This window comes from Thalassotalea sp. Y01 (assembly GCF_012932945.1).
In the GTDB taxonomy this organism is placed as follows: domain Bacteria; phylum Pseudomonadota; class Gammaproteobacteria; order Enterobacterales; family Alteromonadaceae; genus Thalassotalea_A.
Genome location: NZ_JABBXG010000011.1, coordinates 1 through 115,343, shown reverse-complemented (window position 1 = coordinate 115,343; position 115,343 = coordinate 1). Strand labels below are relative to the sequence as shown.

At 42.6% G+C, this 115,343-nt stretch carries 113 protein-coding genes and 1 other RNA gene (1 of these 114 running past the window's edge); 53 read left to right on the top strand and 61 right to left on the bottom strand.

The features are described 5' to 3' along the window. From HII16_RS14910 to tpx, 10 genes are all read left to right on the top strand, one after another. On the top strand, positions 1-605 hold the 3' portion of the coding sequence (locus tag HII16_RS14910) for a PhoH family protein (RefSeq protein WP_169131374.1). 358 nt of this gene lie to the left of the window's left edge; only the last 605 of its 963 coding nucleotides appear in the window; the start codon falls outside the window, past its left edge; it ends in the stop codon at positions 603-605. A gap of 8 nt (positions 606-613) precedes the next feature. Next, entirely contained in the window at positions 614-1,084 is a 471-nt protein-coding gene (gene ybeY, locus HII16_RS14905) for an rRNA maturation RNase YbeY (protein ID WP_169131346.1), read from the top strand. Between the two features lie 25 nt (positions 1,085-1,109). Continuing rightward, positions 1,110-1,985, top strand: a complete 876-nt coding sequence (locus HII16_RS14900; RefSeq protein ID WP_169131344.1) for a transporter associated domain-containing protein — start codon at positions 1,110-1,112, stop codon at positions 1,983-1,985. Positions 1,986-2,019: 34 nt separating this feature from the next. After that, positions 2,020-3,603 carry an apolipoprotein N-acyltransferase gene (gene lnt, locus HII16_RS14895; RefSeq protein ID WP_169131342.1) on the top strand — a complete coding sequence of 528 codons (1,584 nt, stop codon included), beginning with the start codon at positions 2,020-2,022 and terminating at the stop codon, positions 3,601-3,603. 168 nt (positions 3,604-3,771) lie between these two features. Next, a complete protein-coding gene (locus HII16_RS14890) occupies positions 3,772-5,049 on the top strand; it encodes an efflux RND transporter periplasmic adaptor subunit (protein ID WP_169131340.1) in 1,278 nt (425 codons plus the stop codon). A gap of 60 nt (positions 5,050-5,109) precedes the next feature. After that, positions 5,110-5,808, top strand: a complete 699-nt coding sequence (locus tag HII16_RS14885; protein ID WP_169131338.1) for an ABC transporter ATP-binding protein — start codon at positions 5,110-5,112, stop codon at positions 5,806-5,808. A 9-nt stretch (positions 5,809-5,817) separates the two neighbouring features. Further along, a complete protein-coding gene (locus HII16_RS14880; RefSeq protein ID WP_169131336.1) occupies positions 5,818-7,128 on the top strand; it encodes an ABC transporter permease in 1,311 nt (436 codons plus the stop codon). Positions 7,129-7,136: 8 nt separating this feature from the next. Continuing rightward, the gene (locus tag HII16_RS14875; RefSeq protein WP_248289641.1) at positions 7,137-8,351 is read left to right on the top strand and encodes an FtsX-like permease family protein; all 1,215 of its coding nucleotides are present in this window, start codon (positions 7,137-7,139) and stop codon (positions 8,349-8,351) included. Positions 8,352-8,512: 161 nt separating this feature from the next. Continuing rightward, positions 8,513-10,159 (top strand): amidohydrolase, encoded by a 1,647-nt coding sequence (locus tag HII16_RS14870; RefSeq protein WP_169131334.1) that lies wholly within the window; start codon positions 8,513-8,515, stop codon positions 10,157-10,159. Between the two features lie 76 nt (positions 10,160-10,235). Further along, complete coding sequence (gene tpx, locus HII16_RS14865; RefSeq protein WP_169131332.1) at positions 10,236-10,835, top strand: thiol peroxidase; 600 nt, start codon at positions 10,236-10,238, stop codon at positions 10,833-10,835. A 106-nt stretch (positions 10,836-10,941) separates the two neighbouring features. Here tpx and HII16_RS14860 read toward each other — a convergent pair whose 3' ends face one another. Then, positions 10,942-11,547 (bottom strand): DUF924 family protein, encoded by a 606-nt coding sequence (locus HII16_RS14860; RefSeq protein ID WP_169131330.1) that lies wholly within the window; start codon positions 11,545-11,547, stop codon positions 10,942-10,944. Positions 11,548-11,798: 251 nt separating this feature from the next. Here HII16_RS14860 and HII16_RS14855 point away from each other — a divergent pair, with 251 nt between their 5' ends. After that, a complete protein-coding gene (locus HII16_RS14855; RefSeq protein WP_169131328.1) occupies positions 11,799-12,254 on the top strand; it encodes an Hsp20 family protein in 456 nt (151 codons plus the stop codon). Between the two features lie 262 nt (positions 12,255-12,516). After that, entirely contained in the window at positions 12,517-12,831 is a 315-nt protein-coding gene (yqfB, locus tag HII16_RS14850; protein ID WP_169131326.1) for a N(4)-acetylcytidine aminohydrolase, read from the top strand. Between the two features lie 74 nt (positions 12,832-12,905). Here the strand turns inward: yqfB and HII16_RS14845 are convergent, their stop codons facing one another. Next, complete coding sequence (locus HII16_RS14845) at positions 12,906-13,145, bottom strand: RNA-binding protein (protein ID WP_169131324.1); 240 nt, start codon at positions 13,143-13,145, stop codon at positions 12,906-12,908. Positions 13,146-13,478: 333 nt separating this feature from the next. On the opposite strand from HII16_RS14845, the gene HII16_RS14840 reads away from it, so the two are divergent. The 9 genes from HII16_RS14840 to HII16_RS14800 all read left to right on the top strand — a co-directional run bounded on the left by HII16_RS14840 (position 13,479) and on the right by HII16_RS14800 (position 17,899). Further along, entirely contained in the window at positions 13,479-14,030 is a 552-nt protein-coding gene (locus HII16_RS14840; RefSeq protein WP_169131322.1) for a GNAT family N-acetyltransferase, read from the top strand. A gap of 363 nt (positions 14,031-14,393) precedes the next feature. Next, positions 14,394-14,822, top strand: coding sequence for a GNAT family N-acetyltransferase (locus HII16_RS14835; protein ID WP_169131321.1), 429 nt, complete (start codon positions 14,394-14,396; stop codon positions 14,820-14,822). Between the two features lie 64 nt (positions 14,823-14,886). Then, positions 14,887-15,174: a hypothetical protein gene (locus HII16_RS14830; protein WP_169131319.1), complete on the top strand. Its 288-nt coding sequence runs from the start codon at positions 14,887-14,889 to the stop codon at positions 15,172-15,174. A gap of 25 nt (positions 15,175-15,199) precedes the next feature. Then, entirely contained in the window at positions 15,200-15,475 is a 276-nt protein-coding gene (locus HII16_RS14825; protein ID WP_169131317.1) for a GNAT family N-acetyltransferase, read from the top strand. Then, positions 15,468-15,677, top strand: a complete 210-nt coding sequence (locus HII16_RS14820) for a GNAT family protein (protein WP_169131315.1) — start codon at positions 15,468-15,470, stop codon at positions 15,675-15,677. The genes HII16_RS14825 and HII16_RS14820 overlap by 8 nt, the downstream gene beginning before the upstream one ends. Before the next feature lie 37 nt (positions 15,678-15,714). Next, positions 15,715-16,068, top strand: coding sequence for a hypothetical protein (locus HII16_RS14815; protein ID WP_169131313.1), 354 nt, complete (start codon positions 15,715-15,717; stop codon positions 16,066-16,068). 431 nt (positions 16,069-16,499) lie between these two features. Next, positions 16,500-17,123 (top strand): MarC family protein, encoded by a 624-nt coding sequence (locus HII16_RS14810; protein ID WP_169131311.1) that lies wholly within the window; start codon positions 16,500-16,502, stop codon positions 17,121-17,123. A 42-nt stretch (positions 17,124-17,165) separates the two neighbouring features. Beyond that, positions 17,166-17,570 carry a VOC family protein gene (locus HII16_RS14805; RefSeq protein WP_169131309.1) on the top strand — a complete coding sequence of 135 codons (405 nt, stop codon included), beginning with the start codon at positions 17,166-17,168 and terminating at the stop codon, positions 17,568-17,570. A gap of 56 nt (positions 17,571-17,626) precedes the next feature. Continuing rightward, positions 17,627-17,899, top strand: coding sequence for a hypothetical protein (locus tag HII16_RS14800; RefSeq protein ID WP_169131307.1), 273 nt, complete (start codon positions 17,627-17,629; stop codon positions 17,897-17,899). Positions 17,900-17,968: 69 nt separating this feature from the next. Here HII16_RS14800 and HII16_RS14795 read toward each other — a convergent pair whose 3' ends face one another. Beyond that, positions 17,969-18,778, bottom strand: a complete 810-nt coding sequence (locus tag HII16_RS14795) for an alpha/beta fold hydrolase (protein WP_169131305.1) — start codon at positions 18,776-18,778, stop codon at positions 17,969-17,971. Positions 18,779-18,847: 69 nt separating this feature from the next. Between HII16_RS14795 and HII16_RS14790 the strand changes: the two genes are divergently transcribed. Further along, positions 18,848-19,099 (top strand): hypothetical protein, encoded by a 252-nt coding sequence (locus tag HII16_RS14790; RefSeq protein ID WP_135439639.1) that lies wholly within the window; start codon positions 18,848-18,850, stop codon positions 19,097-19,099. Positions 19,100-19,175: 76 nt separating this feature from the next. Here HII16_RS14790 and HII16_RS14785 read toward each other — a convergent pair whose 3' ends face one another. Further along, positions 19,176-19,607: a hypothetical protein gene (locus HII16_RS14785; RefSeq protein ID WP_169131303.1), complete on the bottom strand. Its 432-nt coding sequence runs from the start codon at positions 19,605-19,607 to the stop codon at positions 19,176-19,178. 184 nt (positions 19,608-19,791) lie between these two features. Here HII16_RS14785 and HII16_RS14780 point away from each other — a divergent pair, with 184 nt between their 5' ends. Then, entirely contained in the window at positions 19,792-20,388 is a 597-nt protein-coding gene (locus HII16_RS14780) for a glutathione S-transferase family protein (protein ID WP_169131301.1), read from the top strand. Positions 20,389-20,441: 53 nt separating this feature from the next. Here the strand turns inward: HII16_RS14780 and HII16_RS14775 are convergent, their stop codons facing one another. The 3 genes from HII16_RS14775 to HII16_RS14765 are packed head-to-tail and all read right to left on the bottom strand — an operon-like array spanning position 20,442 to position 23,027. Then, positions 20,442-20,783, bottom strand: a complete 342-nt coding sequence (locus HII16_RS14775; RefSeq protein WP_169131299.1) for an MGMT family protein — start codon at positions 20,781-20,783, stop codon at positions 20,442-20,444. Positions 20,784-20,808: 25 nt separating this feature from the next. Beyond that, positions 20,809-22,323 carry a VCBS repeat-containing protein gene (locus HII16_RS14770; RefSeq protein WP_169131297.1) on the bottom strand — a complete coding sequence of 505 codons (1,515 nt, stop codon included), beginning with the start codon at positions 22,321-22,323 and terminating at the stop codon, positions 20,809-20,811. Positions 22,324-22,358: 35 nt separating this feature from the next. Further along, positions 22,359-23,027, bottom strand: a complete 669-nt coding sequence (locus HII16_RS14765) for an SDR family oxidoreductase (protein ID WP_169131295.1) — start codon at positions 23,025-23,027, stop codon at positions 22,359-22,361. Between the two features lie 97 nt (positions 23,028-23,124). Between HII16_RS14765 and HII16_RS14760 the strand changes: the two genes are divergently transcribed. After that, positions 23,125-23,682, top strand: a complete 558-nt coding sequence (locus HII16_RS14760; RefSeq protein ID WP_169131293.1) for a GNAT family N-acetyltransferase — start codon at positions 23,125-23,127, stop codon at positions 23,680-23,682. Positions 23,683-23,852: 170 nt separating this feature from the next. Here HII16_RS14760 and HII16_RS14755 read toward each other — a convergent pair whose 3' ends face one another. From HII16_RS14755 to HII16_RS14735, 5 genes are all read right to left on the bottom strand, one after another. After that, positions 23,853-25,358, bottom strand: a complete 1,506-nt coding sequence (locus tag HII16_RS14755) for a parallel beta-helix domain-containing protein (RefSeq protein ID WP_169131291.1) — start codon at positions 25,356-25,358, stop codon at positions 23,853-23,855. Further along, positions 25,351-26,592, bottom strand: a complete 1,242-nt coding sequence (locus HII16_RS14750; RefSeq protein ID WP_169131289.1) for a cytochrome c peroxidase — start codon at positions 26,590-26,592, stop codon at positions 25,351-25,353. The genes HII16_RS14755 and HII16_RS14750 overlap by 8 nt, the downstream gene beginning before the upstream one ends. A gap of 3 nt (positions 26,593-26,595) precedes the next feature. Then, on the bottom strand, positions 26,596-27,231 hold the full coding sequence (locus tag HII16_RS14745; RefSeq protein ID WP_169131287.1) for a c-type cytochrome: 636 nt from the start codon (positions 27,229-27,231) through the stop codon (positions 26,596-26,598). Positions 27,232-27,383: 152 nt separating this feature from the next. Further along, entirely contained in the window at positions 27,384-28,421 is a 1,038-nt protein-coding gene (locus HII16_RS14740) for a helix-turn-helix domain-containing protein (protein ID WP_169131285.1), read from the bottom strand. Between the two features lie 106 nt (positions 28,422-28,527). Next, entirely contained in the window at positions 28,528-31,191 is a 2,664-nt protein-coding gene (locus HII16_RS14735; protein ID WP_348981430.1) for a TonB-dependent receptor, read from the bottom strand. Positions 31,192-31,342: 151 nt separating this feature from the next. On the opposite strand from HII16_RS14735, the gene HII16_RS14730 reads away from it, so the two are divergent. Beyond that, positions 31,343-31,960 carry a GDSL-type esterase/lipase family protein gene (locus HII16_RS14730; protein WP_169131283.1) on the top strand — a complete coding sequence of 206 codons (618 nt, stop codon included), beginning with the start codon at positions 31,343-31,345 and terminating at the stop codon, positions 31,958-31,960. A 21-nt stretch (positions 31,961-31,981) separates the two neighbouring features. On the opposite strand, the gene hmpA is transcribed toward HII16_RS14730, so the two are convergent. Both hmpA and HII16_RS14720 read right to left on the bottom strand, forming a co-directional pair. Then, the gene (gene hmpA / locus HII16_RS14725; RefSeq protein ID WP_169131281.1) at positions 31,982-33,175 is read right to left on the bottom strand and encodes an NO-inducible flavohemoprotein; all 1,194 of its coding nucleotides are present in this window, start codon (positions 33,173-33,175) and stop codon (positions 31,982-31,984) included. Between the two features lie 190 nt (positions 33,176-33,365). Continuing rightward, on the bottom strand, positions 33,366-33,638 hold the full coding sequence (locus tag HII16_RS14720; RefSeq protein ID WP_169131279.1) for a hypothetical protein: 273 nt from the start codon (positions 33,636-33,638) through the stop codon (positions 33,366-33,368). A 235-nt stretch (positions 33,639-33,873) separates the two neighbouring features. Here HII16_RS14720 and norR point away from each other — a divergent pair, with 235 nt between their 5' ends. From norR to HII16_RS14690, 6 genes are all read left to right on the top strand, one after another. After that, on the top strand, positions 33,874-35,445 hold the full coding sequence (norR, locus tag HII16_RS14715) for a nitric oxide reductase transcriptional regulator NorR (RefSeq protein ID WP_169131277.1): 1,572 nt from the start codon (positions 33,874-33,876) through the stop codon (positions 35,443-35,445). A 462-nt stretch (positions 35,446-35,907) separates the two neighbouring features. Then, positions 35,908-37,671 carry a mechanosensitive ion channel family protein gene (locus HII16_RS14710; protein WP_169131275.1) on the top strand — a complete coding sequence of 588 codons (1,764 nt, stop codon included), beginning with the start codon at positions 35,908-35,910 and terminating at the stop codon, positions 37,669-37,671. A 311-nt stretch (positions 37,672-37,982) separates the two neighbouring features. Next, a complete protein-coding gene (locus tag HII16_RS14705) occupies positions 37,983-38,546 on the top strand; it encodes a DUF882 domain-containing protein (RefSeq protein WP_169131273.1) in 564 nt (187 codons plus the stop codon). A gap of 245 nt (positions 38,547-38,791) precedes the next feature. Then, positions 38,792-40,228: a DNA-3-methyladenine glycosylase 2 gene (locus HII16_RS14700; RefSeq protein WP_169131271.1), complete on the top strand. Its 1,437-nt coding sequence runs from the start codon at positions 38,792-38,794 to the stop codon at positions 40,226-40,228. Between the two features lie 96 nt (positions 40,229-40,324). Continuing rightward, complete coding sequence (locus HII16_RS14695) at positions 40,325-40,819, top strand: methylated-DNA--[protein]-cysteine S-methyltransferase (RefSeq protein ID WP_169131269.1); 495 nt, start codon at positions 40,325-40,327, stop codon at positions 40,817-40,819. 41 nt (positions 40,820-40,860) lie between these two features. Further along, the gene (locus HII16_RS14690; RefSeq protein ID WP_169131267.1) at positions 40,861-41,259 is read left to right on the top strand and encodes a hypothetical protein; all 399 of its coding nucleotides are present in this window, start codon (positions 40,861-40,863) and stop codon (positions 41,257-41,259) included. A gap of 36 nt (positions 41,260-41,295) precedes the next feature. Here HII16_RS14690 and HII16_RS14685 read toward each other — a convergent pair whose 3' ends face one another. The 6 genes from HII16_RS14685 to HII16_RS14660 form a co-directional block, all read right to left on the bottom strand. Next, positions 41,296-42,135, bottom strand: coding sequence for an alpha/beta hydrolase family protein (locus HII16_RS14685; RefSeq protein ID WP_169131265.1), 840 nt, complete (start codon positions 42,133-42,135; stop codon positions 41,296-41,298). A gap of 194 nt (positions 42,136-42,329) precedes the next feature. Beyond that, a complete protein-coding gene (gene rluB / locus HII16_RS14680) occupies positions 42,330-43,202 on the bottom strand; it encodes a 23S rRNA pseudouridine(2605) synthase RluB (protein WP_169131263.1) in 873 nt (290 codons plus the stop codon). 38 nt (positions 43,203-43,240) lie between these two features. Then, the gene (gene scpB / locus HII16_RS14675) at positions 43,241-43,819 is read right to left on the bottom strand and encodes an SMC-Scp complex subunit ScpB (protein WP_169131261.1); all 579 of its coding nucleotides are present in this window, start codon (positions 43,817-43,819) and stop codon (positions 43,241-43,243) included. A gap of 8 nt (positions 43,820-43,827) precedes the next feature. Further along, a complete protein-coding gene (locus HII16_RS14670) occupies positions 43,828-44,649 on the bottom strand; it encodes a ScpA family protein (protein ID WP_169131259.1) in 822 nt (273 codons plus the stop codon). A 12-nt stretch (positions 44,650-44,661) separates the two neighbouring features. Continuing rightward, on the bottom strand, positions 44,662-45,282 hold the full coding sequence (locus HII16_RS14665) for an L-threonylcarbamoyladenylate synthase (RefSeq protein WP_169131257.1): 621 nt from the start codon (positions 45,280-45,282) through the stop codon (positions 44,662-44,664). Positions 45,283-45,291: 9 nt separating this feature from the next. Further along, on the bottom strand, positions 45,292-46,170 hold the full coding sequence (locus HII16_RS14660; protein WP_169131255.1) for a PHP domain-containing protein: 879 nt from the start codon (positions 46,168-46,170) through the stop codon (positions 45,292-45,294). A 462-nt stretch (positions 46,171-46,632) separates the two neighbouring features. On the opposite strand from HII16_RS14660, the gene HII16_RS14655 reads away from it, so the two are divergent. From HII16_RS14655 to HII16_RS14625, 7 genes are all read left to right on the top strand, one after another. After that, positions 46,633-48,264: an anthranilate synthase component 1 gene (locus tag HII16_RS14655; protein ID WP_169131253.1), complete on the top strand. Its 1,632-nt coding sequence runs from the start codon at positions 46,633-46,635 to the stop codon at positions 48,262-48,264. Position 48,265: 1 nt separating this feature from the next. Continuing rightward, positions 48,266-48,892 (top strand): aminodeoxychorismate/anthranilate synthase component II, encoded by a 627-nt coding sequence (locus HII16_RS14650; RefSeq protein WP_169131251.1) that lies wholly within the window; start codon positions 48,266-48,268, stop codon positions 48,890-48,892. Positions 48,893-48,894: 2 nt separating this feature from the next. Continuing rightward, positions 48,895-49,899: an anthranilate phosphoribosyltransferase gene (gene trpD / locus HII16_RS14645; RefSeq protein ID WP_211183528.1), complete on the top strand. Its 1,005-nt coding sequence runs from the start codon at positions 48,895-48,897 to the stop codon at positions 49,897-49,899. Beyond that, a complete protein-coding gene (trpCF, locus tag HII16_RS14640) occupies positions 49,892-51,283 on the top strand; it encodes a bifunctional indole-3-glycerol-phosphate synthase TrpC/phosphoribosylanthranilate isomerase TrpF (protein ID WP_169131247.1) in 1,392 nt (463 codons plus the stop codon). Before trpD ends, trpCF begins: the two co-directional genes overlap by 8 nt. Before the next feature lie 20 nt (positions 51,284-51,303). Continuing rightward, positions 51,304-52,524 carry a tryptophan synthase subunit beta gene (gene trpB, locus HII16_RS14635; RefSeq protein WP_211183527.1) on the top strand — a complete coding sequence of 407 codons (1,221 nt, stop codon included), beginning with the start codon at positions 51,304-51,306 and terminating at the stop codon, positions 52,522-52,524. Beyond that, complete coding sequence (trpA, locus tag HII16_RS14630; protein ID WP_169131245.1) at positions 52,524-53,345, top strand: tryptophan synthase subunit alpha; 822 nt, start codon at positions 52,524-52,526, stop codon at positions 53,343-53,345. Before trpB ends, trpA begins: the two co-directional genes overlap by 1 nt. Positions 53,346-53,433: 88 nt before the next feature. Then, positions 53,434-53,595, top strand: coding sequence for a DUF2897 family protein (locus HII16_RS14625; RefSeq protein WP_169131243.1), 162 nt, complete (start codon positions 53,434-53,436; stop codon positions 53,593-53,595). A gap of 6 nt (positions 53,596-53,601) precedes the next feature. On the opposite strand, the gene ppiC is transcribed toward HII16_RS14625, so the two are convergent. Then, positions 53,602-53,880 (bottom strand): peptidylprolyl isomerase PpiC, encoded by a 279-nt coding sequence (ppiC, locus tag HII16_RS14620; RefSeq protein ID WP_135439608.1) that lies wholly within the window; start codon positions 53,878-53,880, stop codon positions 53,602-53,604. A gap of 132 nt (positions 53,881-54,012) precedes the next feature. On the opposite strand from ppiC, the gene can reads away from it, so the two are divergent. Then, on the top strand, positions 54,013-54,612 hold the full coding sequence (gene can / locus HII16_RS14615; protein ID WP_135439607.1) for a carbonate dehydratase: 600 nt from the start codon (positions 54,013-54,015) through the stop codon (positions 54,610-54,612). Positions 54,613-54,742: 130 nt separating this feature from the next. Here the strand turns inward: can and HII16_RS14610 are convergent, their stop codons facing one another. The 8 genes from HII16_RS14610 to HII16_RS14575 all read right to left on the bottom strand — a co-directional run bounded on the left by HII16_RS14610 (position 54,743) and on the right by HII16_RS14575 (position 64,286). After that, a complete protein-coding gene (locus tag HII16_RS14610) occupies positions 54,743-56,005 on the bottom strand; it encodes a hypothetical protein (RefSeq protein WP_169131241.1) in 1,263 nt (420 codons plus the stop codon). Next, positions 56,005-56,631, bottom strand: a complete 627-nt coding sequence (locus HII16_RS14605) for an energy transducer TonB (RefSeq protein WP_169131239.1) — start codon at positions 56,629-56,631, stop codon at positions 56,005-56,007. Before HII16_RS14605 ends, HII16_RS14610 begins: the two co-directional genes overlap by 1 nt. Positions 56,632-56,633: 2 nt before the next feature. Continuing rightward, complete coding sequence (locus HII16_RS14600; protein ID WP_135439604.1) at positions 56,634-57,038, bottom strand: biopolymer transporter ExbD; 405 nt, start codon at positions 57,036-57,038, stop codon at positions 56,634-56,636. A gap of 12 nt (positions 57,039-57,050) precedes the next feature. Continuing rightward, entirely contained in the window at positions 57,051-57,575 is a 525-nt protein-coding gene (locus HII16_RS14595) for a MotA/TolQ/ExbB proton channel family protein (RefSeq protein ID WP_169131237.1), read from the bottom strand. Further along, positions 57,575-58,933, bottom strand: a complete 1,359-nt coding sequence (locus HII16_RS14590) for a MotA/TolQ/ExbB proton channel family protein (RefSeq protein WP_169131235.1) — start codon at positions 58,931-58,933, stop codon at positions 57,575-57,577. Before HII16_RS14590 ends, HII16_RS14595 begins: the two co-directional genes overlap by 1 nt. After that, positions 58,933-59,700, bottom strand: coding sequence for a DUF3450 domain-containing protein (locus tag HII16_RS14585; RefSeq protein ID WP_189637778.1), 768 nt, complete (start codon positions 59,698-59,700; stop codon positions 58,933-58,935). The genes HII16_RS14590 and HII16_RS14585 overlap by 1 nt, the downstream gene beginning before the upstream one ends. 520 nt (positions 59,701-60,220) lie before the next feature. Further along, positions 60,221-61,147, bottom strand: coding sequence for a class I SAM-dependent methyltransferase (locus HII16_RS14580; protein WP_169131233.1), 927 nt, complete (start codon positions 61,145-61,147; stop codon positions 60,221-60,223). Positions 61,148-61,652: 505 nt separating this feature from the next. Next, positions 61,653-64,286: a TonB-dependent receptor gene (locus HII16_RS14575; RefSeq protein WP_169131231.1), complete on the bottom strand. Its 2,634-nt coding sequence runs from the start codon at positions 64,284-64,286 to the stop codon at positions 61,653-61,655. Positions 64,287-64,799: 513 nt separating this feature from the next. Here HII16_RS14575 and HII16_RS14570 point away from each other — a divergent pair. After that, positions 64,800-65,579, top strand: coding sequence for a TSUP family transporter (locus HII16_RS14570; protein ID WP_169131229.1), 780 nt, complete (start codon positions 64,800-64,802; stop codon positions 65,577-65,579). Beyond that, positions 65,579-66,220, top strand: a complete 642-nt coding sequence (priC, locus tag HII16_RS14565) for a primosomal replication protein PriC (RefSeq protein ID WP_169131227.1) — start codon at positions 65,579-65,581, stop codon at positions 66,218-66,220. Before HII16_RS14570 ends, priC begins: the two co-directional genes overlap by 1 nt. A 97-nt stretch (positions 66,221-66,317) precedes the next feature. On the opposite strand, the gene HII16_RS14560 is transcribed toward priC, so the two are convergent. From HII16_RS14560 to pspA, 13 genes are all read right to left on the bottom strand, one after another. After that, complete coding sequence (locus HII16_RS14560) at positions 66,318-68,312, bottom strand: sulfotransferase (protein ID WP_169131225.1); 1,995 nt, start codon at positions 68,310-68,312, stop codon at positions 66,318-66,320. A gap of 253 nt (positions 68,313-68,565) precedes the next feature. Continuing rightward, positions 68,566-68,662: signal recognition particle sRNA small type (gene ffs / locus HII16_RS14555), an RNA gene on the bottom strand. A gap of 116 nt (positions 68,663-68,778) precedes the next feature. After that, the gene (locus HII16_RS14550; RefSeq protein ID WP_348981429.1) at positions 68,779-69,366 is read right to left on the bottom strand and encodes a 1-acyl-sn-glycerol-3-phosphate acyltransferase; all 588 of its coding nucleotides are present in this window, start codon (positions 69,364-69,366) and stop codon (positions 68,779-68,781) included. Positions 69,367-69,368: 2 nt separating this feature from the next. Further along, positions 69,369-70,229 (bottom strand): DUF3014 domain-containing protein, encoded by an 861-nt coding sequence (locus HII16_RS14545; RefSeq protein WP_169131223.1) that lies wholly within the window; start codon positions 70,227-70,229, stop codon positions 69,369-69,371. Between the two features lie 119 nt (positions 70,230-70,348). Then, a complete protein-coding gene (gene maiA / locus HII16_RS14540; protein WP_348981432.1) occupies positions 70,349-70,987 on the bottom strand; it encodes a maleylacetoacetate isomerase in 639 nt (212 codons plus the stop codon). A 13-nt stretch (positions 70,988-71,000) separates the two neighbouring features. Then, on the bottom strand, positions 71,001-72,551 hold the full coding sequence (tyrR, locus tag HII16_RS14535) for a transcriptional regulator TyrR (protein WP_169131219.1): 1,551 nt from the start codon (positions 72,549-72,551) through the stop codon (positions 71,001-71,003). Between the two features lie 130 nt (positions 72,552-72,681). Next, a complete protein-coding gene (locus HII16_RS14530) occupies positions 72,682-73,023 on the bottom strand; it encodes a 4a-hydroxytetrahydrobiopterin dehydratase (protein WP_135439592.1) in 342 nt (113 codons plus the stop codon). A 24-nt stretch (positions 73,024-73,047) separates the two neighbouring features. Next, positions 73,048-73,851, bottom strand: coding sequence for a phenylalanine 4-monooxygenase (phhA, locus tag HII16_RS14525; protein ID WP_169131217.1), 804 nt, complete (start codon positions 73,849-73,851; stop codon positions 73,048-73,050). A 203-nt stretch (positions 73,852-74,054) separates the two neighbouring features. Further along, entirely contained in the window at positions 74,055-75,083 is a 1,029-nt protein-coding gene (locus HII16_RS14520) for a TIGR01620 family protein (protein ID WP_169131215.1), read from the bottom strand. Beyond that, positions 75,080-76,522 carry a YcjX family protein gene (locus HII16_RS14515; RefSeq protein WP_169131213.1) on the bottom strand — a complete coding sequence of 481 codons (1,443 nt, stop codon included), beginning with the start codon at positions 76,520-76,522 and terminating at the stop codon, positions 75,080-75,082. Before HII16_RS14515 ends, HII16_RS14520 begins: the two co-directional genes overlap by 4 nt. A gap of 87 nt (positions 76,523-76,609) precedes the next feature. Further along, the gene (pspC, locus tag HII16_RS14510) at positions 76,610-77,041 is read right to left on the bottom strand and encodes an envelope stress response membrane protein PspC (protein WP_135439588.1); all 432 of its coding nucleotides are present in this window, start codon (positions 77,039-77,041) and stop codon (positions 76,610-76,612) included. Beyond that, entirely contained in the window at positions 77,038-77,262 is a 225-nt protein-coding gene (gene pspB / locus HII16_RS14505) for an envelope stress response membrane protein PspB (protein WP_135439587.1), read from the bottom strand. Before pspB ends, pspC begins: the two co-directional genes overlap by 4 nt. Positions 77,263-77,295: 33 nt before the next feature. Next, on the bottom strand, positions 77,296-77,991 hold the full coding sequence (gene pspA, locus HII16_RS14500; protein ID WP_169131211.1) for a phage shock protein PspA: 696 nt from the start codon (positions 77,989-77,991) through the stop codon (positions 77,296-77,298). Positions 77,992-78,194: 203 nt separating this feature from the next. Between pspA and pspF the strand changes: the two genes are divergently transcribed. The 6 genes from pspF to HII16_RS14470 are packed head-to-tail and all read left to right on the top strand — an operon-like array spanning position 78,195 to position 84,632. Next, positions 78,195-79,289: a phage shock protein operon transcriptional activator gene (gene pspF / locus HII16_RS14495; protein WP_169131209.1), complete on the top strand. Its 1,095-nt coding sequence runs from the start codon at positions 78,195-78,197 to the stop codon at positions 79,287-79,289. Further along, positions 79,289-80,947 carry an ABC transporter substrate-binding protein gene (locus HII16_RS14490; protein ID WP_169131207.1) on the top strand — a complete coding sequence of 553 codons (1,659 nt, stop codon included), beginning with the start codon at positions 79,289-79,291 and terminating at the stop codon, positions 80,945-80,947. Before pspF ends, HII16_RS14490 begins: the two co-directional genes overlap by 1 nt. A gap of 2 nt (positions 80,948-80,949) precedes the next feature. Continuing rightward, positions 80,950-81,978 (top strand): ABC transporter permease subunit, encoded by a 1,029-nt coding sequence (locus HII16_RS14485; protein WP_169131205.1) that lies wholly within the window; start codon positions 80,950-80,952, stop codon positions 81,976-81,978. After that, positions 81,968-82,861, top strand: a complete 894-nt coding sequence (locus HII16_RS14480; protein ID WP_169131203.1) for an ABC transporter permease subunit — start codon at positions 81,968-81,970, stop codon at positions 82,859-82,861. Before HII16_RS14485 ends, HII16_RS14480 begins: the two co-directional genes overlap by 11 nt. Then, complete coding sequence (locus HII16_RS14475; RefSeq protein WP_169131201.1) at positions 82,861-83,850, top strand: oligopeptide/dipeptide ABC transporter ATP-binding protein; 990 nt, start codon at positions 82,861-82,863, stop codon at positions 83,848-83,850. The genes HII16_RS14480 and HII16_RS14475 overlap by 1 nt, the downstream gene beginning before the upstream one ends. Continuing rightward, positions 83,850-84,632: an ATP-binding cassette domain-containing protein gene (locus tag HII16_RS14470; RefSeq protein ID WP_169131199.1), complete on the top strand. Its 783-nt coding sequence runs from the start codon at positions 83,850-83,852 to the stop codon at positions 84,630-84,632. The genes HII16_RS14475 and HII16_RS14470 overlap by 1 nt, the downstream gene beginning before the upstream one ends. A gap of 84 nt (positions 84,633-84,716) precedes the next feature. Here the strand turns inward: HII16_RS14470 and purF are convergent, their stop codons facing one another. The 10 genes from purF to HII16_RS14420 all read right to left on the bottom strand — a co-directional run bounded on the left by purF (position 84,717) and on the right by HII16_RS14420 (position 96,851). After that, on the bottom strand, positions 84,717-86,234 hold the full coding sequence (purF, locus tag HII16_RS14465) for an amidophosphoribosyltransferase (protein ID WP_169131197.1): 1,518 nt from the start codon (positions 86,232-86,234) through the stop codon (positions 84,717-84,719). A gap of 27 nt (positions 86,235-86,261) precedes the next feature. Then, complete coding sequence (locus HII16_RS14460; protein WP_135439578.1) at positions 86,262-86,744, bottom strand: CvpA family protein; 483 nt, start codon at positions 86,742-86,744, stop codon at positions 86,262-86,264. Between the two features lie 112 nt (positions 86,745-86,856). Beyond that, positions 86,857-87,528, bottom strand: coding sequence for an SPOR domain-containing protein (locus HII16_RS14455; protein WP_169131195.1), 672 nt, complete (start codon positions 87,526-87,528; stop codon positions 86,857-86,859). An 8-nt stretch (positions 87,529-87,536) separates the two neighbouring features. Further along, positions 87,537-88,811, bottom strand: coding sequence for a bifunctional tetrahydrofolate synthase/dihydrofolate synthase (gene folC, locus HII16_RS14450; RefSeq protein ID WP_169131193.1), 1,275 nt, complete (start codon positions 88,809-88,811; stop codon positions 87,537-87,539). A gap of 10 nt (positions 88,812-88,821) precedes the next feature. Then, positions 88,822-89,685 (bottom strand): acetyl-CoA carboxylase, carboxyltransferase subunit beta, encoded by an 864-nt coding sequence (accD, locus tag HII16_RS14445; protein WP_169131191.1) that lies wholly within the window; start codon positions 89,683-89,685, stop codon positions 88,822-88,824. A 243-nt stretch (positions 89,686-89,928) separates the two neighbouring features. After that, positions 89,929-90,714 (bottom strand): tRNA pseudouridine(38-40) synthase TruA, encoded by a 786-nt coding sequence (gene truA, locus HII16_RS14440; protein ID WP_169131189.1) that lies wholly within the window; start codon positions 90,712-90,714, stop codon positions 89,929-89,931. Positions 90,715-90,962: 248 nt separating this feature from the next. Continuing rightward, complete coding sequence (locus HII16_RS14435; protein ID WP_169131187.1) at positions 90,963-92,999, bottom strand: FimV/HubP family polar landmark protein; 2,037 nt, start codon at positions 92,997-92,999, stop codon at positions 90,963-90,965. Between the two features lie 170 nt (positions 93,000-93,169). Next, positions 93,170-94,186: an aspartate-semialdehyde dehydrogenase gene (locus HII16_RS14430; RefSeq protein WP_169131185.1), complete on the bottom strand. Its 1,017-nt coding sequence runs from the start codon at positions 94,184-94,186 to the stop codon at positions 93,170-93,172. 43 nt (positions 94,187-94,229) lie between these two features. Further along, positions 94,230-95,336: a 4-phosphoerythronate dehydrogenase gene (locus tag HII16_RS14425; RefSeq protein WP_169131183.1), complete on the bottom strand. Its 1,107-nt coding sequence runs from the start codon at positions 95,334-95,336 to the stop codon at positions 94,230-94,232. 168 nt (positions 95,337-95,504) lie between these two features. Further along, complete coding sequence (locus HII16_RS14420) at positions 95,505-96,851, bottom strand: sodium-dependent transporter (protein WP_169131181.1); 1,347 nt, start codon at positions 96,849-96,851, stop codon at positions 95,505-95,507. A 152-nt stretch (positions 96,852-97,003) separates the two neighbouring features. Between HII16_RS14420 and HII16_RS14415 the strand changes: the two genes are divergently transcribed. Together HII16_RS14415 and HII16_RS14410 are read left to right on the top strand one after the other, a co-directional pair. Then, positions 97,004-98,041, top strand: a complete 1,038-nt coding sequence (locus HII16_RS14415) for a sulfotransferase (protein WP_248289640.1) — start codon at positions 97,004-97,006, stop codon at positions 98,039-98,041. A 10-nt stretch (positions 98,042-98,051) separates the two neighbouring features. Beyond that, entirely contained in the window at positions 98,052-99,194 is a 1,143-nt protein-coding gene (locus tag HII16_RS14410; protein WP_169131179.1) for an aspartyl/asparaginyl beta-hydroxylase domain-containing protein, read from the top strand. An 84-nt stretch (positions 99,195-99,278) separates the two neighbouring features. Here HII16_RS14410 and HII16_RS14405 read toward each other — a convergent pair whose 3' ends face one another. Together HII16_RS14405 and HII16_RS14400 are read right to left on the bottom strand one after the other, a co-directional pair. Beyond that, the gene (locus HII16_RS14405; protein ID WP_169131177.1) at positions 99,279-100,850 is read right to left on the bottom strand and encodes a tetratricopeptide repeat-containing sulfotransferase family protein; all 1,572 of its coding nucleotides are present in this window, start codon (positions 100,848-100,850) and stop codon (positions 99,279-99,281) included. A 66-nt stretch (positions 100,851-100,916) separates the two neighbouring features. Beyond that, entirely contained in the window at positions 100,917-101,399 is a 483-nt protein-coding gene (locus HII16_RS14400; RefSeq protein WP_135439563.1) for a YajQ family cyclic di-GMP-binding protein, read from the bottom strand. Between the two features lie 140 nt (positions 101,400-101,539). On the opposite strand from HII16_RS14400, the gene HII16_RS14395 reads away from it, so the two are divergent. Next, complete coding sequence (locus tag HII16_RS14395) at positions 101,540-101,893, top strand: VanZ family protein (RefSeq protein WP_169131175.1); 354 nt, start codon at positions 101,540-101,542, stop codon at positions 101,891-101,893. Continuing rightward, a complete protein-coding gene (locus HII16_RS14390) occupies positions 101,890-102,825 on the top strand; it encodes a 2-dehydropantoate 2-reductase (protein WP_169131173.1) in 936 nt (311 codons plus the stop codon). Before HII16_RS14395 ends, HII16_RS14390 begins: the two co-directional genes overlap by 4 nt. Here HII16_RS14390 and HII16_RS14385 read toward each other — a convergent pair. From HII16_RS14385 to HII16_RS14360, 6 genes are all read right to left on the bottom strand, one after another. Beyond that, the gene (locus HII16_RS14385) at positions 102,806-103,237 is read right to left on the bottom strand and encodes an HIT family protein (protein WP_169131171.1); all 432 of its coding nucleotides are present in this window, start codon (positions 103,235-103,237) and stop codon (positions 102,806-102,808) included. The genes HII16_RS14390 and HII16_RS14385 overlap by 20 nt on opposite strands. 14 nt (positions 103,238-103,251) lie before the next feature. Then, positions 103,252-104,199, bottom strand: a complete 948-nt coding sequence (gene ylqF, locus HII16_RS14380) for a ribosome biogenesis GTPase YlqF (RefSeq protein WP_169131169.1) — start codon at positions 104,197-104,199, stop codon at positions 103,252-103,254. Positions 104,200-104,343: 144 nt separating this feature from the next. Then, positions 104,344-105,570 carry an ATP-binding protein gene (locus HII16_RS14375; RefSeq protein ID WP_169131167.1) on the bottom strand — a complete coding sequence of 409 codons (1,227 nt, stop codon included), beginning with the start codon at positions 105,568-105,570 and terminating at the stop codon, positions 104,344-104,346. A gap of 2 nt (positions 105,571-105,572) precedes the next feature. Next, positions 105,573-106,268 carry a response regulator transcription factor gene (locus HII16_RS14370; RefSeq protein WP_169131165.1) on the bottom strand — a complete coding sequence of 232 codons (696 nt, stop codon included), beginning with the start codon at positions 106,266-106,268 and terminating at the stop codon, positions 105,573-105,575. Further along, positions 106,268-106,648, bottom strand: coding sequence for a DUF3019 domain-containing protein (locus HII16_RS14365; protein ID WP_169131163.1), 381 nt, complete (start codon positions 106,646-106,648; stop codon positions 106,268-106,270). Before HII16_RS14365 ends, HII16_RS14370 begins: the two co-directional genes overlap by 1 nt. Positions 106,649-106,657: 9 nt before the next feature. Then, the gene (locus HII16_RS14360; protein ID WP_169131161.1) at positions 106,658-107,512 is read right to left on the bottom strand and encodes a MipA/OmpV family protein; all 855 of its coding nucleotides are present in this window, start codon (positions 107,510-107,512) and stop codon (positions 106,658-106,660) included. A gap of 278 nt (positions 107,513-107,790) precedes the next feature. On the opposite strand from HII16_RS14360, the gene HII16_RS17090 reads away from it, so the two are divergent. Together HII16_RS17090 and HII16_RS14350 are read left to right on the top strand one after the other, a co-directional pair. Further along, positions 107,791-112,995, top strand: coding sequence for a S8 family serine peptidase (locus tag HII16_RS17090; protein WP_282434751.1), 5,205 nt, complete (start codon positions 107,791-107,793; stop codon positions 112,993-112,995). A 292-nt stretch (positions 112,996-113,287) separates the two neighbouring features. Further along, complete coding sequence (locus HII16_RS14350) at positions 113,288-113,773, top strand: VOC family protein (protein WP_169131159.1); 486 nt, start codon at positions 113,288-113,290, stop codon at positions 113,771-113,773. Positions 113,774-113,984: 211 nt separating this feature from the next. On the opposite strand, the gene HII16_RS14345 is transcribed toward HII16_RS14350, so the two are convergent. Beyond that, complete coding sequence (locus tag HII16_RS14345; RefSeq protein ID WP_169131157.1) at positions 113,985-114,812, bottom strand: hypothetical protein; 828 nt, start codon at positions 114,810-114,812, stop codon at positions 113,985-113,987. Positions 114,813-115,343 lie beyond the last annotated feature (531 nt).

The following is a 115,343-nucleotide window of genomic DNA, read 5'->3' as shown; positions in this document are numbered from 1 at the left end:
ATGTGCAAAACGTACTAACCAATGACATCAGCTTTGGTGTTGGTGTTGCGGGTACCGGTAAAACATACTTAGCGGTTGCGTGTGCGGTTGATGCCTTAGAACGTCAAGAAATTCGTCGTATTTTACTGACACGACCAGCGGTTGAAGCCGGTGAAAAACTCGGCTTCTTGCCAGGCGATTTAAGTCAAAAAGTTGACCCATACTTACGTCCTCTGTATGACGCATTATTTGAAATGCTTGGTTTTGAAAAAGTTGAAAAACTGATCGAACGTAACGTTATCGAAGTCGCGCCATTGGCGTATATGCGAGGCCGAACCTTAAACGATGCCTTTATTATTCTTGATGAAAGCCAAAATACTACGGTTGAGCAAATGAAAATGTTCCTTACCCGTATCGGCTTTAACTCGAAAGCCGTGATCACCGGTGATATTACGCAAGTAGATTTACCGCGCGGTCAACGCAGCGGTTTGCGTCACGCGATTGAAGTGCTTGATAACATCAAAGGTATTAGCTTTAACTATTTCCAAGCCAAAGACGTGGTTCGCCACGCCGTTGTTGCGCGCATCGTTGAAGCATACGAACGCCACGACAGCCAACACAGTTAATACCTGCCATGCCTTCTGAAAATATATGTATTGATATTCAGGTCGCTTGCGATAATAGCGAGCTGCCTAATGCCGAACAATTGCAACACTGGGCTGACGCAGCACTGGCAAGTTATAACAAACCATTTGAGCTAACCATCCGTATGGTTAGCAGTGAAGAATCACAACAACTCAATCACCAATACCGAGGCAAAGACAAGCCAACCAATGTATTGTCGTTCCCATTTGAAGTGCCAGAAGGCATTGAACTGGACTTACTCGGTGACCTAGTGGTGTGTGCTGATGTGGTGGAACACGAAGCCAAACAACAAAACAAACCCCTATTTGCTCACTGGGCACATATGATCATTCACGGATGCTTGCATTTATTAGGCTTTGATCATATAAACGAAGATGACGCAAATGAGATGGAAGCGATTGAAATAAAATTATTGGCCGAACTCGGTATCTCTAATCCATATATCGCTTCTGATGATTAACTTAAACAGGATATACAACTGCTCTATGAGCGACGACAACTCCCAGTCTACCAACGGCTCTTCGAAAACCTTAATGGAAAAACTTGTTCAGGTTTTTACCGGGGAGCCGCAAAGCAAAGAAGAATTGGTCGACGTACTCGTTGATGCTACCGACCGAGATCTAATCAAACCTTCTACCAAGCAAATGCTTGAAGGCGTTCTAGAAGTCAGTGATATGCGCGTGCGCGACATCATGATCCCACGTTCGCACATGGTTACTGTCGATATTTCGCAGACCATTGAAGAGTTTTTGCCAACCATGATTGATTCGGCGCATTCGCGTTTTCCGGTAACCAATGAAGACATCGATCATATTGAAGGCATGTTGCTTGCCAAAGATTTACTGCCTTATGCGTTCAGTAAAGAAGCCAGTGAACTTTGTATCGCCGATTTATTGCGACCAGCAATGATCATTCCTGAAAGCAAAAAGGTTGAACCGCTGCTAAAAGAGTTTCGTCAAGAACGTTACCATATGGCCATCGTTGTCGATGAATACGGCGGCGTGTCAGGTTTGGTAACCATTGAAGATATCCTTGAGCTTATCGTTGGTGAAATTGAAGACGAGCATGACGATATGCTCGAGCGTGAAATTCGCCACTTAAGCGGCAACGTCTATCAAGTTAAAGCCCTGACTGAACTCGAAGACTTTAACGAGTACTTCAATTCTGGCTTTAATGAAGAAGAAGCGGATACCATTGGTGGTATTGTGATTCACGGCTTTGGTCATATGCCAAAACGAGGTGAGAGTACCTCACTTGATAAATTCAAATTTAAAGTGGTCAGTTGTGACCGTCGTCGCATACAGCAAATGCAAGTAACCGTGCCGGACGGACACACCATAAACGGTAAACTAGCGGATTAACGCTTATTCATTAACCCCATAAAAATAACCATAAATGATAATAGCAGAGCAAATAACTCGTTTTCAGATAAACCATAAACTATTGGCTCTGCTGTTTTGTTATCTAAGTGGCGCGCTCGCCACCTTGGCATTTGCGCCATATGGTTATTGGCCACTGGCTCTGCTGTCAGTGGTGTTATGGTTTTCACAAGTACATCAACAAAGTGCCCGTCGAGCCAGCCAATTGAGCTACGCTTGGGGCTTTGGATATTTCTCTTTTGGCATCAGTTGGGTGCATGTATCGATTGAGCAGTTTGGCGGTATGCCCTTGCTCGCCTCATTATTCTTAATGCTACTATTGTGTGGCTATTTAGCTATTTACCCAGCTCTGAGTGGTTGGTTGGCAGCCAAATTGACCGGACAAAACAAAGTTAATCTGATGGTCTTAGCCATCAGCTGGTTAGTGACTGAATACCTACGCAGTTTTGTATTGACTGGGTTTCCGTGGTTATCCATAGGTTACAGTCAAATAGACAGCCCCTTTGCAGCCCTCGCGCCGATAATGGGTGAGGTTGGCATCAGTGTCATGGTAATGCTTAGCTGCGCCAGTCTATGTTTATTGATAGTCAAACCAAAACACAAACTCGCCATAATCAGCCTAGTACTCATTGCAGTAAGCCTGATAGTCAGCCCGCAATTTAGCTTCACTCAAAGCACCGGCGACAGCTTTACCACAGCCTTAGTGCAAGGCAACATCAAACAAGAATTGCGTTGGGATGACGAAGCAGAGCAAAATATCATTGACCTGTATATCAACAACAGCAGCGATTTATATAAAGATCATGATGTCGTCATTTGGCCTGAAGCGGCGATACCACGGGTTGAGCCACTGGCACAAGAAACATTGCGATATGTGAATGAACAAGCCCACCTTAATGACAGCAGTTTGATCACGGGTATCATCAATTACAATTTAGAAAATCGCCAATTTTATAACAGCATTATTGTCATGGGCAATAAATCGCAAGGCGATGACAAAGGCGGTTATTATTTCGGTAACAGCAACCAATACAGCAAGCACCATTTATTACCGATTGGTGAGTTTGTGCCCTTTGGCGATTTATTAAGGCCGATTGCACCATTTTTTAATTTGCCGATGTCTTCCTTTAGCCGAGGCGATTTTGTGCAAACCAACTTGCAAGCCAATGATATTCGCTTACTGCCATTGATTTGTTTTGAAATTGTGTTTCCAAATCAGCTGTCGGCCAACCTTAGAGATCACACCGATGCCATACTTACCATCAGCAATGATGCTTGGTTTGGTGACTCACATGGCCCACATCAGCACCTAGAAATTGCCCGCATGCGCGCCCTTGAATTTGCTAAGCCGGTCATTCGAGCGACCAATAATGGCCTCACCGCGGTTATTGATCATCACGGTCAAATCATTGCCGACGTTCCGCAATTCACCGAAAGTATTTTGTCGACCAGCGTCAACAAAGTCAGCGGTCAAACCTTATATGGCGAGTATGGCAAAACCCTTCATAAGATTTTGGTATGGTTGCTTATACTTTGTTTTGTTGCCCGTTTGTGGCAATTAAAGCGCCGCAGCAACAAACAGAACACAGAAAATTCCTAATTAAAAACAATGTTTTATTGTTATTTTCAACCTAACTGTTAAATTTTTGTAAAAAAAACTCAACCTTTTTCGATTTCCCTGCGACTAAATAAATAATGTTCACTATCCAGTGATATTTGTCGTTGTCGGACAGACATGTGCTCTGCTGACAAGGATTCAGGGGGAAATATGAAACTAGCTGATACCAGCTCGCAAGACGAGGTCCTGGCGACCTCAAACTCAATGCACCGACGATGGCTTATTGCCGCCGGTGTAATCATGACATTTGTCGCCATGTTTTATCTGCTTAGCCCTGCTGTGGCCAAGTGGAGCCAAACCGATCGCTCGATTCCATTAAAACGGGTACGACTTGCCAGTGTTGAAATAACCGACTTTGTGCGCGATGTGTCGGTACAAGGTCGCGTTGTCGCCGCTGTTAGTCCGACGCTTTATGCTCCGGCTGAAGGCACGATAACTTTTACAATTGATGCCGGTAGCGAAGTCAAACAAGGCGATATTTTGGCCGAGATTGACAGCCCAGAACTGACCAGCCGCTTTGATCAAGAACAAGCCAGTTTGCAAAATTTACAAACCGGTTTAAAACGTCAAACCATCCAAAGTAAAAAACAACAATTGTTTGACAAAAAGGCCGTTGATTTAGCTCAGGTCGCATTAACCACCGCCACCCGGGAAAAGCGTCGCGCCGATCAAGCCTATTCTAAACACGCCATTAGCCAAATCGACTTTGAGAAAGCCCAAGATGATCTCGCCAATGCCAAGTTGCAATTTGATCATGCGGTCAGCGATGCGCAATTAGCAAAAGAATCGATGGATTTTGATTTACAAAGTTTGCGCCTCGATATTCAGCGCCAAACCTTGTTGGTTAATGATTTGCAGCGCCAAGTCAATGCGTTGAAAGTCGCCTCTCCAGTCAATGGTATTGTCGGTAACCTTAATGTCGAAAACAAAACCTATTTAGCCAAAAATCAAGCGATATTAATGGTCGTTGATTTAAGCCAGTTTGAAGTTGAAGTCGCTGTTCCAGAATCTTACGCTGATGATTTGCTGCTGGGAATGGACGTTGAAGTGCAGTTTTCACAGCAACCTTATCGTGCTCGCTTGGTAACAATTTCCCCCGAAATACTGGATAACCAGGTTACCGGGCGAGTGCGTTTTGAGGAGCAAGTACCTCGCGGCTTGCGCCAAAACCAACGCCTTAACACCCGCATACTGCTTGAACGTCGCGATGATGTATTGCAGGTACGTCGCGGCCAGTTCTTAGACAGCTCCAACGGACGTTTTGCCTATGTCGTTAAAGATGGTATCGCCATTAAACGCTCAATTAAAACCGGCGCTCGCAGTTTGAGCAAAGTAGAGATTGTTGAGGGCCTGACCATTGGTGACCAAATAGTCATCTCGGGTACCGATATATTTGAAAATGCTGAGCAAGTAATGCTCACCCAATAAGCTTTACGCACGAGCACGATAACAACAATACGGCTCAGTAATAATAAACGAGGAAAGACTATGTTAACCATGAAAGACATCAACAAGGTGTTTCGCACCAACGAGGTTCAAACCCACGCCCTGCGCGATTTTCACCTGCAGGTTAATGAAGGCGACTTTATCAGTGTGACCGGCCCGTCGGGTTCAGGTAAAACCACGTTTTTAAACATCGCTGGTATGCTCGAACAATTTAGCTCCGGTCAATACTCTCTTGATGACATTGATATTGGCAGCTTGAACGACAACCAACGTTCACGCATTCGTAATGAAAAAATAGGCTTCATTTTTCAGAGCTTTAACTTGATTCCTGATCTTAACCTGTTTGATAACGTTGATGTGCCATTGCGCTATCAGTCATTGAGCAGCAAAGAACGCAAACAGCGTATTGAGCATTATTTAGAAATGGTTGGCTTAAGTAACCGTATGAAGCATTTGCCAAGCCAACTATCTGGTGGTCAACAGCAACGTGTTGCCATTGCCCGCGCCCTTGCCACGCACCCACGCTTTTTATTGGCGGATGAGCCAACCGGTAACTTAGATACGCAAATGGCACAAGGTGTTATGGAATTACTCGAAGACATTAACGCTCAAGGCACCACCATTATTATGGTGACTCATGACAATGAATTGGCCAATCGTGCCAAGCGTAAAATCCAAATTAAAGATGGCCGCGTCAGCGAATTAGACGTGGTTGTTAACCAATCTGCTGCCAGCGCTTAGGAGAAGATAATGTTTCTCTATTATTTAAAGCTGGCTCGTATCAGCATTATCAAACATTGGGGCATGAGTGCCTTAATGATTGTTGCCATTGCTCTTGGGATTGGCGCCTCAATGACCACAGTCACCGTCACCTATTTAATGTCGGCGAATCCGATTCCGCATAAGTCTGACAATTTGTATTACGTGCAATTGGACAGCTGGGATGTCAATAATCCCGCCAATGACGACGGTAGTCCACCGGATCAGGTAACGTATCGAGATGGTTTATACCTGTTTATGCAGCAAAAAGCCTATCGTCAAAGCATTCAGGCGCAAGCTAATGCGGTGATTGAACCTGAAGGTAAAGACGCCCTACCGTTTCAAGTCAGTGCTCGTGCTAATTCGGCAGACTTTTTTAGCATGTTTGACGTGCCATTTATTTACGGCAGTGGCTGGGATCATCAAGCCGACTTAAGCAAAGAGCAAGTGGTGGTATTGAGCCGCGAAACCAACGACCGCGTATTTGGTGGTGAAAATTCCGTTGGCCGCAGCATCAAAATCGCGGGCAACTTTTTTAAAGTCGTTGGGGTAATTGATACTTGGCAACCGGTACCACGCTTTTATGACATCACTACTGGTGCCTTTAACGAAAGTGAAGAAATTTTCGTGCCGTTTTCGATGATTGCAGAAGAAAAAATTGGTCGTAGTGGTAACACCAATTGCTGGAAAAATGTCGGCGATGGCTTCCAAGCATTCCTTGATTCAGAGTGTGTTTGGCTGCAATTTTGGGTGGAGTTAAACAACGAGCAGGAAAAACAGGAATACCTGAGCTTCTTAAACGCCTATGTTGAGCAACAAAAATCCTTCGGTCGTTTTGAACGTCCACTAAATAACCGTTTAAGTAATGTTATGGAATGGTTAGAGCAACAACAAGTTGTTGCCGATGATGCTTTGATGATGACAGCAATGTCATTGATGTTCTTAATTGTGTGTTTGCTCAATACCGTCGGCTTGTTGTTAGCAAAATTCTTGTCCAAATCGTCAGAAATTGGCCTGCGCCAAGCGCTCGGTGCCAGTAGACGTACTTTGTTTGCGCAGTACTTAGTGGAGTCAGGTTGTATCGGCTTAGCCGGTGGTTTACTCGGTTTATTCTTTGCATGGCTTGGCTTAAAAGGTATTGATGTCTTGTACGGCGATATGCTGCGTAACCTAACCAGCTTAGATGCCACCATGGTAGTCGCCGCCATTAGCTTGGCCATTGTCACCAGTTTACTGGCTGGTCTATACCCAACGTGGCGCGCATGTAATGTGCAACCGTCGACACAACTGAAAGCGCAATAGGAGGTCACATGAAGGAATTTTCATTAATACTAAAATCACTTATGCGCAATAAAATTGGTGCTCTGTTAATCGGCCTGCAAATTGCCCTAACCTTAACAATTATGGTTAATGCGGTGTTTATGATGCAGGTTCGTAGTGAACAAATGAGCCGTCCAAGCGGTCTCGACGAAGACAATATCTTTTACTTATCGAATACCATATTCAGTAACGACTATAACCAACCGGTCAATCTGAAACGCGATTTAGACATCATTCGCAACATCGATGGCGTGGTTGATGCCACGCAAATCAATGCCATTCCACTCAGTGGTGGTGGTTGGTCGATGGGCTTGCAAACCGAAACAGGTGAAGAGCAAGACTCGGTTGGCGTTGCGGTTTATATGGTTGATGATCATGGTGTTAACACCCTAGGTGTAGAGATCATTCATGGTGAAAACTTTTCATTAAGTGATGTTGAATGGCGTCCGAGTTCAAAAACCTCGTGGCCTGCGAAAATCATCCTCACCCAAGCGATGGCGGAGTCGCTATTTGCCGAAACATGGCAAGACAGTGTTGGCAAAACCGTGTTTATCAACCGTGATGAGCCGATGCAAATCATCGGCATCATGAAAACATTGCAAGCACCGTGGAATGGTTGGAATGGGGTTGAGCGTTCAATTTTGGTGCCGTATCAAATGGAAACCAAAGGTGGTCGCTATATCGTTCGTACCGAGCCTGGTCGCCGCGATGAGATCATGCCATTGGTTGAAAAAGCGCTTAGTGATGCCGACAAAGGCCGAATTATTCGCCGCGTAACGTCCATGGAAGAAACTCGCGAGCGCAGTTACCGCAATCATGATGCCATTAATAAAATATTAACCGTGGTGATTGCTGTACTAACCATTATTACCGGCTTTGGTATCGTTGGTTTAGCGATGTTTTCGATTAACCGTCGTACCAAACAAATCGGTACTCGACGTGCACTTGGTGCCAGTCGTTGGCAGGTAATGAGTTATTTTATGCTGGAGAACTTGATCATCTCAACCTTTGGTATCGCCTTGGGCTTAGCCGGTGCGATTGCGTTAAACATGTGGTTGGTAAGTAGCTTTGCAATGAAACCAATCAACAGTGAGCTGTTGTTCGCTGGTGTATTGGTATTGTATGCCGTCGGCCAGCTAGCGGTATTGTACCCGGCGCGTAAAGCCGCCAGTATTTCGCCGGCAATTGCCACCCGTACTGCCTAGCCAAAGTTACTAAGGCTTTATAAAAACGCTATTAACGTTTCAGTAGAGCCCCCGTTATACCTTGTAGATCAAGTCATAAGCTGTTGAACAGCTTATGACTTTTTTGTTTCCCTAACTAGGGTTTGTTGCTAACATAATTAAAAACCATAAGGGAAATGACCATGAAATTATCACCTCTATTATTGGCTAGCGCGTGTTTGTTTAGCGCCAATCTGTTCGCGCAAACCACGCTCATTAAAAACGTCAATGGCTACACCATGGAAGCGGGTGCGTTGGTACAATTTCACGCCGTAAAGTACAAAGATGACATCATCAAAACGGTATACAAGCAAGGCGATGTGTTACCCGCTAAAGGTGATATGACGATCATTGATGGTCAACAAAAAACCATGTTACCAGGGTTAATTGATGCGCATGGACATGTCCTAAATTACGGTTTAAGTTTGCTGCGAGCTGATTTGATGAGCACCAAATCAGAACAAGATGCTGTGGCGATTATCAGCGAATATGCAAATAAAAACAAAGCTTTATCATGGCTACAAGGGCGTGGTTGGAACCAAGTACAATGGCCCAACAAACAATTCCCGACTGCAGCTAGCTTAGACAAAGTTATAGACGAGAAACCTGTGGTGTTAGGCCGCGTTGATGGCCATGCTATTTGGGTTAACTCTAAAGCAATGGAGTTGGCAGGTATCGATAAAGACACCAAAGAAATAGAAGGTGGTGAAATCGTTCGCGATAGCGACGGTAATCCAAGCGGCGTATTTATTGATAATGCGATGTCGCTTATCTACAGCAAAATCCCAACACTGAACGATGAAGAAGTGCAACATGCCTTAAAAATTGCCATGCGTTCTCTTGCCTCGGTTGGATTAACCAGTGTTCATGATGCTGGTATTTACAGTGATAATTTAGACGCCTTTAAAGCTCTTACCGATGACAACGAAATGGTTATTCGCATCAATGCCATGTTGGATGTTACCGACCCACAGTGGCGCCAACAAATGGCCAAAGGTCATTACCGCAGCGGCGATGATATGCTGGCAGTGCACAGCGTTAAAATCAGTGCCGATGGCGCCTTGGGTAGCCGCGGTGCCGCCTTAATTGAAGATTATAGCGATAAGCCGCACCACAAAGGTTTATTACTTCACGATCCGTTCGATCTAACAAAACTTATCAAAGCGTCTATGGAAGCTGGCTTTCAAGTTAATACCCATGCCATTGGTGATAACGCCAATAAGCTGGTGCTAGACAACTACGAAACCTTGATCAAACAAACCAAGACTTCGGCATTACGTCACCGTGTTGAACATGCACAAGTGTTGCAGCTCGACGATATAAAACGCTTTGCTGACAACAATATCATCGCTTCAATGCAAGCCACCCACGCCACATCCGATAAGAACATGGCAGAAGATAGAGTTGGCAGTATACGCATCAAGGGCGCCTATGCATGGCGCACGTTAATCGATAATGGTGTTGTTATTGCTGCTGGTTCGGATTTCCCGGTTGAATACCCAAACCCATTCTTTGGCTTACACGCGTCAGTGACTCGCCAAGACCAACAAAACCAACCCGAAAATGGCTGGTACATCAACGAAGGTATGACCTTAACCGAAGCCTTTAACAGTTTTACCATGGGCGCTGCCTATGCTGGTCATCAAGAAACTCTACTTGGCAGTATTGAAGCGGGTAAAAAAGCAGACTTCATTTTAATTGACCAAGATATCTTTAAGGTCGCGCCAGAAAAAATATGGCAAACCAAGGTGCTTGATACCTACGTAAATGGTCAAAAAGTATCGTTTTAAACGCCATTACCGTGTTTGTACTGGCATTAACTGATTGATGCCATTACCATTGATAAAAAAGCTAACAGGCAGAATTATGAAAAAACTATTATCTCTTATTCTTGGTGGCGCTATCGTCGCTTCATCGGCTATTGCCTTTGAACAAAAAGAAACCGTCGGCTTAGTTGTCGCCGGTGGTAAGCCAATCACATTGCTCGGCAAACAACTATATACCGGTTACGATGCACCAAATTTTGACGTGGTAGATGAACGATTCAATAAAATTTCACTTACCGATTTTAAAGGTCTTACGGTATTAATTTCCGCAGTACCAAGCCTAGATACCGGCGTTTGCTCATTGCAAACCAAACGCTTTAATGAAGAAGTTGGCAATTTACCAGAAAACGTTGTGGTTCTAACCATCAGCGCTGATTTACCTTTCGCACAAAAACGTTTTTGTAATACCGAAGGCGTTGAAGCATTGAAGGTATTTTCAGACTCTGTATGGCATGATTTTGGTGAGAAATACGGCTTGATCATCAAAGATATGGGTTTATTAAGCCGCTCTATATTCGTTATTAACGGTCGCGGTAAAATCGTTTATAAAGAGCTTGTGCCGGATATCTCTAATCACCCGGATTACGACAAAGCACTGCGCGCGGCAAAAGAATCGGCGCAAAGTGACTTACCTATCTAATCACTTGATGCCTTGCGGCAAAGCAAACAAAAAAACGCCATTATCTCTGCAGATAATGGCGTTTATTATTGCTATGAATAAACCTTAAAAAACCGCAGCAAGCCCATTACTGACCAAAACTTGGCCCATGTTTTAGATATTCTAGCTCCGCCGCAGACGAATCTCGCTCTAACACCTTGTTACGGTGTGGGAAACGGCCAAACTCAGCGATGATATCTCGATGTTTGATGGCAAAATCGAGGCCATTGCGAATAAACATTTGTTGCGCATCCCCCTGATAGACCTGATGTAATCGCTCAAACTCAACCACACATAACTCTTGGTATTTAAGCTCTTCACTGTGCTCTAGCGGATGATAAAAAAAGCAGCGCTCGACCAAATGCAGTTGACGGTCAAAACCCTGTTCTAGGCCATGTAGGCAAACTTTTAATGCCACATGATCACTCATAAACGCTTGTTTAGTGCCGCGATACATATTGCGTGGCATTTGATCCAATAAAATGATCAACGCCATACATCCTTTGGCGGTTCGTTGCCAAGCATCCAGTGCTCCCTGACAGGCTTGCTCATACAAATGCTCAAATTGCTGACGTATTTGTTTATCTTGTTCTGGCGTCGATTGATACCACAATTGTTGCTTTTCATCGGCGGATAATTGGTCTTTTATTTCGCCAAACCAGAACTCTATGACTTTTTCCATGTTTGATGACATAATTTTTCACACTTATTTTTACTTTATTAACAATGACTTAATTAAAAACATTAAATTATTTCATTATTTTCACTTGAAAACAAAATAGCTGACCTTATTAATTAATTGTAGTCGCCATAAAGGGACTGCAAACCAGACCGCTAAATAGATTAGGGTCTACATTAAGCGCCTGTTCAATTGTGAAAGGCAAACTCAACATTCGTAAAACGCTCGAATGTTTTAACTACATATTGCTATAAGAGGATATGATTATGCGAACTATTTCTAATGATTTCAGCCCACTTTATCGTTCATTCATCGGTGCCGAGCGCCTAGCCAGTTTAATGGATAAAGCCAGCCGAGCTGAAAAACAACCTTCTTATCCACCGTACAACATCGAATCAATTGCCGACGATAAATATCGTATTACCATGGCCGTTGCTGGATTCGTTGAAGCCGAGTTGGACTTAGAATCACACGAAAATTCATTAACGGTAACCGGTAACAAAGAAAGTAAAGATGACGAAAAACGAACTTTCTTATACCAGGGTATCGCAGAGCGCAACTTTGAACGCAAATTCCAATTAGCGGATCACGTAAAAGTGGTTAACGCCTTTATGGAAAACGGCTTGTTGCACATCGACCTTGTGCGTGAAGTACCAGAAGCACTTAAGCCTCGAAAAATTGCCATCAACGGCAAAAGCTTACTGGAAGCCAACGCTGAATAAGGTCTGATCTGCTCGCAAAAGTCCTCACGTTTTCATAGTGCGTGAGGCCATTAAATCTCCCATTTATTGTTTTTCCCCCGCTTCACGCGGGGCTTTTTTTAGCCCTTCGTTAACGAAGAATCAATAATGTATGAAACATGATTAATCGTATTAGTGAATCAATATTGAAGACTATGACAACGAATTTTTAATTGCGTGTATTGCAGAGCCCAATAAACCCTAACTAAACTATAGTGAGGCACTTAAGATGTTGGAGAAATATATGAGCCTATCAGAAATAACCTTTTTTGAGCGATTTGAAGCTGATATTTTGTCCGGCAGAAAGACCATTACCATACGTGATGAAGCGGAAAAAGACTACCAACCAAACTCAATCGTTCAAGTATCTACCCATGAAGACGGTCGTTGGTTTTGTGCCTTAAAAATCAATTCCGTTCACCCTATTCACTTTGATCAGTTAAGCGATTTTCACGCTAACCAAGAAAACATGACATTAGCCGAATTGAAGTCCGTTATTCGCAGCATATACGGTAATAACAATAACTTATTTGTCATCTCATATAGCTTAATCAAATAACGTCAACAGATAAACAACACTCAACGTGAATATTGTTTATCTGTTTTTATCTTTGATTTATCGGTGCTTCTAACTTAATTTTGAGCGACTTTCACTCTAATTTTATTCTTTGCCACTCTGCTTTCATGCAAGGCTGAAAGTGCGGCTTTGGCCTCACTGTCATCTGGCATTTCAACAAAGGCAAAGCCCTTTGATTTTCCGGTTTCTTGATCGAGCACTAAGTCACATTGGGTGACCTTGCCATGAGTAGCAAACAAAATACGGATTTCTTGTTCTGTTGTTGTGCGTGCGAGGTTACGAACTAAAAGTTTCATAATGAGCCATGTAGGATTAGATTACAGACCGTATTGTCTCATACTTTTTGATTGGCAAAGCATGTATTTGTGAAAAGAAGTCGTCGTTTGAGATAAACAACCATACTAACGAGCTGTAAAATAACGCTATTTCTCGTATTTAGCTTTCGTTTCACGGCACCTTTTGGCACACTTAATAGGTAAGCAGGGGCACAGAGTTTTAATCTGCCTGCATTGCTGTGGCACTGCTTATAAGATGACGATGATGTGTTTATTAATGCGACGTTATTAGTATATTCAATTGGCTTTATAAATATAAACGGCTAAATCTGTTCAGCGAGAAGAGTCAACAAAATGAGTATTACCCTAAGCCCCCTGTCAAAATTAGATGCCAATTATTCAGAGGTTATAGACCTTTATAAAAGCGCGTTTCCCGAAGCGCGGCATATACCTGCCTGGTTTTTGCGTTATAAGCTGAGAAACGGCAAACAAGGCTTTAGCACTCTCTATTCAAATGAGGCTTGGGTTGGCTTGATCTATTTTACCGAATATAAAGACATTATATTTGTGCAGTTTATTGCCATATCAGCAGCCTGTCGCTCTAACGGTTATGGCAGCCAAGTTATGAACAAGTTAAAACAAACAAACCCACAAAAGCGCATCGTATTAAATATTCAGCCGCTTGATGAGCACGCAAACAACTATCAACAACGCCTCAAGCGTCGAGCTTTTTATCAAAAAAACGGCTTTAACTCCTCAGGTTTTATCGTTAAGGAACCAGGAGAGAAGCTGGAAATGTTAATATACGGCGGTAGCATTAGTAAATGTGAAGTAGACGACATGTATAGCCATCTATTTGGCAGTGTATTAAGTCGTTTCGTTAAGCCTCAAGTTTTACAAATTTAAACTCATTATTAAATAAAGATATAAGCGATGCCGCCCAAAGAGAGCTTTATGAAGAAACTTGCCTCAGTAATACCATTGGCAAGCTATTAAAATAAAACCAAGATATTTTTGCCGTTGCGCAATCGGTGCCTGCTAAATGGTTGGAGCAATACTTTTTAGTCTGTTGCTCATCTTCCAGTGCGGTTTTCGCCGCACAATGGACAGCAGAAGAAAAAAGTACCATACAAAAATGGCAATGGTGGTCATTAACAGACCTGCAATGCCAGCAAAGGCAATGCTTTAAACCTGAATGGTGACCTGATTTACTCAGCAGTATTCTCGAAACCGAGACACTGGCTAACGCACAATAAGGAATGTACCGCAATGCACATACGACAATACACGGATGCTGATTTACAGGCTGTGTTAGATTCTTGGGAGGTGGCAACACGTCTTGCCCATGAGTTCATGAGTGACGAATTTATCGCCCAAGAGCGCAGTAATGTAGCAAACATCTATTTGCCAAATACTGACACTTGGGTGCTCGAAATTGACGCTAACGTTGTTGGCTTTATCGCACTTATGGGCAACGAAGTTGGCGCGATATTTTTGCAGCCCAGCTTTCATGGTAAAGGGTTAGGTAAAGCGCTAATGGATAAAGCGCGCGAGCTTCATGGTAAGCTCGAAGTCGAAGTGTTTACAAAAAATGTCATCGGCCGAAAATTTTACGCTGACTATGGCTTTAGGCAAATCGAAGAGAAACATCACCAGCCAACAGACCAGCAAGTACTGCGGCTCAAGTTTCCCGGCTAGCCACACTGATAGCTACATAAAAATTACTGTATAAATAAAAGACATCGTTTTAAAGGCAACGTCTATGAATGATAATCAACGACAACAACTTATCGCCAACAGTTGGCAAATGCATGATCTAGTCGAAACCAACTACCTGGCCAATCCGGCAACCAAAGGCGATGCACAATGGCTCGAAAAGCAACGTATTTTGCTTGCAGATATGGCCATTCATTTACTGCAAACCGCGCTCAAACCGGGAGCCATTGAGTTAGATAAATTAACCAATAACCTGCACTCAATTTTAACCATCAGCGATCAATTTTTACCGAACGCTGAGCTTAGCAAAGCCACCGAAAATCTTTATAAATAAAGAGTTAGCAAAACCAAAGAATAAAATGAATAGTTTCCCGATAATAAAAACCGACAGACTTTTGTTAAACGAACAGCAATTGCAAGACGCTGATTCAATATTTTCCTTATTTTGTGATGCTGCGGTCACTGAATATTATGATCTGCATTTTAGCGACATTAGTGAAGCGGTCGACCTTATTAAAGCCGACACCAAGCGGTTTGCGCAACGGCAAGGCGTGCGCTGGGCTATTCGCGATAAAGTTAGCAATGAATTTATCGATGGCTGCGGTATTAACCGCTTTGAAAAGAGCAGTGATTGATTATACGTTTTCAACCGACTGCGCCAAGTACGTCAATAAAATTGAAGCTTACGTAATGCTGAGTAACCGCGCATCTGAGGTGGTATTAGAAAAACTCGGCTTTCGTTGTGATGGCATACTCAGAGAACATGGTAAATGGCGAGGTAAATACCATGATCTTAAAGTATTTTCCCTTTTGTGCAGCGATACCGCTAAGATATAAGCAAGTCTAATTATTTTTCAACCCAAACGACTTTGATATGAATCGATATTTCAAACCTATTCTCTGCGTGATCATTGTTTTAATCACCTTGTATTACGCCAGCTTCTCAATCATGCCTAAGATCACCATCATTAATCAGTCAGGCGAGACATTAGAGCGTGCTGAAGTGAAACTGCCAAATAGCCGCTTGGATTTTGCCCCTATCGCCATAGATGGCAACAATGCCTTGTACTACGATATTAAGCAAGAGGACGGCACCTATAAATACCGTTTCAAAGCTGCTGGTTTTAAACATAAAGGCTCCTGCGGTTACGTTACCAGCAATGAAATTACCAAGCGAGTGGTGATTACCGTTAGCAAAGAAAAGGTGCACTGTGATGAGACACAATAATGGTAATTGATAAAGTGATTATGCCCTGCGCGGTATAAACACATGCGTAAGTCAGATAAAAAAATCGATAACAGCTTGCGTCTTGTCCTCACAGAGGTATGTGAACAAGCATTAAAAAGTTGAATGGTTTTCAATGCTTAACTCATATTGTTAACTATAATGACTTCCCTGAGAGTCTAAAAGTGTTTTGCGTGTTTGACACTAATGATAATCTTCAGCGCTATCTTCAATTCGATGAAAATCAAGCCTTGCTAACACTTATCGAACGACAGCTGAAGGGCTTAAACATTCAAATAAAAAGCATCAAACAGCATGTATTTTACGACACAGAACAACACTGTGACGCCCAACATAGTGGTAATTAGGCGTCTCGCTTAAACTAGCTTGTTATCTGAAAAGCGTAGCAATAACAACGAATAGGTTGAGTTGATATGAGCACTCTAATTGAACATGCCTTGACCGTATTTATGGCATTTTTTGCCATTATGAACCCGATAGCGAATACCGCAGTATTCGCGGGCTTGACCGGCGGCATGAACAAGCAGCAGCAAACCAACTCCGCGTTAAAATCATTGTTTATTACTTTTAGCATCATCCTAATGTTTTGCTTGTTGGGCAAATCTATTTTTCACCTGTTTGGCATCACCATTCCGGCGTTACGCATTGCCGGTGGTATTTTGGTGTTTCTGGTGGGCTATCACATGTTGCAAGGCAAAAGCTCTAGTATGCACACCTCCGACGAAAGTGCAGATTCGGATATCTCGGTATCGCCACTGGCAGTGCCTTTGCTTGCCGGACCTGGCACCATTGCCACGGCAATGAACTATTCCGCGTCAGGCGGCTGGTTGGAAATATCCATTACCATTGTGGTGTTTTTGGCGTTATGCGTGATTACCTTTTTTTGTTTTATCTTCAGTTCAAAAATCATTTTGCTCGTCGGAGAAAACGGGCTTGGCATCGTCACTCGATTGATGGGGTTAATTTTAACGGTCATTGGCGTACAAATGCTCATCACTGGCGTCACCGCGGTGGTGAATACCCCGATGGCAGCATAAGTAGCCGATTGAATTATTAAACGATAATCGAAGGGATTATTAGTGAATTTAAATCAAGTAACATTGCCCGTAAACGATATGCTGCGGGCGACAGACTTTTACCGCACTTTAGGGTTCACGCAAATTGTTGATACGCCCCACTATGCGCGCTTTCAATGCCCTGACGGTGACGCGACATTTTCTTTATCATTAGAAGATTCACCAGAGCAGTCAATACAACAAGCCTCTGCAGGCAGTGGTGCGGTAATCTATTTTGAGCACGAACAATTAGACCAATGGGTAGCAAAACTGCAACAACGCGATATTGTTTTTGCACAACTGCCAACAGATCAACGCTACCTTTGGCGTGAAGCGATATTATATGATCCGTCGGGTAATAAAATTAAGCTGTATTGGGCGGGTGAAAACCGTCTTAATCCACCTTGGCGGGTAGATATCCGCGAATAAATCTTGCATTAACAATGGAATACAAACTCTGGCAAAGTACAATTTAGTAAATATGCATGGCTATGATCATGATGTGCGCCATATCTGCGATTTTGCCCAAGGTTTTATTATTGGTGATGCCAACATTGCTAAATACCGCACTCACCCGTTACGCAGATATCGCGATACGGGTACTATTTGGCCTATCGCTGTTGATGTCGGCAGATTTGGCAAGCTATCCAACAGTGTTTACCTTACTCGGCTCGCTGTCGCTTATTGCCGCGCTGTTACTTTTGCTGTTATCACAACAGCAGTTATCACAACAAAGGTTGCAAGGTATCATCGAATAAATCGCTGATAATTTATCACTTTCGGCCGTTAGAGTGGTGTGTGAATTTGGCGTTGCGCTATTTGCTGTTTTACTGATTAATATTACTGAGCATTAATTCAGCGACAAGTTCAGGCTTGGTCACCGGTCCCATATGCCCAGCGTCAATAACAACCTTGTTTACGTTAGCTAATGATGCGTCAAGAATTTCAATTATTCTATGGGCTTTTATTGGTGAGTGCCGCCCACAAATTAGCAGAGTCCGGGCGTTAATGGCACCGTAATCAGCGGCTTGATAACGCTCGCCAATCAAACCAATAAAATCTAAGTTGACCTTATCAATATTGGCAGCCATGAGCGCCTGCATTTTTTGCGGTAAGCTTTTGAAAAAGCCGGGACGATTCCAAACATCGGTAAAATGCTCTGCGCCTTTATAGTGATCCAGTTGCGACACTTGTTGGGCAAATTCATCAACCATGGCTCTGGCCTCAGTACCTGGTTTCAACAAATGAAATGCCACCGGCTCATACAAAGACAAACTTAAAATTCTGCTGTGATTTTCTACGGCAATTTTTAACGCGGTTGCGCCCCCAAAAGAATGACCGACCAAATGAAATGGCTGGTCACCAATTAGCTGTTCGACAACATCTAAGATCCGGGAGGTTTCCGTTGCCAGTGAATAAGCAGCCTTATTCTCAACCTCTGGTGCGGTTCCATATCCGAGTAGATCAAAATTGATGCACGTAAAATTAATCGCTAGTGCTTGTTCTAACACGCGCCATTGCCTAGCTGAACTTAACGAGCTGTGCAGCATCACCACCGCAGGACCATTTCCCGAGATATACACACCAGGAAATTTGTGGTGATTGTGCTTGTCTGGTTGTGGTTTTTCTGGTTGCATTGAATACTCGGTAATGTGGTCAACATTAAGATAGAATACATAGTATAAATCTTTGTTTGTGGTTTGGATATGGCAAAACCGAATAAGAAACTGCCTAGCAAAAGTGTCGATATTCTCTGTAATAAATGCAAAACCTTGCTGTATAAATACAAGAAAGGCGGTAAAGGTGGTTTAGTGAAATGCTTTAAAGAACGTATCGTCGACGACCATACTCAAGAACCTGGCATATGCCCAAACTGTCACACTCAATTTGCCCGAGACACATTGGTCAGAGGCACTCCCGCGTTTAAAATCATTGGTAACAAAGCCATTTGTAAATAATAAAAAAGCCCGCATTAGCGGGCTTTTAGTGGCGTATTCATTTTTGTTTTAGCTTGTTCACATCACCAGATAGATACTAGCGAGTGATTGCAACTTGGCTTTCCGCATGATGAACATAGCTAATGTATTCATCTAAAATTTCTTTGGCTTTTTCTTCACTGCCAGCTATTTCATTTAACGCGGCGCGCCATTGTTTTTGCTCAGGGTTGGTCTCCCAAGTCATATCATTGATGCCACCTTTCATGTGCCAAACCACAAGCAAGTCATAGTCACCAGTTTGCAACTCAAGAATCATTTCTGGCGCATTGGTACCAGCTTTCTCAGTCGCTGGACGATAATACTCTTTGATAATTTTCAGCGCTGCGCCGCGTTTGCCAGGCTTAAAATCAATTTTCACAACGTTTTTCCAGCTAACAGCTTTATCGTAGCGCTTGCCTTCAGCATTTACCGCGCCGGTCATTAATACCGCAACTGCAGCCAGCATAGTTATTATGGACTTAATTTTCATTACACTTTCCTTTAATGATTTTGCAAGAGCTTCCTTACAACATGCTACTACCTTGCGTTAAACAAATTAAACCATAGTACAAAAAACTAAATATGCGAGTCTTTTGCTTTAGAATATTAGCGATAAAAGGTATAAAGATTAGGTAATTAACTGTTTTAAAGAATTAACGCAAATAGGGAAACGCATGAAACTATATGGCGATAAACAATCCGGTAACTGTTATAAGATTCAGCTTTTGTGTGCCAACCTTAACATCGACTACCAATGGTGTGATGTGGATATTTTAGGTGGTGATACCCAATCCGAGGCGTTTCTTGGCAAAAATGCCAACGGAAAAATTCCGCTACTTGAGATAGCGCCCGGTGAGTACTTGAGCGAATCTAACGCCATATTGAACTACTTAGCCGCCAATAGCCGATTATTACCTAACGCCCGTTTGAGCAAAGCACAAGTGCTGCAGTGGCAATTTTTTGAGCAATATTCGCACGAACCTTACATCGCTGTGGCACGTTTTATTAAGAAATATTTAGGTTTGCCGAACGCTCGAAAGCGCGAATATCTGCAAAAACAAAACGGAGGATATAAGGCTTTGGATGTGATGGAGAAGCACTTAGCGCAACAGGTGTTCTTCGTTGATAATCAGTACTCTATTGCTGACATTTCCTTATTCGCGTATACCCACGTTGCCCATGAAGGTGGCTTTGACTTGAGGCCGTACCCGAAAATTCGCGCTTGGATATCTCGAGTGCAACAACTACCGGGTTTTGTCGCAATGGGCTAAATGTGGGTTAAAGGTGGGTTAAAAGCGGATTAAACTTAAACTTAAAACTAAGCCTAAAATTTAAGATGGAATAGCAGTTCACTAAGATCCGGTTGCCAGGCAAAGTCTTTAAGCTTAATACGGCCATTAAGCACCACCACACCTTCATCTATCAGTAAGTTTTTTTGTCGCTCAAAGCCTTCGCTGCCTTTGGGAAGAGATATTTTGCCTTGTGAGTTGATGATCCGATACCACGGCACATTCATCGCTTTGGGTGCATGACCTAGGGCTTTACCAACTAGACGGGCACGCCCCGGTAAGCCAGCTAAATCAGCTATTTGTCCATAGCTGGCGACCTTTCCTTTGGGTACAGCCAGCACGGTTTGCCAAATACGTTGGTAGTTATCAGCGGACATCAACCAATCTACTTATCTACAGCGGTTATTTTAGGTGCAACACCAATAAACGGTTTTGACGATTTTCACCATCGTCATTGTCCTCGCTGCTATAGCGTACCATAAGTTCCGAGCGACCATCCATATTGATGTCATCAGAGCTTAGTAGAACGCCATTTTTGGGTAAATGGATTTTCACGGTTTGATAAGAATCAGTGAGTAACTTACCCTGCTTGCTACCAGCAAAGATTTTCAGCTGATGATCTTCCTCTGAAAGGATAAGTTCTTTGGCACCATCGCCATCTAAATCAGCCAGTTCAATAACAGGTGAGCCACTTTTTCCCGATGACAGACTGAACTTTAATTCCACTTCGTCTTCAAATTGTTGTTGATATTTCAGGTTCTTATCAAGGGCAAAAATCAATACTTGTTGGTCAACACTGCCTGTCAATAAAGCACTAACGACTTGCGATACGGAAATATCAAAACTGGATGCCATAACCTCTTGTCGTTCATCATTATCAACATCGATAAAGTCCAACTGCGCCAGCGTACCATCTGATTTAATCGCGGTATCGGCTTTTTGTTGATAAATAACTTGTTGGTCTTTTTGGCGGCCAAGATAGACTTCATAGTCGTTGCTTTTATCGAGCACGCCAGCGCTTTGCGTATAACGTACAATCAAATCGGCAACACCGTCATTATCGATATCGCGTAAATCATCTATGGTGTGATGGGCAAAGTCACTTTGGTCAAGGTTTTTACCGTCGGCACCACGGGCATCCCACCAATTTATGGCAGTAATGCTTGGGTGAAGGGTAATGGAGGTAGCACTGTCAGCAAAACTGCCCTGCTCGTTTTGACTGTAAACATCGAGAACGCCTTCGCCTGGCAAGACCACATCCTTACGACCGTCAAAGTTCATGTCGACTAAATAATACGGTTTCTCAGTATAGCTTACTGAGCTTTCGAAAATTTCGACAGTAGGTGTAATCGCTAATTGTTGCGAGACAAATTGCTTATCCGCTTTTTGTAAATAGATATTAAGCTTGGTAAAGTCCATTAAAACCACGTCGTCTAAACCATCGTCATTGATATCTTTAACAAAGTCAGATTGTTTTAAATATTTGGCGTCGTGATTTATGTAAATCGAACTTACCTCAGCAACATCCACAAACTGTGGCTCTTTAGCTAACACAAAACGCGAGACTTTATTGCTGGCAAGAAAATACAAAGACTGCATTTTTTCCGCAGATGTTTGTTCATCACTGACATCGTAAGCGAAATAGGCCTTATCCAGAGCAATATCAAATTGCATCACGTAGTTTTCAATTACGTCATTGAAGACAAACATAGCAAGGCGAGATTCACCGTCTTTTTCACCAATCAATAACAACTCTTTACCTGGGTTGTCCGTTAAATTGGCACGAATTGGCTCTTGCGAAATATTAAACGGCGCATTGATTTGGTATTGGCCGAAACTAAAAGAATCCCTTGCCGCCAACTCGCCCGAAAACAATGTTGCCGTCGCCATTACCCATAAAATTCGACGAAAATGCATAGTTAAGCTCTCTCTATAATTTGCTTATTCTGTAATTACCAAGGCAAAATATCACCATTGGAATGATAAAACACACCGCTATTGTTCATATCTAAGCGTGCAATCAGCCCAGCGATTCGTTCAGCTGCTTGCTCAGGCACAATATCACCTCGCCCTGCGGTCATATCTGTTTGCACATAACCGGGATGATAAATCCCCACCGCGACACCGTCAGCGGCTAAATCTTTCGCCAGTGACACCGCACCAGCGTTTAACGCCGCTTTACTCATGCGATAACCATAACGACCACCCGAGCCATTATCAGCAATAGAGCCCATACGCGAGGTGACAAGCGCAATCTTGCTGCCTGATGACAAGTTAGCCAACAAGTGTTGGCATACATTTAACGATGCTAACGCATTAACCAAAAACTGCTCAACAATGGTTTGATTATTAAAATCCGTTAAGGTTTCATTACGTAAAATACCGGCATTATTGATCAATACATCAATAGCTATGCCTTGTAATGCAGAGGCTAAATCGCTCAGGCAGGCGCTATCGGTGACATCGATACCACTAATGACTTCGACATTGGTCAGCTGATTTAGTTCGTCGCTAGCTTGTCGGCAAACGGCGTATACATGACAGCCTTGGTTGACGTATTGCTTGGTCAATTGCAAACCAATACCACGATTGGCGCCCGTAATGACTATATTTTTCGGCACTTTAATATCCTTGTTTGTTCCATTATGCAGTAAAGTTTACGTGAGATCATAAAACAAATGTAATATCTTATTAACAAATCACCAAGCAAATCTAATTATGGAAAATTATAAATTAACCACATTGGAAACTGATCGATTGCTGATCCGTACAACGTGTCAAAGTGACTGGCCATTTGTCTATAGTATGCAATCTGATCCAGAGCAAATGTTGCACATTAAAGAGCCGCAATCCGATGAACAGATCAAATCCTGGTTTGTAGAGTTCCTTGAACCCTTTCGTGGTGAAGAAATGAAATGGTCATCGATGATTGGCATTGATAAAACCAGCGGCGAGCCGATAGGTTGTTTTTCGGTGCGAATGATTTGTAAAAACAGTCAAAATGCCGAACTTGGTTACATGATTTCAAAACACCATAAACGCCAAGGCTATGCCAGCGAAGGTGCGAAAGCCATTAAGCAGTACTTGTTTGATCGTTTGAACTTGCGACGGGTCACCGCCTATTGCAATGAAACCAATACTGGCAGTTGGAAAGTGATGGAAAATATTGGCTTACAACGCGAAGGCATGATGCGACAGGAATACCGCATTAACGATGTCTGGCACAACACCTTAATATACGGTGAAGTAAATCCAAATTATCGACACGAGGTGTAACTGTATTGGCGTTAGCTTGTTTACGACGGCTGCTTTGGTAAGTCTGGCCTAACCTAAATAAGAACAACCAATAAACGCGGCTAATTAAAGCAGCCAATTACAGCACAATGCCATCGTCTTAAAACAAAAAAGCCAGAGCAACGCTCTGGCTTTTTATATTTCTATATCAACTAGTTAGATGTTTTCAGCATGTATTCAGCAACCGCTAAACGGGTACCTTCATCAAGGTAGTTTTGCGGTGGCATTTCAGGGTAATCTTCGCGCTTTTTGGTTGGATTGGCAATGTAGTCCGCCAAACCTTGCGGGTTATCCATATATAATGCTTGAATGATATTTACCGGTGGACCAATCATACGATCTGTGTAGGTATGACAGCCAGTACAAATACCAAGGTAAGCGATTTTACCGCGTTCGCTTGGATCAATCTTACGTGGTGCAACTGGCTTGTCTAACAGATAGGTTTCAATATTCTTGGTGTTGGTAAAGTCACACTCTTTCCAATCGCTAACACCGGCTGTGGTATAACGATGACGGTTAATGATACAGCTGTCTACACCACCACCGACTTTGATGATATCTGCCTGATCAGAGCCTTTTAACTCAATCGCCAATAACGCTTTGACTTCATCGATAGTGTCATAACCGTTATTCATCATAAAGTTATCCAAAATCATGATACGATCTGGGTTTGGTTCAGATTCTGGATCATTTGAGCCCGCACCAAACGAGTTATGATCGGATACCAAAATACCACCGGTTTTGTTATTACTGATGATATTGCCTTCAATAATAACGTCATCACCGGCCCAAACGATAATGCCTGAGCCTGCTGGAATCATCGCTACCGTTGAACCCGGTATAGCGAAGTTCTCGGTATTATTGTTAACCACAAAGTTATTGCGAATGATCACGTCATAGGTGGTTTTAATCGGTAGTCCAGGGGTAATAAATGCCAAAATACCGCCGGTGTTGTCATGCACGTAGTTGTTTTCAACGATGGCATGACGCGAGTTTTCAATTTCAATACCGGCAACCGAGTCAAACACTTCGTTATGAGCTACATGAATGTTATCACTCATACCAACATAGATGGCCGCGTCTTCGATACCCGAAATGACATTGTGCTCAACGATACCGTTTTTACCCAATTGTGGGAAGATACCATAGACACCGGTATCTACAATCAAGTTATTTCGGATGATAAAGTTATTACCAGCTTGGCCCATAATACCGTTGCCTTTGTAACCAGTGATGGTCATGTTTTCAACGACAAAGTTATTTCCTGAATACAAGATGGCGTCATTAAGCTTGCCTTGGCCATCCATCGTCGCACGCGCGCCTTCTTTGATCACACCGACAATTTTGATGTCTTCTTTATCGACATACACGGTTTCGTGATATTTGCCCGGCATCACTTGAATGGTATCACCAGGGTTCGCCGCTTTAACCGCTGCCATAATGGATTCACCATCATTAACGACACGGACTTCACCTTGCACTTGTTGCACGGCTTCAGCGCTTGCATCAAGATCTTGTGATTTATCGTAGCCACCGCTAAAGCTTGCGCCACCACTTGAGGAAGTGATCACTGGGCTTGAATTTAAACCGCCATAATAATTACCGACACCGAATGCCGCGGCAATTAATACAACAGATAATATTTTGCCTTTACTCATCGTCTTCTTCACCCTCTATTGTTTGCTGTTCTTGTTGTTGTAATTGTTGCTGTAACTGCTTATTCGCAGCGTATTTTTGATCCACAACTGGCAGTCCCGAAGGTAGGCTTTCGGGCAATTGTGGGGTTAAACTTTCGTCGTTGAGGCTATGTAAAAACTCAACGATTAAATCAATTTCTTCTGGACGCAGGTTTGGTTCCCAAATGTGCCAGTGAATTAATAGCTCTTCATCTTCTGGCACCGCATGGCCACGACCTTTATTGTAGAACTCGGTCGCTTCATTCAACGAGTCAAATTTTCCGGAATGCATATATGGCGCGGTTTTACCGATATTTCGTAATGTTGGCACTTTAAATCCACCGCGATTACGTTTGTCATTAAAGGTTGCTTCTGCGCCAACATCAAAGGCCATGCCTTCAGGATCTGGTGTGCCAATAACAGCAATTTGATTATTGGTGAACAATGGCGGTTGATGGCATTCGGCGCAACGAGCGACAAAGGAGCGGAAAATATTGAGACCTTTTATTTCGTTTTCACTAAGTGCCTGATGATAACCATGGGCATATTGATCATAGCGAGAATTGAGCGAAATTAAGCTGGTTTGAAATGCCGCCAAGGCTTCGGAGATATTGGCAACGGATACTTTATTGTCGTCAAACACCTTAGTGAACATTGCTTTGTATACCGGGTTAGCACTAATGTCAGCCACTAGCTTTTCTGGTGTATTGCCCATCTCCTTGGGATCAAACAATGGTCCCATGGCTTGCTGTTCTAAGGTGGTTGCGCGACCATCCCAAAAAAAGCGATCGATAAAGGCTACATTCCAAAGGCTTGGCGCACTGCGCGATACTTTCTCGCCGGTAATGCCAATACTACGATCCATGCCATCGGCGAAACCTTTGTCTGGTTGATGACAACTGGCACACGACACGCTGCCATCTTTGGATAACAGCGGATCAAAAAATAAGTAGCGACCTAAGTCAATTTTCTCTGGGCTGAAACCATCTCGAGCAACAGGTAGGCTGGTTTGTGTGCCGCCTAAGCCTCGCCCTTGTACTGAATCATAAAATTGATACATGGTACGTAACTTACATACACCGGCGCTGGTTTTCTCAAAGCTTGGTGGACATTGACTGCGTAACTTAAAGTCACTGGCAGCGCTGCTTATTGAGTACAAGCTAAACCATGTAAGCGATAACGGTAGCCATATGGCTGCTAACAAACGCGACAGCATGACTTATTTGCCTTGCTGCTTAATGAACGCAACGATGTCTTTTAAATCGGCTTCGGTTTTGACCATGCCAGCCATCATCTTCATTTGTTTGCCGTATTTATCGTTGGCATCATAGCCACGCTGGTTTTGCTGAAATTTTTGCGTTTGCGCCAATAAATACCGACTCGACAATATGGCTAAATTTGGCGCATTCAAGCCCTCATTGCCTTGTGCCGTTGCGCCATGACAGGCACCGCAAATTGCATTGTATTTGTTTTCACCATTCTTCAGGTTGCTATCTGCAATCTCTTCGCTCGTGGTTTGCGATGGTAATGCCGCTAAGTAAGCACTGACATCGGCGATTGCAGCATCATCGCTTAAGGTATTCGCCATGGCTTGCATTTGCATACCAGTAACGTCATTTTCAGCGGTACCTCGAGTCTTTGTTTTGAATTGTTTGATTTGTCGCTGCAAATACCAATCGTATTGACCAGCCAGTGCTGGGGCATATAATTGATCATTGCCTTGACCTTTATCACCATGACACATTACGCAAGTCTGATATAACGCTTTGCCGTTTTCGCTATCGCCGGCAACGGATGAAAATGCGATAGATAATAACGCGGTAAACAATAAAGATGAACGGATACGTGAATGCATATTAATTTCTAATCAACAATGACAATAAGTGAGTTACTACCTTATCAAGCGTAGGCAAAAAAGCTTATGTATTTTTGAAAAAAGCTGACGGATTCTAAAATTTACCCTGATTTATTTGTTAAAACGCCTACTAATCAACCGATTAACGGGTATTAATCAGTATTTTGTGTTTTTCGATATTCTGACGGTGTCATCTGATAAGTCGCTTTAAATACTTTATTAAACGAACTCAATGAGCGAAACCCAGCGTCTAATGCCATGCTTAAAATAGGCGTTTTTGCCTCTTCGGCCAACAGTAAACGCAGGCTCACTTCTTTGACACGGTAACCGTTTAAAAAGTCATTAAAATTACGATAGCCGAGTTGACCGTTGATTAATTGTCGAAGTTTGTATTCTACGATTTGGCAATGACTGGCTAAACTGGCAATGGTCAGCCCTTCCTGTCGATACAATTTATCGTCACTCATGGCTCGCTCAATCACTGCGATATCTTCGTTGTCAATGGCGCTTGGTATCGGCTGACTTTGTTGCTGCGGCGGTTCGAATAAGCTCGATACATTGGCTTTAAACAAAAAGTAATGAATTGATAATAACAAAGCGCACAGTAATAACATTTGCAAGCTGGTTAGCCAGGCACCATGCACCGCAAACACCTGCCCTGGCACGATCACTAAAAACATATATAAACCGGTGGCGCTGATCACCGCGACGCGAATCATACGCCGTGCTTGTACCAAATCATTACGCCAATTGCTCATCGCCACATACAAGGCGTAGGTTACTAAGCCAATGTCAGCGATAAGTGCAGCAATACGGGCGCTAAAATACAGCGATGATGTATCTTCAATGCTGCTAACACTGGCAATTTGCGCTGGTAATAAAATAATCGCAGGCAATGCGGCAACGCCAAGATGCCAGTATTTAATTTCTTGTCTGTCTGAGAACAGGCTCAGTGAAGTCAATAAAAATATGCCGGGGATTAAATTGCTAACGGTGGCGATAAAAAACGCCAAGGTTGGATATTCGCTAATCGGCGAAAAGGCAGGCAATAGGTACAATGCTGCCGATAACATTAGCAAGGCATACCAGCGAACCTGCTGGCTGTCGCGCATTGAAGGCGTCAGTATCACCAATACCATGATCATTAATGCAAACGCGCTGATAGCGAGAAAAGTTGGAAAATCAGTCATCTAAGAATACATCGTTGTGGCTATACAACCATCTTACTTGCCCAGTAATAAACAGACAATAAAAAACGGCTAAGCAAACTTAGCCGTTATCTTAAATTCTAATTAATTAGAATGTGTATTTGATATCTACGCCAGATTCAAGGCCGCGATTTACGCGACCAAACGGTGTACCCAAGACCGATGCGGTACGGCCGCCTGCGCCTTCAATGTAACGATTATCTAACAGGTTTTTACCCCAGATACCAATTTCTAACGAACCACTGCTGTTCATCCAAGACGCGCGCGCATTTAAGTCTTCGCGATCATCAAAGTAGTTAGGCAAGTTACGTTCCCAATCAGGTGTACCTGGGAAGAAACCACGTTCATTCTCTACAAATACATAATCAATATGTAATTTGGTATCACCAAAACCAAGATCAGGCATCCAATCAAACGTTAAGGTGTAAGAGGTATTTGACTCATTATCAATCTTCATCGCCGGGATTAGATCACCCGATGAATTATAGAACTCTTCAGTATCGACTTCGTTTTCACGATAATCGGTTACCACACCAAAGGTCATTGTGTCGGTAATATCCCAAATAACACCTAGCTCAATACCATCGATAACCAAGTCTTCGTTGACAACCGTTGGCAATGCTTGCGCTTGACCAGGAGGTTTTGATTCGATGTTACGTTGACGGTCGTCAAGTTCGGTATGATAAAACGCCGCGGTAATACGCACGCTGTCAGCAAACACACCTTTATAACCAATCTCAAGGTTAGCAGACTCTTCAGGCTCAAATGGTTCGTTACCGTTGTCATCGGTAATTGGGTTCAGTGAGTCATAACCACCGGCTTTATAACCGGTAGCAAATGATGCAAACACCATATGATCATCATTTAACTGATAACCGGTACCAATACGACCGGTAACCTTATCCCAAGAATCTGAGGCGTAGGTTTTCTCTAACGGTGCAAATAACACATTACTTACACCTGGAATGATTTGAGCAAACGGTGTCTCTAAAATTTCCCAAGTAAAGTCTTTTTCATCTTTCGAATAACGTAAGCCAGCAAACACGTTCCAAGCGTCCGTTAACTGAAAATCAAAGTCAGAATAAATACCGTAGCTAGTAAACTCTCCTGAGTTTAAAAAGTTTTCCGACCAGAACATACCTGTTGGACCGGTAGAAAAACTTGGCCCAAAGATCAGCGGCTCATTAAACATCGCCGACGCCATCATGTAAGTTAAGTCACCGGTCGCTGCGACAAACTCAGGTGTTAGAGAACTATCACCGGTCAATGCAACTAATACATCAGACCATTCATCAGAGTTCCACATATGGTCCATTTCTAGACCAGATGCTGCATAAGTTTCGTCAACCACATCATCAAAGCTGATTTGACCGATACACACGGTTGGATCCGGCGCACCTTGCTGTAAACATGCGGCATATGCCGCGGCAGCGTCTAAATCACCTTCAAAGGCATCGACTAAACCTGCTTCAACTAAGCCTTGCTCAACTTGATTCCCCACTTCGCCACGTACCTGACCATTCAATTCGCCAGTGACTAAGCGTGCAACGGTATCGGCTGTTAGGAAGATTTCAGTCTCTTGAAATACGTCCTCTTTCGAGTAGGTGATACCGCCAACGTAATTTAAACGGTCGGTGTTGTAGTTGATTTGCAACTCGTTATAGAAGATGTCTGAGTCTTCGTTATTTGAGGTATCAAGGTAACGGGTGATGTTCGCGGTGCCATCTTCATCTTCACGGTTAACTGTATCCCAATCACGATAACTTGATACAAACATCATTGACCACTGGTCGTTAAACTCGTGGTTTAATTTGAACGTTACGGCGTACATATCACGGCTCTCAACACCTTTACGTACATCGTTTTCTTGTTTTGAACCAAATGGGTCAGAGCCGCCTTTATAAGCATACTCACTAAAACCAACCGCCATTGGTGGCGCTTGCTCTAACTCATCCCAATCATATGAGACTTGTACATTGGTTCGGTCTGAGACATCCCACTTTATCGCCACACGAGCAGCATTATGGTCGCGAGCGCCTAAATCCCAAGTTTTAGTGCCTTCGTTCCAGTCGGCGCGGGTAATATTATCAATAAAGCCGTCTTGCTCGTTGGTTAGAACATTGGCGCGAAGATAGATATTATCGGTTAGTGAAAAGTTCACCATACCTTCCAATCGCATCAGATTATCGGTTCCGAACGTGCCTTTTACGAACGCATCGAATTCTTCCTGTGGTGCATTTGGCACCATGTTAACCACACCCATCGCCGCATTCTTACCAAATAACGTACCTTGAGGGCCTTTCAGTACTTCAATGCGTTGCATATCTGAAAACAGCACGTTTTGTGCTGCACGCGGCATGTAGACGTTATCGAAGAATGTTGCTGATGATGGATCACCACCAACACTTATGTTCGGGCTGGAGACACCACGCATGGTTACACCAGCCTGAGTCATATTACTGTCTGAAAAATCAAAACCTGGAATAAACTTATCAACATCACTTAATAAGATAGAGCCTGACTCTTTAATGGTTTCCGCTGAAACTGTGTCTACGGTAACAGGTACCTTCATCACATTTTGCGAACGCTTTTGTGCAGTAACGACGATAACATCATCTATAGCTTCTGCTTCTGTTTGCTCTTGAGCGATAGCTTGAGACGAAGACAACACCATGGCGGCAGCGACTGTATTGGCAAGCACTGATTTTCTAAATAGTGCATTGCCTGCTGCGGATTTAGTTTTCACAGACACGATAATTCCCCAGAAATTATTTTTATTGTTGTTAAAAATTTTATTATTTTTATAGACTTGAGTAGGCTTTTTTGAATTATTGTTTTTGCCACTCTTATAGGCTTATAATCCAGAAATGTTAATTGATTGTAAAGTATTTTCTGTTGAAAAAATGACACATATTGCACAAAAGTACAGCAAAGCATTTGTTCTATTAATTCTGTTTGTTGTAAGCGCTTGCAGTGATGCTCGTCTAAAGCCGCTTGGTTATGGCGCAACCATCTTAGCCTTTGGCGATAGCTTAACCTCTGGTGTAGGGGTTAAGACGCAATACAGTTACCCATCTATATTGAGTGAATTAACCGGCCGGGAAGTGATTAATGCCGGTGTATCAGGCGAATTAACCGAGCAAGGCGTTGCACGACTGCCATATCTTCTGCAGTCACACGCCGTTGATGTGTTAGTGCTGATTGAAGGTGGTAATGATATATTGCGCAATAAAAACCTAAAGCAAACCAAGCAAAACCTTGCGGCAATGATTGAAATGGCTCAGGCCAAAAATATCGATGTGATTTTGGTGGGTATGCCACTTAAAAAACTATTTTCTAAATCGGCACCGTTATATGGTGAGTTAGCCGAACAATATCAGTTAACCTACGACGGCGAAATAATTCGCGAATTAATGACCGATACCGATATGAAATCTGATTCGGTACACTTTAATAAACAAGGTTATCGAGCATTAGCGAACGCCATTGACCAGCTTATGCAAGATAATGGCGCGCTATAAAACCAATCGCTGTTAACCGTATTATAAGTTAGCGTGAGGGCCAAAAACCTCATAATGAATCCGCTCTTCGCTTACGTCGAGGTTTAATAATTGCTGTTTAGCAAAGTCCATAAACGCAAGTGGACCACAAAGGTAAAAATCGCCCTGGCTCAACGGCAAACTGACTTGGCTAAAGTCCATAAACCCAATAGCGATGTTCTCGCCTAACGTGTCGCCTGCCGGCACACCTTGGTTATACCAAGTGAAATGTTGCCAGCCATGCTGCTGACAAATCGATTGTGTATGGCTGTTAAACGAATGTTGTTTGGCATTTTCACACGCATGTAAATAGCTCACTTGTTGCTGATAACCTTGTGCAACCAAGGTATCTAATATCGCCTGCATTGGCGTCACACCAACGCCAGCAGAAATCAACACCACCGGTTGTTGTTTGTCGATGAAATAGAAGTCGCCTGCTGGCGGATGTAAATCAAGCAAATCGCCAACCTGAATATGATCATGCAAATAGTTAGACATTAATCCTTGAATCTGACCTTGTTCACGCTTCACTGAAATGCGGTATTGTTTGCCATTTGCCGCTGTCGATAAAGAATATTGACGTATTTCAATATGGTTAGACGTGTTAGGTTTGAGTTCGATACCAATATATTGCCCTGGCTGATAGTCCATGACCGCTTGTTGATCTACCGGCTCAAATACAAAGCTGGTTACCAGCTCTGACTCTTGTATTTTGTCCACCACCGCGAATGCGCGTTTGCCACGCCAGCCGCCTTTGCTGTTTTCCCTGTCTTGGTATAGCTGCTCTTCGCGATCAATAAACACATTAGCTAGCACACCGTATGCCTTGGTCCAAGCGGATTCCACTTCCTCGGTAAATTGCTCTGGCAACAGTTCACGCAGGGTTTCAATTAAATGATGACCAACAATGTCATAATCTTTCGGTTGAATGTGAAAACTGGTGTGCTTGTTCGCAATGCGCTCAACCGCATGTTTTAGCACTGCTATATTATCAATGTTTTTGGCATAGGCAGCGATCGCTTCAAACAAGGCGAGCTTTTGCCGACCGGTATGCTGGTTGCTCATGTTAAAGATATCTTGCAGTTCAGGGTTATGGTTGAACATACGTTGGTAAAAATGGTCGGTAATCGCGGTTCCACCCGCTTCTAATAATGGCACCGTGCTCTTTACAATACGGATATCTTGGGTTGTTAACATCGAAACACTCTCCTGATTTTTATTCGATAAGATGTGTTAAGTCTTCGTCGATACATTACACAGTATATTGCTAACTGGCGATATGTTGGCGCTGACTTAACATTTAATACAATAAAATGGTGTTCCAAGCTCAATATTTGAGCTTGGAACCGGTTTGAAAACTTACTTGCAAAAAGGCCTAGAGCCTGACTTAAAATACTTTGTAGCCTAAACCGTGAACGCCAACACAACGGATGACATAACCAATCTTAAATAACCCAGCGAACAATACCGTGCTGATATGCGCTGCAACTTGCGAGGCAATGGAAAAATATTGATCAACACCATAAGAAATAAATAAACAGGCCAAGGTGATCAGCAGCGACACCAGCATTAACCAGTTACCACCAATAATACAATTTTGATAATTCGCTTGGTTTGCGGTAAATGAAAAATCTGAGCTGTTGAAAAATTGTGCGTACATATTATGGCCTTTAAGTTTTATATTTGCGTTGCTTGGATTATTACTAATGCAATGACTGCTTTAATTACTGTAGTACAACTACTGTGCCAACATGCAAAAATCAATACATTACAACAACTTACAAGGAAACCTGTAATTTAAATCGTCGCTAAAGCTCGAAAAGTGTCAAAATGACACACTGTATTTTTGTGTCATTTTGACTACAATGTATAAAAACGACTCATATTAGTGTTCTATGCATATATCGCAAACCGCATTACTTGAACTGTCATTGGACTTGGCACGCAGCCTAGATGCCAAAGATCGCTTTGATCAACTGCTTAGTACCATACGTAAAGTCATCGCCTGTGAAGCCGTCGCATTACTGACGGTTAAGGGAGAGGTGTTAGTGCCGTTAGCACAGCAAGGTTTAAGTAAAGATGTGTTGGGCAGGCGCTTTCAAACCTCGGAGCACCCTCGCCTGCTACAAATCAGTCAGTCAAATAAAGTGGTTCGATTTAGCCGCGACTGCCCACTACCAGACCCTTATGATGGCTTGTTACTCGATCGCGATGGCGACTTACCCGTGCATGCATGTATGGGTATTCCACTGAGCTTTAATAAACGTCTGATTGGCGTATTAACCCTAGACTCGTTAACGCCGAATGTATTTGATGATATTCCAGAACGCACGTTGGAAATCATCGCGATTATGGCAGCAGTCAGTCTCAATAATGCCTTGAATATTGAATTACTTGAAAGCAGATACCTGCACTCACAACAAGTCATGGCTGAACTCAACGTACACAATGACGCCAAACATCAATATGAGTTGATTGGTAACAGCGAAACAATGGTTAAATTGAAACACGAAATACAACTTGTCGCGCCGTCTGATTTTTCAGTGTTAATTGAAGGGGCAAGTGGTACGGGTAAGGAGCTGGTTGCACACAATATTCATTTGCAGTCAAAACGTGCCGAACACACCATGGTGTACGTTAATTGTGCCGCACTACCAGAAAATCTTATTGAAAGTGAATTATTCGGTCACGTCAAAGGCGCATTTACTGGTGCTGATAAAGATCGTGCCGGTAAATTTGTGGTCGCCGATGGCGGTACCTTATTTCTCGATGAAGTAGGCGAATTACCTCTGGCGGCACAGAGCAAATTACTGCGTGCATTGCAAAGCAATGAAATTCAAAAAGTCGGACAAGACAGCATCATCAATGTTGATGTAAGAGTTATCGCCGCCACTAACCGTGATTTGAAAACCGAAGTCGAACATGGCCGCTTTAGAAGCGACTTGTTTCACCGATTGAACGTTTATCCGATCCACGTTCCGGCATTGCAGCACAGGTTATCGGATATTGATTTACTGGCGGGTTACTTTATTGAGTCACTCAAGCGCAAACTTGGCATCAACCAATTGCGCATTGATAGCGAGGTTATTGCCATGATGGGCAATTACGACTGGCCTGGTAATATTCGCGAATTAGAGCATTTCATTAATCGTGCGGCTTTATCTGCCAGTGCTCGCGCAACAGGCAAGATAACCACCATCATACGTGCTGATTGCCAACAATTGCTCAATGTAGCGAGCAATGCCGTTGCGCAAAATACTGTCATCGACTCGGTATCAGCCCCTGCCGCTGAGTCAATAAACCTAAAACAACACCTTGATGGTTACCAGCGACAACTCATTAAGCAGGTGTTAGAACAGGAGCAAGGTAACTGGAGCAAAGCAGCAAAACGTTTACAGATTGATAGAGCGAATTTGCAGCGACTTGCCAAACGACTCAATATCGTGATCAGCAAACAAGTCAGCTAAAGCTTATTTAACGAGCTTGAACACAGGCGTTTATTGCCAAGACGGTTGGCTTTCATAATGATCACTCAAATAGTCGACAAAGACTCTGACTTTGGGGGCCAATAAACGATTGCTTGGATACAAAAAACCAAATTGCCGTGATTGACTAACGGGTAGTCTGTTAACACCTGTACCAAGCTGCCAGAACGTAATAGCTGATAAGCACACCATTTTGAACAAGCTGATGCGGCACAAGATAGGTTAACCAGTGGCAAAGGCATGGGCAAAGTGGTTATCGAGATATAACTACCATGCGCAAATCAAACTAAAAGCAGTCAGACAACACCCTTTTAATGCATAAAAAAATCAACACCTTAACGATGTAAACAGCAAAACATCTATATTGTTCTAGACTCTGTACTAGGGATAACATATTCCTGCTGACAGTTAACGTCATAGCGCAACAATAATAGACGAGATCACATGAATAGAACGCTGCCAATTATTTTCCTCACCTTGTTAGCATTGATCTGTTCGTTTTCATCGACGACTATTGCCGCAAACTCTGACGCAAATGAGCAAGCGCAACAATCTGTAAAGTCGTCATCACAGTTACCCCCAAAGAAAGAATCAAGCGAGGCAAATAAAAAGTCTGACAAAGAACTTACTGAAAGCCAAAAACTCTCGCAAAAAATAGACACCATAAATGCCGAAATTATAGCATTGGTTAAAACACTAGAAGATGCTAAAGGTGAAGATTCCGGTGCGATACAACTGCAGTTATTTTACAAAAATATTGAGCTGCGCCGAGACATCGATAATGCCATCGACAATAAAAACGTCGAGACTCAGCTCGCTAAAGGCCTCGTCGATGGTCAAATTGGTTATGCCAAAAACGCCTCAGATTTTCTTAACAACCGACTCGAAGCGTTAACAGAGGAACTGTCGACACAAACGCCAGAGCAAAAGCTGGTTATCCTTAATTATTTTCGTGAATTGAACTCCTACCTTGATCTGATATACAAATGGCGAATAGAAAATCTTAACTGGCTTAGCAAACTTGGCCAACCTATTGAAAGCGAGCAAAAAGTATTACAGGCCGATGTAACACAGCGATTAAGATTATTATCGGCGTCGATAAATTACTACAACCGCCAACAAGCTATTATCGACGAACAAATATCGGTTAGCCCAGATTCAGAAAAAGCTAAATTACAAGTAGCCGAACTTATCATTGCCCAACGGCTCGGTATCGCCATTAGCAGCACGCAGGCGATTATCGACATTGCCGATGACTTACAGATTGAAACCAGTGAATATCAACAATTAGTCTTTGAAACGACTGGCGAATTTACATACGAGTTATTAAATCTGGAAGTATTGTTTTCATTATTGAAAAGCCTACTCAATTCTACCGTGGACTGGTTGGTCAATAACGGCATGGCTTACCTATTTAAATTGCTGATGTTTGTGCTGATTCTTTTTGTCGCCAGAAAACTATCAAAATTAGCCGCCATTGTGGTTCGTCGCGCAACCGACAGCACCCAGCTAAAAGTGTCGACATTGATGAAAGACTTCATCGTATCCATGTCCGGTAAGATCGTCATGTTGATCGGTATATTGTTCGGTTTATCGCAATTAGGTTTGGACATGACACCGGTGCTCGCCGGTTTTGGTATTGCCAGTATTATTATTGGTTTTGCCTTACAAGATACCTTATCGAACTTAGCATCCGGCATGATGTTGCTTATCTACAAGCCTTTTGATGTTGGTGACTTTGTCTTTGCCGGTGGTGTTGATGGTAAGGTCAGTCATATGAGCTTAGTAAACACCACCATTCGTACGTTTGATAATCAAGTGATCATGATCCCTAACAGTAAAATTTGGGGCGATGTGATTAAGAATGTAACCCATGAACGCATTCGCAGAGTCGATATGGTGTTTGGCATTGGCTATGACGATGATATATTGCATGCTGAGAAAATTTTAAACGACATTGTAACCAATCACCCTGACACATTAAGAATGCCGGAAGCATTAATTAAGTTACACGTTCTAAATACCTCTTCGGTTGATTTTATCGTCAGACCTTGGGTTAAAACCGATAACTATTGGGATGTCTATTGGGATATCACCAAAGCGGTAAAGCTAAGATTTGATGAGGAAGGTATAACCATTCCATACCCACAACAAGACGTCTACATCCACAAACTGGGTGCTGACAAACCAAACTCAGAGCCCACTTAAACAGCTAACTACCTCCATTCAACTGTCATGTTTAAAGGCTGAGTATCTGACTATAATCGCCATTTAATAAGGCGTTTAATCGCGCAGATTGTCGCCTTTAATCGCGCTTTTTGGCTGTTGATACAATATTGGTACAATTTATTCGATATCTATCAATTGCTAAAATTGTTAACTAGGGTAATAAGTTAGCCTTGATTACCTTTGATAACACTTTATTGTACAAAGATTACACTATTGCTTTTACCTCAGCCTTTGCTAATCTAGCCGAAAATTTAAACACATAATAATGCGCTATAGAACTGAGAGGTAGTATGAGCTTAGTTTGTTCACATCGTCGTCAATTTTTTAAGAAAGCCAGTGGCATGATTGCCCTTGGTGCTACAGTACCTTTGTTTTCAGGTAAAGCCTATGCATCGTTACCAGTAAGCAATGAAGTTAAACGTTTGTCTTTATACAACCGTCATACCGGCGAACGTGTACAAGGCATTTTTTATGTGAATGGCAGTTATCAGAGCGATGTGATGACCGCCTTCAATCATAATTTGCGTGATCACCGTCAAGATGAAAGTGCCAGAATGGATCCTAAGTTGTTTGAGTTCTTGCACAAGATTCAAGAATATTTAGCCACGGATAGAGAAATCCATATTATTTCCGGTTACCGTTCGCCAAAAACCAATGCCATGCTTGCCAAGCGCAGCGGTGGTGTTGCGAAGAAAAGTTTTCATATGAAAGGTAAAGCCATTGATTTTGCCATTCCAGGTATCGAACTAAGCCGAGTACGAGATGCCGCTAAGGCATTAAAGCTAGGTGGCGTTGGTTACTATCCAGGCTCAGGGTTCGTGCATATCGATACCGCATGGGTACGTAGTTGGTAATCGCAACAGCAAGCGCTCTGTTCATAAATTGACTGAGCGCTTGACTCTCGTGTTGACTAAACACTAATCACGCGCTAGTCAAAAGCCAATCAAGTGCGGCTCAAAAGCTTATCAAACCCCATTTCAGCGCCACGTAAAGTTTTCTCAGCGAATACGAATTTTTTACAGCTAATGTCGCATTTTCGCGAGCATGGCCAACAGAATTGCTTTATGATCGAGTCAATATCATTGACAAAGGCTCGAGCATGCAACTTGATCGCAACATATGCCAACAAGCACGATTATCAAAAGATCGTCGCTTTGATGGCAAGTTTTACACCGCCGTGATCACCACAGGTATATACTGCCGACCGACATGTCCAGCCGGCCCTGCGCTTGAACAAAATGTGCGCTATTTCCATACTGCCGTGCAAGCTGAGGTGAATGGCTTTAATGCCTGCAAACGATGCCGACCAGAACTTGCACCGAATCAACCATTGCCAAGCCATATTGAACAAGCCATTGAGTTATTGCGAGTACAGCCGAATTTAACCGTAGCCCAGCTCGCCAAAAGAATGAGTGTGAGTGAACGCCAACTACAACGTTTATTTGAACAAAACCTTTCGGTATCACCAAAGCAATTTATTAATCACCAACGACTGATCACCGCGCGCACCTTGTTATTACACACGGGATTGGCGATAAGTGATATAGCCACTATCGCTGGTTTTGGTTCATTGCGTAGTTTTAATGATAACGTTAAACAGCATTATCAACTCAGTCCTACGCAAGTTCGCAAACAAGGCAAAGCGAGTGATAATGATGTGTATTCGATAAAGCTTGCCTATCAAGGCCAGTACAATTGGCCATTGATGCTTAATTTTTTCAAAGCCCGCCTCATTCCCGGCGTCGAGTTGATTGATGAGGCCTATCACCGTACCCTGCAATTATTTGATGACAATGAGCAACGTATTTGCCACGGTTGGTTTAAAGTCAGTTTTCATGATCAGGATTATTTGCAGGTAGATTTGCAACTCAGTGATTATCAGTATTTAGGCCAAGTACTCAAACGCATCAGAGTGATGTTTGATCTTGATTGCGATATTGATACCGTTAATGAGCATTTAGGTCAGGACAGGCAACTTGCTCAAGTGATTAGTGATTGCCCTGGCTTGCGCCTACCTGGTTGTTTCGATGTATTTGAATTTTCAATTCGCGCCATACTAGGGCAGCAAATTACAGTAAAAGCGGCGACCACACTTGCTAGTCGTATCAACGAGCGATACGGTCAAGCATTTACCGCTTCTGAGTCTTCACCTATAGGGCTTAGTCATTACTTCCCAAGCCCGACAGCCTTAGCCGGTGCTGAATTTAATGATATGGGCATCACCATGACGCGAATGGCGACTTTGCAGCGTTGGGTGAGCTTTTATCGGGATAATAAACGCTTATTTGTGGCACCTCAGTCTGCGGAGCAGTTAGAACGACAGTTATGTGAATTAAAAGGTATTGGTCCTTGGACTGCAAATTATCTGGCGATGCGCGGTTTGAGTATGAATGATGCATTCCCTGCGGCCGATTTAGGCATCATAAAAGCCTTAGGCGGCGAGTTAAAGCCAAAACAGATACTGCAAAAAGCCGAGGCATGGCGTCCTTGGCGTGCCTATGCTGCTATTTATTTATGGCACTCGCTAGCACATTAACAGACACAGACACAGACACAGACACAGACACACAAATGAATACACTAATACCGATAGAAATAAACCCGCTTAGGTTGTCAGCAAAACAGGAATAACATGCTCTACTATCAAATCATACAAAGCCCATGCGGTGAGGTTATCGTTGTCACTAATGAGCACGGCATTGTCGAAGTTGCGTTTCAACAAGGCGCCGCTGCGGTTAAATTGACAGCCGATTATCAGTTGGCAAACGATGATGCACCAAAACACTTAGCCAATGCAGTGCAGCAATTAGATGAATATTTCCAAGGCAAACGTCGCTTATTTGACCTACCACTCGCACAAGCGGGAACGGCATTTCAACAAAAGGTATGGCATGCGCTTACCAAGATACAATTTGGCGCCACCTACAGTTATGGCCAGCTTGCCGATGCGATCGCTAACCCCAAAGCGGTGCGCGCGGTAGGCAGCGCCAACGGTAATAATAAAATAGCCATTATTGTGCCCTGCCATCGAGTTATCGGCAGCAATAAAAAGCTAACCGGTTATGCTGGCGGAATAGGTATAAAAGCGCAATTGCTGATGCATGAAGGGGCTGATTTTAAACCGTAAGCAACGTATACTGCTTAGCTCAATATTAATGAGTGATATGAATGGACTTGATTTTACCGTTACTGGCGTTGGCATTATTGGTTTGGATGAGTTGGCGACTGGTTCAAGCAAAGCGCTATAACCAATTTATCGACTGGCTGATGACCGATATCAAGCCACAATTGCTTAGCCATTTACAACAAGAATTGGTTGAGCAACGTTGCCAGCAATATCCTAATAACGACTGCCACATCGAGGCGAGCTGTCATTACTATGGCCAATATCCAGTAAGGGTATTAGAAGCGGCGTTACAGCGCGATATTATTACCAGTGACTGGATACAACAACGCCAAAATAAGCGTCACGTACAACATCTGTTATTTATCCAAGCCGCCTACCGAATCACTCCTGCCCCAGTGGCAAAAGATCAGTCACCGCAACATCAACATCAACAAGATTAGTCTACGTTATCGATCGTTATTTGTGTTTATTTATGGTTATTTGTTCGCTCTGGTATTGCGATCGCTAAGGCTGTCAATCAATAGCTGCGCCATTTGCTCAGGCTTGATGCGATAAACCACATGATCGCCAGCAAAAACACGAATTGTCCAACCACGCTTTTCTGCGAGCTGCCATGATTTATCATTACGTTTGCGCTCGGTTACCGAATTGCCTTCCGGCACAAAGCCAATATAGGTACTGTTGATATCAGCCAGCTTAGGATTATTGAATGTTATCGGCTGCGATAATGTTTTTGCGGGGTGCGGTACGTCTTTTGGATACGGCGCATCAGCAGATAACCAAGGGAAATATGTTACACCATCTTTAATCGGCAGGTCTTCATACTTCATCGACAAAATTTGCAACGCATTCATACCATGCGCCGGTACCAATGCATCAAGAAATATCGCGTGGCTGACTTTGTTAGGCATTTCATTCATCACCCCACTGATCACCATGCCACCGTAACTATGGCCGACGAGAACAGCTTTGTCGAGCTGTTCAAAGGTAATCGTATTCACCACATCATTTATATGTGTGGTCAAATTGATCGAGTCATTGGCTAAATGATAACGCTCGCCTAAGCCGGTTAAGGTGACCCGATACACGTCATGGCCTTTTGCCCGTAATTGCTTGGCCACCTGTTTCCAATCCCAACCACCACCGGTCGCACCGTGCACGACAACAAAAGTTTGTTGCTGATGTTGAGGTTGCTGTTGATTTTGATGTTGATGTCGATTTAATGCTGGCTGCGACGAGGCTGCCATCAACGCATTAGATAACATTACCATGCTCAGAATGACCGCCTGAACGAGTTGATGGGCAAACACTTTCATGGTGACGCTCTCGATTAGATTAAAGGGATAATATGATACCAACTGTGGCAAATTATCAGCCAAGAAGCAAAGTCAGCGTAATCAAACATTACCGCGACAAGATCAAATTAAAGCGAACACCATAAGCGGGATATAAAAAAGCGTACTGCTTAGGTACGCTTTTAAATATGATATAAATCAGTTTGTTACAGATATTATCTGCGTTTGCGTCGTGATTGTGTCTGACTTTGTGCACGACGTTGTTGATGCTTTTTGACGTTCTTACGAATTTTGCGGCTCTTATTGTGGTCAATGCGTTTTTCATCTACCGCCACTTTCGATTGAGTTTCCACTGTTAATGAAACCAATTTGCGATAGTAGTTGACGTCTTTGAGGCCTAATTCAACCCAACCGCCCATAGGTAAGCGACGATCCATTTGCAAATCACCGTAGCGAACTCGAATCAGGCGGCTAACTTGTACATCTTGGCTTTCCCAAAGACGACGTACTTCACGGTTACGTCCTTCGGTAAGCACAACATGGAACCAATGATTACGACCTTCACCACCTGTGTAGGTGATTTTGTTAAACTTAGCCATGCCATCTTCAAGCTTTACGCCATGACGCAGACGTTGCAACATGGCTTCGTCTATTTCACCAAAGACACGAACCGCGTATTCGCGCTCGACTTCATGGGATGGGTGCATCAATCGATTCGCCAATTCACCATCATTAGTGAAAATCAACATACCTGAGGTGTTGATATCCAAGCGACCAACGGCAACCCAACGACTGCCATCAATTTTCGGTAAACGATCAAATACAGTTGGACGACCTTCAGGATCCTTACGAGTACACATTTCCCCTTCGGGTTTGTTGTACACTAACACTCTACAAGGTTGGCTTTCGGCATCGGCAATTTTAACGGCGTGACCATCAATACGTATTTGCTCAGTACCATCAACTCGATCGCCTAAATACGCGACCTTACCATCGACACTGACTCGGCCTTGGCTGATAACACCTTCCATTTCACGGCGTGAACCTTTACCAGCGCGTGCCAGCACCTTTTGTAATTTTTCAGACATTTAATCTTCTCATTCATGTGCGTTGCCTTCGCGGCAAGTTATGCGTCCTCTGTCACTGCTTGCGATTGCTTATCATCGACGTCGATGTCGCTAATATCCAACAATGGCGGTAATTGTTGCAGTGATTTTAAGGAAAAATAATCCAGAAACTCTTTGGTCGTAGCAAATAATGCTGGGCGCCCTGGGACCTCTTTATGGCCAACCACGCGTATCCATTCTCGTTCTTGTAACGTTCTAATTATATAACTACTTACCGATACTCCGCGAATATCTTCTATTTCGCCTCGTGTAATCGGTTGTCGATACGCAATTAACGCCAGAGTTTCTAGTAAGGCGCGTGAATATTTCGGTGCTTTTTCTTTATAAAGCAAAGCGATATAGTCACTAAATTGCTGCCTAGCTTGGAATCTGTAGCCAGAGGCAACTTCGACCAATTCAATTGCGCGTGCATCATAATCGTTTTGCAGCTGTTGTAAAATAGTTTGCAGCCGTTTTTTTGAAAGACTGGCTTGTTCTTGCAAGGTTTCTTGCATGGTTTTAATCGATAACGGTACTGCCGAGACGAATAACATCGACTCAACCACAGATTTTAAAAATTCATCTTCAATTTTTGCCATTATTGTTATTACCTTAAACGCACCTGTATCTGACCAAAGGCATTGGCTTGAATGCATTCAATCATAGATTCTTTTATCAATTCCAAAATCGCCAAAAATGTTACTACAACGCCGGCCTTGCCTTCTTCAGGCTGAAACAATTGACTGAATTCGCTGTAGCGCTGTCTATCAAGAGTGGCTAGGATCAGACTCATTCGTTCGCGAGTCGAAAAACTTTCCCGTTCGATATGGTGATGTTCAAATGCCGCGGCGCGTTTTATCACCCCTTGCATCGCCAATACCAATTCTTGTAATTCGACGTCAGCTTCCACCAATCTTGGTTTAAAGCCCTCAGGTAGCTTGGCACTGGCTTCAAAGTGATCACGTTCCATTCGCGGCAGTAAATCCATTTGTTCAGCGGCCTGCTTAATCACCTCGTATTCCTGCAAGCGTCGAATTAATTCAGAACGGGGATCATCTTCTTCGTCTTCAATATCTGTTTTTGGTAACAATAATCGCGATTTTATTTCTGCCAAAATCGCCGCCATCACCAGATACTCAGCCGCCAATTCAAGCTTTAAGTCTTTCATTAGCTCAACGTAGTCCATGTATTGGCGAGTAATTTCGGCTATTGGCAGCTCAACAATATCGAACTTTTGTTTGCGGATCAGATACAACAGCAGATCCAATGGCCCTTCAAATGCTTCTAAAATGATTTCCAAGGCATCCGGCGGAATGAATAGGTCTTGCGGTTTCTCGACAACGGCTTCGCCATGTACCACAGCCAATGGCAACAACTGTTGCAGCATTTCACCTTTGTTATTATCTAGTGCTACCGAGGTCTTATCCATAGTTAATGACGATCAGCCAAATGGCTCAGGATCCCCTTCACCAACACGTAAAATTTTCGGGTAGTCATCAGTAAAGTCGATCACCGTTGTCGGTTTCTCACCGAGATAACCACCGTTTAGGATCAAATCGACATGTCGTTCTAAGTTATCGCGGATAAGCTCAGGGTCAAATTCAGCCATCTCATTACCCGGCAAGATCAATGTCGTCGACATTAATGGCTCACCAAGTTCTTCCAGTAAGTCTTGTGCGATTTTATTTTCCGGTATACGAATACCGATGGTTTTCTTTTTGGCATTAAGTAAACGCCTTGGTACTTCTTTGGTGCCCTTAAAAATAAAGGTATATGGACCAGGAGTATTGTTTTTCAATATGCGAAAGTTAGCGTTATCGACTCGTGCGTATTCCGCCAGCTGAGATAAGTCGCGACACACCAGGGTAAAATTATGTTCACGGCTGATGTCGCGAATGCGGCAAATGCGATCCAAGGCCTTTTTATCACCAATGTGGCAACCCAACGCATAGCCAGAATCTGTAGGGTAAACGATTACGCCACCTTGCTGAATAATTGCCACCGCTTGACGTATTAGTCGTACCTGCGGGTTATCAGGGTGCATGTAAAAAAACTGACTCATTAAATTTCCTTAATTCCAGTGACGCCAGATACCGCTCACATCACTTTTTAACTGCAGATTACGCCCTAACTCACTCCATCGGTTAGGGTAATGAAAATCGGAACCTACAGACGCTTCTAGTCCATACTCATTACAGAGTGTGACCAACAACTGACGTTGCTGCTCATTCATTTGTGGCGAAGCCACTTCCATAGCATCGCCATTTGCGGCTTTAAAATCAACAATTAGTCGACGTAACCACTTGGTTGATAAGCTATATTTCATTGGATGCGCAATAACGCTATGACCACCAGCGAGATTAATCACCTCGAGTGCTTGTTCTATTGAACACCACAGTGGCTTAACAAACGCACGTTGACCTTTACCGATATATTTATCAAATGCCTTTTGCATGGTGCTGACATCGCCGCGATCAAACAGCACCCGCGCAAAGTGAGCCCGCGTTATGGTGCCACCTCTTGCGTATTGCTTCGCTTGTTGGTAGCAATCAGCAAAGCCAGCCTTAGCCAGTTTTTCAGCCATTAACGTCGCCCTTTGTTCTCGAGCTTGTTGTTGCTGTTCAATCAGAGCGGTTAATGCCGGATGTTGGGTATCAACATTAAGGCCAACAATGTGAATTTCAAAATTTTGCCACATCGTCGATATTTCAATACCACTGATCAGGCGCAACTTTAATCCTTTTTGCTCGATATAATCTTGCGCTAGCGCAAATGCCTGTACGGTATCATGATCGGTGATAGCCAATTGCTCGATTTGGAAGGTCGTCGCGCGCTCGACAAGTTCAGCAGGTGTTAAACGTCCATCAGAGCAGGTTGTATGCGAATGCAAATCAACGCGTATTAATTTGTAATCTTCTGACATATTTTCTGCGCTTTGTATTGACTTCATGGTCGATTTACGTTTTCCTATAAATAATCAAGCACTTTAGGTGTTTATCAATTAAGATAAGTATCTAAGCATTTTACGTGTTTACAGTTGAAATTAACAGGCAGCGTACGCTATTTAACCGAGAATACGCTGCTCTGAACAACAAACGAATTGAAATAATGATGACAAACGCAGCAACAATGACAAATATCTGGTGGTGGCATAACCTTGACTAGTGGGTTATGAGTCTTGCTGCATGCAGTGTTTCTAAAGCCCGCTCTTATAGCGGGCTTTTTTGTATTTGCTTACTGATCACCCGAGCGGGCATATTCGTAAATCTGATTTGATATAAAAAACGACACTTTCTGAAATTAAGCGGAATTCTATAAGATGTTAACAACTAAAGTAAAAACGTGGTTTATCTGGTGGCTTCAGCCACTTTATGCCGGATAAATAATCTCGAATTACACATTAAGGTAAACCATGAATACCAACACTAAACACAACAATCTAACAGCGGTTTGCGACTCATTACGAGTTTGCACGCAAACGCTGGCTGCACCGTATCAGTCAGACCCATTAGCGCTATATCAAAAACTCAGCCAACAAAGTGAGCATTCGCTATTGCTCGAGTCGGCAGAAATAAGTGATAAGCGCGCATTAAAGTCTCTTATTCTTGTCGACGCGCATTTAAAAATCGTATGCAATGGCAATCAAGTAACCATCACTGCGCTGCAACAACAAGGCCACTTATTGTTAAGCTACTTGCAATCAACATTGGCACAACAATCGCAAATAAGCCTTGAATTAAGCAACGATACCTTAGGGGTCGAATTTGCAGACAATGTCCAGCAACTCGATGAAATGTCGCGATTATTGGCCACCAACCCAATGCAAGTTATTCGCCAAATTCAACAAGTTAAAAGTGACGACCACCCATTTTCGGTGTTTTTAGGCGGTTGCTTTTCGTTTGATTTAATTACCATGAGCGAAACCCTGCCAACGGTTCAAGACGGAGAAAACAGCTGCCCTGATTACGTATTTTATTTTGCCGAATCATTGATTGTTATCGATCATCAACAACAAAGCAGTGAAATCATCGTCAATAGCTTGATAACCGATGACAGCCGTCATGATGACTACATCTTAAAAAGTAAATTACGATTGGCAGAATTGCAGTTTCGTTGTGAAAAAGCTTACATCGGCGCTGATCTGGATTTGCAACGTAAAACCACGCAACACGCCGATGTCGATATTGATGATGAGCAATTTTGCCAACAAGTAGAAACGTTAAAAGAAAACATCAGAGCTGGTGATATTTTTCAGGTCGTGCCATCCCGTGGTTTTAGCTTACCGTGTCCAGACTCACTACTTGCATATAAGGCGTTGAAGAAAACCAACCCAAGCCCTTATATGTTCTACTTAAAAGATCAGGACTATTGTTTATTTGGTGCCAGCCCAGAGTCGGCATTGAAGTTTTCCAGTGATTCACGCCAAGTTGAGCTATATCCAATTGCCGGTACTCGTCCACGAGGCTTTCGCAGCGATGGCCGTTATTGTGACGATCTTGATGGTCGTATTGAATTGGAATTACGTAACGATGAAAAAGAAAAAGCTGAGCATTTGATGTTGGTGGATTTAGCCCGCAATGATATTGCCCGCGTTAGCGAAGGCGGTACGCGCTTTGTCGCCGAATTATTGAAAGTGGACCGCTATTCACACGTTATGCATTTAGTGTCTCGTGTCGTCGGCACCTTACAGCCGCAACTTGACGCCCTGCATGCCTATCAAGCCTGTATGAATATGGGTACGTTGTCCGGCGCACCTAAAGTGATGGCAACCAAACTTATCCGCCAAATAGAAGGCAAACGCCGTGGCAGTTATGGTGGCGCCGTTGGTTACCTTACCGGTCAAGGTGAAATGGACACTTGTATCGTGATTCGTTCTGCCTTTGTGCAAAATGGCCGCGCCTTGGTGCAAGCCGGAGCAGGTGTCGTTTATGACTCACAGCCCCAAGCGGAAGCCGACGAAACCAGACAAAAAGCGCAAGCGGTGCTAAATGCGATTCGCATCGCTAATGCCAATGTAGACTCTGTGCACGAGCAAGGAGCTTAAAATGACCAAATTATATATGCTCGATAATCTTGACTCGTTCACCTACAACTTGGTCGATGAGTTTAAGCGCTTAGGTTATGAGCCGGTGATATATCGTAACAACCTAGATGCGCAGTTCATTTACGACAAAATGCAACAAGAATCAGACGATGTCATATTGGTATTGTCACCTGGCCCCGGTAATCCGCAAAACGCTGGTTGCTTAATGGCATTGATCGATTTGTGCCGAGGACAATACCCCATATTAGGTATTTGCCTAGGTCATCAAGCCTTAGTGGAGCATTACGGTGGCAAAGTTGACCGTGCTGGCGAGATTGTCCACGGCAAAGCGTCGAGTATTGTCCATGATGGTTTTGGCCCTTTTAAAGGACTACCGTCGCCGTTACCTGTGGCCCGATATCATTCATTAGTTGCGACAAAAATGCCCGATAACTTAGAGGTCATCGCTGAATATAATGAGCTGGTGATGGCACTCGCGCACCAAGACGACAAAGTTCTTGGTTTTCAATTTCACCCGGAATCCTTACTGACCTCAAAAGGCAGTGTGTTATTGGCGCAAAGTTTTGCCTACTTAACCGATGAATTAACATCAACAGAACGGCTAACAAGCCAAACTGACGAGGAATGATGATGAGTATTTTACAAACATTGATCGATGGTAAGGATTTAACTCAGCAGCAAAGCCAAAAATTTTTTGCTGACGTCATTCACGGTGACGTTGACGCTAATTTACTTGCCAGCGTATTAACCGCTTTGCGCATCAAAGGGGAAACGCCAGAAGAGATTGCCGGCGCCGCATTAGCGATTCGCGCCGCAGCAACGCCATTTCCACAGAACAACCGCAAATTAGTCGATTGTGTCGGCACCGGCGGTGATGGGCACAACACCATAAACATATCCACCACAGCGGCTCTGGTCGCTGGCGCCTGTGGTCTTGATGTCGCCAAACATGGTAACCGCAGTGTCTCAAGTAAATCCGGTTCAGCCGATCTACTTGAAGCGTTTGGTGTGAAACTGGACATGGCACCATCAACGGCGCTGGATTGCATTGAGCACGCAGGCACTTGCTTCTTGTTTGCGCCACGCTATCACATGGGCTTTAAACACGCCGCACCTGTTCGAGCGGCAATGGGCGTTAGAACCTTATTTAATATCCTTGGCCCATTAGTCAACCCTGCCGCTCCCAAAGTGATGTTGCTTGGCGTATACGATAGTGTGTTATTGATGCCAATGGCTAAAGCATTGCAATTAACCGGTGTCGAACGGGCATGGGTCGTGCATGGTAGTGGTTTAGATGAAGTGGCGATACATGGAGAGACGGAGGTGGTCGAAATCAACGGCGCGCAAATTACTCAACATATCGTATCACCGAGCGATTTTGGCTTGGCCACTCACCCGCTAGAACAAATCAAAGGCGGCACACCAGAAGAAAACGCAACTTATAGCATGGCCATTCTTGAAGGTCATGGCGCCCCTGCTCATACCGCAGCGGTGATCATCAATGCGGCGTCCCTACTTTACTTAGCGGGCAAAGCCGATGATTTACAACAAGCGGCAGAAAAAGTGACCGAGATTATTGGCCAAGGCTTGCCCGCGAAAACCCTTAAAGCGTTGGTTGAGGTAAGTAATGGCTAACATACTAGAAAAAATTGTCGCCGATAAACGTACCGAAGTTGATGCCTTAAAACAGCAAATGCCATTGGCGGAGTTTATAGACGATTTAACGCCAACAGATCGCGATATGTACGCTGCGTTGTCACAAGACAATGCCGGTTTTATTCTTGAGTGCAAAAAGGCCTCACCATCAAAAGGGTTGATTCGCGATATCTTTGACCCCGTTGAAATCGCCTCGGTATACCAAAAATACGCTGCGGCGATATCGGTGTTGACCGACGATAAATATTTTCAGGGTAAACACGATTATTTACAGCAAGTTCGCCAAACAGTGCAATGCCCGGTTCTTAATAAAGACTTTTTTATCGATGAATACCAGATTCATTTGGGCCGTTACTATGGTGCCGACGCCATACTATTGATGTTAAGCGTATTGGATGATCAACAATACAAAGCACTGGCCAAGGTAGCTGAACACTACAATATGGCGATATTAACGGAAGTATCGAATGTTGAAGAAACCCAACGCGCAATCGATTTAAATGCCAAGCTAATCGGTATTAATAATCGGAATTTACGTGATTTAAGCACCGATTTAAGCACCACCTTTGAGCTTGCGACTATGATCCCTGATGACCGATTAATAATCTCTGAATCAGGTATTTACAACAATAAACAAGTGCGAGAACTGGCGCCATTAGCGAATGGCTTTTTAGTCGGTAGCTCAATAATGGCAGAAGAGGATATCGATCTTGCCTGTCGTCGCTTAATCTATGGCAACAACAAAGTGTGCGGCCTAAGCAGAGCTGACGATGTTATCGCTGCCGCCAAAAACGGCGCCGTGATGGCAGGAATGATCTTTGTTGAACAGTCACCTCGTTATATATCTGTTGAGCAAGCCATTGACGTGCAACAGCAAGTCGCCGAACGCTTTGAGCACGGCATCGATTACGTTGGAGTGTTTAAAGGTCAACACATCGACGACGTCACCGCCATTTGCAAACAATTACACATCAACGCAGTGCAACTGCATGGCAACGAAGATAGCGAATACATTAACACTTTAAAACAACGACTTGATGATAAAATACGCATCATCAAAGCATTGCCTGTGGACGCGGAGATAGCGCCATTTACGCAAGGTGCTGATATGTACATATTGGACAACAAACAAGGCGGTTCAGGACGAGCTTTTGACTGGTCAATAGTGCAAACAAGCAATAACGACTTTAGTCAATGTCTGTTGGCCGGTGGACTCAATTGCGACAATTTAAACTCCGCGATAAGACTGCTAAACGATCAAGATATGCAAGGTGTTGATTTAAATTCCGGCTTGGAAGTGGCACCTGGTGTTAAAGATGCCGACAAGATACAGCAGGCCTTTGCTCTGCTGAGACAGTATTAATATTTATTAGGTAACCAACGATGACCAACCTAAGTAACAAGAAAGACAAAACCATGGATGCCTACTTTGGCGAGTTCGGCGGCATGTTTGTCAGTGAATTACTGGTACCCGCACTAGAGCAACTTGAACGAGCTTTTGTCGACAGCCAAACTGATGAAGATTTTCAACAGCAATTTAATGAATTACTAGAAAAGTTTGCCGGTAGACCAACGCCTTTATCCTTGTGTCGTAATTTGGTGAAAAACCCGAATTCGAAGATTTATTTGAAGCGAGAAGATTTATTGCACGGTGGCGCACACAAAACCAATCAGGTTTTAGGTCAGGCACTACTGGCAAAACGCATGGGGAAAACCGAAATAATCGCCGAAACCGGCGCCGGTCAACACGGTGTTGCAACAGCAATTGCTTGCTCATTACTTGGCTTAAAATGCCGCGTTTACATGGGTAAAGTTGACTGTGACCGTCAACAACCGAATGTGTTTCGAATGGAATTAATGGGCGCAAAAGTAATCCCGGTAACGGCCGGCTCTGGCACCTTGAAAGATGCGGTTAATGAAGCGCTTCGAGATTGGTCTGCAAATTACGATACCGCGCACTATTTACTTGGCACGGCAGCAGGCCCGCACCCGTTCCCAACCATCGTCCGTGAATTTCAAAAGATGATCGGTATCGAAGCTAAACAACAGATCTTGCAAGAGCAAGGTCGTTTGCCAGATTACGTTGTCGCCTGTGTCGGTGGCGGCTCAAATGCGATTGGCATGTTCCACGACTTTATCAATGAAGACAAGGTTAAACTTGTTGGTGTTGAGGCCGGTGGTAAAGGCGTTGAGACTCACCATCACGGCGCCACACTGGTTGCTGGTAGCAAAGGTATGTTACACGGTGCCTATACCTACATAATGCAAGACAAGTATGGCCAGATAGAAGAGTCTTATTCGGTATCTGCGGGCTTGGATTACCCAGGTGTTGGACCACAACATGCAATGTTAAAAGAAACAGGACGTGCTGAGTACGTGCCGATTAACGATGATGAAGCACTAGAAGCATTTCAAGCTCTATCACGCAATGAAGGTATTATTCCAGCCCTAGAATCATCTCATGCGCTAGCGCATGCGTTAAAAATTGCCGAAAGCGCCGAACAGGAAACGGTTATATTGGTTAATTTATCCGGTCGAGGTGACAAAGATTTGAGTCACGTTATGGGGATTTTGTCTGGTGAAAATTATCGGGAGAAAAGCTAATGACTGAAGTAAGTCAGTTAGGTCAACGCTATCAAGATATGTTCAACAAGCTTGAACAGCAACAACAAGGGGCCTTTATCCCATTCGTTACTATTGGCGATCCTAATAAAGAACAATCTATTGCCATCATTAAAACCCTTATTGATAACGGTGCAGATGCGTTAGAGCTGGGTATCCCCTATTCGGACCCAAGCGCCGATGGATTAACCATTCAAATGGCGGCAAAGCGAGCGCTTGATGCGGGTATTAATACCGATATCTGTATTGATATTTTACAACAAGTTCGCGCTTATGCACCGCATATACCAATAGGTTTGCTGCTATACGCAAATTTAGTCTTTGCTCGCGGTATTGATAGCTTTTACGCCGATATGAAACACGCTGGGGTCGACTCAGTATTAATCGCCGATGTGCCAATGCGAGAAAGTAAACCGTTTGAGACGGCTGCAGCTAAGCATGGTATTGCACCAATTTTTATCGCCCCACCAAACGCCAGTGAGGAGACGTTGCAGCAAGTTGCCGCGCATTGTAAGGGCTATACCTATGTATTGAGCCGAGCTGGTGTTACCGGTACGGAAGTTAAAGCCAATATGCCTGGTAAAGAGTTGATCGATACCTTACGTCAATATCATGCTCCGGCACCGGTATTAGGCTTTGGTATTTCTAGACCTCAGCAAGTCTCTGAAGCAATGAACAATGGTGCCGATGGCGCCATTAGTGGCAGTGCGGTGGTCAATATTATCGCCGAAAATCTTGATGATAATCCAATGATGCTAGACGCATTAAGTCGCTTTGTTAAAGACATGAAAGCGGCGAGCTAGCCTAGGTTTTCATATTAATAGCGATATAAAAAAGGGAATGCACTGCATTCCCTTTTTTTGTATAGTGTAAGCTCAGCAAGGAGAACGTATGTCTACTTTTTGGATCATCACCCTGATCATTGCCTTTATCATCAGTGGTATCTATGTCGTCTATAAAAGCGCGAAAAAATTTAATCTCAGTGATGAGCAACTTAAACGCATTAAAGAACGCAACAAGCAACTCGATGCAGAAGATAACAGCAACAAATAATTGCGGTTAACTGCGATAAATGGTTTGAATAAGATGAAAACCAAACTGGGTTTTCACTGGGCCATGCACTTTAAGTACTTCTTTTTTAAACACCACATCGTCAAATGGTTTTACCATCTGGCCTTTGCGAAACTCCCCTAAATCCCCCCCCTTCTTACCTGATGGGCAGGTTGAGTGCTTTTTCGCTAACTTACCGAAATCTTCGCCCTTTTCGATTTGTTTTTTTAGCTTTTCAGCCATTGCTTTATCTTTTACCAAAATATGTCGGGCACATGCTGTGGCCATAGAAACCTCACTAAAATTGTGAAAATTAGAATATACAAAAACCTGTCGATTATTATAACTCAGACCAGTTGCATCTTTACAGCTGCATTATAATTCTGGACAATAGCGCAAATCATTGTGGAGATGTTAACTATGGCAAACCTAGATAACCTATTTGAAAATAACAAAGCCTGGTCTGAAAAAATAAAACAAGAGCAACCAGATTTTTTTGAAAAATTATCAAAACAACAATCACCTGAATACTTATGGATAGGCTGTGCTGACTCTCGAGTGTCTGCTGACCAATTAATGGGGTTAATGCCAGGAGAAGTGTTTGTACATCGCAATATCGCTAACCAGGTAATCCATACCGACCTTAATTGCCTATCAGTAATCCAATATGCCGTTGAAGTGCTAAAAGTTAAGCACGTTATCGTATGTGGCCATTATGGCTGTGGTGGCGTTGCCGCGTCATTAGATCAAAACCAATACGGTTTAATTGATAACTGGTTACGTCACATCAGTGATGTTTATCGTTTCAATAAAGAACAAATGGAACACTTAGAAGGTGAAGAGCGTGTCAATCGCTTGTGTGAATTAAACGTTGTTGAACAAGTCGCTAACGTAGCCAACACAACAACCTTAATCAATGCGTGGGAAAGTGGTCAAAAAGTCACTATTCATGGCTTTATCTACAACCTTAAAGATGGCGTATTGCAAGACCTTGACGTCAGCGTAAACGCGCCGCTTTAACAATCGTACACCTCAGCTAATAAATACGACGAAACGCTCTGTTAGCAACCGTAATTTGACACAAAGTCATCAAATAACAGACATAAAAAAACCAGCCTAAGCTGGTTTTTTTTCATCGCAGAAACTGGGATTAGCCAAGTTTCTTCTTACGATCTGCTGTATCACGGATGTAAGATGCCCAAGCACGAGCGGCTTTACGAGTTTTAGGATCTTTTTGCGCTTCTTTAATCATCTTAGTCGCTTCAGAGTACTTCTCTTGATAGAAGTATGCTTCAGCTAGAGTCATATAGACAGAGCCTGTGTTTTCGATACCTAACTCAATAGCTTTTTTAAGAGCTACAGTCGCTTCGTCAAATCGCTCAGACTGCTGTAGTAGCATGCCTTGACGACGATAGTGTTTCGGGTCATTTGATAATTTCGCAGTTTCACCGAAGTATTTTGCTGCTGTATCAATTTGTTGCGCTGCATGGAATGCGTTTGCCATAGTAAACAAGTTCGCATCTGTGCGCTGGATTAAACCACTATCAATGTACTTTTCCATCAGCATTGCAGCTTTGTATGGAACATCACCTTGTTGGTAAAGGTTCGCAAGCATCTTGATTTCAGACTCTTTAGTAAGGAAGCCTTGTTGATACGCAATATCTAGCGTATACAATGCTTTCTTATAGTCTTCAACCAAGGTGTAGAACATACCTAGTTGAGTCCACCATTGCTTGTTCTCTGGGAACAATTGCAATACTTCTTCCAATACTCCTACTGCAGGCTTGTATTGTTTACGCTCGTAGTAAGACGTTAACTTCAAAATGTACGGGTTTTGATTAGGCTCTTTGAATAAAGAAATCGCTTTATCCGCTGGCTCAATCATTTTATCCAATTGCTTAAGCTCATAGTGAGCTTGGGCAATTTTAACGTACGTGTTAGCGTCTTCTTCACAGGTAAAGTCCATCCAAGCTGCATAGTTAGTTAATGCGTCTTGATACTTCTTTTCTTGCATTTGCAAGTCAGCAAGTAGTTTGATGGTATCAGCATGCTCTTTTTCATTAAGCACCTGGTCTTTTACAGAGCTTTCAAGGAAAGGCAACGCTTTTTTCGAGCTATCACCACCTTTGGTTGCATACATGTTAGCGATAAAGCGATCAAGATACGCACGATCGTACGGTTTGCTTGCTTCAACGGCTAACAAGATATCTAAAGCGTCATCAATACGATCTTCAGAGTATGCTTCGAAAGCTTTCTGTACTTTTTTACCTATGCTCGGACCAACAATCTTGGTACGAGGTTTTTTAGCGTTTGGGTCCTTTGGACAATTCGCGTATGCATGCGCTGTACCGGATAAAGTAGACGTTGCTACCAATGCGATTACAGCAGAAGTGCTAAGTAGTTTTTTCAACATTACTGTGCCCCTCCTTCTTGGTTCATCTTGAAGTCAAGCTGAACTGTCATACCGGTTTGTTTAATCGGCTTACCATCAACAACTTTTGGCTTATATTTCCACTTACGAAGCGCTCGTTTGGCTTCTTTGTCGAATATACGCTTTGGTTGTGCGGCAATAATTTCTACATTTTCTACACCACCAACTTCATTGATAGTGAAACGTAGCTGTACCCAACCTTCTTTACCGTCACGTGCTGCCTGGATAGGATATTTAGGTTCGATACGAACGATTGGTGTAGCTTCACCATCGCGACCAAAACCTGCACCTGGTGCATCCATACCCGCACTAGTACCTGACAACTCAACACCAGGAACATTAAACGATACACCTGAGTTATCGTTACTTGTCTCTGGCTCCGGAGCTTGTGGCTTCGGCGGAGTCTTAGGTGGCGGCGGCGGCGGTGGTGGTACTCGTCTGCGTTCCTGGACTTTCGACTCAGGAGGAGCTGAAACGATATCGATAATTACAGAATCCTGATTATCGGCATTACGTTTGGCGCCACCTGAAATCAAATATGCCATGAAGACAAATAAACCAAAGGTTACAGCAACGCCTAGTAGTATTGATACTAAAAAGCGAACCATAATTAACCACCCGATGCTGCAGCAATGGAGATCTTATCGATTCCTGCATCCTTGATTGCATCCATAACTTTAACAACTACGCCGTGTTTAGCGCCTTTGTCAGCTTGGATAATTACGATATCAGTTGGTTGTTCAGCAAGTAGTTTTTCGATGTTAGCAGAAACACGCTCTACATCAACTACACGCTTGTCCATCCAGATTTCACCATTCTCACGAACAGCAATAAAGATGTTCGCAGATGGTTTTTTACTTGCATTGGCCGCTTTCGGCTTTTGCACATCAATACCAGCTTCTTTAACAAATGAAGTGGTTACGATGAAGAATATAAGCATAATGAATACGATGTCTAGCATCGGCGTCATATCTACTGCAGCTTCGTCGTCTTCACGAATGCGTTTACGTGCCATGTGAAAATCTCTCTAGTGATGAGGCAAGCTATCAACTAGCTTAGCCTTCGCCATTTTTACTTTTGCGTCTAATCTGGTACTGAAGAATACACCAGATAGAGCCGCTACCATTCCCGCCATTGTCGGGATTGTTGCCATTGAGATACCATCCGCCATAAGGCGAGGGTTACCTGTCCCTTGTGTAGCCATTGTTTCGAATACTGCAATCATACCGGTTACAGTTCCTAACAGACCAATAAGTGGACACATGGCTACAAGAGTTTTGATAGTCAGCATACGCGCATCTAATATCTCTGTCGCTTCAGAAATCCATGTATCTCTAATTCTATGAGCATACCATGAAGTCGTATCAGTTCGAGCATCCCACTTAGCAACAATGTCGCTTTTCATTTTCGGGTAAACTGCTGTTAAGAACCAATACTTCTCAATCATTAATATCCACATTAAGAAGAGTGCCACGGCAACGAAGTATAGAACCCCACCACCGGTGGCTATAAATTCCCTGACAGATTCCCAAAGCTCTATCAGGTATAACATTACTGTTTCTCCTTCTCGGCGATCTCAGCGATGATACCAGCGCTTTGCTCGTCAAGGATGTGGAAGATTTGCTTACCACGACCTGCCACAATTGAGTGGATTAGGATTAGTGGTAGTGCAGCGATTAGACCCATAGCTGTTGTTACAAGTGCCATAGAGATATCACCAGCCATAATTTTCGGGTCACCAGTACCGTAAAGTGTGATTGATTGGAAAGTACCAATCATACCAACAACTGTACCAAGTAGACCTAGTAGCGGAGCGATAGCTGCGAAGATTTTGATGATATTAATACCACGTTCTACCTTCGGAGTTTCACGTAAAATTGCTTCATCAAGTTTAAGTTCTAGAGACTCGGCATCAACACCTTTGTTCTCGTTGTAAACTTGTAGCATGCGACCTAATGGGTTGTTAGGGTTAGGTTGCGCTGTGTTCTTAAGCTGTGCACGGATTTTCGCGCCCATAGCACCTAGGTAGATTAGACGCTCAAGAGCGATTAATAGACCTAATACAAGAACAACAGTGATTACGTAACCAACCGTACCACCTTGGTGGTAACGCTCTTCGTAAGTCGCTTTTTGAGTTTCTAGGTTAAGGATTGTACCTTTTGACGGATCAAGGTATAGAGCAGCATAGCCTGAAGTGTTTTCAGTGAATGGTGCTACAGTACCAACGATAGAACCGCCTGGTTGCTTACCTAGAGGTTGAATTAGTGATTGCTCATCGTTGTAGTTCAAGTAACCAACATCTGCAGAGATAAGGTTGAAAGAACCAATACGAGTAATTGATGAAGGGCTCTTAGAACCGTCTAAGTTAGTAATTTCTGCTTCAAAAGTAGCAACTTTACCAGACTCAGTCATCTCAGTTTGAAGAGCAAACCAAAGTTCTTCTAACTCAGCAAGAACTGGAATTTCTTTTGCGTTAGCTAGTTTCTCAAGTACTTGCTCACGACCTGGGTATTGAGCGCTAACTACTGAAGTAGCGATACGACCGTAGGCGTTACCTGATGCACGACGTACAACACCAAACATCTCACCTAAGTCACCTTTAGCTGCTTCAAGCTCGGCTTCTTTATTGGTAAGAGTGGTTTCATTGTCAGCAAATTGCTTAGTCAAACGTTGGTTACGTTCGTTTTCAGCATTACGCTGTGCTTTAGCTTTGTTCAAAAGCGCTTGCTTGTCAGAACGCTCAGACAAGAATTCTTGCTCACGTTTTTTGTCAAGTTTTGCCTCTGATACACGATCAGCTTTGATCTGTTTTAGTAGGTCGTCTAACTGGTTAGCGTTTGCAGTAGTCGCCATGCCAGCTGTAAGAGCCATAGTCGCAGCAATTGCTGCGTTTTTGATAAACTTATTCATTATTCACCCGCTGCATATACTGGTAGTTTAACTAAGTCAGGCGCAGACTGCTTACGAGCCATACGAATTGCTTTAGTGATTGGGCTTAGGTATTCGTCTTCCAAAGACTTCCAGTTGCGCTCGCTGTGATCCCAGATCCAAGCGTTTTTCAAATCTAGTGATTGAGCAACTAATACAGTACGACCCATGTGTACGAAGTCGACGGTGATAGTTTGACCTTCAAATTGTAGATCGCCTTGGTACGCAGAGAACATTGATCCGTAATCGGTTTCAATTTCGTATGCTTCTAGAACCAAGCGGAATTGCTCAGCTACAGAGATACCTTGACGGGTCATCACGTCGTTAAGGCGTGCTAGACGCTCTTCACGATCTTGAAGGTTTACAGGGATATCAGCAGCTACAAATTTCTCTAATGATTCAATCATCTTGTACATTAGAGGAACAACACCTTTTTTGGTGTCTTGAATAGTACCGATTTGACGCTCTAGCGAATCAATACCTGCTTGTTGATCATCAACCAAACGCTGAATGTGATTGTTATACACTTTCAAGTTTTCGGTTTCATCGACAACATTACGGTACTCAGCTAGAAGCTCTTGAGTTTGCTCGTAGATGTTGTTGATTTTATCTTGTGACTTAGCTGATGCGTTTACTTTAACCGCTTCAGCCTTCTGAAGTTCGTTTAGGCTGCTAGCAGAAGCAACGTTGCTGCCTGCTAAAGCCAAAGCGCCGATAATCGTAGACGCGATTAGGCTTTTCTTGCTCATTTTGGACATAGTTCCCAACCAATTGCTATTTAACTTTGTTCCATTAAATCCTATATATGGATTTCCGGATCTGAAAGAGGCTACAGATTATAACCCAATCAGTGCTCTCAAGTTGTAATAAAACAGAAACACAACAGTGTTAACCTAATGTGTCGTGAACAACACGTTACGTTAGCAAAATTATGGTTCCTGCTCTGTTTCATAAAAAGACAGCTCTATATAAGACAATAGCTAGCCGCTAATGTCAAACATTTTGCATTAATCGACAAGAATGGGCGTAAAAAATACAGGATATGTGCTTTTTTTAACCTTCTTTACGATAAACAACAACGAAATCGCTTTCGGGTAACATTCTTACTAACGACAGAACGATAGTCAAATATAAAATCTTGTACAATTTGTAACATATCGACTGCCTTGGCTTACAATAGTAAAGTTTGGCTATTTTAACAATGCCTTAGGTTAAAAAGTGAACGGCAAACATAAATTGAGTTGATCGATAATTCGCCAGCAATCTCGCTTAATTTAGCGGTTTTTCAAGCTGAATTTGCCAAGCTAACGGCAAGTTTTGCTCATTGTATACCACCTCAAACAGTTCTAATTTAAGGCCATTAACGGCAATTAGCTGTGTTATTCTACGCTTTTGTTTGTCATCAACCGCGGCGTTAATAAGATCAGATAGTCGCTCTACACTGCCCTTACGCTCACTTTCAAAGCCAGAAAACAACGAATTAACTTGCTCAATTTGGCTAATTGACTGCATACAAGACCTTGCCAACATGTGAAAATTGGTTGCTTTAAAGGCATATTCATCCTGTTGGACAAGTTTATTCATGATCTTGTTCAATTTATTACGATGTTTTTCCGCAAGCGGTGCGCCTTTACCTTGTTTTTGCAGAGTCTGGCATAAAGATTTCAAGGTATCTATTGGCCCACCTCTCTTTGCAAGTTCGATATTCATTTTCAAAATTGCAGAGTTAGGCTTAACGATAGTTGATTCGCTATTGTGGACGACAAACTGAGCTTTGCCACCAGGCTTTAAACAACGAGCCACGTGCACTAAGGTTTTGTTCCAATTGGCATACTCAATACCAAACTGAGAGACGATTAAGTCAAAAAAATCATCGGTAAATGGTAATTCTTCTGCATTAACATGGTCATAAAATTTGGTTGTCTCAGACCGTGTTAACAAGGATGATTCGATTTGTAGTTTTGCTAAGTCTATGGCATCAACAGCCGGCAATGAATTTTGTATATTGTCATCATACAATAAGGAGACAAGTGCACCGTTGCCGGTCGCAATATCCAATACTCTATGCGATTCATTAAGTGGTGCAAACAATGCCTGCCAGACTTGCTTTAAAGGGCCCGAATAATTGCCCTTTATGTCTTCGCCAAATGACGTTAAGTGACCTTGTTGCCAATATTGGCTCCAATAATTACTCATTTTTTATTCCGTTTTTTTTCGATGCCTAGATTATGCCCTGTTGTGACGTATTGGCAAGGAAATTTAAAGGTGCAATGGCGATATCTCGGGTTAAATCTTTACCAATAAAGCCAGATTCATTAGTAAACAGATAGGAGCCATCTAAAGGCGATTGCTTTATTGCCTTTATAAAAGGCCTGAGCCAATAGATGGCATTAAAGTTAACGCCTATTGGCAATAGCTGTAAATTTAAAAATAACGCTTGTATCGCATTGATATAGAGAAAGATAGGTTAGATTCGCGGTGAATTGCTTTGGATAGCGCTGAATTGGTTTGATTTACATGGATTAGTGCTAAATAGACTCGTAGTGACTATAGCTGCTGTTTCAGCAAGTCTGTGAGTTGTTAAATAAATCCATGTACAAGCTTCCCTATCCTCTATCCATGGCTCGGCAGTGCAAATACATCCATGTACAAAAAAAGGTCGCCGAAGCGACCTTTTTCAATTTGTAACTACTATCAGTTCTTAGAACTTGATGTTGTAGCTTACACGGTAGTCACGACCAAAGTTGTTGTACAAGTTTTGATCGGTCCATTGACCTAGAGAGTTCAATACTGGGTCTTCGTCAGTTAAGTTGTTAACTTGGAAAGTAAGTGCACCCCAGTTACCTGCATCATAAGTTGCAGTTACGTGGTGAACAGTCCAGTCATCCAACTTACCGTCTTCTTCTAGCTTACCATCAACAATACGGTCAGACTCTGAAGTAGACGCAGTGTAGTTAGTAGTCCAAGCTAGGCTGAAGTCGTTCATTGACCAAGCGATAGTAGCAACCGCTTTGTGATCAGGAGCACCGGCAGTACCAGCGTAATCGATGTCTGAACCCCATTCGAATACGAAAGAGTTAACCATGTTGAAACGGAAGTCACCGAAACCAGTTTCGAAGTTAGCATTGAAAGTTAAATCAAGACCTTCGATATCTAGAGTATCTTCAGTGTTGAAGTAACCAGTACCAGCTTCAAGAAGACCACCACCTGGAGAACGGATTAGGTAGAAAGTCTCGTCAGAAACGTCAGTACCTGGAAGAACTGCAGTGATTTCACCTTGGTCTTCATCAGTCAATAGTGATTGAACAGTCTTAGTAGAGATTGCGTTATCAATTGATAGCATGAAGTAGTCAGCTTTAATACCCATGTCATCTGTGATATCCCAAGCAACACCTAAGTTAGTGTATTCAGATTCTTCAGCACCTAGGTCTGGGTTAGACTTGTAGTAAGTGTCGAATTGACGCTCTGGACAATCTTCTGGAGCAACACCTTGAGACTCACACTGACGGTAGTCAGTCGCTGCTTCAGCAGAGAAAGTTGTTGCAGCGTTAAGCTCATCTAGACCTGGAGCACGGAAAGACTCTGAGTAAGATGCACGAACTACTAGACCGTCAAGTGGTTCCCAACGAAGAGCAGCCATTGGCGCAGTGTTGTCACCGAAATCTGAGTAATCATCGTAACGAGCAGCAAAGTTCAACTCTAGGTTGTCAGTTACTGGCATTTGTGCTTCGTAGAAGAAAGCAGTAATGTCACGCTCACCGGCAGCAGAGTTACCAGCAGAACCACCGATTAGACCAGCTTCAGACTGACCGTCGTATAGATCTGAGTAAGTTTGTTCCATGTACTCAGCACCGAAGTAGTGAGCAATGTCGCCACCTGGTAGCTCTAGGAAGTCAAAACCTAGACCAGCGAAGTATTGGTCAAACGTTGAAGAAGAATCTTGAAGAGTTGTTGCTTTCATGTTTGCAACACCTTCTTCAGAACCTAAGTCGATACCGTTAGCTTCGTTGTATGCTAAACCACCGTATGAAAGGTAGTAACGACCAACTGATTTGTTATCAGCAATGTTTCTGTGGTAGTAAACTTCCCAAGAAGCATTGTTCCAGTCTAGTTCACCACGAAGACCAGTTAGGTAATCTTGGTTGTAATCGTCAACGATACCGTCACGAGTACCGATACCAACCCAACGGAATAGACCGTATGCGCCATCAACACCGTAAGGGTTGTTAGGGTTGTCAGCAGAAATGTTAGCCCACGGAGCAGCTGGTGGAGCGTAACGACCGAAAGATTCATTTTGTACGAACATCGCACGACCGAACCATTCTACGTCTTCAGCTACTTCATAGTTTGCATCTAGGAATAACGTGTTACGGTCAACAGAAGCGGTGTTGTATGAAACGTTTGCGTATGCGAATGCACAAACTTCACCTGGGTAACCTGTACCAGCTTGAGCATTCATTTTCATGAATACGTCTGAACCGTACTCTGCAGCTAAGTCATCACAAAGTGGAGATGCTTGTACTTCTGAGAAATCAGGAGCAAATACAGAAGCACCGTACCAAGACCAACCATCTGCTTCACCAGTGTAGATGTCAATCGCACCGTCACCGTTTAGATCGTTAGTTTTAGCAGCTGTGTAAGGACGGTCGCCGTCAGCGATACCTTCACGACGTTGGTGATCGAATGAGAACGTTACGTTACCTTTATCAGTAGAGTAACCACCGATTACAGAGAATTCGTTAGAAGTCGTACCTTCGTCTTGGTCACGTTGACCAGCACCGATGTTGAATTCTAGACCTTCGTAGTTCTTCTTAAGGATGATGTTAACAACACCAGCCATTGCGTCAGAACCGTAGGTAGAAGAAGCACCGTTAGTTAGGATTTCAATACGCTCAACAGCAGCCATTGGGATGGCGTTAAGGTTAGCAGATTGACCACCTAGAGTAGGTGAACCAGGTAAACGCTTACCGTCTAGTAGAACTAGAGTACGGTTAGAACCTGCACCACGTAGGTTGATGGTTGCTTGTGACTGAGCTGATGAACCTGAACGCTCAGAGAAAGAACCGAATGAGTTGAAAGATGAACCACGTAGCGCATCAGCTACGGTGAAGTTACCTTCTACTTTGATGTCTTCTGCAGTCATTACTGTAACTGGAGAAGCACCTTCAAGGTCGGTACGCTTGATGCGTGAACCGGTTACTTCGATACGTTCTACGTCTTCTTCAGCTGAAGCTTCGTCTGCAGCAAATGCGTTTGCAGAGATGCCAGCTGTAGCGCTTGCACCGAACATAAGGGCAAGACGAACTGCCTTAGCAAGTTTGTTATTGCTATACATGTTTACTCCCTGGACCACTTTAAGTGATTCGTTTGTTTTGATTTCAAAGCTATGTTGCTTTGTTAGTTTTCTTTTTATTAGGTCGGTTAGACCTGATCTGTCGACAGTGATAATAAAACGATTTTCTTTAACAGGTCAACAACATATAGGTCACAAAATTAAACTTTTTTAACAGTTGATTACATTTGGTTACCTTTGGTCGCACTAATTTACGCATAAAATCGACACTTATCTGACTATTTATTCAGCCAAATCAGTTCAAATAACACTCGAACCGGTTATGAAGTACGCCTAAAAATAAACAATAAAATGAACAATTACAAACACTTAACCTAATGCGACCACGTAATACCATTGCGTATGGCATTTATTGTTTACAAAAACAACAACAAAACTTATGCGTGAACATTTTTCATCCGTTAAAAAAATAAGAAATAGTTTCACATATCACTCTGGCTATTGAATAATGTCGATTCACACGCAAATGCGGGCAAAAAACGCTAATGTTTATTGATGATCGAAATATTTAACGACCCTTATCTTTTATTATTGCTGTCCTTAATTGGTTTTATTGCTGGCTTTATTGATGCTGTTGCCGGTGGTGGTGGTTTGCTTACCGTACCTGCTTTGTTAACGACGGGTTTACCGCCACACTTAACCTTGGGAACCAATAAATTGGCGGCTTGTTTTGGCTCATTTACCTCGAGCATTACCTTTTACCGCAAGAAATTATTCGATCCTTTATTTTGGCTTTATTCGGCCATCGCCACAGCCGTTGGTGCAGCCATCGGTACCATTGCAGTCAACTTGATGAGCAGTGCTATGTTAAATAAAGTGCTGCCGATAATCATACTACTTTGTGCTGTTTATACCTTGTTTACCAAAAGCGCAGTAACCGAATGTTGCGACCTCCCCGCAAAGAATTCATCGCTTACCATAAAGCAAAAAATTCAGGGCTTTGTGTTAGGGTTTTATGACGGCATCGCAGGGCCTGGGACAGGCACCTTTTGGGTTGTTTCTAACCTTGCTTTATATAAGATGAACATATTACTAAGTTCTGCCATGGCAAAGAGCATGAACTTTATTAGTAACTTTGTATCCTTGATAGTGTTCTTGTATCTAGGCCAAGTAAATATTATTTATGGCTTAGCAATGGGCTTGTTTATGATTGTTGGGTCGTGGCTTGGTGCCCATTCAGCGATTCGTTACGGCAGTAAATTTATCAGACCAATCTTTATAACTGTGGTGGTGATCATGGCTTTAAAACTAGCCTATTCGGCATGGATAGCGTAATGGCTGCAAATAACAAACAGTTGTATATGCGCCTGCAATCAATGGTTAAACAATTGCATAGTGATGCAAAAGCGACCGACAAACTTAATAAGGACCGTAAGAGCCATTATTATATAAAAGAGCAAGCGCTGTTTTCTGAAACGCTTTTTCCTGTCAGCAGTACCGAATTTAGTCATTATGTAAGTTACGTCGATAAGCAACTGGATCATCTAATTGCATTACAAAATGCAGGCCATAAACAATTGGCTGATTCTTTGTTAGAGCAACTCGAGCAACAAATCAGTGCCATCATCGTTGCCTTGAAGTCAGATTCTAATCGCCATAAAGACAGTGATTATCGCCTGCAAATTAACAAACGGCGTTATAACCAGCGCCAATCCGATAATCGTCAACACAGTCAAGCTAAGTCGGTAATGATGAATGCACACCAAATGCATAGCAAGTTAGTTGAATACCGCGGCTTTGAAAGTCGTTTAGAATTGATGATCCGCGAAGAAGAACAAAAACTCAAACGCTCTAATGGCGCAAATCAAAACGCATTGCAGCAGTCGATTTTTACCCTACATCAACGGTTGGGACGTTGTCGTCGTGCCATTGCCGATCTTGAACGTAAAATAGAAGACAGTGAGAAACGAGGATAGAAGCTAGGGACTATTATTAGTATTCTGGTTTATTGATTTGATGATACAAAAAAAGCGACTTTTGTCGCTTTTTTATTAACGGTACTATTTTTTCGAACTATGGCTGATAACCGTATAGTTCGATAAAAGGTTTTAATGTGTCGGCTACTGGTGCCAATTGCAGTTCATAGTTTTTATGACGAGCCACGGCTTTGTCGCTGATCTTATTGGTAACATCACGATAGCTTGGTGTTGCGATGTTTCGCGCCAGAGCTTTTTGACGATATTGCTGCATGTCTTCATGCCAATCTAACCCCGTAAACGCCAGCACCTGTTCGACGGTGCCATTAAAATCTGTTACTAAGTCTTCGTAGCGATATTCAATATAATCATCTGTCGACAACTGTTGTTTGTAGTCTTGCCACAACGTCATTACTTGTTGATACATGTCCGCAGCTTTGTTCAGCTCTAGAAAATTAACCATTGCCGCATTCAAGTCAAACTTTTGCATAAAGCAGCTCAATACCACATCTCGTGGATCGCGCACCGCGACAATAAACTTAGCCTGACCAAACAAGCTGCGAATAAGTGGCAGATGGACAATATTTAACGGCAATTTGTCAATCAATTGACATTGATCGATGTCGGCATACAATGATTTTGCATGTTGCCAAAACATGGTGCGAAAACGCTGTTTATCATCATCAGTTAAGCGCGTTAATGATGCCGGATAATCACCAAACTCATTGGAGATTTGGTTGATGATTAAGGTGATTGGTGAGCGTTCGTCGGTGGTGGCGATACTTGGATGCGCTTTTAATACTTGCTCCATAAGCGTGGTTCCGGAGCGCGGAAAGGCAACAAAAAATATCGGTGCAGGGGTATCATCAGTATGGGTGTTATCTTGGCTAACGAGATTGGTCACTTGTTTATATTGCGCCAGCATAGCAAAATAATTGTCACCCTGCTCAGCTGCTCGAGTCATGCGCGACATTAACTGATTACTTTGTGTAAATGCCTTAAAGGCTTGTGGGTATTGACCTGATTCATCACAAGCTAAACCGAGTTGATGATTGGCCTCGATGGCGGTTTGCTCATCCAAGCCATACTTCAATGCTTTGGCTAAGGTTTTACTTGCTTTTTCAGGCTCTCCTTGACGACGCAAGAGTATCCCTTGAAACATAATTACCTTAGGGTTACCTGGTTGCAGCGACACCGCTTTTTGCAAGTATTGATTTGCCTTAGCCACATTATTTTGTAATTCGTAGCAGCTGATCAATTGCAATAATAAATCGATACTGCTTGGTTCTATCGCATAGGCAGATTCTAATTCGTCGATGGCGGCCAAGGTGTTCTTTTCCGCAAGCAATACACTGGACATCAAACGATAGCCATCGATAGAGTTAGGTACTACCTGTTTTAACTTGGCGATCACTTGCTTGGCGTTATCGAATTGAAACGCATCTAAATACGCCGATGCGCTATTGGCCAATGCCGATTCATTGTCTGGTTCAAGGTTCAGCGCAGCATCAAAGCAGGCTAAAGCAGGTTCAAACTGCGACATGTCCGCTAAACAGATACCTAAATTAACGTGATAATTTGCAATCTTTGCATCGCGTTCAATTGCGCCTTCAAACCAATGCTTGGCTTTGCTTAAATCACCTTCTTGTAAGGCGACGATACCAAGCATATGCCATGCATCGGCAAATTGTGGGAATTGCTGCTGTAACCGTTGATACACTGGTAATGCAATATCAATGCGACCTTGGCGGTGCACATCTTTGGCTTTTTCGATTTCAGCAAGTGCAGATTCAAGTGACGGCGTTGCTGCGTCGTCGCTATTGTTCTCTATGCCGCCTTTCTCTTCACTACTTTGGTCTGCGCCGCCTTTGTCAGTGTCTTGTGCATTAGCCGCAGTATGCGTTTGAGTTTGGCTTATTGCATCAGTCGCTATATCTGTGTCCGATGATGGCTCTGCTTGTAGCTTTGATGAGTCACGTTCGGTCTCATTCGATTGACCATGCGCAGATTGCGTCTTGTCGGTTGTTTTTGCTGTGGTGTATTTTGCTGGTTTTGTATCGCCAGCGAATAGCTTTTTGATCCAGTTAATCATAGCGGGTAATTCATCGTTATCGTTATAAAGAAATCGCCTCAGATTAAAAGAATTAACCATCTACTGCAATGGATTCACTAATCTTTTTACCTTGACGGTTGCAATGCTGAACAGAGTTATAAAAATTTGCTTTCAGGTTCATATCGATTACCGCTAAAAATAGCTAGCAAAAAACGCTTAAAAACAAGCAATATCAGATAAGCTGATGGCGATAAAATTTGAGGTATGCGTGATGTTTAATAGATTGGGTGGCCCCTCTCAGCCACATCCCGGCACATGAGTCGTCTGCTGCGGTTGCTTCCTTCCGGACCTGGCCGAGTTCACAGAGTATCATTGCGGGAGGACCGAGAGGTACCATAATGATCTCAGGTTGCCCTGAGTGCTGCGCAATTATGAATAAATGTTGCAAACCATGCAAGCGATTATTTTAAAAAAAGTGTGATTGATTGTGTCGCCGGCAAGGGATTTAAAATAGTTGCGGATTTTTTGCACAGCCGCCGTTAAACAAGGCTTTAAAATCCGTTAGTTCCGCATCAATGTCATCGCCTATGTAACGAATCGGCATAAATTCAATTTGTTTTTTTACGTAATTAAACTGAATCGGAAATACCGGTACCCGGGCTTGTCGTGCCATTTGCAAAAAACCGGACTTCCAGTTTGGCACTTTTGAACGGGTCCCTTCAGGTGCTATTGCCAAAATCAATTGCTCGCTGCGATTAAACTGCTCAACCATATCACCGACTACACCATGCGGACTGCGCCTATCTATGGCAATACCACCGATAGATCTTAACCAAACCCCTAAAGGTCCAACAAAGATGGTGTGCTTACCAAGGAAATTCAACCTCAGATCGAGCGCCATTTTTGTCATCAAACCGACTAAAAAGTCCCAATTAGAGGTGTGCGGTGCGACCGCCATGATCATCTTCTTTTCTTCTGGAAACTCACCAACTACCGTCCAACCAGTTATTTTCAGTAGCCAACATCCTAACTTTTGTTTGGTCGGCGCATTCGTTCGTGGAATAGATTGCGGGACTTTAGGCAGAGCCTGCACCGTTATGGCTCCTTACTCTTCATTGCTCTATCGAGCTCCAATGCAACTGCTTTTAGTTTAAGTAAGTTTTCACGGCCAAGGCGCATCAGCAATTTATCCGCTTCATTCATGTTTTCAATTTGTTGATCTTGGTATTCATAAACCACTTTTGGTTGTACCAAGACTTCATCACCAGTCGCCACTTTAGCATCGAGAATGCGTTGTAAACACGATTCAATAACGTCATCGAATGTTTGTTCAGGAAAGCCCAATTCTTCATAAGCTTGTTCAAATAGAGGCTGCATTTGTTGATAGGCAGCGACCAATTGTTGTGGCTCAAACGACTGCAATAGATCGACATACTGTTGATATCGTTGCCAGTTATTTTCATCAACTTGGAAACCGTCTTCAACCAGACCAGACTCTGTTACCTGATATTTCTGTTGCAGTGGTTTCAATGGTAGATGGCTGTACGCCAATTCACCTCGAGAAAAATTTTCGGCAAACACCACGGTGCGACGTATGAGATCATCACTGATCACCAAATCCAGCATAGATTTATCGAAGCTCAATTGCTCAAGAATAGACTTGGCAAAAACATCACTTTGACTTAGCTCCGGTAAGGCGACTTTCTCCTCGACCGGTTCTGGGGCAACGGGTTCGGGCTCAGGTTCTGGGGTAGGTTCGGGTTCAACAATCGGCGTTACAGGTTCCGGCTCTATTGGCTTGACCTTTGCCTCAGGTGCAACGGTGACAGGCGCTTGTTCCGGTTCACCACTAAACATATACAAAATAATTGCCAAGACAATCACTATGATTATGAGAAAAACCTTTTTGCCCGCGGAATTATCCGGTTGATTATGTTGTTCTGATTGATTTGACAAAATGTTCTCCACCTAACGTCGAACCGTCCTTTAAAGATAGACAAATGCGCTCTATCGGTAAAGTAACAAATTGTTTTTAATCAACACCTTGTTGTTTCAAGGTGTTGATTATTAGCAAACTAACTTGCGTCGTCTTGGTTTTCCGGTAAGGCGTCGATAAAAGCATTTAGTTTCGCGCATTCTTGTGCAATGCGATTTATGGTTGGGTACGGTGACATATCAATATTGAAGCGCTTCGCATTATATATCTGTGGGATCAAACATAAATCAGCGACACTTGGTTGATCTTTAAAACAAAATTTACCGGCACATTGCTGTAAACGAGTTTCTAATGCAGCGAACCCTTGACTGATCCAGTGCTTATACCACTCAGACTTTTGTGCATCGCTGACCGCTAAAGGACCACTTAGATATTGCAATACGCGCAAGTTATTTAACGGATGAACATCACAGGCGATATCATAAGCAAGCGCTTTGACCTGAGTTTTGTCTTTTAAATCCTGTGGATACAATGGCGATTGTGGGTACTTTTCGTCTAAGTAATCGATAATCGCCAACGATTGATTAACGACAAAATCGTCATCAACCAAGGTTGGCACCAATTGATTTGGGTTTAACGTTACATAACTGTCACTATGCTGTTGGCCACCATCTTTAACCAAATGCACACTCTTATGTTGATGCGCAATGTTTTTCAAATTTAGGGCAATGCGCACTCGATAAGCGGCAGATGAGCGCCAATAACCGTATAAGGTAATCATCAACTATTCCTTAAATTTTCACTGTTTTTTTGTTGATATTATATTCGCGCAATTTATTAGCAATTGCGGTGTGACTTAACCCCAGTTTTTTCGCTAACTGGCGAGTACTTGGGTATGCGGGATATAACTTTCGCAACAGCTGCGCTTCAAAGCCTTTGACTGCATCTTCTAGCGTGCCATCAAACTCTTGCTCAAGATAGCCACTGTCCTGGCTGTAGGTTGGCAATTGCAAATGAGCAATATTTATCACCTCACCTTCCAGCAAGGAAACAGCACGCAAAATCACATTTTCCAATTGGCGCACATTACCCGGCCATGGGTAATTTTCCATAAACTCAGCACATTTATCGTCTATTTTAACCGTCGATCTATGGTTGGTTTGGCACGCCTTTTTACAAAAATAATCGGCTAATGGCAGGATATCCTGACGTCGCTCGCGCAGTGCTGGAACATTTAAACCCAACACATTAAGACGATAATACAAGTCTTCTCTAAATTGACCGGTTTCAACCATAGATAACAGATCAGCATTGGTCGAGCTGATCACTCGAACATCCACTTCAACTTCGTTTTCATCGTCGATACGACGAAAACGTCGGTCATCTAATACACGCAGTAATTTTGATTGCAGCTTACCCGACATCTGGGCAACTTCATCAAGGAAAATGGTACCGCCTTCGGCTAATTCAAAGATGCCCTTTTTCACATCACCATTGCTAAGTAAGCGACCAAATAATTCCGTCTCACAAGCATCATCCGGCATTGAGGCGCAATTGACCACAACAAAAGGTTTCTCACCGCGTTCACTGGCCAAATGGCAGGAACGAGCAAGCAATTCTTTACCGGTACCAGTTTCACCCATCAGTAAAATAGACGAGTCCAATAACGACATACGACGCGCTTCACGCACAACCTTTCGCATCAATGAGGAAAATACTAATACATCGGAAAAGTCATTATCTTTAGGCTGGTTAAAGGCATTAATCTGCTGGCCAAGACGGGCTTCAGATTTCAGCATAACCACCGCACCAGCGACGACCTTAATGTTATTTTCTGACGGCAGACTTACCGGTAAAATATCAGCAACGAAGTCTTCATCCATAAACTTCAAACGGCGAGTGTGTGGCAACACTTCTTCGCCTTCCAAGTAACGGTTAAAGTTAAAGCCTTTGATCCAGTTACTCAATTGCTGACCAACGACTTCGGTCAGGGGGCAATTAATTTTCTGTTGAGCAACGTCATTAATGGCGTAAATAGCCGCTCGTGAATCAATGGAAATAATCGGGTCAGGTAAGGTTCGCACCAACGTATCGAGAACAATACGCTCACGTTCTGATGGCATGTAATTGGTGGTTTTTACATCTTTTACGCCATCAATCAAGCGTAATTGCGGCATAAAATCCTGCAACTGACTAAAATCCAAATCCGGCATGTGCATGAAAATCTGTCCGGATTCAGTGATTGCATCGATACCTTTGATATTGATCTCGCGGTCGACGAAAATCGCCAACACTTCTTGCGCAATACCGACACGATCTTCACACGTTATTTCTAATCGCACCTAGCGTTCCTACCCCTAAATTTATGTAAACAATATTTTACAACAAAAAAGACGAAAAATACTAAAGTATTTTTCGTCTTCTAATGAGGTATTACCAGTGCAAGAAGCAGAGAATAGGTTTAGACGCCTATTATTGCTCCAGCAATGCGTCGGTTTTCGCCGCGCAGATAAAGTCATTACGGTGTAAACCGTTAATCGCATGGGTCCACCATGTGATGGTAACTTTGCCCCACTCGGTCAAAATTGACGGGTGGTGAAATTCAGCTTCCGCTAGTTCTGCAACCTTATTGGTAAAGGCTAACGCTAGCTTAAAGTTTTTAAATTTAAATTCACGCTCTAGCATCATCACGCCATCACGAACTTCTGGTACCCAATCTGGGATTTCACGAATCAGCTCAGCTAATTCTTGTTCAGATACTTTTGGTGCGTCTGCACGGCATGCTTCACATTCTTGTTTTACTAAGTCGCTCATATTTGTCTCTTTCAATACTCTTGTTTAACTAGCGATTTTTACATCTTTAGGTGGAAATAACGGTTCATGCATGCCCATAGCTTTGGCTTCTTCAAGCAAGGCTAATAGGTCAAGCTCTGCGATATCATCTAACTGTTGTATTTGCTCTAGCATAAAATAAACAGGCTGCATGATATCGATACGATATGGTGTACGAAAAACGTCAACAACATCCAATGGTTTGCGAATCACATTTTCATCATGCATGGCATATTGGGTTTCACCAGGAGATGACAATATGCCACCACCATAAATGCGCAAACCATCTTCAGTGTTAAGTAAACCAAACTCAATGGTAAACCAGTATAGACGAGCCAGAAAAACGCGATCTTGTTTACTGGCGTTAAGGCCTAATTTGCCATACATTTGGGTAAAATTAGCAAATGCAGGGTTGGTTAATAATGGGCAATGGCCGAAAATTTCGTGGAATATGTCTGGCTCTTGCAGGTAATCGAAATCTTCCTCACGACGAATGAAGGTCGCGACTGGAAACTTCTTCTCTGATAACAAACGGAAGAACTCACCAAAACCAATTAACGCTGGTACTTGCTGGCATTGCCAACCGGTCGCTTCTCTTAACACACAGCTGACTTCTTCCAACTGCGGGATACGGTCTTGTGGTAGGTTTAATTTTTCAAGGCCAAGGATGAATTCATCACACGCTTTACCCTTAATACATTCAAGCTGACGCTTGTATAGCTTTTCCCAACTGGCGTTCTCTTGTTCTGTCCAGTCAATAAAGCCGTTCTCATCACCCTGCTTTGATACATAAGAGGTTGACTTGCTCATAATAACTTTCCTCTCCAACTTCTGAAAATGCGGGCGTGTTTTATTGATTTAATTTATTGCTCATGAGTATGGCAACGCCCGTATATTTTGACCTAAGACTATAAGAAGTGGTTCCGAAAAGACAAATCTGGCGCAGATTTTATCTGCGCCTTGCTGTACTTTTATGTTTACAAGAAATTTGCAAGCAACAGGCTGTGCTTGCGTTAATCTTTGGACTTGTTAGAAAGTAGACTCTTAACCTGAGTAATGACCTTGCCACGAACTATGGCTATACCTGGTCTTTTTTGTGTTTCTGCGAAAGGAATGGGACGACATAAGTACAAAGCCTTTAAGCCTAATCGCGTGGTTAGCATCCCCGCTCCGAGTCCTTGTGCAGCGCGCGTTGAAAAACGCCCAAGCGCATCAACACCGAGCATATCTAGGCCAACATCGGCGACTATTTCACTCGCGCCAGCGTAGGCCATATTGGTTATGACCTGACGCAATAAGCGGACACGACTCCAATAGCCAAGTCTAACGCCATATAATCCAGCGATTTTGTCGACCATTTTTAAATTACGCCACAGCAATAACAACATATCCATAACGGCTAACGGACTTAATGCGACCATCAACACCGCTTCACTTGAGAACTTAGCGATTTGCTTAACGGCTTGATCATCGACCTGATGCAAGACTTGTTTGCTGTACAGCTCTAGTACTTCTTTATCACTCAGGCTGTCATCTAAGGTATCAAAAAACTGCTGATGACCGTCATTGTGCGTATCCAATGGCAAGTTGTCTGTTAAGTTCTGACAAAACGACTTAGCGTCAAATACAGTTTCATCATGCAACAATGCATCTGCTTGTTGGTATTGGTGTTGCTGTTTATTAAACTGACGAAGCCCGGTTAATTCTTTTACCACGTACTTGCCGGCGACAACGCCGATACACCCTAATAACGCCGCATAAATACTGGTTATTATCGGTGACTCAACAAAACCTGTGGCAAAAAAATCCACCAGCTCATAGCCCATAATGGTCACACACAACACACCGACAGTGCGCCATAACCAATTTGGTTTAGAGCGCTGCTGTTGCTCACTTACTTGCACGATATCTTCTTCAACCGCCTGCCACGCCTGTTCAGGTAACACCAACTGACTTTCCGGTAAATCGCTATCGTCACTGGCTTGTTTTATCTCTGGTTCGGAAAACAAAATATGCTGCTGATATTTGTCATCTTGGCTCATTTTAATTTGTCTCCCAATAAAAATTGCAATACCTGATCAAGACGAATATGCGGTAAAGCGATATGCTCATCCGCCGCAGTTATCGGCTTGAACGCAATAAAATTAAAACCTGTGTCGGGCCAGTTGTTGGCGTCTGGTAACTTAGTAGGAACCGCACCAGGGTATAATGTAATGACCTGCCCAGTATCTGCTCGCTTACCTTTTACGACACTCAATTGCTGGCCTTGATATTCACTCTTGCCTTGCTCGGTAGTTTTCACTGAGGCTATCGCCAATGATTTCATTTTAATGGCATCAAAACTCAATGTTTTCTTGGCTTTGTGAACGACTTGTTCAAGCAAGGACAATAATCGACTATGTTGATCGGCCGTAATGTGATCGGCTTTGGTTGCCGCAAACATAAGTTTATCTATTTTCGGCGAAAACAAGCGCGACAGGAGACTTGATTGACCGTAGCTAAAGCTTTCCATAATTAAACTAATGGCGTGCTGCAAATCATTAAAGGCTTCACTTCCATTGTTCAGTGGTGTAAGGGTGTCTATCAAAATAATTTGCCGATCAAATCGAGCGAAATGTTTCTTATAAAAGCGGCGTACGATGCGCTCTCGGTATTCAAGATAACGAGCTCGTAGCATGCCTATCATTGAATCTTGGTCTGCACTGCGATATTTAGCCATATCAAGCTGCTTAAAGTGTACAAACGGCACAAATTGTAAAATTGGGGCGCCTTCATGTTCACCGGGTAAAATAAAACGCCCAGGTTGAATCACCGACATCCCCAATTGATAACGAAATTTATGTAACAGCTGCGTATATTCTGCAGATAAGGCCGCCAATACTTTCTCATCGACAGGTGCAAATGGGTCGAGTTGCTCTAATTTTTGCAAAAAATCTTGGCTTAATTGATAACGAGGCTCGGCGAATATCAGCTCTTTCATTTGTTCCGACCATTGCTGAAAATCCAGTTCAAGCATAGGTAAGTCGAGTAGCCATTCTCCAGGGTAATCGGTGATATCTAAATATACCGTGGCCATATCAGTGGCATATTTGAGCATGCCTTCGTTTGGGTAGTAACGCATGGCTAAGCGCAATTCACTGATGCTTCTCGTCGCATCCGGCCACATCGGCTCCTCGCTCGATAAATTGGCCATCGCCGCTTCGTAATCAAATCGAGGTATGTGCAAGTGTTTTTGTCTGACGCGTTTAGCACCAATAAAACGACCTTGATGAACAACATCAAAAAAGGCGAGAGGTTGGCCAGAACCTTCATTAATCAATTGATTAACAACTGAGGTTATAAAGGCTGTTTTACCGCTTTGCGATAACCCAGTGACCGCTAATGAGACATGCTTATCGAGACTGCGATTAAACAGTTCGTTGGCGCTGTCACCAAGCTTACGAGTTAGTTTTTTGACACTTTTACCACTAAATAAAGCCATAAGAACAGGTTGTGTTAACTCCGCTAAGTTTCTAATGTAAAACAAAAAAGGCTGCAAAGCAGCCTTTTTTTCATGCCTTGTCAGGCGCTATAGTCTATTGATTTCTCTTGATACCGTAAATTCCGGTGAGGTCACATAGCGTTCCATAGCACGCAATTCTTGCTCAAGGGTTTTAAATTTAATGTTAATATCATAAACCGCTTGTTTGGGTGGCTCACCCGCTTGCCAAATTTTTGACTTTACCTTGATCGGTTCACTAAAAATTTCTTCTTCGTGCAGTTTCTCACGAACATTTTTAGCAACTTCTTTCGGTGAAAAGCGGTTAGGCTTTTTATCAAGAATAAACCAGCCTGCTATATACAATAGTACAAACCAACCCATTCCCAACAATACCCCGGAAACTACCAGGATTCGGACTAACCAGGCTTCCCAGCCAAAGTACTCAGCAATACCGGCGCAAACCCCGGCAATTTTGCCTTTTTGTGGGTCACGAAATAAATCGCCTTTGGTCTTGCTCATGCTCTGTTTCTCCAATCCGGAGCTTCAGCATCAAGGATCGCTTCTAGAGTTTTGATGCGTTCAGCCATCTTATCTGCCGTTTCTGATAAATCAGATAATTGACGGTACTCTTCTTCCGTTAGCCCTTGACTGATTTGGCGCTTAGAACGGTAATGCAAAATCAACCAAATTGGCGCAACAATTACTAAAAACACAATTATAGGTGCCATAATAATTTCCATAACTTCTCTCCTTAGGGCCTATGATAATTTAGATTATTTCTTTTTAGTCGTTGCTTTTGCAGCAGTCTTTTTGGGCTTTTGCATTTTAGATTTTAATGCTTCAAGCTCCTGATCTATATTATCATCGCTTTCTAAATCAGCAATCTCATCCGCTAATGATTTTTTGCCTAAGTCGTATGAATCCACTTGCGCTTCCAAATCATCAATCTTACGCTCATAACTATCGAAACGAGATAATGCGTCATCGACTTTGCCACTGTCCAGTTTGCTTTTTACTTTCAAACGAGAACTAGCGGTTTTACCACGCATAATGATGGCCTTTTGACGCGCTTTCGCATCCGCAAGCTTTTCTTGCAATTGCACAATCTCATCTTGAAGTTTGGCAATATGGTCATCAAAGCTAGACAATTCTTGTTGCATTGATTCTGCCGCTTCACTGCATTTGTTCTTTTCAACAAGTGCTGAACGGGCTAAATCATCACGACCTTTGCTAAGTGCTAGCTCGGCTTTTTGCTGCCAGTTGTCGGCTTCAGCTTGCATACGTGCCACTTGGCGAGTTAATTCTTTTTTATCAGCAAGGCTGCGAGCTGATGAAGAACGTACTTCAACAAGGGTGTCTTCCATCTCCTGGATGATCAGACGAACCATTTTTTCAGGGTCTTCTGCTTTATCCAGTAAGCTGTTAATGTTTGAGTTGATAATATCTGTAAATCTAGAAAAAATACCCATGGTTACATCCTCACGTTAATCTTATCGTTATTAAAACTAATTCTACTTACATGCCAAATACTATTCACTATTAATGCCAACTTTACAAAACATTAATAAACCATTGTTTTATATGCATTTTATTAATTTATCAAAAAACACTTCTCAGTTCATGAGTAATGAAATACACTATTTATTAGTGAAATAAACCAATAACTTAAAAAATGAGTCGATTTCAACAACAAGATAACCTAATAGGTCAATCAAATAGCTTTCTTGAGGTGCTCGAACACATCTCACAAGTTGCACCTTTGTCTAAACCTGTGCTGTTAATTGGTGAACGAGGTACGGGTAAAGAGTTAGTCGCTGCGCGTTTACACTATTTATCACAGCGCTGGGACCAAAGCTATGTAAAACTCAATTGTGCGGCACTTAATGAAAACTTATTAGAAAGTGAATTATTTGGTCACGAAGGTGGCGCGTTTACCGGCGCCAGCAAGCGTCACGAAGGTCGCTTTGAGCGAGCCAATGGTGGTACCTTATTTCTCGATGAATTGGCGAATACCTCAGGATTGATTCAAGAAAAGTTATTGCGTGTTGTTGAATATGGCGAGTTTGAACGGGTTGGTGGTTCACGCACAGTAAAGTCCGATGTTCGTTTGATTGCGGCAACCAATGAAGATTTACCGGAATTGGCTGAGCGCGGTGAATTTCGCGCAGATTTACTCGACCGCTTAGCATTTGACGTTATCACCCTGCCACCACTTAGAGAACGTAAAGAAGATATTTTATTATTAGCTGAGCATTTTGCCATCACCATGGCACGAGAATTGGAATTTGAATTATTCAGTGGTTTCACTGAAAAAGTGAAAAATCATATGCTTGAATACCAATGGCCAGGTAATATTCGAGAACTCAAAAACGTTGTTGAGCGCAGTGTTTATCGCCATAACAACCCCCATTTACCAGTCAATGAATTGATTATCGATCCTTTTGAATCACCATTTAGACCAAAGCGTCGAATTAAAACCGCCGATCGTCAAAGCCAACATGACAACACCAACCCAAGCAGTAATAACACGGTAACCAACAGTGACGCCGCTGTTGAAGATGTTAAAGAAACTCTGCAAGAAATATTGGAGTACCCTGTTTCATTAAAAGATATGTCACAGGATTATGAGATTAAATTATTAAAAGATGCCCTTGCTTCCTGTCAATTTAATCAGAAGAAAACAGCAGATGCGCTGCAGTTAACCTATCATCAGTTACGTGGTTACCTGAAAAAATATAATTTGCTTGATTCAAACGAGGCGAGTTAATGCAATATACTCCTAAGCGCATCATCGCTGAGCCTGTGGCTTGGCAGTTGCTCTATGTACTGTTCAGTGTTGTGCTGATCTGTAGCGTATCTGCGTGTGGTAAAATAGAGGAAGACCCTGTGCTAACTGAAGGGGTTATCTATTGTAGCGAGGGATCGCCTGACTCATTTAACCCGCAGCTAGTTACCTCTGGTACAACTATTGACGCCACATCAAAGCAGTTATACAACCGTTTACTTGATTTTAATACCGAGAATTTTGATAAGGTGCCAGCACTGGCCAAATCATGGCATGTAACGAAAGACGGTAAATTCATTACCTTTTATTTGCGTACCGATGTCGCTTTTCATAATACCGACTATTTTACACCGACCCGCACTTTAACGGCGGATGATGTGATATTTAGTTATCAACGCATTCTCGATAAAAACAACCCCTTTTATCAATCTGCAAACGGTCAGTTTCCATTTTTTCAAAGCGTCGACTTTTCAAAAATGGTTAATAAAATAGAAAAGATTAATGATTATACGGTTCGCTTTCATCTTAATTACCCACAAAGCTCATTTTTAGCCAACATCGCAGCGCCGTTCTCAGTAATATTATCGAAAGAATACGCTGACAGCTTAATCGCCAATAAATTACCTCTGAGTCGTCTTGATTCACAGCCAATTGGTACCGGGCCTTTTAAATTCAAAAGCTATCAAATTGGTTCTCTAATACGTTATTTGCGCCACGAAGACTACTGGCGACAAAAAGTGAATATCGAGCAATTACTGTTTAACATCACACCAAGAAATACCGGCCGACTTACCAAACTGCTGACTCATGAGTGTGACGTTATTTCTTACCCTATTGCGTTACAGGAAATTAGCTCTCGAGCGGATTTAGAGTTAGAGCAAGTCACTTCTTTTAATGTCGCGTTTATGGCCTTTAATACCCAAAAGCCACCATTTGATAACCCATTAGTGCGTCAAGCGGTTGCTCATGCGATTAATAAAAGAGCAATTATTAATGCGGTTTACTTTGAGCAAGCTGATGTCGCTGACTCCCTGCTACCAAAAGCCTCGTGGGCCTATGACGGCGATATCGCCGGGATCGAGTATTCGGTTTCCATGGCGAAATCATTATTAACCGATGCGGGCCTGGGCGATGGCTTTAGTCTCGACCTTTGGGCCATGCCGGTGCAACGCGCTTATAATCCTGATGCATTGAAAATGGCGAAGTTGATCCAAGCGGATTTGGCGCAAGTCGGTATCGACGTCAATATCATTAGTTTTGAATGGTCTACGTTTTTGAAAAAGCTCGACAAAGGTGAACATCAATCGGTATTAATCGGTTGGCAAGCGGATCATCCAGATCCCGATAACTTCTTTTCACCATTGCTTAGCTGTGCCGCGGTTGAAACCGGCAGCAACCGTGCTTTTTGGTGTAACCCGCAATTTGATGAGCTACTCAAAGAGTCGTTGCTAACCAACGATTTGAATAAACGTAAGGCATTGTACACCAAAGCACAAAGGATGCTGATGCAAGATATCCCATTGCTGCCTATCGCTCATGCAAAACGTTCGCAAGCGCGTTTGGCTCATATCGACGGTGATATATTAATGCCAATAGGTGGTATCAGCTTTGAAAACATCGATAAAAAGGCGCAGGACTGAGTATGTTAAACTTTACCCTTCGCCGCCTTAACCTATTGCTGTTTACCTTACTGATGTTGTCTATCGTCAGTTTCAGTCTTAACTATCTATTCCCTGGTGATGTGTTAGTCAACATGTCAGGGGAAACGGTAATGAGTGATGCCAGAGAGCAAGAGTTGAGCCTGATTTATCATACCGATGGCAACATATTACAGCAGTATATTGCCTATATGGGGCAAATTTTTTCCGGTAACTTTGGTGTATCAATGGCCAGCTCTGCCAGTATCAGCAATGAACTGCTAATACATTTACCAGCTACCATTGAACTGTGTTTAGCGGCCTTGTTTATCGCCCTACTGATTGGCATGCCTTTAGGTTTTCTCGCCGCGATATTTCATAACAAGCCGGTCGATAAAATTATTCTAGCGTTTGCCATGTTGGGTTATTCGATTCCTGTATTTTGGCTGGCATTGATCCTTATTATGATCTTTTCCATTACCTTGTCGTTATTACCTTCATCTGGGCAACTGAATTTACTGTTTGATATCGAGATGGTCACCGGCTTAAAGCTTATCGATATCATGCTCAGTGATAGTCCCTATAAAGCTGCGGCAATGAAAGACGCACTATTGCACCTTATTTTGCCAGCCATCACTGTCGCACTCGCGCCGATGACGATATTTATTCGTTTAGCACGAACCTCGATGCTGGAAGTGCTCGATTCAAATTATATTAAGGCAGCGCGAGCCAAAGGCTTGTCGAAAGCGATGATTATCTATCGTCATGGGATTCGTAATGCATTGGTTGGTATTGTCCGACAAATCGGATTACAGTTTGCCAATATCGTCACCCTGGCGATGATTGCCGAAGTTATCTTTGCTTGGCAAGGTGCTGGCGGCTGGCTTATTGAAAGCATTGAAGCGCGGGATTATACGGCGATCCAAGGTGGTTTGATTGCCTTGGCAACATTTACCTTCTTTATTAATATTTTAGCGGACTTTTTGTACGTAGCGATTAACCCTCTGGAACGGTATAAAAAACATGGCGCGTAATCACATTTATTTGGAAGAAGAGTTTCCATCGCCAATAAAGCAACTCTGGCTGACGTTTAAAAGCACGCCTGTGGCCATTATTGGTTTCGGTGTTTATGCTTTTTTAGCGGCGTTGGCGCTGGTGGGCAACTTTATTGCACCGCACGATGCGCTGGAAAATAACCTAGATAAACTGTTACTGCCGCCCGCTTGGAGCGAAAATGGCGATTTAGCCCATTTACTCGGCACCGACGATCTCGGTCGAGATATGTTATCAAGATTGATTAATGGCGCGTCTCTAACCTTTGGCTTAAGCTTTTTGGTGGTCTTATTTGCGATGAGCGTTGGTGTCATTATTGGCTCATTTTCGGCAATCACGCGCGGTGTTAAATCGAGTTTTCTCACCCATTTTCTCGATGTTATTTTATCGATACCATCGTTACTATTGGCCATCATCATTGTCGCCATCTTAGGTCCTGGCCTAGAAAACGTATTATGGGCAATCGCATTAGTGTCGATACCACAGTTTGTGCATGTAACGCGCAATGCCATTAAAGAAGAGCAAACCAAAGATTACGTCATGATCCCTATCCTTGATGGTGCCAGTGAAATACGCGTTTTGATCACCTCTATATACCCAAATATCATCGATAAAATTATCATTCAGGCTACCTTGGCTCAGTCCGCTGCCATTCTAGAGATTGCCGCATTAGGTTTTCTTGGTTTAGGCGCGCCTATTCCGATGCCTGAATGGGGCTCTATGTTAGCGAACTCTTTGGATCTGTTTTACATTGCACCTTGGACTACCTACTTGCCGGGTTTAGCGATATTAATAACGGTGATGGCCACCAACTTGGTTGGTGAAGGTTTGCGTCATTCATTAAAAATACAAAAAGAAAGCTAATGAATTTACTGGATATAAAAAACCTGAGCATCGAATTAACCGGCCACAATGAAAACATTGTCGCGGTTGACCGAGTATCTTTGGTGTTAAAAGATGGCGACTTTCGCGGTCTGGTCGGTGAATCAGGCTCAGGAAAGTCAATTTTAGCGCAAGCTATCATTGGTGTTCTCGATGATAAATGGCATGTCAGCGCAGATCGTTTCCATTGGCAAGGCATTGATATATTGCGCCTGCCTATCGAGGAAAGACAGCAGATCATCAATCGCGATGTGGCAATGATTTTTCAAGAGCCAATCAGCTGTCTCGATCCAACCAATACGATTGCCGAAGAAATTGAAGAAGCACTTGATAACAGCCAGTTCAGTGGTTTTTTTTGGCAACGTGCAGCACAACGTAAAGAAGAAATAGCCAGACTATTACACAAAGTCGGTATCAAGAATCATCAAAACTGTGCGAAAAGTTATCCGCATCAACTCAATAACGCCTTGTGTCAACGGGTTATGATTGCCATAGCACTGGCGAAAAAACCCAAACTGTTGATCGCTGATGAGCCTACCGCGTCAATGGAAGCGGTTAATCAAAATCAAATATTCCGCTTGTTGGCGAGTCTAAATCAGCTGAAAAACATGTCAGTACTGCTGATCAGTCACGAATTAGAAAAGATAAGTTATTGGACCAAATATTTAACGGTAATGTACTCCGGACAGTTTGTAGAAGCCGGTACAACAACGCAAATATTGAAAAGCCCGTTTCATCCCTACACTCGAGCATTGGTGGCGAGCACACCAACCGCGCGCAAACACTTTGAAAAAAAACAACTATTAGAAACTCTGCCAGGGAGTATTCCCAGTTTGAGTCATTTACCGACAGGCTGTCGACTCGGTCCAAGATGCCCTAATGCGCAAAAGACGTGTGTAAAAGCGCCGACACTGGAATCCTATCAAGGCCATCAAGTCAGTTGTCATTTTCCCCATCGAGGAAATAAGTAATGACCAGCCTGATTGAAGTCAAAGATCTCAGTAAAAAATACAAGGTTAAGAAAGGTTGGTTTCGAACCGAAAAGAAAACCGTACTTGAACCATTGTCGTTTAAATTGGAAGCACAAGAAACGCTGGCGGTTGTTGGCGAAATCGGCTCAGGCAAGTCGACACTGGCGAAATTACTGGTTGGTGCTGCGCGACCAAGCACCGGTAGCATTTGTCTTAATGGCCAACAACTGCAAGCCGGTAACTTTAAACAACGTTGCCAACACGTAAGAATGATTTTTCAAAATGCCGGTAGTACGTTAAACCCAAGTTTGACGATACGCCAGCAATTAGAAGAGCCATTGAAATTGAACACCCAATTGGACGAAGAGCAACGAATCGAGATGATTCGTGCAACGTTACATAAAGTGGGTTTGCTTGCGGATCATATGCACTTTTACCCGCACATGTTTTCTGGTGGTCAAAAACAACGTATTTCATTGGCCAGAGCCATTATATTGCAACCGCAATTGGTGATATTAGACGAAGCTTTGGCAGCGTTAGATTTATCGTTACGAGCTCAATTGATCAATTTGTTATTGGAATTACAACAAACCATGGGGCTAGCGTATATTTTAGTGTCGCATGATATAGATGTGATTCAACACTTTAGTGATAAGTTAATGGTACTTAGAGAAGGACGTGTGGTTGAGTATGGTAATACCAGCGACGTGCTTGAAAACCCCAAGGACATCTTTACTCGCAATCTGATGCTGTCACAACGTAAAAGCAAAATAATGGCTTGAAATCGCATATAGAACGCTTTAAGCACAAATAAAAACGCCAGGCTAAGCCTGGCGTTTTGTTTAAATGTTTGTTGCAGATATGCGTTACTCTGCGCCTTCGTTATGAAGATCTAGAATTGAATCAGCTTCTTTATCGGATTGCTCTTTACTTTCGTTATTGCGTAAAGCATCCAATTGCACCAAGTAATCGTTGTCGATGTCATTGGTAATGTATTGACCGTCAAACACAGACGTATCGAATGTTTTGATATCTGGGTTTGCTTTGCCAACAGAACTGATCAAATCAGGCAGGTCTTGATAAATAAGTTTATCTGCACCAATTAATTCACAAATATCTTCTAACTCGCGACCGTGAGCGATAAGCTCGGTGGCACTTGGCATGTCAATACCATAAACGTTCGGGAAACGAACTTCTGGTGCTGCGGAAGCGAAATAGACTTTCTTTGCGCCCGCTTGACGAGCCATCTCAATGATCTGACCTGATGTCGTACCACGCACGATTGAATCATCAACCAGTAAAACATTCTTACCTTTAAATTCCCGATGAATCGCATTCAACTTGCGACGCACTGACTTTTTACGTTCTGCTTGACCCGGCATGATAAAGGTACGGCCTACATAACGGTTTTTAACGAAACCTTGACGATATGGTAAATCCAATTCGTGAGCGATTTGCAAGGCAATATCACATGATGTTTCAGGAATAGGAATGACGACATCAATTTCAACGTCTTCCCATTCACGAGCAAGTTTTTTGCCTAAAGCGACCCCCATTTCAACGCGACTGCCGTATACCGACATTTTATCGATGGTAGAGTCTGGACGGGCAAAATATACAAATTCAAAAATACATGGGTTGTAACTTGGGTTATCCGCACACTGAAATGAGTGTAATTGACCGTCTTCGGTGATGTAGATTGCTTCACCTGGGGCAACATCGCGGATAAAATCAAAATCACATGCATCTAATGCTACTGATTCTGATGCCACCATGTACTCAGTACCTTTGACGGTTTCACGCTTACCAAATACCAAAGGACGAATGCCGTTAGGGTCACGAAATGCAACCATGCCATGGCCAACTATCAAAGCGACACTGGCGTATGCACCGCGTACAACTTTATGCATATTAGCAACCGCAGCAAAAATATCTTCTGGGGTAAGTTGTAAGTTGTCACTCTTGTTTAATTCATGCGCAAGCACGTTAAGCAACAACTCTGAATCCGACGTCGTATTTACGTGACGACGAGCATTGCTGAACAACCATTGTGATAATTCATCGGCATTGGTCAAGTTGCCATTATGGGCAAGAGATATACCAAACGGTGAGTTTGAGAAAAATGGTTGAGCTTCTGACGAGCTAGACGTACCGGCCGTAGGGTAACGAACGTGGCCAATACCTATGTTGCCTTGCAACCTAAGCATATGGCGGGTATGGAATACATCCTTTACCAAGCCATTAGCTTTTCTTAAGCGAAATTTGTTATCGCTTATGGTAACAATACCTGCGGCGTCTTGGCCACGATGCTGAATAACTGTTAAACCATCATATAAAGCTTGGCTTACCGGTGAAGTACCTACTATGCCAACAATACCACACATGAATCTTCTCTCCGCAAGAATGCCCGGTTAGGTTAGAAAGCTTGATGATGCTTTGATGTAATCAAAGAACCACTCAATTACTATTCTGAACTCCGGAATTAAAACTGCCTGTTGCCACCACGTTGCACTTGGCGCTGGGGTAAATGCATCCATGAAGAACAGTAATGCACTAACAACCAGTACACCACGTAATGCCCCAAAAGCTAAACCCAGTACTCGATCGGTTCCTGACAGCCCAGTTTTCGTTACCAGTTGCCCGATTAAATAATTAACCAGAGCCCCTAATATCAAAGTTACTACAAATAATATGGCAATCGCCGCTGCATTTCGCAGCATAGGGTCGCCAATATTGGTTAAATATGCAGCCAAGTCTTGGTAAAAAGAACTTGCTACAAAGAAGGCACAAACCCAGATAACAAGAGAAACGGCTTCTTTAACGAAACCTCGAATTAAACTGATTAAGGTTGAGATGCCTATTATCGCTAAAATGGCGTAGTCAATCCAAATCATTATTAGCCTTCCCTATTTTATGGCGCGCATTCTAACAGAATCGACACCCTTGTTACTACTGATTTATTGTTTTTATATTACGACGCAGCAATTGCTAAATACACCTGCCGACTTAGCTATCTATCGGTTCAAACTTGGCTATCTTCCCTCTTACGCCGGTAAGTTTTTCTAATTTGGGAATTTTCGCTTCAAGTGACGCTTTATTGATTTCTGGCCCGATAAATACTTTGGTCAGATCGCCGGCCTTGGTTTTTATTGGTTTGGTAAATACCGTATAGCCCGAGCTCTTCAATTTTTTCAATAATTGCTCAACATTTTTCTTATGAGCAAAACTGCCTAATTGAATAACAAAGCCCTGAGATTTTTTCACCTCGGGCTTGGTGACCGTCAACACAGCTGGTTTGGCAGGCGTTGCTTGCACCACGTTATCGGCGTTATCTATATTTTTCTGTTTAATCACAGGTTTAGCCGGCGTTGCTTGCTCGTCTGGCGGGCTAGGCTCGGTTTGACTATTACCGCTATTGGTTGTTTGGTTCGCCAGTGCTAGCTGCGCATCAACCGCCTGTTCATCAACCGGCTCAGGGGGCTGCTCTAACTGATCAAAAGATTGCTGATCAAAGTCTTTGATAGCGATAGGTTTAACCGGTTCTTGATGTTGCGAGATTTGTTCAAACTGGGCTTGATACGCTTTCTTTTCGCCGTCAAAAAAGCTAGGGAGAAAAATCACTGCTGCAGCGGCAACAATTACGGTGCCGACTAATCGATTTTGTAAAGGCGTTGACAAGACGACTCCTATAGGCCTAATTCAGGCAGGTTTTTATTGATTTCGGTGAGTGTAAAAAATGATCCAAACACCAAAACCATATCATTATTATTTGCGTGTCCTAAGGCTATTCTAAAGGCATCTGTGACATTGTCAAAACTATTCACAGCTTGATTGCCATTCGTTAAAACATCAGACAACATTTGGCCATCTGCACCTCTAGGTAAATGCAACGGCGCAACATACCAGTGATCGACAACAGAGAACAGTTCCTGCAAGGTTGAGGTGATATCTTTGTCCTTCAGCATCGCCGTAACCGCTAACACTCGGCCTTTCTTATTGGCTTTAACATATCGACTTAAATATCTTGCTGCATGTGGGTTGTGGGCAACATCAATAAGCACATGCGGCGATTGCTTTAATGTTTGCAAGCGGCCTTCGAGCTGACAATCATTGATCCATTGATTGACCATAGTCGCGTCTAATGGCAAACCAAGCAAACGCAATACTTGCAATGCGGTGGCGACATTATCACGAGGAATTTTTGCTGGTTGCAGTTCGTTCAACCGACATTGCTGATCTCGCCATTGCCACGCCTGCAGCAACTGCTCACCATCAACAGAGAAGTGCTGCTGACGAATAAAGCAATTGGCATTAATGCGATTAGCGTGTTCGATAACGCTAGCTGGGACCTGCAAATCACCAATAACTAACGGTTTATTGGCGCGGGCGATTCCGGCTTTTTCATAGCCTATGGCATCACGGGTATCGCCAAGAAAGGCTTGGTGATCAAGATCAATACTGGTGATTACGGCAATATCACAATCGATGATATTGGTGGCATCTAAACGACCACCTAAGCCGACCTCGAGTAATACATACTCTGGCGTTGTTTGCTGACATATGATTAATGCCGCCAACGTGGTGAACTCATAGTAGGTCAATGATACTTCAGCGCGTGCTTGTTCTATTGCCGCAAACGCTTTTATCAACGGCTGATCGGCAACTAATTTTTTATTTAGTCGTAATCGTTCGTTAAAACGCTGAATATGCGGCGAACTGTATACCGCAACACTATGTCCCATATCGAGCAAGGCATGCTCAAGAAAGGCGCAGGTGGTGCCTTTGCCATTGGTGCCCGAAACGGTAATGACGGTTGAAGAAGATAGGTCTATATTGAGACGCTTGGCCACCTTGGAAATTCTCTCCAGCCCCATATCAATTTCTGTGGCATGGATAGACTCCAAATAAAAAAGCCATTCACCCAGGTTGGCCAAGGATGAATGACTAGTTTTTTTATTCATAACCGGTGTCTTAAATGCTTGGTTCCGGGTGTCCCATAAACTTGGCTATTTGACGTGCCAACGTTGAACGCATTTGACGACGATCGACAATCATATCGATAGCACCGTGATCAAGCAAAAACTCTGAACGTTGGAAACCTTCAGGAAGCTTCTCACGCACGGTTTGCTCAATAACGCGAGGACCAGCAAAACCAATCAATGCTTTCGGTTCACCGACATTGATATCACCTAGCATGGCTAAACTGGCGGATACACCACCCATGGTAGGATCGGTTAATACTGAAATAAACGGTAAGCCTTTTTCACTCATTTTAGCAAGGGCTGCACTTGTTTTCGCCATTTGCATCAATGACATCAAGGCTTCTTGCATACGAGCACCACCACTGGCGGAAAAACAAATCAATGGTAGGTCATGCTTAAGACACTCTTCAGCGGCTTTTACAAAACGCGCACCAACAACAGATGCCATTGAACCACCTAAGAATGAGAATTCAAAGGCGACGGCAACAACAGGCATACCTGCTAGTTCACCGCGCATTGCTACTAGCGCGTCTTTTTCGCCTGTCGCTTTTTGAGCAGCAGCGATACGATCTTTGTAGCGTTTTGAATCTTTAAACTTCAATTTGTCCTGAGGTTCAAACTCAGCACCAAGCTCAACTTTTTCACCGTGATCAAGGAAAGAGTCAAGACGCTTTCGTGCTGACACACGCATGTGATGATCACATTTAGGACAAACGCCTAATACTCTTTCTAGCTCAGCTTTATATAAAACTGCGCCACATGAAGTACATTTCGTCCAAACACCTTCTGGAATATTGCGTTTGGCTGACGATGATTGTTTCGGTTTTGGTAGAATTTTTTCAATCCAACTCATAATTTCGCTATACCTAGTTATTGGTAATTCAATTGACCGCTAAAACTAAAATGCAAGCCATCAATTTTTGTCTATTTGGTAACCTATTGCCGCTATTGTAAAACAACAATGCCACAATTGTAAAAATTAGCGCCAATTTAACCACAAATCACTAGCCGATTTACAGCAAAAACTGGTCTGTTTTCTCGAAGTTTAATTCAAATGTACGCATTTTAACCAATTTTTACCAGATTAATATTCGACCTAAACAGATAAAAACAGCGGTCCTGGCTCTGGTTTTGGAATATTAAAATGCTCTGGATAATCAACGTCGACAAAATACAATCCGCCGGAAGGGGCAGTAATACCGGCCATACAGCGATTCCGTTGTGCAAGTACTTCTGCGATCCATTCGATAGACTCGACTCTTCGCCCGACTCGCATTAAGCTGCCAACAATGTTTCTCACCATATGATGTAAGAACGCATTGGCCTTTATGTCAACGATGACATAGGAACCCACTCGACTGACATTACAGTGCAATACGGTACGCAAAGGTGAGTTTGCTTGGCAATGAACGGTGCGATAAGAGGTAAAGTCGTGGGTACCAACCAATTGCTGTGCTGCTTGATGCATTAACTTTTCATCGAGCGGGTAATAACAAAAGCTCAAACCTTTGTGGAAAATGGCAGGACGACACGGGCTATTGTAGATAATGTACTTATATTGTCTCGCGGTCGCACTAAAGCGCGCGTGAAAGTCGTCATCGACGCGTTTGCCCCACTTAACCACGATGTCTTTAGGTAAGTTGGTATTGACCCCTAAAGTCCATGCACGCTCTTGACGGTCGACTGGTGATTCAAAATGGATGACCTGCCCTGTACCATGGACACCGGTATCGGTACGGCCTGCACATATGACTTCGGTCGGTTGATTAACAACCTTTGATAAAGCTTTTTCAAGCTCTTGTTGAACACTATTGACGTGATTCTGTCTTTGCCAACCACAATAATTACTGCCGTCGTATTCAATACCAAGTGCGAAACGCATACAAATACCTCTTAAAAAAATCGCGCGTACTATAGCAAGTAACGGCAATAAATACCACGTAGCAATTGATTCAACAATTATAGCAAGTGTGCGTTCTAAGAGCGTTAATGGACCAGATATCGTCGCCACAAAACAGGCTGATTTATCATTTTTTCAAGTGTATGGCTTGCCTTATAAACTCGATTTCAATCGGCCAGAAAACAAAAATGCCGACGATTGTCGGCATTTAATCAACATAACCAAGCAGACTATTTCATTGAATACAATAACTGCTGAGCTTGTTGTTGTTGCGCGGAATTGCCAAGCTTCATCACACTTTTAAGGATGACTGCAGCATTGTCTAAATCACCAATTTCAATGTATACCTGAGCAAGATCGAGCTTGGCATTAACGCCATGGCGATCATCATCAACATTGACTTTATTAACATTGCTGGTGAATTCTTGGAACTCATCTAGGCCAACATCAATTTTATGATTGGCTAGCACAGCTTCATCAAGCTCTTCAGCAGCTTCCGATTCTTGAATTAGTTGTTCTACTGGCACAAAGTCGCGTTTTTCCACCGGTTCAGGTTTTTCGACCTTGGCAGTTACCGGCTCTTTGTCGACCACGCGACGAAGTTGGGTAACATTACCAGCACTTGGTGCTTCTACCGTCTCAGCGGATATCTCTTCCAATAATTTATCAAACTCTACGTCATCGTAATCATTGATTTCTTTTACCGTCGCTTCTGCAGAGGCTTTTGATTCAGGCGTTTGTAATTGATTAAGTGGTTCTCGTGCCGAACGTAACTTAGCTGGCTTTGACTCTTCATCAAGCATGTCATCGATAATTTGCTCAATATCTAAATCATCTTCGCTCGCAGATATTTCCAGTTTAGGCTCTTCTTTAACCGTTTCTTTGGTCGAGTTAGGTACTAAAGACTTAAGCAATTCTTGATCGCTTAAAATAGGCTTACCTTGATCGCTGTTTTTGCTAAAGTCCATATTGGAAAAGGCATTAGCGACATTGCTGTTTTCAGTATTTGCTTCTACCGAATTGTCAGCAACATCTTCAACAACAGATAGTTTGACGCTGTCGGCAATACCTTTGACAGGTACTTTTGCTACCGGTTCAGACACTTCTTTTGGTTGCGCAACTGATTTTTTAGGCGCTGGTTTGGCTACTGGTTTGCTGATATTTGGTACGCTAGATGATTTACTAAGTGGTTTAACACTTTGCTTTTCATTTTCTAGCTTTTTACGACGCGAGACTAGTACAAACAAAATAACCACTAACGTGGCCAATATTAGGTTACTGGTCCAAATAACAATAGGGTTAGAAAAGAAACCTTGTTGTTCAGCAGCAAGCTTTTTCTGCTCCGCTAATAGCGCTTTATTACGTTGTTGGGTTTGTTCAATAATTTGCTGTTGTTGCTCTAACTGGCGTTCAATGCGTTCATTTTTTTCGACAGTTTGTGCTATTTCATACTGCAACGAAGAAATTCGATCATCAACGGCGCTTAAGCTTTCATTAATTTCGGCGCTTTCTTCACCTTGTTGCTCGTCATTAGCCGCAAACTGTTGTTCACTTTCTTGCGTTGTTGTTAATGGCTGTGTAATGGTAATTTCAGCTTCACTTGATTCAGCGCTTTGTTGTTCAGCAACAGCAACCGCGGTTGATTCTGATGGCGCCTGCACATCGTTGTTCAATGCTTCGGTAGCGCTTACATTTTCGCTCACTACGGCGTCTTCAATTGCCACGATCTCATCTCTAAGATCTACATCACCGCTTACACCTTTGGCGGCATTTTCAGCAAGTTCGACATCATTAACTGCGCTGGTCGCATTGTCAACAAGACTAGCATCGCTTGGCGCGGCTTGTTGTGAGCGTTTTTGTTTGGCGATGTCATCGTATGGGTATGGTGGCACCTCACGAATCTCTTCTAATGTCGGGATTCGTAAAAACTGACCCGCTACCATCGTATTGATGTCATCACGTAAAAATGCGTTCGGGTTGTTTTTAAACAACGCCATCATCACCTGATAGTTTGAAACTGAGGTGTCAGGTCGGTGTTCAACGGCTATTTTCCATAGCGTATCAGTTTTTAAAATTGGCCCGTATACGGGTTTTTTATCAGCAACTAAGTCCTGTTCATTGGACACGACTTGGCCCTTGTCATTAGCAAGAGCAGTAGTTTCAACTGAGGTGTCATTAGCCAATACAGTATTGGCAAACATAATAGCTAGCGCAGCAGGTATAGTGCAAAAACGAATGCGACCTGACTTCTTATTATTGGCCACCATGAATGAGATCCTTCCTTATTCGGCAGTGTCTTTATTGTTTGTCTGTCAATAGAAAAAGATACGGTTTCATAGATGTTATGAAGACGTTATCTGATTGGATACTATAAACCAGAACAGGGCGAGTTACTACAGATAATTTCGCCCTGTTTGGATTGAAAGGAGGGTTGTGGTTATAGGTAGTCGCGGATTAAAACTTCAGCGATCTGTACACTGTTGGTCGCAGCGCCTTTACGCACGTTATCGGCAACAACCCACATATTAATGCCGTTAGGATGAGAGATATCTTCACGGATACGACCGACAAATGTATCGTCTTTACCACTTGCATCACTTACTTGTGTCGGAAAATCTTCGTCATTGTGTGCAACAACCACACCAGGTGCGTTGGCGAGGATTTCTTTCACTTCTTCGGCAGAAGTTTGCTGACGAGTTTCGATATGAATCGCTTCACCATGACCATAAAATGCCGGCACACGAACCGCTGTTGGGTTAACTAGCACATTCTCGTCACCAAGAATTTTTTTCGTCTCCCAGACCATTTTCATTTCTTCTTTGGTATAGCCATTGTCCATAAACTTGTCGATTTGTGGGATCGAGTTAAAGGCGATTTGACGACTGAAGTTTTCGACTTTTACCGGCTTACCTGACAATAAATCAGCACATTGCTTAGCCAACTCTTCTATCGCTTCTTTACCTGCGCCAGATACTGACTGATAGGTACTGACATTGATACGATCAATACCGACAGCATCATAAATTGGTTTTAGCGCCACCATCATCTGAATGGTTGAACAGTTCGGGTTGGCAATGATGTTACGATTACGATATTCAGCCAATGCTTCAGGGTTTACTTCTGGCACCACCAACGGAATGTCTGGTTCATAACGAAACTCAGAGGTATTATCAATTACCACACAGCCTGCATCAGCCGCTATAGGGGCAAATTTTGCTGAAATGGCACCACCAGCTGAAAAGAACGCGATTTGCGCTTGGCTAAAATCGAAAGTGTCAGCATCAAGTACTTCAATGCTCTCACCGTTAAATTCAACCAATTCGCCCGCACTACGAGCACTAGCAAGAGGAAACAGCTTATTGACTGGAAATTTTCGTTCTTCAAGAATCTCCATCATGTGCTTACCAACTAGGCCGGTCGCCCCTAATACTACAACATCAAATTTCTGTGCCATCGTTTTTCTCTGTTAATCCATCTCGTTAGTTATTGGTTTGGTGTTATTTAAACCCCAATTTTCGATATATTTCTGAACTATCGTGCAGTTCGGCGGTTAATTCTAGCGCACTAAATTCCCTTCTAACAGGGTAATTTTTACGTAAATAGTCAAAAGTTGTTAAAGTCAGTTGTTGACGAAAAATTTTATCATCACGACGCACATCATATACTCGAAATATGGTGTCTCGCAGTATATTGCTTGAATCGACTTTGTCTGGCGCCGTAAACGCATGTTCGGGCAAAAAATCCGACAAGGTTTTGCGCGCTTCGCTATTAACTAATCTTGATAATGCCTGATACAACATTTCTGTGCCACGTGCTTTTCCTTCTAAGCTATAACCGGCGATATGAGCGGTAGCCAATTCGGTAAACTCTATTAAAGGCAGCAATGGATTAGGTTCATTTTCCCATACATCCAAAATCAAATGAGGCCCCTTGCCTTGTTGCTTTAAAGTCAACAGCGCATGGTTATCGATAACCTCACCACGACAGGCATTGATAAGGATTTGCGATTCGCCTAGTCGAGCTAATCGCTTAGCATCAAACAAGTGCATAGTCGGGTATGGGCCTTGCACAGTTTTTGGTACATGCAAGGTAATGATGTCACACTTACATATCTCATCTAAGCTGACAAAACTGCGTTGATCGCCCTGCTCTTCGGCAATTGGATCATGCAATACATAGGATACGCCTAACGCATCCAATTTATTGGCAACAGCGGAGCCGGTATTACCCGCACCAAGGATACCGACGCGTTTGTCAGATAAATCGAAATCTTGCCTTTCGCTCATCACCATCATGGCGCTGAGCACGTATTCGGCAACCGATATAGCATTACAGCCCGGCGCATTGGTAAAGGGGATATTACGCGAAGCCAAATAAGCTTGGTCGATATGGTCAAAACCTATGGTTGCAGTGCCAACAAATTTAAGGGTGTTATTTAGACAAAGTAATTGTTCATTGACCTGAGTGATGGATCTTACCAACAGCACATCGGCATCTTGCAGTTGCTCAGCCGTAACGTCGCGACCAGCAAACGAGTGCAGCTCACCAAATTCAGCAAAAAATTGTGCGGCGTATGGAATGTTTTCGTCGTAGTAAATGTGCACCTTGGCCTCAAGATAACTAACAGCATTTTATGGCGCCATTATAATTGAGCTAGAGCAGGATAAAAACCATAAAAAAAGCCGGTATCATACCGGCTTTGTTATTTTGACCTGAAGAGCACAAAAATCGTGCTCCATTGTCATATCGATTTATGTTGTCGATATACGATGTTATAGAGAATGGATAAATACCATTAAGATTGCCGCTGGACAGACAAACTTTGTGTACCACGGCCAAACTTTCCAAAACAATGACGATTCAACCTCAGGATTACCTTGCTTGATTTCGGCAAGCATGTCGTTTCGATTCCATATCCAACCAACAAATACACAACACAACATAGCAATAATAGGTTGGCCATATTCGGTTGCGATCATTGCCACCAAATCCAACATAAAATCAAGGTTGAAAATAATAACCACACTCATGGCGAAGATGATCAGGCCGATTAACGTGGTCGCTTTCTTGCGCTCTAGGTTATGACGTTCAACGGCATAAGACACCGGTCCTTCCAGCATCGATATTGACGACGTTAAGGCAGCGATACTCATTAATACGAAAAAGGCAAAACCGACGAATAAACCAATTGCCCCCATGCCTTCAAATAAGCTCGGCAATACCGCAAACACCATGCTAGGACCTGAAATCAACGAGCCATCAGCAGCAAAGATTTGCACACCTTGATGCTGGGCGACGTACATTGCCGGAATAATTAATAAGCCCGCCATAAAAGCGATAGTCACATCAATTAAGGTGACTTGTGCGCCCAATTTTACTAGGTTTTCTTTCTTGGAAATATAAGAGCCGTAGATAACCATAACACTGGTACCCAAAGACAATGAGAAGAATGCTTGCCCTAGTGCACTGATTAATAAGTCAGGTTCAAATACGCGGCTCATATCCGGTTGCAGGTAAGCACGTAGACCGTCTGTTGCGCCGTCTAGGGTGATTACATAGAGAATCAATAAGATAAGTAAGCCAATCAGCGCTGGCATTAATCGTTTCGACCACTTTTCAATGCCCTGCTCTACACCTTTACGAATAATAAAGATGGTTAGGAACATGAATACTGCAGCAAATAAAATATTGCGCACATGACCTTGAGTAATCACCCAGTCAGAAACAGATTGCATACCCAACAGATTGGCGGCAGGTTCAACAGCATAAGACATCATCCAACCAGCAATGATGCCGTAAAAGCTAAGAATAAGACCGGCACAGATAACACCACCAAAACCAACGATAAAGGCGAAACGTTTCTGCCACATATGACGGGACATTTTCTGCATCGATGTCACCGCATTAGCCTGACCATAACGACCAATGACCAGCTCTGCCATAAACGCTGGATAAGCGAGGCAGAACGCCAGAATCAAATAGACCAGAACAAAGGCTGCACCACCGTTAGTGGCGGTTTGTGTTGGAAATCCCCAAATATTTCCCAAACCAACCGCAGAGCCTGCGGCTGCAAGAATAAATCCTAATCGTGAGCTGAACTCACCGCGAGATGAAGCCATAACTTTTTATTTTCTTATAATAATTAAAATACAGCGCTTACCTTAACCAAACAATCAATACTTGGCAATCGGATAATTACCTTGAAATACCTATCTCAGATACTTTACACTGGGGCGATTACAATAGGTTAACAGTATAAATCGGCACACAAATGGGCAGTATGCATTTTGACCGACCGATTATTATTTTATCGGCACCTCGCTCCGGCAGTACATTACTTTTTGAAACCCTTAAGAATGGCAAAGACATTTGCACCATTGGGGATGAAAGCCATGCCGTTATTGAGCACATTGCTAAATTCAGTACCGTCTATCGCGGCTTTGAATCAAACGCACTAACGGCAGATGATGTTGATGCTGAAAACGCTGCATTACTTAAGCAACGCTTTAGCGATAGATTAATTGACCGACACGGCCGAGCGATTAATAACAGCAAACAAGACAGTGTACGTTTTTTGGAGAAAACGCCAAAAAATGCCTTACGCGTTGGCTTTCTAAATAAAATTTTCCCTGATGCGCTATTTGTTTATTTAGTCAGAGATCCACGAGCAAACATCGCCTCGATAATTGATGCCTGGATCAGTCAAAAATTCAGAACCTATCCCAACTTACCGGGTTTTAACGGCAAATGGTCGTTATTATTGCCACCTAACTGGCAATCGATGCAAGGTAAACGATTAGAGCAAATCGCGAGTTTTCAATGGCAAAGTGCCAATAACCATATCCTTGACGAGTTAGAAAAAATAGACCCTAGCCGGTGGATGATGGTTAACTATCAAGAGTTACTCGACAACCCAGCAACAACGGTAAATTCTATCTTGAATTTTACCGGTCTAGCAGCAGATAAAGTAATGACCGAAAGCTTGCAACAAGGCTTACCGTTATCGCAGTACACCCTTAGCGCACCAGACAAAAATAAATGGCATAAAAAAGCCGCTGTCTTGGCCAATGTCATAGCGGAAGGTGAAGATACACTGCAACGAATTAACACCGTTTTACAGGGTCATGGCCAGCCCATCTTAGCAAATAATATTGACGAAGCACTTATAACAGCGACGCAAAAAGCCCAGAGTTTACCTTCTGTGACGGCTGATAATGCGAATACAACCGTAAAGTCGGTATCTCGCAATTCGCCCTGTCCTTGCGGTTCAGGGCAGCGTTATAAGAACTGTCACGGCAAACTTAATTAAGAGTTAGGCAATGAAACTAGACCACGAATTTTATAAATTACCGCTTACCTTTGATGTTGAACGCCTTCAGCAAGAAGTGTTGATGCTCGATGAAAGTTACTGGAAAGCACACCATGAAGGTTTTAAAGGCAACATTGCGGTACCATTACTTAGCGTAAATGGTGAGGTGAACAATGACTTCAAAGGACCAATAAAAGAAACGGATGCACTGCAAAAGCTGCCTTATATTCGTCAAGTATTGGCATCTTTTAATGAAGTGTTTGGCCGTTCAAGATTAATGGCCTTAGAACCTGGCTGTGAAGTGCCGTTGCACACTGATATCAATTATCATTGGTATAAACGTGTGCGTATTCATATCCCTATCGTCACCACAGATACCGTTATGTTTCATTGCAACGACAAACAAGTCAATATGAAAGCCGGTGAATGTTGGATATTCGATTCTTGGAAGCACCATAAAGTCCTCAATGACAGTCATTTACGTCGCATCCATCTGGTTATCGACACCCACGGTTCAGCTGATTTTTGGGACATGGTGAGCAAATCAGAAATTCCAGATTTACGAGCTAGCAGCCTCACCACCAAGCACCTTGATTTTGTCGCTGACAAGCAAGTTGCTATCGCAACCGAATTGCATAATCTGCCGGTGGTTATGTCACCAGGCGAATTGGATTTTATGATTTCGGAATTAAAACACGAAGTGAGAAGTGCGGACAATGAAGCGGCGAGCCAACAAGGTTTTTTCGCCATTCTCGATAAGTTTGCACAAAACTGGCGTCATCTTTGGGGTCAGTTTGGCAGCACTGAAGCCGGTTGGGATAGCTATCATCAGTTACGAGATAAAACCTTCCAATTAGCACGAAACTACGATAATCGATTGCGCTTGAGTAACGATGGCAGCGCATTGCAAATGTTAATCCACTGTATTATTGACCCTGCACTTAATGTTGAAATCGCAAAATACTTCAATAACAACAGTGCGACCATAACACCTGCAACAAAATCAGTAACGCCAGCAAAAACAGCAACCGCTAGAGCGCCAATTGAAAACGCTAGCTCTTTCGACGATAAGCCGGCGGCACCGATGAGTCGCAATAGCCCTTGCCCTTGTGGCTCAGGGAAAAAATACAAACAATGCTGTGGCGCTTTATAAACAGCCAGCGAATTTAAAACCACCTTAAACAAAAAACCGCCTTATTGGCGGTTTTTTTATGTTACTAATGTCACTTAAACGACATTAATAACGGATCAGTTCGTTGGCTTTTTGCTCTAATAATGACCAAGTTTGCTGTCCATCAATATAAGCTAAATACTGTTTTCCTGAGCCAATTGAACGATTATTAATAGGCTGTTTAACCTGACTGACACTTGGCGTTAATACCGCTTTTTTAGATTGATAAAACGTTAAACAACTTGGCTCAAAATTAAGTTCACAATAAGCCAGTAACTTTCTGATTTGCGCTTCGGGTTCTGCAACCAAGTTCTCATAACCTTGATTGACTAGCGCCGCCCCATAGAGATTACTCCATTGAAACATCAAACTTAGGTACCCTTGCCAATAAAAACTTATTGCATTCAAGTTATAGGAATAGTCATGGCCATTAGCAAAATACTGCTTATAGACACTGAATGCGTTGTCCACTGGATTACGCACCATATTAATTACTTTAGCTTCAGGAAATAAGGTTTTGATCAAGCCAATGTGAATAAAGTTATTGGGGTTTTTATCGATAAAGACCTCAACATCTGCCGCGAAATATTGACTGGCTTGTTGCAAGTATATGGCTCGGTAGTGAGCAATTTGCGCTGCTGTTAGGTTATTAATGCCATTACCATAACCATGCTTTTGAATTTGCATCGCAATTCGTTCGATATAAGGTAATTCATCGGTTGTGGTAACCTTTGAATGGGCTGCTAAGATTTGCTCGACCAAAGTCGTACCAGAGCGCGGCATACCAACAATAAATATAGGTCTAGGTTCGTCAGCAGTCGTTTTATAGGCGTTATTTACTTTAGCGGTAGAAATAAGATCTTTTATTAGACCAGCGTATGCGTCCGCTCGAAAAGGTCGATATTTGTGGATGATAGCGTTAGCCGATGACATATATTTAAATGCTTGTTCGAAGTCAGCCTGCTGTTCAAAGCTGCGAGCTAACGCAAATAATATTAGCGCCCTATTGCCGGCATCTATGCTGTCATCTGCAATCAATTGTTGCAGGGTGTTTTGTACCTGGCCATCAAAGCGATAATCTTTTAAGTCGGCTAAGCTCCAGTAGCCGTTGCCCTTCGCTGTTTCGGTTCGGTCAATAAACTGGAAATAATACTGAGCAGCTTGGCTTGAATTCCCCATCGCTTTATACACATGGCCCATATTTAAATAAACAAATGGGTTATTGGTGTTACTTGCCAACAGCGATTGTAAACTCTGCTTAGCCTCAGCTATTTGCCCTGCGGCCAATTGCGCCAAGGCGAGTGTGTAAACCACATCACTCGATTCAATGCCTTGCTGTATTAATGTTTTGCTTAGCTCGATAACAGTAAAGTGCTGCTCAAGTTTAGCGGCATGCTCAATGTTAACCATCAAGCCCTGCTCGTCTTTGCTGTCGATTGATAACACCGAGTCGGCATATTGCTGCATTAACATGGCATCTTGCTGTTGCACCGCGACAGCTAACATCACCTTTAACGCTTCAAGGTTATCCTTTTGTTTACGCAGTACTTTTCTGGCATACATTGCCGCCGATGAAGACTGCCCTTGCTGTAGGCATTGCTTAGCTTGTTGCAGATGTTGTTGCACGACTTCTTGCATTTTGTGTTCTCAAAAAACAAAAGCTTACACCGAGGTATAAGCTTTTATATTGTGTTAAGTAAGTGATTAATCTTTAAAGTTATTAAACTGAAACGATTGCTCTAACTCTGTGTCACGAACCAACGCCATGACCGCTTGTAGATCGTCTCGCTTCTTGCCTTGTACACGCAATTTATCGCCTTGAATAGAGGCTTGGACTTTAATTTTTGAGTCTTTAATAATCTTAACCAGCTTCTTAGCAACCGCTTGCTCAATGCCTACTTTAAAAGAAACATTCTGGCTATAGGTTTTTCCTGTGTGATCCATACTGCCTAACGTCATTGCCTTAGCGTCAATTTTGCGTTTCGACAGCTGCGCTCGCAACATATCTAGCATTTGTTGTACTTGAAAATCGAATTCAGCTTTCACTTTTACGTTCGGGTTTTTATATTCAAATGATGCTTCAACATTACGAAAATCAAAACGAGTGCTTAGTTCACGAGTCGCATTTTCAGTGGCATTGCGCACTTCTTCCAGTTCGACTTCTGAAACAATATCAAATGATGGCATGGTTCATTCTCATGATTAATAAAATTGCTTGTAAGATTATCAAAGCCATAGCCTTTACGCTATATAGCAAACGAAATAATTCTTTTTTCAATATAAGTCATGTTACTATCGTCAAATAATTGAGGTTTATTTTGCCCTACATGCTGTCACATATATTCACCAATCGGCTTATTTACGCCATAGTCTTAATTTTTGCTGTGGTGGTGGTTAATGTCGATGATATTTCTTTCTGGCTCAATAAGAACCAGCTGCTCGATAAAACAGGGCACTTTATTGGCTTTTTATTATTGAGCTGGTTATTGGATAGACTGATAACCATACCTCGCGGGGTTTTAGTACTAAGTGTCATTTTTTATTCCGGTTTTACCGAGATATGTCAGTGGTATTTAGGATTTCGCAGTGGCCAGTTTGATGATTTTGTTGCTAACGCATTAGGCTGCTCAACGTATTACCTGTTTGCTACCATCAGCGCTAAATATAAAAAATCACCATGAACAAGATCGCAATTTTAGGTAATGGTGCCATCGGCTTACTGATAACCTATCTACTAAAAACTCAAAGCCAGAATACAAGCTCAGAACAACCGTTAAATATTCGACTGCTCACGCGACAGCGCGCAAATAACAATGTCACCCTTACCGTTAAGCAACTTGATAACCAACAAAAGACATTTTCGGTTGGCCAAGCAGATGAGCAATTTCTCGCTCAATGTGAGTTACTGATCTGTTGTGTTAAATCCTATGACGTGCTTGCTGCTTTGACGCCACTTAGTAAGGTGTTAAACCCTAAATGTGCGATAGTGTTGTGTCATAATGGTATGGGTACAATTGATGCTATCAATAGCACACTAAAACTGCCGCAACCGATTCTTACCCTACTAACCACAATGGCAGCCAAACGTTTGGCTGATAATGTTATCCAACATACAGGTGTTGGCAATAATCATCTCGGCTTAGTTCAAGGGCAATTACATACAAACCAAGCCAATGATATTAAGCAGCTATTAAAAAACGCACTTCCATGTTTTGAGTTCAGTGATAACATCATTACACAGCAATGGCTCAAGCTTGCTATCAATTGTGCTATCAACCCTTTAACGGCGATTAGTGACGTCACTAATGGTGAGTTGGCAAGTGACAAATATCAGCCCAAAATTAAAGCCTGCCTAGAAGAAGTTGTTGTGGTTGCCGCCAGTCAGAATGTGACTTTTAATATTGATAGCTTAATGAAGGTTGTGAACGATGTTATAAGCAAAACAGCTAACAACAGCTCGTCAATGCGTGAAGACGTGAGCAATGGACGAGCTACTGAAATTGATTATATAAATGGTTACATAAAGACCTTAGGGCAGCAAAACAATATTGCCACCCCAATCAATGAGCAATTATATCGAGAGGTAGTTGCGACTAGTCATTATCCGCAGTGATCGCTGATAATGCAGGTAGCAACTTATCTTTAAGCGATTGTAACTGTTCGTCGCTGTATGCTTGTAATGGATGCTTTCCCCAAATAGGAGCCGGCCAAGCCGGATCATCACTGTAGCGTACGATATGATGAATATGCAGTTGCGGGGTAACATTACCTAATGCCGCTACATTCATTTTTTCACCTTCGAATACTTGCATTAGCACCTCACTTAAGGCGCTAGATTCATTCATAAATTGTTGTTGGTCTTGCCAATTTAGCTCATAAAGGTCTTTCACCTCTTCTCGCATAGGCACCATGATAAACCATGGGTAGTGATTATCATTGCATAGAAGTAATTTACAAAGAGGAAAATTAAACAGTTCGATACCATCTCGCTGCAAGTCCGAATGTAACTGAAATTGTACTGTCATGAGGATCTTCCTTTTTAGCGTTTCTTCTTTTTGGGTTTATTTTTGCGACCTCGGCCGCGGGCTGTTTTTTTCGCTTCACGTTCGGCAAGCTTTTTCTCATAAAGCTCAGCAAAATGAATGTTTTCTCGTTCAACTATATCAGGTGTTTCAAGGGTAATTTTACCTAGCGTTTTATCTCTGATTTCATTGACCAGAATTTCTGATGCTTTATGAAAATCAACGTGTCCACCGGCTCTAACACAACCACGTTTACGACCTAATTCTTCTAAAAATTCCACTTCTTGCTGCGGTAATTCGTCAATCTTATAACGTTCTTTAAGTCGCTCAGGGTACGCTTCTAATAGATACTCAGCCGCAAAACAGGCGATCTCTTCATGATCAAAAGCGGTATCTTTCACCCCGCCGCTTACCGCCAATCGATAACCACTGTTTTCATTTGCTATGCGAGGCCATAACATGCCAGGGGTATCGTACAGATATACCCCTTCTTCTAAACGGATACGCTGTTGCGCCTTAGTCACCGCCGGTTCGTTACCAACTTTAGCCTTGGTTTTACCGACCAAGGTATTGATCAACGTCGATTTACCAACATTAGGAATGCCCATGATCATGGCATTTATTTGTTTGCCTTCTTCATCTTTATTGGGTACTAATTTTTTAATTAATGCGGCGATATTTTTTGCACCACTAGGGTCTTCAGTGGTCAAGGCGATTGCTTTAACGTTATGTTGCGACTGATAGTAATCAATCCACACTTTGGTTAGACGATCATCTGCCAAGTCACTTTTGTTGAGGATTTTTATCAGCGGTTTATCACCGCGTATTTCGGTGATCATTGGGTTTTCGCTGCTAAAAGGCAGACGTGCATCACACACTTCAATAACCACATCGATTAAATGAATTATCTCTTTAATTTCTTTCTGGGCTTTATGCATATGCCCAGGGAACCAATTGATTGCCATATAGATTTATAAACAAGGTAAGTTAACAATATTCTAGCAACTTGCTTGCGTATATACATTATTTAAACGCTTTATTTTACGGAGAAAATTACTTTTGCAGGCTTGTCGCTGAGTTAACGTTTTATTCAAATTATTGGTTAGAGGTTAATTAAGTGGAAGTAATAGCTTAAAGCAGGCACCACTGCTCACTTTACTGCGCTCAATGTCTATCTGACCTTTATGCATAAAGACAATTTTTTGGGTTATTGCCAAACCTAACCCGTAACCGGGTTGATGTTTGTTCTTTTCAGAGCGAACAAACGGCAAAAACAGTGTCTCGATATCAGAACTTTCGACTCCTGTGCCATCATCATCGATTTGCACAACAAGGTGGGTATCTGTCGTATACTGATGAACTCTAACACTCTGCTTAGAATACTTAATGGCATTATCAATGAGGTTTTTAATGGCTCTGGAAATATATCGTTCATTTAAATCGATACTTATATCAGCATCATTTTGATAAGAAATTTCTTTACCAGAAAAGTGTTCAACTTGCTCGATATAATCCTGCACTATAGGCGATATATAGCCGGACGCTAAGGCAATGGTCTGTGACTGATGCTCCTGTTTGGAAAAATTTAGATGCTCTTCGACTAAAAGCGACAACTCTTCGACATCATTAGCCAATTTTTGTTTAAATTCATCGATATTATCTCTATCTAGTACAGCAACGTTAAAGTTCAAACGAGAAAGTATGGTATTGAATTCATGGGCCAAGGTATCGGAAATATCTTTTTGTAGCGCGATTAATATGGCTATTTTTTTGGTCATCCAATAAAACGCTTCATTAACCGGTTGAAAGTATTTTGACCGAGATAATTGTAGAGAATTGAGGTCACGACTATGAGCAAACTCTACGCTGGCGTTTTTTAAGCAGTACATGTCACTGAACAAAGGATATAAACCAACAAAAACCAAAATGACAAAAATTCCGTAAAATACAATAGTATACCAATGGAATCCGTTATTTTGATCTGCTGCAAACGGGCCTATTCGCAACAGGGTTTGTTCATTAATTTGCTTATAATAGTATGCCGTCTCATCATTGTGAATAACAGTGAGGATGTCACCACGATTCAATCTAGCGCTGCTCGATTCAGACATGGCAATGTCCGCAACAGGCATAATAGACAAACTTTCAAATGGTAATGTCTGCTCAGACTGGCATGAATAGTTTTGACAATATTCGTCAACCATCTGAAATGCTAAAGTCGACATGGAGTTGGCGTTATTGTAGCTTTCATTCTGATACAGGTAATCGGCAATAAATATAAAACTAAAAAAACTTGCCAATAGTATGCAGTAGTAACGAATGAAGTTCTTAAGCATCGTTAACTCCCTTCGATCGAAAGCAGATAGCCTCGTCCCCACATAGATTTAATGAGTAAGTTATTATCAGAAATGCGTTGCAATTTTTTGCGTAAACGACTTACCCGACCATCGACGGTTCGATCAAAACCGTCGTATTCACGACCTACAGTATTTACAAACAAATATTCACGACTGACGGTTTGTCCTGGTTTGTTAACCAGTAGCCATAACAATTCAAACTCGTAACGAGATAACTTAAATGGTTCACCCTGATATGTAACAAGACGATTTTTTTTGTGCAGCTGCAATTGACCGATGCTAACGGAATTATCTTTGGGTTTAAGTTTATTCAGTCGCAAACTTGCATTGATTCTGGCATACAGTAAATCAGGTATTACAGGTTTACGGATGTAATCATCAGCACCTAAAGCAAAGCCTTTAAGTTCACTTTCAACATCGGTTAATGCCGTAAGAAAAAGGTAAGGACCATCAAATTCATGACGGATTGTTTCTGCTATCTCGAAACCACTTGTACCTGGCAACATCACGTCACACAAAATAAGTGAAACATTGCCGCTGGAGATCAAACATTTTAAATTATCGCCGCGATCAAAATGAGTGACCGTAAACCCTTTCATTGTTAAATATTGAGCTATGGATTTGGCCAGCTGAATATCATCTTCAATTAATAGAATGTGTTCATCTTGATGACTCATTAGAAGACACTCCAAACATGTCTACGCACCTTACGAACATCAACACCGACAACCTGCACTAATACCTTTTGTTGCATCTCATCTTGGTCACTGACCAATCTAAATAATGTGTCATGCTCCAACTGCAGTGCCAACTCAACTGACGATTTCTTTGCTAATTGGTTGCAATAAATTTTGTGTTCAACATCCTCCAACACCATAAATATGCACATATTTTTTGCCGTAGATAGGTGCCAACTGAAGATAAAAGTTTGCTCACAAGCCTCGCCTTCATCAACAATGCAATGCTTAGGCGTGATATTAAAATACCTTTCCGACTCTCCAGCATGGCTTTCCAAGCTAATCACAGTCACTATCAAAATAAATATCAATCTATTCATATCGGCAACCTAATAAACAAACTTCATACCTAGAAAGTATGTCTGAGTATATTCTTCGGTTACGATTGGACTGTTGTATATTTCAGAGTCCAGCTTTTCCAGTTTGTAGCTACTAACCAAATACATGTGTTGATTGATCGGATACATAGCGTCGATTTTAACATGCAGGTTCAGGGCTGCGTCAGGGCTGTAGTTAAAGTGTTCAAAGCCTTCGTCATACTCCACAGCAAAATAATACTGATTTACATCTGCGCTAAAATAACTAGCTCCTAGCTCCAATTGAATAGCAAATTCATCAAATTTGGCCGCTTGATACAGGGCGGCTTTGAGTACAAAGCCATGATGTACGTTACTAATGTCCTGACTGGCAGATAACATTGCGTCAACAAAACCATAATAGTTATATTCAACTCCCCCCATATAAGAGAGCGACCGATGCTCTATCTCAACTTCAGGCCGGGCAACTTCGTCAATTGGTAGGATAAAGTGTGACGACGAATTGCTACTAAACTGTGCAGAAAAATCTCGGTGTGACCCCGGAAACATAAGGCCAAGTAAATTTTGACGACCTATAACGTTGAACACATGACGCTGTGATTCATGCAAGCTGTACGAAACATTAAGATTTTCGATGCTAAGGTTTTTACCCAAATAGCGAATATCAGGTATAGCGATGAGGGAAATATCATCTCTTGTTTGTATATAATTTTCTATTTTTCCATAACCTAACGATCCCCCGAAAAACCATTGCTCTGCAGGTAGAATCCGTTCGTCATTAGAATACTCTGAATCGGCTGTTGCCGACACGTTTAATGAATATACAAAAGTGACTACAGTTATTAAAAATAACACTACTTTTTTCATAGATAATTAAAAATTTTTTTTCATTTTATTAGCATAATAATTGGCCAGACTATAATGTTCGGCATTGATTGTCTACCTCTAAATAAAAATATCTAAACACAGCCAAAATCCTTGTTTTTATTGACCTACAGCGGCATAGCTTTTTGTACAAATTCGTACAACTTCAGCTTTTTAATTGTGAAAACATCAGTAATTGCTTTTGTTAATGCAAATGCAACATAACCATTACAAATGTTTAAAAAACATAATTTAAATTGCTTAATCTCAGAGAGAAAAAGATGATTAAAAACAAAGTAGCTATGGCTGTTTTTTATGCCGCTTACGGTCTTGGAACTGCAACTGCAGCATCCAATTCAGGGGCGACAGTTCATGCGGTGGATATTGATTCACAGCAGATCAGCCAATACACCAAGAAAGCATCTAATCAAAATACGATGTTACAAAATGATGGTCTCAATGTTCAGGTATTTAGCCAGTTAAATAAATTCAACGAAGAAGAAGGTATAGCGGGTGAGCATGTTTATATTGTTCGCCTTATACAACAACCGGTGACAGTCGCAGCGCAAAATAAAAACTCAAATATCGCTCGCGCCATGAAAGCATCCGGTCAGCAAAAACTATTTGCCCATGGCCAACCTGCTTTAGCAGAAGTACTAACCTATGAAAATGCCCTAAAAGCTAAGCAAAATGAAGTGATCAAAAATGCATCGGCTTTATTAGGTCACATTGATGTACGCTCTCAATTTACCAAAGCCATTAATGGCTTCTCGGTAAAAGTCAGCCAACAACAAGCCAAGCAAATTTCACGTTTGAGTAACGTTGCCAATGTTGTACGTGCTAAAAACTATGACTTGTTAACCGATCAAGGCCCAAAAACAATTTCTGCAGATAAAATTTGGACTGGTGAAGCCACCATGGGCAACATGGAATACAAGGGTGAAGGCCAAATTGTCGCCATAATTGATACCGGTATTAACTCTGATCATCCATCATTTGCCGATATTGGTGGTGACGGTTATGACCATACAAACCCTTGGGGCCCGGGCAATTATGTTGGTAATTGTGCTGACCCTGAACTGGCGGAAGCAATCTCTTGTAACGACAAACTGATTGGTGTTCGCTCTTACGAGGTTATCACAGGTGAGTACAAGAATATGGGCATTCCGGTACTGGATGAAACGGGTAACCCAATAATCGATCCATGGACTGGTTCACCGATATACGACTACCGTGATATCGCCGAAACCGGTGAAGATTACCAAGGTCATGGCTCACATACCGCAGCTACAGCGGCCGGTAATGTTTTAGTTGATGTGGATTACGTTTTACCGGCACCGGGTGATGCCGATGGTAAATCAGATGGTACGGTTATTAAGGAAGATTTATTCCCAACCATTTCTGGTGTCGCGCCGCATGCAAACGTTGTTGCCTATCAGGTTTGTTTTCCAAATAACGAAGTCGGTTTAGGTGGCTGTCCAGGTGAAGCCTTAGTTGCAGGTATTGAAGATGCTATTGCCGATGGCGTCGATGTTATTAACTTCTCTATTGGCGGTGCTGATAGTGACGTTTGGTCTGACCCAGTGCAGCTGGCATTTTTGTCGGCACGTGATGCAGGTATCAGTGTTGCCGCAGCAGCCGGTAACGGTGGTCAGGCATGTGGCGATGAATGTTTAGGTGCGTTAGATAACTCATCCCCTTGGTTGGCACAGGTTGCAGCAACCACACATTCTCGTGAAATTGCTGTTGAAACGCCAATCGATTACGCTGGTTTTATTGATCCTGCCCTAGGTTCTTCGACACCTCCAGGTATCGATCACCCAGTAATTGCGGGTTCCATCAATGAAACCGAATTGACCGGTGTGGTTGTTTGGGCCAAAGATTATGTCAGCAATGTTGGCTACAAAGATTGGGCCGGATATTGTGCCAACGAATTCCCGGCAGGTACTTTTGACTTCTTCCATGATGGCACACCGATTCAGGGTGCAGCTGAAGGTGACACCAACGTTATCGTAGTTTGTCAGCGTAACTACCCTACCGATCCGAATGCGGTAGCCCGTGTAGCTAAAGTTGCCAACGTTAAAGCCGGTGGTGCAGACGGTTTCATCATGTTTAATGCCGACCGTTCTCAAGGCACACCAGCGGTTTCCTACGAATTACCATCAGCTCATTTTACTTATGAGCAATGGGAAGGGAAAACCATTTGGTACGGCCACCCGGACAATACGGACGGTCTAGCAGACTGGTTATACTCAGGTGAAATGGGTCATCAAATTACCATCAAGCAAACCATGATCGAGCAAAAGTTCGATGAACAACGTGCCGATTGGTTAGCGCCGTTTTCTTCGCGTGGTCCTTCATTCTCAAATATTGAGATCTTGGCACCAATGATGGCAGCACCTGGCGTGGATATATACGCAGCTTATTCCGATGAGCAGCCATTTGTTGCAGCTCCGTATGGTTCTGACTATGTAGCTATTAGTGGCACCTCTATGGCCTCCCCTCATGTCGCAGGTTCAATGGCACTATTGCGCCAAGCTCATCCTGAGTGGTCTGCCGCTGAAGTACAGTCTGCATTATCTATGACCGCGGATAACGTTGTTAAATACAAACGTTTAAACCGTGAAAGTGAACCAACGGGTCATGCAGAGATCTATCGTGCTGGTGCAGGTCGTATCAATGTTGCCAATGCCGTCAAAGCTGGCCTGGTTATGGATGAAAGCACTGACAACTTTATGTTAGCGAATCCATACAACGGTGGTACCCCTCACAAACTTAACTTGCCAAATATGGTCGACTTCACCTGTGCACCAAACTGTACTTGGGTAAGAACCGTTAAAGCAACCAAAGACGGCACCTGGACCGTAGACCACGAAGCGGTCAAGAGTTGGCACATGGACATGAACCGACAGACTGAAGAAAATGGTGTTGATATTAATGTGACACCGAGCTCTTTCACTCTGAAAAAAGGTGAGACCCAAACCCTAGTTATTAAGGCTTCTATCACTGAGTCGCAAAGTGCTTGGGGCGGTTCTGAGGTTGAATTGCACTCGGCATTGACGTTAACCAGTGACGATGAGGATACGCCAGTAGCAAGAATGCCAGTAGCATTTAAATATGATGGTGGTGATTTGCCAGCTAACGTTGCCACGGTTGCTCACCGCGATAACGGAAGTTACAAGTTAACGGATATCTATGTGCCTAAATCTGACGCCATAAACACACGTATTTATGCACCAGTAAAAGGTGATGTTGAAATTATCGCCCTACCTAAGGACGATGATTCATTGATGCCTTGGGCGTTGAACAACACCGACACGTCTAATCGTGATATGCGCATTGATGAAGCCACTTATGTGAAGATGATGGTAGTACCAGAAGGTGCTAAGCGTCTTGTTGCAGAATCCTTTGGTACTTATGCTTCGGATTACAAAAACACCTTCAATGAAGGTCACATCCGTGTTTATGTTGGTAAAGACTACAACATGGACGGTGAAGTGGACCCAACCACAGAAACCATCTGTGTATCTACTCACTGGGCATCGGATAACTTCTGTGCCATCAATGATCCAGAACCAGGTACGTACTGGGCAATTTTCCACAATCAAGCAGCCGATCCATGGGCTGACGTAGAGGTTAAGTCTGCCGTAGAAGAATTTAAAATATCGACTGCAGTCGTTACTGGTGAAATTGCTACCAACATGTCATTAGAAGCACCTTCTAGCAACGGTAAAGACCCTATCGACATTGACGTTAACTGGGATATGGAAATGGAAAAAGGCGATATTTACTATACCGTTTTTGACCTAGGTACCTCAGATGTAAACCCAGGGAATATAGACGAAGTCGGCTTTAGAGTAATGCGTGGTGACAATGACGTGACTATGAATATGTCTCAAGATCGCGCTAAATCTGGTGATATGTTAGACCTAAACTTTAGCGTCTTGGCTAACAAATCTGGTAGCGATCGCATGTTCACCATTACTGCGCAACTGCCAGAAGGTGTGGAATTAACGAGTGAAGACTTCGTTTCTTCAAGTGAAGCGGTAGAAAGCATTATGGTTGAGGGTTCACAGGTGATCATTACCGGTACTCAACCTAATACTGAAAACCAGGAAGTTGCATACGAAATTACCACCAATGCAACCGACGCTATGTGTATGACACCAACCATCAATGACAACCCAAATCCGGGTGGTTATGTTGATTTATCTCATTGGGGTGTTCCACCAGTATTTGGTGGCTTTAATGAGTATGGTGAGCAAACCAATGCCGGCTGGAATGGAATGGGTAATGTTATCCCTACTTCCGTATTGTTCGGTGGTATGACCGATACCTACTCTTTATACGGTAATACCGAAGCATGGAATGAAAAAGTAACGGTAATCCGAGGTAACGGTACGCTAGCATTTGATACCATGCCAATGTTCTTCGAGTTCTACTACCCACTACCGTTTAACTCATTCCCTAACCAAATCATTGCGCCGTTATGGCGTGCTAGAAACTGGGGTTTGAATAGTGACTCATTCAATACTGAGTTAGGTTGGGAATCAGGTATCTCTCTTGCTTACCTAAATAGCGGTTGGGCAATCGTTGAATGGGATAACGCTGCAGATTATGCTTACTCAAGTTATGACTGGATGACTGGCATGACCTATTGGGATAAGCGCGATAATAGCGTTGACTTCCAAACCTTAATCCACAAAGACGTACGTCATGGTAAAGGTGAGTTCGAGATCATCATGGCCTATGACAACATTGACTGGGGCACAACAGATGGTCGCGGTTCAATTGGTGTACAAGGTTTCGTTGGTCCACAAACATCTTTCGGTCCACTATACGGCCATAAAGGCGAACAATTTGGTTTAGACGATCTGCAAGAGAAGCTATCTGATGACCTGGTTGTTTGTTACAACTATGTTGGCCCTGAGTCATCGCAGTTTGTGGTATCTACTACGGTTGATATTCCGCATCACTTCTCGGGTCGTACCCTTGAGTTCAACGCTACCTCACAGGTAGAAGGTATGGCAGACATCGAGATGAATCATGTAGTTAACGTTGCTAGCAACATCACCTTAATTGAGTTAGATGATATGGAAATTGATGAGAACCAGGCTTTCACTATTGAAGCGACTTTCATTGATGAACATGACTCTGCCAACATGGTATCTGTTATGGGTGAAGCCATTGCCAGTTACGAAGTCGAAATGACCGAGTCTGGCGCTATGGTGCACGTCACTCCTACCGAGAATTACTATGGCGAATCAATGGTTGAGCTAATGGTTAGCGACATCGAAAACCCAAGTGATAGTGCTTCAGCGACCTTCATGTTAACGGTTATCTCTGATGGTGAAGAGCCTGCTCAGAAACAACCTGAAACGGAACAAGAGGACGATGACAACAGCTCTGGTGGTTCACTAGGTATTATGTCATTGATGCTGTTAATGCTAATTCGCGTTAAACGCAACAAGATGTTTAAAGCCTAATTAGTATTTACTAGATAAAGTAATAGCCACTCTACTTTGTAGGGTGGCTTTTTTTTTACTCTGGCTATTTATTGTAAAGAAGCGGTTCTTACCATTTTCAGAAATAGAAAAAGAATATTAAATATGATATTTGCCATTAGAGAAACCCAGCAACACAACAAAACATAATCATTTTTATAATAAATGATAATTTCTATTAATTCACACCCATCTCTATAATGACCTCATTGAATCAAGCAACGAGCTTGAACCTTTAAAGAAATATTGAAACGAAATTTATTTGGAGCACATTATGAAGATGAATCACGTAGGTATCATGGTTGGTGACATGGACAAGGCTGTTGAGTTTTATACGAAAGTTTTGGGCCTTAAAATTGTGATGAACAACACCCCGGTAATTGAAGAGCGCGAAACTGCTATCGGCAGAATGTGTATAGCTGTATTTGGTGAAGGCTTCAAAGGTTTTAACATCGCTCACTTAGTAACAACAGACGGCATTGGTGTTGAGCTTTTTGAAATGAAAGAACGTCAAGAGCGTCACGAAGTTGATTTCTCTCGCTTAGGTATCTTCCACTTCTGTCTACAAACAGATGACTTTGAAGGCGTAATGGCAAAAACAGAAGAGTTCGGTGGTAAAGTTCGCATGGATATTCACCGTTATCATCCAGATGACGATTCAAAACCAGCAAAAATGGTTTACCTAGAAGACCCGTTTGGAAACCTTTTTGAACTTTACTCACACACATACGAAGAAACTTACGCGTCTGATTACGAGTAATCGAATTAGCTTTAGACAAAGGGACAAACTGACACTTCGATGATCTAGGTTGATACTGCAAAGCAGCAAATACAATGAAAGCCCAATAGTTATTAACTATTGGGCTTTTTACTTTGAAAAAATTCAGAGAATATTTTAATTACCGCTTAGTGCCATTTGCAGACCAATCGCTTAAACGGCACTAACGGGATCAATTCGATAAACTTTAGGGTTAATAAGTTAAATTACTAATCCATTCAATTGAGTTTAAATAAGCAATTGTTTCGTCTAAAAGAGGATTATCTTCTAATGATAAAGTTCTCAGGTTTTGATTCGCATCTACATTAACAGTATTAATTTTATTGCTTGTTAAGACCAGATATTCAAGCAATGGAGATAGGCTTGTATCAACAGTTTCAAGCTTGTTTGAATCAAGTCTTAATCGCTTTAAATTAGGGGCGTCTATAATTAACTCTTCTAATGCACCATGACTAACTGTAACCGTATCTAATTCAGCGTGATTGCTTAAGTTAACCTTGTCTAAATTATGATACTCAGCCTCAAAAGTGGATAAATTAACATTTTGACTCAAATCTATTTTAGAAATAGAGGATTGGAAAATATTTAAGCTTTTCAAAGAACTATTGTTATCAGTAACTAATTCAATCAAGCCAGTTACTCCGTGCAAGCTTAACTCCTTTAAAGAGTCGTTACTCGATAAATCAAGGCTTTTTAAATCATGGTAAAGGAAAGATAAATATTCTATTTGAGGCATTGAGGAACCATCAAAGTAAAACTCATAAGGTGAGTCATTCTCAGGGCTTAAAGCCAGCTCCTTTAAATTGGTAAGCATTGAAAAATCTTCGGTAGACAGTATATTTCCAATACAATAAAAAGAGGTGATGTCTTCAAAGTTTTCTACTTCCCCTTCTTCATAAAGGGATGTAATGCATTTTTCTGCCGCTTCATCTACGTAATTATGAGACAGTATCTCAGACTTGCTATCGCCGTCACAACCTACTAAAGCAGCAATTAAACATAAGCTATATAATTTCTTCATTGAAATTCCTTTTTCTTTATTATTGATATTTTACAACATCCTAAACGTCCGTTGTTCGCTCTTAAGAGACATTAACCTTTTCATGAGCTGAATAGAAGTATTTTAAAGGATTAGGGGGACTTTCTTTAAGCTTCTTCGAACTAATGGAGGTTGCGGCTTTTGCCGCAATGACGGTGCTAATAAACTAGAAACAGTTAAACTTCACCGAAAGAAAGCGTTCATTAATACGGCTTTCAAATTGTTATATTCCTGAACCTATCGGCATTTATTCTTCCGTGTGCGTCATCCCGGCGGAAGCCGGGACCTCATGCAGTTTCGAGGAGGCTCCGTTATAGGCACACTTTTTATTTGGAAGGTCCCGGATATCAGCAAAGCTGATTCCGGGATGACGGTGAATACTTTCTATTATATTTTTGGATTACAGAAACGAAAAAAACCCGCTCAAATGAGCGGGCTTTTCTAAATAGGAGCCTGGCGATGACCTACTCTCACATGGGAACTCCCACACTACCATCGGCGCTACTTCGTTTC

Bases quoted from the DNA above. Each gene is read 5' to 3' on its own strand.
- HII16_RS14780 (WP_169131301.1), top strand. From the start codon at position 19,792: ATGAAACTATATGGCGATAAACAATCCGGTAACTGTTATAAGATTCAG.
- HII16_RS14410 (WP_169131179.1), top strand. From the start codon at position 98,052: ATGAAACTAGACCACGAATTTTATAAATTACCGCTTACCTTTGATGTT.
- trpD (WP_211183528.1), top strand. From the start codon at position 48,895: ATGAGTATTTTACAAACATTGATCGATGGTAAGGATTTAACTCAGCAG.
- HII16_RS14860 (WP_169131330.1), bottom strand. From the start codon at position 11,547: ATGTCATCAAACATGGAAAAAGTCATAGAGTTCTGGTTTGGCGAAATA.
- HII16_RS14880 (WP_169131336.1), top strand. From the start codon at position 5,818: ATGTTTCTCTATTATTTAAAGCTGGCTCGTATCAGCATTATCAAACAT.
- HII16_RS14670 (WP_169131259.1), bottom strand. From the start codon at position 44,649: ATGGATAAGACCTCGGTAGCACTAGATAATAACAAAGGTGAAATGCTG.
- lnt (WP_169131342.1), top strand. From the start codon at position 2,020: ATGATAATAGCAGAGCAAATAACTCGTTTTCAGATAAACCATAAACTA.
- HII16_RS14610 (WP_169131241.1), bottom strand. From the start codon at position 56,005: ATGTTGAAAAAACTACTTAGCACTTCTGCTGTAATCGCATTGGTAGCA.
- HII16_RS14745 (WP_169131287.1), bottom strand. From the start codon at position 27,231: ATGCATTCACGTATCCGTTCATCTTTATTGTTTACCGCGTTATTATCT.
- HII16_RS14485 (WP_169131205.1), top strand. From the start codon at position 80,950: ATGTTAAACTTTACCCTTCGCCGCCTTAACCTATTGCTGTTTACCTTA.
- HII16_RS14650 (WP_169131251.1), top strand. From the start codon at position 48,266: ATGACCAAATTATATATGCTCGATAATCTTGACTCGTTCACCTACAAC.
- HII16_RS14790 (WP_135439639.1), top strand. From the start codon at position 18,848: ATGGCAAAACCGAATAAGAAACTGCCTAGCAAAAGTGTCGATATTCTC.
- HII16_RS14840 (WP_169131322.1), top strand. From the start codon at position 13,479: ATGAGTATTACCCTAAGCCCCCTGTCAAAATTAGATGCCAATTATTCA.
- HII16_RS14400 (WP_135439563.1), bottom strand. From the start codon at position 101,399: ATGCCATCATTTGATATTGTTTCAGAAGTCGAACTGGAAGAAGTGCGC.
- HII16_RS14835 (WP_169131321.1), top strand. From the start codon at position 14,394: ATGCACATACGACAATACACGGATGCTGATTTACAGGCTGTGTTAGAT.
- HII16_RS14490 (WP_169131207.1), top strand. From the start codon at position 79,289: ATGCAATATACTCCTAAGCGCATCATCGCTGAGCCTGTGGCTTGGCAG.
- HII16_RS14460 (WP_135439578.1), bottom strand. From the start codon at position 86,744: ATGATTTGGATTGACTACGCCATTTTAGCGATAATAGGCATCTCAACC.
- accD (WP_169131191.1), bottom strand. From the start codon at position 89,685: ATGAGTTGGATTGAAAAAATTCTACCAAAACCGAAACAATCATCGTCA.
- HII16_RS14520 (WP_169131215.1), bottom strand. From the start codon at position 75,083: ATGAGCCAAGATGACAAATATCAGCAGCATATTTTGTTTTCCGAACCA.
- can (WP_135439607.1), top strand. From the start codon at position 54,013: ATGGCAAACCTAGATAACCTATTTGAAAATAACAAAGCCTGGTCTGAA.
- HII16_RS14560 (WP_169131225.1), bottom strand. From the start codon at position 68,312: ATGATTAACTGGATCAAAAAGCTATTCGCTGGCGATACAAAACCAGCA.
- HII16_RS14875 (WP_248289641.1), top strand. From the start codon at position 7,137: ATGAAGGAATTTTCATTAATACTAAAATCACTTATGCGCAATAAAATT.
- HII16_RS14695 (WP_169131269.1), top strand. From the start codon at position 40,325: ATGCTCTACTATCAAATCATACAAAGCCCATGCGGTGAGGTTATCGTT.
- HII16_RS14815 (WP_169131313.1), top strand. From the start codon at position 15,715: ATGAATCGATATTTCAAACCTATTCTCTGCGTGATCATTGTTTTAATC.
- HII16_RS14665 (WP_169131257.1), bottom strand. From the start codon at position 45,282: ATGAGTCAGTTTTTTTACATGCACCCTGATAACCCGCAGGTACGACTA.
- HII16_RS14685 (WP_169131265.1), bottom strand. From the start codon at position 42,135: ATGAAAGTGTTTGCCCATCAACTCGTTCAGGCGGTCATTCTGAGCATG.
- ybeY (WP_169131346.1), top strand. From the start codon at position 614: ATGCCTTCTGAAAATATATGTATTGATATTCAGGTCGCTTGCGATAAT.
- HII16_RS14705 (WP_169131273.1), top strand. From the start codon at position 37,983: ATGAGCTTAGTTTGTTCACATCGTCGTCAATTTTTTAAGAAAGCCAGT.
- HII16_RS14595 (WP_169131237.1), bottom strand. From the start codon at position 57,575: ATGTTATACCTGATAGAGCTTTGGGAATCTGTCAGGGAATTTATAGCC.
- HII16_RS14420 (WP_169131181.1), bottom strand. From the start codon at position 96,851: ATGGCTTCATCTCGCGGTGAGTTCAGCTCACGATTAGGATTTATTCTT.
- HII16_RS14405 (WP_169131177.1), bottom strand. From the start codon at position 100,850: ATGCAAGAAGTCGTGCAACAACATCTGCAACAAGCTAAGCAATGCCTA.
- HII16_RS14390 (WP_169131173.1), top strand. From the start codon at position 101,890: ATGAACAAGATCGCAATTTTAGGTAATGGTGCCATCGGCTTACTGATA.
- HII16_RS14760 (WP_169131293.1), top strand. From the start codon at position 23,125: ATGGAAAATTATAAATTAACCACATTGGAAACTGATCGATTGCTGATC.
- HII16_RS14785 (WP_169131303.1), bottom strand. From the start codon at position 19,607: ATGAAAATTAAGTCCATAATAACTATGCTGGCTGCAGTTGCGGTATTA.
- HII16_RS14775 (WP_169131299.1), bottom strand. From the start codon at position 20,783: ATGTCCGCTGATAACTACCAACGTATTTGGCAAACCGTGCTGGCTGTA.
- HII16_RS14585 (WP_189637778.1), bottom strand. From the start codon at position 59,700: ATGAGCAAGAAAAGCCTAATCGCGTCTACGATTATCGGCGCTTTGGCT.
- HII16_RS14795 (WP_169131305.1), bottom strand. From the start codon at position 18,778: ATGCAACCAGAAAAACCACAACCAGACAAGCACAATCACCACAAATTT.
- HII16_RS14480 (WP_169131203.1), top strand. From the start codon at position 81,968: ATGGCGCGTAATCACATTTATTTGGAAGAAGAGTTTCCATCGCCAATA.
- HII16_RS14430 (WP_169131185.1), bottom strand. From the start codon at position 94,186: ATGGCACAGAAATTTGATGTTGTAGTATTAGGGGCGACCGGCCTAGTT.
- HII16_RS14530 (WP_135439592.1), bottom strand. From the start codon at position 73,023: ATGAGCGACTTAGTAAAACAAGAATGTGAAGCATGCCGTGCAGACGCA.
- HII16_RS14600 (WP_135439604.1), bottom strand. From the start codon at position 57,038: ATGGCACGTAAACGCATTCGTGAAGACGACGAAGCTGCAGTAGATATG.
- scpB (WP_169131261.1), bottom strand. From the start codon at position 43,819: ATGGCAAAAATTGAAGATGAATTTTTAAAATCTGTGGTTGAGTCGATG.
- HII16_RS14770 (WP_169131297.1), bottom strand. From the start codon at position 22,323: ATGCATTTTCGTCGAATTTTATGGGTAATGGCGACGGCAACATTGTTT.
- HII16_RS14855 (WP_169131328.1), top strand. From the start codon at position 11,799: ATGCGAACTATTTCTAATGATTTCAGCCCACTTTATCGTTCATTCATC.
- HII16_RS14475 (WP_169131201.1), top strand. From the start codon at position 82,861: ATGAATTTACTGGATATAAAAAACCTGAGCATCGAATTAACCGGCCAC.
- HII16_RS14345 (WP_169131157.1), bottom strand. From the start codon at position 114,812: ATGAAGAAATTATATAGCTTATGTTTAATTGCTGCTTTAGTAGGTTGT.
- HII16_RS14435 (WP_169131187.1), bottom strand. From the start codon at position 92,999: ATGGTGGCCAATAATAAGAAGTCAGGTCGCATTCGTTTTTGCACTATA.
- HII16_RS14710 (WP_169131275.1), top strand. From the start codon at position 35,908: ATGAATAGAACGCTGCCAATTATTTTCCTCACCTTGTTAGCATTGATC.
- trpB (WP_211183527.1), top strand. From the start codon at position 51,304: ATGACCAACCTAAGTAACAAGAAAGACAAAACCATGGATGCCTACTTT.
- HII16_RS14830 (WP_169131319.1), top strand. From the start codon at position 14,887: ATGAATGATAATCAACGACAACAACTTATCGCCAACAGTTGGCAAATG.
- HII16_RS14845 (WP_169131324.1), bottom strand. From the start codon at position 13,145: ATGAAACTTTTAGTTCGTAACCTCGCACGCACAACAACAGAACAAGAA.
- ylqF (WP_169131169.1), bottom strand. From the start codon at position 104,199: ATGGCAATCAATTGGTTCCCTGGGCATATGCATAAAGCCCAGAAAGAA.
- HII16_RS14655 (WP_169131253.1), top strand. From the start codon at position 46,633: ATGAATACCAACACTAAACACAACAATCTAACAGCGGTTTGCGACTCA.
- HII16_RS14370 (WP_169131165.1), bottom strand. From the start codon at position 106,268: ATGAGTCATCAAGATGAACACATTCTATTAATTGAAGATGATATTCAG.
- phhA (WP_169131217.1), bottom strand. From the start codon at position 73,851: ATGAGCAAGTCAACCTCTTATGTATCAAAGCAGGGTGATGAGAACGGC.
- priC (WP_169131227.1), top strand. From the start codon at position 65,579: ATGGCTGCAAATAACAAACAGTTGTATATGCGCCTGCAATCAATGGTT.
- truA (WP_169131189.1), bottom strand. From the start codon at position 90,714: ATGCGTTTCGCACTTGGTATTGAATACGACGGCAGTAATTATTGTGGT.
- trpCF (WP_169131247.1), top strand. From the start codon at position 49,892: ATGGCTAACATACTAGAAAAAATTGTCGCCGATAAACGTACCGAAGTT.
- HII16_RS14825 (WP_169131317.1), top strand. From the start codon at position 15,200: ATGAATAGTTTCCCGATAATAAAAACCGACAGACTTTTGTTAAACGAA.
- HII16_RS14720 (WP_169131279.1), bottom strand. From the start codon at position 33,638: ATGTACGCACAATTTTTCAACAGCTCAGATTTTTCATTTACCGCAAAC.
- HII16_RS14605 (WP_169131239.1), bottom strand. From the start codon at position 56,631: ATGGTTCGCTTTTTAGTATCAATACTACTAGGCGTTGCTGTAACCTTT.
- purF (WP_169131197.1), bottom strand. From the start codon at position 86,234: ATGTGTGGTATTGTTGGCATAGTAGGTACTTCACCGGTAAGCCAAGCT.
- HII16_RS14350 (WP_169131159.1), top strand. From the start codon at position 113,288: ATGAAGATGAATCACGTAGGTATCATGGTTGGTGACATGGACAAGGCT.
- HII16_RS14700 (WP_169131271.1), top strand. From the start codon at position 38,792: ATGCAACTTGATCGCAACATATGCCAACAAGCACGATTATCAAAAGAT.
- HII16_RS14885 (WP_169131338.1), top strand. From the start codon at position 5,110: ATGTTAACCATGAAAGACATCAACAAGGTGTTTCGCACCAACGAGGTT.
- rluB (WP_169131263.1), bottom strand. From the start codon at position 43,202: ATGTCTGAAAAATTACAAAAGGTGCTGGCACGCGCTGGTAAAGGTTCA.
- HII16_RS14470 (WP_169131199.1), top strand. From the start codon at position 83,850: ATGACCAGCCTGATTGAAGTCAAAGATCTCAGTAAAAAATACAAGGTT.
- norR (WP_169131277.1), top strand. From the start codon at position 33,874: ATGCATATATCGCAAACCGCATTACTTGAACTGTCATTGGACTTGGCA.
- HII16_RS14660 (WP_169131255.1), bottom strand. From the start codon at position 46,170: ATGAAGTCAATACAAAGCGCAGAAAATATGTCAGAAGATTACAAATTA.
- HII16_RS14570 (WP_169131229.1), top strand. From the start codon at position 64,800: ATGATCGAAATATTTAACGACCCTTATCTTTTATTATTGCTGTCCTTA.
- HII16_RS14810 (WP_169131311.1), top strand. From the start codon at position 16,500: ATGAGCACTCTAATTGAACATGCCTTGACCGTATTTATGGCATTTTTT.
- HII16_RS14690 (WP_169131267.1), top strand. From the start codon at position 40,861: ATGGACTTGATTTTACCGTTACTGGCGTTGGCATTATTGGTTTGGATG.
- HII16_RS17090 (WP_282434751.1), top strand. From the start codon at position 107,791: ATGATTAAAAACAAAGTAGCTATGGCTGTTTTTTATGCCGCTTACGGT.
- HII16_RS14365 (WP_169131163.1), bottom strand. From the start codon at position 106,648: ATGAATAGATTGATATTTATTTTGATAGTGACTGTGATTAGCTTGGAA.
- HII16_RS14740 (WP_169131285.1), bottom strand. From the start codon at position 28,421: ATGACTGATTTTCCAACTTTTCTCGCTATCAGCGCGTTTGCATTAATG.
- trpA (WP_169131245.1), top strand. From the start codon at position 52,524: ATGACTGAAGTAAGTCAGTTAGGTCAACGCTATCAAGATATGTTCAAC.
- pspB (WP_135439587.1), bottom strand. From the start codon at position 77,262: ATGGAAATTATTATGGCACCTATAATTGTGTTTTTAGTAATTGTTGCG.
- HII16_RS14800 (WP_169131307.1), top strand. From the start codon at position 17,627: ATGGCTATGATCATGATGTGCGCCATATCTGCGATTTTGCCCAAGGTT.
- folC (WP_169131193.1), bottom strand. From the start codon at position 88,811: ATGAATAAAAAAACTAGTCATTCATCCTTGGCCAACCTGGGTGAATGG.
- HII16_RS14375 (WP_169131167.1), bottom strand. From the start codon at position 105,570: ATGCTTAAGAACTTCATTCGTTACTACTGCATACTATTGGCAAGTTTT.
- HII16_RS14590 (WP_169131235.1), bottom strand. From the start codon at position 58,933: ATGAATAAGTTTATCAAAAACGCAGCAATTGCTGCGACTATGGCTCTT.
- yqfB (WP_169131326.1), top strand. From the start codon at position 12,517: ATGAGCCTATCAGAAATAACCTTTTTTGAGCGATTTGAAGCTGATATT.
- HII16_RS14575 (WP_169131231.1), bottom strand. From the start codon at position 64,286: ATGTATAGCAATAACAAACTTGCTAAGGCAGTTCGTCTTGCCCTTATG.
- HII16_RS14730 (WP_169131283.1), top strand. From the start codon at position 31,343: ATGACACATATTGCACAAAAGTACAGCAAAGCATTTGTTCTATTAATT.
- tpx (WP_169131332.1), top strand. From the start codon at position 10,236: ATGAAAAAACTATTATCTCTTATTCTTGGTGGCGCTATCGTCGCTTCA.
- HII16_RS14900 (WP_169131344.1), top strand. From the start codon at position 1,110: ATGAGCGACGACAACTCCCAGTCTACCAACGGCTCTTCGAAAACCTTA.
- HII16_RS14625 (WP_169131243.1), top strand. From the start codon at position 53,434: ATGTCTACTTTTTGGATCATCACCCTGATCATTGCCTTTATCATCAGT.
- pspC (WP_135439588.1), bottom strand. From the start codon at position 77,041: ATGAGCAAGACCAAAGGCGATTTATTTCGTGACCCACAAAAAGGCAAA.
- pspF (WP_169131209.1), top strand. From the start codon at position 78,195: ATGAGTCGATTTCAACAACAAGATAACCTAATAGGTCAATCAAATAGC.
- ppiC (WP_135439608.1), bottom strand. From the start codon at position 53,880: ATGGCCACAGCATGTGCCCGACATATTTTGGTAAAAGATAAAGCAATG.
- HII16_RS14755 (WP_169131291.1), bottom strand. From the start codon at position 25,358: ATGAGTAAAGGCAAAATATTATCTGTTGTATTAATTGCCGCGGCATTC.
- HII16_RS14515 (WP_169131213.1), bottom strand. From the start codon at position 76,522: ATGGCTTTATTTAGTGGTAAAAGTGTCAAAAAACTAACTCGTAAGCTT.
- HII16_RS14395 (WP_169131175.1), top strand. From the start codon at position 101,540: ATGCTGTCACATATATTCACCAATCGGCTTATTTACGCCATAGTCTTA.
- HII16_RS14360 (WP_169131161.1), bottom strand. From the start codon at position 107,512: ATGAAAAAAGTAGTGTTATTTTTAATAACTGTAGTCACTTTTGTATAT.
- HII16_RS14890 (WP_169131340.1), top strand. From the start codon at position 3,772: ATGAAACTAGCTGATACCAGCTCGCAAGACGAGGTCCTGGCGACCTCA.
- HII16_RS14385 (WP_169131171.1), bottom strand. From the start codon at position 103,237: ATGACAGTACAATTTCAGTTACATTCGGACTTGCAGCGAGATGGTATC.
- HII16_RS14870 (WP_169131334.1), top strand. From the start codon at position 8,513: ATGAAATTATCACCTCTATTATTGGCTAGCGCGTGTTTGTTTAGCGCC.
- hmpA (WP_169131281.1), bottom strand. From the start codon at position 33,175: ATGTTAACAACCCAAGATATCCGTATTGTAAAGAGCACGGTGCCATTA.
- HII16_RS14580 (WP_169131233.1), bottom strand. From the start codon at position 61,147: ATGAGTAATTATTGGAGCCAATATTGGCAACAAGGTCACTTAACGTCA.
- pspA (WP_169131211.1), bottom strand. From the start codon at position 77,991: ATGGGTATTTTTTCTAGATTTACAGATATTATCAACTCAAACATTAAC.
- HII16_RS14415 (WP_248289640.1), top strand. From the start codon at position 97,004: ATGGGCAGTATGCATTTTGACCGACCGATTATTATTTTATCGGCACCT.
- HII16_RS14750 (WP_169131289.1), bottom strand. From the start codon at position 26,592: ATGCTGTCGCGTTTGTTAGCAGCCATATGGCTACCGTTATCGCTTACA.